Raw genomic sequence first — 115343 nt, forward strand, 5'->3', positions numbered from 1 at the left:
CGGGCCTTTTTCAGTGGCGGCCTCGTACCGTGAGCGGCCGATCTAGCGTGCAGTCTGGGCGGCCAGGCCGTAGACCTCGTGCGGATCGAGGATCAGCACCACCGAGCCGTCGCCCATGATGGTGGCACCGGAGATGCCGGGCAGCTCGAAGTCCGAGAGATAGGTTCCGAGCGGCTTGATGACGATCTCCTGACGCTCGAGGAGCTTGTCCACGACCACGCCGAGACGGCGCTCGTTGTCCTGGATGATGACCATGGGCAGGATGTCGAGCTTCTCCGGGCGGTTGTCGAGTCCAAGCATCTCGGAGAGCTCGACCACGCCGATGACCTCGCCGCGAAGCTCCAGCGCCTTGCGCTTGTTCACGTCGGTCAGACGGCGCGCCTCGATCTTGGTGGTCTCGGAGACCGCGTCGAGGGGGATGGCGAAGGTCTGGGGGCCGACCTTGACCATGAGGGCGTCGATGATGGCCAGGGTGAGCGGGAGGGAGAGGGCGATCTTGGTGCCCTTGCCCACCTCGGAGCTGACCGCGACGTTGCCCTTGAGGTTCTTGATGTTGGAGCGGACCACGTCCATGCCCACGCCGCGTCCGGAGATGTCCGTGACCTGCTCGGCCGAGGAGAAGCCGGGAGCGAAGATGAGCTCCATGGCCTCGCGATCGTCCATGGCCGCAGCCTGCTCCGAGGTGATCACGCCCTTGCGGATGGCCACCTGGCGCATCTTCTGGGGATCGATGCCGCGGCCGTCGTCCTCGACCTCGATGGCCACGGAGTTGCCCTTGTGATAGGCGCGCAGGTAGACGTGGCCGACCGGCTCCTTGCCCGCGGCCCTGCGCTCCTCCTCGCCCTCCACGCCGTGGTCCATGGAGTTGCGGATCATGTGCACGAGGGGGTCGCCGATGACCTCGACCACGCTCTTGTCGAGCTCGGTGTCCTCGCCCTCCATGATCAGTTCCACGTTCTTGCCGGTCTTGCGCGAGATGTCGCGCACCAGGCGGGGGAAGCGCGAGAAGACCGTGCCCACCGGGACCATGCGGACGTTCATGATGGTGTCCTGCAGGTCGTCGGAGATGCGGTTCATGGCATCCGTGGTCTCGATGAGGTTCTGGGCGATCTCCTGGGCGTCCATGTGCCCTTCCTCGAGGGAGCGGGCGAGCATGGCGAAGCGGTTGCGGTTGATGATCAGCTCGCCGATGAGGTTCATCAGATGGTCGAGCTTCTCGTGGTCCACGCGGATGGTGGAGGAAGATTTGGCCGCCGCGGCCGCCTTGGCCTGGGCCTGCTCGTCGGACGCGGACTTGGCAGCCGGTTTGGGGGCGGCCTTGGGGGCGGCTGCGGCGGCGGGGGCGGCTGCCTGGACGGCAGGCTTGGGAGCCGGAGCCTCGGCCTTGTCCTGCGCGGGCGCGGACTTGGCCGCTGCCTTTTCCTTGAGCTCGGCCTTCTTTTCGGGTGCGGGTGCGGCAGGCGCAGCCTCGGGTGCGGGCGCAGCGGCCGGAGCGGCCGCTTGAGCTTCGGCCGCCTCGTTCGGGGTCATGGCCTCATGGCCGGTCAGGTCCTTGATCTTCGCCCGCACCATGTCCTCGAGGATCGAGCACTCCTGGTCGAGGATGTCGAGCATGAGCGAGAAGTCCAGGTCCGACTTGCGCGCCTGATCCACGAGCCCGGCCGTGCGCTCGGCCGTGACGTTGATCTCCTCGAAGCCCATGTAGCCCGCGGAGTTCTGCACCGTGACCAGGCAGCGGAAGAGCCCGTCCACGTAGTCCTTGTTGTCGCTGTCCTTGCGCAGGGTCGAAAGCGCCAGGGCGATGTTGTCGATCTGCTGCAGGTTGGCCTGCACGAAGATCTGCACGTCCTCGGGATCGAATCCCTCGGCGGCTGCGCCGAGCGGCATCTCCGCCTCGGGAACGGGCGCGGTTTCGGCCACGGGGAGCACCGGGGCGCCGCCCTCGTCCTCCCCCTGCGCCGTGGCCTCGTCGGTCACGAACACGCCGTGCTCGGAGGCGGCCTGCAGGCGCAGCTGCACGCGGCGGGTGTCGTGCGTGGTGACCTCGGCCTTCTTGGCGTCGATGGCGGAGATGAGCTCGTCGATGGCGTCCACCGCAGCCAGGAGCAGGTCGATCATGGGCTGCGACGGGGTCAGCTCTCCCTTGCGGACTTTGTTGAGCAGCGTCTCGGCCTCGTGCGTCAGGCCGTTCAGCTCCTTGTAGCCGATGATCCCGCTGTTGCCCTTGAGGTTGTGGAAATAACGGAAGACGTCGTTGACGAGTTCGCCTCCGCCTTCGGGGTCCTTCTCCAGCTCCACCAGGGCGGAGTTGAGGTTCTCCACGATCTCGCGGGCCTCTTCCAGAAAGTCGGCCAGGTGCCCCTCGCCGATGACCGTGAGCTTGTAGGTCTCGGACTCGAAGGGCGGCAGCGCGGGCAGCCGGACGTCGGCCGCACCGGCGGCGGACTGCGCCGCCGAAGACGCGGCGGACGGAGCGGCACCCTCTTCTGCGAGAGCAGGCGCCTCGGTCGCAGTCTCCTCGGGGGCGGGCGCGGCAGGGGCGGCGGCCTGAGCGGTGGTGCCGCCTCCGGCCAGAAGCGCCTCGATATGCGCAACGATGGGCTTCACGTCCGTGTCGCCCTCGGCGCCCGTGGCGTCGAGGCTGTCGATCATGGTCCTCAGGGCGTCCGTGGCCGAGAGGATGACGTCCATGATCTCCGTGGTCACGGAGAGGTTGGCGTTGCGCAACTCGTCGAGGATGTTCTCCGCCTTGTGGGCCAGTCCGTTGATCTTGTTCAGACCGAGGAAGCCCGACGCGCCCTTGAGGGAGTGCATGGGGCGGAAGATGTCGTTCAACAGGCCGAGGTTGTCCGGCGCCTTCTCGAGCTCGATAAGCGTCGGCTCGATGGTCTCCAGATGTTCCTTGGCCTCGACGATGAAGTCGGCGAAAATTTCAGGATCCATGAAGTCCTGACTCATTGCATCTCCCTGCTCGTTTGCCCTGGATCGACATTACCCGGATCGCCTGTAAAGGCAACTCCGTGTTGCGAGCCTATCCCAGCAGCATCTTGACGTTCTTGACCATCTTCTCGGGTTGGGCGGGCTTCACCATGTACAGGTTGGCGCCGAGATTGAGCCCCATCTGGATGTCCTTCTCCTGGCCCTCGGTGGAGAGCACGATGATGGGGATGTCCCTGTATGTTTCCTGCTCGCGCACGGTCTTGATGAAGGTGAAGCCGTCCATGCGCGGCATGTTCACGTCGGAGATGATCAGATCGTAGGCATTGGAATAAAGCTTCTCCAGCCCGTCCAGGCCGTCCTCGGCCGTGGTCACCTTGAAGCCTTCCTTCTTCATGATGAAGGCCACAAGATTTCTGACCGTCTTGGAATCGTCCACGATCAGGATGTTCTTGGACATGTGGTCCCCTCCTTATTTGGCAAGCAACCGCGTGACCAGACGGTCGACGGAGATGATGTTGATCAGACGTTCGTCCTTCTTCATCAGGCCGGCCAGGAAGTCCGCCCTGATGCCGATGCTGGCCTCGATGCTCCACTCGATGTCCTTCTGCTGCGCCCGGTACATGGTGACCACGGAGGTGACGATCATGCCCACCTGCAATCCCTTGTAGTTGCAGACGATGATGAAGCGATCGCCCGAAATGTCACCGGCCATCCCCATGATGGAGCGCATTGAGATGAGCGGAGTGACGCGGCCGCGAAGGTTGATCACGCCCTCCACGAACATCGGCGCCTTGGGGAGCCTCGTGGGCGCCACGGCGCGGATGACCTCCTGGATGGTGATGATGGGGACGGCGAATTCCTGCTCGTCAACGAGGAAGCTGACGAGCTGCAGGTCGGCCTCGCGCCGGAGCTGTTCGTCGAGCTCGAGTTCCGGGGCGGCCGGGGCGGACCCGCCCGCCTGTGCGCCGTCGGGCGCGGCCTGCGGAGCGGCGGACGGGGCCTTGGCGAAGCCGGGCAGGCTGTCCTTTTCCGAGGGGTCGTAGCGGCGCACCTCGGAGAGTGCGGACGCCCCGCCCATGCCCATGTACTTCTCCATGAAGGCCTTCTCGGCCGGAGTGGGCTCGCCCTGCCCCGCGCTTTCCTCGGGCAGGCGGACGTTCTCCTGGAAATATTCTTCCGGTGTCTTCATAACTGCATGATTTCCTTGGCCAGTAGAGTGTATTCCGTGGCTCCGCGCGACTGCGGGTCGATGTCGTAGATGACCTTGCCCTGCGCCGAGGCCTCGCGGAACTTGGTGTCCGTATTGATGACGGTGTTGAACATGTTCCCCTGAAGCTTCTTTCTGATGAGGTTCAGCACCCTCCGACAGGCGCTGGCCCGCCTGTCGTACATCGTCGCCAGGGCCTTGAAGCGGACCGGCTCGGGCATGACCCGGTTGATCATGCGCACCGTGTCGAAGATGAGCCGCAGTCCGTGCAAGGCCAGAAAATCCGTCTGCACCGGGATGATCAGCAGGTCGCAGGCCACGAGCGCGTTGACCAGCAGGACGCCCACGTGCGGCGGGCAGTCCAGCAGGATGTAGTCGTAGCGCCCGCTCACGTCCTTCAGCGCCTCGCGCAGGATGAGCCCCTTGTTGGGCCTGTCCTTGGTGTCCACCTCGAGCTCTGAGAGGCGGATGTGCCCGGTCACGAAGTCGCGCTCGCTCTCCGGATGGCGGACGATGATCCGTTCCCAGATCGCCGGGTCGTGCTCTTTCTCGGCGAAGAGGTCGTAGAGCGTGTGCGGCGTCTCCTCCGGAAAGAAGGCCATGTGGATGGAGGCGTTGGCGTGCGGGTCCATGTCCATGATCAGGACGCGTTGCGAAAGGCGCGAGAGCGCCGCCCCGAGCGTGAGCGCGGTTGTGGTCTTGCCCACCCCGCCCTTCTGGTTGGCTATCGCCACGACCTTGGCCGTCACGTCGATTCGTCCCCTCCCCCGGCCGCCTAGGGCCTGTCTCCGTTTTCCTCCTGCTCGCGCAGGAACTTGCGGATCAGGTTGCCGAGCGCCTTCCAGTCGTTGTGGTCCACGTCCAGGAAGCGGATGCCGAGCGCGTAGCCGGGCTCTCCGCCCCGCTCCTCAACCCACATGATCTCGGCGATGGCCTGCAGGTACTGTCCTGCGTCGCTCTCGAAGACCTTGAGGAAGCCGGGATGGAACTTGTTCAGGCTCGGAATGAAGATTTTGACCGTGACCTTGTCCCCGACCTCGAAGCGGTCCGGGCACTCCACGCGCAGCCCGCCCTCGCTGATGTCCGTGCAGCAGACCTCGTGCGGCTTCTGCTGGACCAGGGGGAACTTGAACTCGCGCACCTCGACCCGGAAGTTCTTGGGCAGGCGCTGATACTGTCTGCGGTCCGAGGATGAGGTCATTCAGGTCTCCTTTCGGTAGATGATCGCCCCGGGATGGTGGATCGGCTTGAAGGCGCGCGTGATGTTGTGCAGCGACTCCGAGTGGCCGATGAGCAGGTATCCGCCCGGGAGCAGATTGTCGTAAAACGAACCCATGACCCGCTTCTTCACGTCGTCGTCGAAGTAGATGATGACGTTGCGGCAGAAGACGGCGTGCGAGCGCTCGAGCCGCTTGCACTGGGTCTTGTCGCTCAGGTTGATCTGCCCGAAGCTGACCAGCTGCTTGACCTCGGGCACGATCTTGAACTTCCCCCCCTCCGGGGTGAAGTACCTGGACACGATCTCGCGCGGCGTGGTGCGCAGGGAATACTCCGTGTAGACCCCGCGCCTGGCCGAGAGGAGCACCGCCTCCGAGAGGTCGTTGGCCGTGATGCGGATGTTCCACTGCCCGATCTCGCCTTTCAGGACCTCGTGCAGGATGATCCCGAGCGTATAGGGCTCCTCGCCGGTGGAGCACCCCGCGGACCAGATGCGCAGCACCTTGGGCCCCTTGGCGGCGATGGAGGCCAGGAGGTCGGTCAGGACCTTCTCCTGGAAGACCTTTATCTGGGGAGGATTGCGGTAGAAGCTCGTCTCGTTGGTGGTCACAGCCTCGAAGAGCTTGTTCAGCTCCTGCTGCCGTCCCGGGTCGTACTGCAGATAGTAGTAGTACTCTCCGAAGTTCTTGAGGTTCAGGTTCTTCAGGCGGTTGGCCAGCCGGTTCTCGAGCAGGTACTTGCGGTTGTCGGCGATGTAGATGCCGCTCTTGTCGTAGATGTAGTCCCGAAGCTGGGTGAACTCCTCGGCTTCGATGCGAAGCTCCTTGCCGAGGGTGATGGACTTGGAGAACAACGACATCAGAGATCCTCGCCCAGGGACTGGATCTTGGCCACCGATTCCGCGGCCGCGTCCATGACTTCGGGATCGCCCTCGCTCGAGACGTCGAGCAGCGCCCTGAAGGCGGCCTGCCCTCCTATCTCGCCCAGGCATTCCACGACCTTGAGCACCACGAGCTTGTTGTCGCTCTGCAGAAGGGGCACGAGCCGGGCGATGGCGGCGCGCTCGCGGCGCGCGGCCAGGGCCTCCATGGCCCGGATGCGCACCCAGTCGTTGTCGTCCTCAAGGGCGCGCAGGAGCTGTTCAGCAGCCTCGGGTCCCTCGAAACGGCCGAGCAGTTCCACCACGGCCAGGCGCACGTCGCTGTTCTCGTCGGACAGGCGGCTCACGATGCTCGGCCTGCACTCCTCCTCGAAGCCGCAGACCTCGGCGATGGCCTCCACGGCAACCTTGCGGATGTCCGGGATCTCGTCCTCGAGGGCGCCGCGCAGCTTGTCGAGATGGTTCCTGCGCCCGGTCTTGCCGATGACGTAGGCCGCCATCAGGCGGTGGATGGGATCGGGGTCGTTGAAGAGCCTGCCGAAGCGCTCGGCCATCTCCTCGCCGTCCAGGGCGATGCAGGCCTCGAGCGCGGCTTCCTTGACGTCGTTGTACGGGTGGTCGATGAAGCCGAAGATCGTCTCCCCCGCCTCGGCCATCCTGAGCGTGGAGCCGAGGAACTTCATGGCGCCCTTGAGCACCGTGCCGTCCTCGTGGCGCGTGAGCACGTCCAGGAAGAACGGCCCGGCCTCCTCGCCCGCCACGCGCAGGAGGGCCTGCACGATCTCGCGCTGCAGGTCCCGCTCGGTGGACCAGAAGACCTCGCGCAGGATGCGGCTGACCTCGCCGTTGCCTATGCGGGCCATGCTCTCCACGGCGATCAGCGCCCGCTGCAGGTCGTCGCCGGAGAGGGCGAAGACGAGCGCGTCGTTCAGGCCGATGCGGGAGAGCGTGGCCACGGCCTGCTCCACACGCTCCGGCTCGGAGTCGAAATTCATGCGCGCGGCGAGGTCGAGCACCTCGGCAGAGGCCTCGACGCCGCCCACGTAGCCGAGCCCGAGGATCGCGGCGTCCTGGATGTCCCCGTCCTCGTCGTGCAGGGCGGCGATCAGGTATTCGCAGAGCTTGCCGCGCTCGGTCTCCGAGAGCAGGGCCAGGGACTTGCCGCCCAGGATGTTGACGATGGAGCGCACGATCTTGTTGCGCAGCGCGCTCGAACTCTCGTCCAGGCGGCGCAGGAGCATGGTCGCGGCCTTGATGTTGCCCATCTCGCCCAGCGCCTCGACGATCATGGAGGCGATGAGGTCGGTGGCCGTGTCCAGGGCCTTGACCAGCGCGTCCACACTGCTGTCGTCCTTGATCTTGGAGAGCGCCTCGATGACCGCGAACTGGACCCACTCCTCGTCCCCCAGCGCCTTGTTCAGGCAGCGCGCGGCCTCGGGCATGGCCAGCTCGCCGAGCGAGACGGCGGCCTGATAGCGGACGTTGACCTCGGGGTCCTTGAGCAGGCTCTCGCACAGCGGCCCCACGGCGAGGACGTTGGCGGTCGAGCCGAGAATGTCCGTGGCGAAGATGCGGATGTCCGGGTCGTCGTCGTGCAGGATGTCGACCAGGCTCCTGAAATCCTGGTTGCCGATCTGGCGCAGGATGTCCATGGCCAGGTTGCGGACGGGAACGTCCTCGGAGTGCAGCAGGGGCACCATGCTCTGCACGGTGACCGATCCTCCGATCTGGCGCAGGGCCGCCTCCGCAGCCTCCTGCACGCCCAAATTGCGGCTCGTCAGGAGCTCGGCCAAGCGCGGCACGGCACTCTCGCAGCCGGCCTCGCCCGCCTTGTAGGCCGCCTCGCGCAGGACCTCGGCGTCATCGCTGCCCAGTTGTTCGAGCACTTCAGGACAAAGCGTCATCGCATCCACCCCGCAAGCGGTGCGCGCAAAAGCGCGAGCGTGGCTCAAGGCGGTCACGCGCGCATCGCGCCTGCGTCATTTGTAGATATTCGACAGGATGGTCTCCGCCATCTCGTCAATGTCGACCACCTCGTCCGCCAGTCCGGCGTCGACGATGGCCTTGGGCATGCCGTAGACGACGCACGAGACGTCGTTCTGGGCGATCGCCCTCCCCCCTTTCTCTTTGAGAGCCCTCACTCCCTCGAGTCCGTCGCTGCCCATCCCGGTCATGATCACGCCGAGCCCGCGCTTGCCCACGCCTTCCGCCACGGAGCGGATCAGTTCGTTGGCCGAGGGCTTGTAGAGCGCCTCCACCGGATCGGGCGAGACGACCACGTCGATGCGGCTGGTCTTCTGCGCGATGCGCAGGTGGCGCCCGCCGGGCGCCACGTAGGCCGTGCCGGGCACGAGCCGCTCGCCGTCCTCCGCCTCCTTGACCGAAATGCGGCAGATGGAGTCCAGCCGCTTGGCGAAGGGGCCGGTGAAGGCCGCCGGCATGTGCTGGGCGATGAGAATGGCCGACGGGAAATCCTGGGGCAGCCCGGAAAGAACCTTCTGCACCGCCGGCGGCCCGCCCGTGGAGACGCCGATGGCCACCACGTCGCGCAAAGGCGCGCCCGCGGGCTTGACCAGCTCGCGCCGAGGCGGCTCGTGACGTTCGGGGGCAGGGGCGGCGCCACCGGCCGCGGGCCTTGGCGGAACGTGCACCGGACGAGGCGCGCGCAGCCTGCGCCTGGCCACGTACTTGACCTTGGCGCGCAGCTGTTCCTCGATCTTCACGATGTCGAGCGAGACCTTGGAGAGCTGCTTGGGGATGAAATCCACGGCCCCGAGTTCCAGGGCCTTGAGCGTGGCCTCCGCGCCCTCGGTGGTCAGGGAGCTGACCATGAGCACGGGCCGCGGCATCTCCATCATGATGTGGCGCAACGTCGTGAGCCCGTCCATCACGGGCATCTCTATGTCCAGGGTCACCACGTCCGGCTGCAGCCGACGGATCTTCTCAAGGCCCTCTTCCCCGTTCCGGGCCGTGTCCGCGACCTTGATCTCGGGGTCCTTCTCCAGCATGGCGCTGATGGCCTTGCGCATGAAGGCGGAATCATCGACAACGACAACCGTGATCACGCTGTGTCTCCATTCGAGTATCCGGTGCGGCGAGGGGCCTTGGCCCAATCCCGCCGACACCGCGAAGTGTGAACCACATCCACTGAAAAGACAAACGCAAAGGCGCAGGGATGAGGAAAATATCACCCTCGGAGACGTCGCACGTCACCCGGCGGCACTGCCCCCCACGGCCGATCCGCCGATCGTTCCCCCTCTCCCGTCGTGCCCATCATAACAGCAAAGCCCCGGGCCATTCAACCGCGCTTTTCCCCGTGCGGCGCGGCTTTTCGCCCGATCGCGAAAAAGTCGAGAATTGTCCTTGCCAAAACCTCCCGAAACGCATAGTTACTTCTCCCTCACACGGGATGTGGCTCAGCCTGGCTAGAGCGCCGCGTTCGGGACGCGGAGACCGCGCGTTCAAATCGCGCCATCCCGACCAGAGATACCGAGGGCTTGCGGTGAAAACCGCAAGCCCTTTTTCGTTGCCGAGCGCCAACGCCGGAGATTTCCGGCAAGGCCCGTGAAAGGAGCTGCGCCACCGCCCCCGCCCCTCATACCCACGCGGGGTACACGGCAAGGGCCGCCCGAAGCCCCCGCCGCCCGGGCGTTCTCCTCGCCTTTTTCCACCAACCCCCTGGACACGGACCGGGATTCGGCGCATCATGCGAACGTTCGACAACCCCCTCGCACTTCAGGTGCGCCCGGAGGATCGCCCATGTCCAGCACAGGCGGCGACGAGACCCAGCACGACGAGGTCGCCTGCGAAAGCCTGAAATCCCGTGCCCTGCGCATGGCCCTGCCCTTCTGCCCGGAGGTGCGCGGCTACACGGGCGCGAAGTTCCGCGCCGACCTCATGGCCGCCCTGACCGTGACCGTGGTCGGACTGCCGCAGTGCATGGCCTACGCCATCATCGCGGGCGTGAACCCGAAATACGGCCTCTACGCCGCGACCATCCCGGCCATGATCGCCTCCCTGTGGGGCTCCTCACGCTACCTCATCAGCGGCCCGGCCAACGCCATCTCCATGCTCATCGCCTCGTCCATGACCGCGGCGACCATCGGCGGGCTCGCCATCTCCGTGCTGCCCGAGGCGCAGAAGATGCCCTACCTCTTCGGCATCGCCATCATGGCGGGCATCATCCAGCTGATCATGGGCCTGGCCGGGGTGGGCGAATCCGTGCGCTTCATCTCGCATTCGGTGATCGTGGGCTTCACGGCAGGCGCGGGCGTGCTCATCGCGGGCGGTCAGATCAAGAACCTGCTCGGGCTCTCCGTTCCCCACTCCCCGGAGTTCGCCGTGCTCATGGCCCGCACGGCGGAACACGTCCCGGAAACGAACCCCTGGTCGCTCGGCATCGGCCTCTTCGCCATCGCGGCCACGTTCCTCATACCGCGCCTGAACCGCCGCCTGCCCGGCCCCTTCCTGGCCGTGACCATAAGCGCCGTGCTCGCCTGGGCCCTGGACCTCGAGAGCAAGGGCGTGCGCCTCATCGGCGACATCCCGCGCGGGCTGCCGCCGCTCTCGCTGCCCCCGGCGCCGAACTACGAATCCATGCAGGCCCTGTTCATGCCCTCCCTGGCCATCGCACTGCTCAGCATGGTCGAGGCCCTGTCCATCGCCAAGACCCTGGCCGTGGCCCGGGGCGAGCGGATGGACGGCAGCCAGGAGATCCTCGGCCAGGGGCTGTCCAACATCGCGGCCGGATTCTTCTCCGGCATCCCGGGCAGCGGCTCGTTCACGCGCACGGCCGTCAACTTCCTGGCCGGCGGCAGGACGCGCTTCTCCGGGGTCTTCGCCGGGCTCATGAGCCTGGTCTTCCTGCTCCTCCTGGCCCCCTACGCCAGCTACATCCCGGTGCCGGTGCTCGCGGGCATCCTCCTGGTCATCGCCTGGGGCATGATAGACAAGCCCGGCATCCTGCAGGTCATGCGCTCCACACGCGCGGACCGCGCCGTGCTCCTCGCGACCGTCGCCTCGACCCTGGTGCTGGACCTGGAGAAGGCGGTCTTCATCGGCGTGCTCCTCTCCATCGCCCTGTTCCTGCGCAAGGTCTCGCACCCCCAAGTCAGCCGCCTGGACACCTGCGAGAGCCCGGAGCTGGCCTACCTGCCCATCGGCCCCTGCTGCCCCTATCTCTCGGTCTACCAGATCGAGGGTGCGCTCTTCTTCGGCGCCGTGGACGAACTCGAGCAGCGCCTCTACGAGTACGAGGACTTCGGCCACCGCGTCGTCATCCTGCACCTGCGCCACGTGCACAGCCTGGACGCCACGGGGGTGCACGCCTTCGAGTCCTTCCTGAACCGCTGCCGCAAGCGCGGCGTGGTCCTCATCCTCTCCGGGGCCAAGCCCGGCGTGCGCGAGGTCTTCCGCAACTCGGGGCTGCTCGCCAAGCTCGGGCGCGAGTACATGGTCCAGGACCTCTCCCAGGCCCTGGAGCTGGCCTACGACAAATGCCTCAAAAACTCCGTCTGCGCCCGCTGCAAGGAGGACACCGGCGGCGAATGCCGCATGATGCGCGCCGCGCGCACCTCCGCGGGCACCCTGGTCTGCTCCCTGCCCCTGCGTCGCCCGGCAACGGCGGGACAGGACACGACCGCCTCCTCCGAGGCGGACCGGGAGGAGGCGGTCGCAGCTCCGCCGCCGGACCCCGCCGAACCTTGATCCATCCGGCTTTCTTGACCCTTGAGCGCCTTCTGATAGACTGGGACCACGAAATCCGGAAGGTTCCCATGTCCGCGCGCCGCGGCAGGGCGGAACCGCGAACCCGTGGCCCGAGGTCCCCATGCCGGCACGTCTTCTGCGTCTGCTCGCCGCGGCGATGCTCGCCCTCTCCCTGCTCGTCCTGGCGGCCTGCGGCTCAGGCCCGCCGGTTCCGGCGCACCCGCAGCGCGTTCCCGGCGTGAGCAAGCACGAGATCCGCATCGGCTCCTCCCTGGCCCTTTCCGGCCACGCCGAGTACCTGGGCATCCAGACGCTGCGGGGCGCGCTCAGCTACATCGACTACGTCAACGAGCACGGCGGCGTGCACGGCCGCACCATCCGCGTGGTGGCCTACGATGACGCCTACGACCCCACGCGCTGCCTGGTGAACACGCAGCGCCTCATCGTCAGCGACGACGTCTTCTCCCTGTTCTGCTACGTGGGCACGCCGACCACGCTCAAGGTCCTGCCCCTCATCGAGCAGGCGAAGATCCCGCTCGTGGGCACCTTCACGGGCGCCAACGCCCTGCGCGTGCCGTTCAATCCTCTGGTCGTGAACGTGCGCGCCTCCTACTACCAGGAGACCGCGGCCGCGGTGAAGCACATGGTCGAGGACCTCGGCCTCTCGCGCATCGCGGTCTTCTACCAGTACGACGCCTACGGCTTCGACGGCCTGACCGGCACGGAGCTGGCCCTCAAGAAGTACGGCCTGGCCCCGGTGGCGCGGGGCTCCTACATCCGGGGCACCCTGAACATCGAGGACGGACTCGACAAGATCATGCGCTCTGGCGCCCAGGCCGTGGTCATGATCGGCACCTACGACCCCTGCGCGGTCTTCATCCAGGAGGCCAGGAAGCACGGCTTCGATCCGCTCTTCTACACCGTCTCCTTCGTGGGCGGCGAGGAGCTCGGCCGCCGCCTGCCGCGCGACGGGGACTCCCTGGTCATCCTCTCCCAGGTGGTGCCGCCGCCCGCCCAGGTCCGGCCGCCGCAGGGCGGCCCGCACGACCCCGGCTACGCCGCACTGCTGGCCCGGTACTACCCGGCGGACAAGCCCAACTTCATCGGCCAGGAGGGCTACTTCAACGCGCAGGTCCTGGTGGAGGGGCTGCGCCGCGCGGGCCGCGACCTGACGCGCGAGGGATTCCTCAAGGCCATCGAGAGCATGGAGGACTTCCCGCTCGCCGAGTCGCTCTCCGTCTCCTTCAGCCCCACGGACCACCAGGGGCTCGACCAGGTCTACTTCACGCGCCTCACGCACGGCGACTTCCGGCTCATCGAGAACTGGGACGAGGTGCGGCGCATCCTGGCGGAGAAGTCCGGCAAGGCCGCGAAGCCCGCCGACAGGGTTCCTCCGGCCCAGGGCACGCCCCCCGCGCGGGCCGGAAAGGACGGACAATGAGATCCGTCAGCGCGCTCAGCCTGTCGCGCAAGATATTCTTCACCACGCTGGCCTTCATCCTGCTGGTCTCGGGCATCATCGCCCTGCTCGCCCGCGGCATCCTCGTCTCGAGCCTGACCACGGAGCTCCTGCACCGCGGCACGGCCATCGCCCAGAGCCTCGCGGAGCGGGCGCGCAGCCAGATCCTGGACAACGACACCGCGGGACTCGTGAGCCTGGTCTTCGACTCCGCGTACCTGGGCGAGCGCAGGGACCTCGTCTCCTACATCTTCATCACCGACCAGGACGGCCGCGTCCTGGCCCACACTTTCACGCGTCCGTTCCCCGACGACCTGAGCGGCGCCGCCCCGGCCCCGGGCGAGACGCACGCCGTGCGCGAGATCACCGTGCTCGGGCAGCCTGTCTACGACATCTCCGTGCCCATCACCGAGGGCATCTACACCATCGGCTCGACCCACGTGGGGCTCAACAAGCGGCACATCGACAACCTCGTGGGCAAGCTGCGCATCACCTTCCTCGGCTTCATCTCCCTGGTCATCGTGGTGCTCTTCTTCATCTCGCTGCGCATCGCGAACTACATCACCATGCCCATCACCAAGCTGACGCGCATCTCGGACGAGCTCTCGCGCGGCAACTTCGACATCTCGGTGAACCTCGACGGCGTGGGGGGCGACTGGTCGCCCCAGGACTGCCCGGCCTACCTGGACACGGACCTGCCCTGCTGGCACTTCGACCAGACGCGCGAGAGCGAGGAGGCGGCGGGAGAGGACGGCTCCAACCTGCGCACCTGCCGTTTGTGCCGCTTCTACACCAAGGCCTCGGGAGACGAGGTGCAGCAGCTCGCGAGCTCGTTCCGCAACATGGTCTGGAGCATCAAGCTCTACCGCCGCCGTCTGCGCGAGTCCGAGGAAAAGTACCGCTCGCTCTTCGTCTCCGGTCCGGACCCCATCGTGGTCGTGGATGCGGAGAGTTACGCCATCCTGGACGCCAACCCGCGCGCCGAGGAGGTCTACGGCTACACGCGCGCCGAGCTTGCGGGAGTGCCGTACACCGCGCTCGACCCGGACTTCTCCTCGCAGTGCCTCGCGCGCTTCGAGCTGCCCGGCGGGCGCGAGAGCGGCTGCGTCTACTGCACGAAGCTCATCCACTACCGCAAGGACGGGCTGCCCATCTACGTGAACCTGCACGCCTGCCCCATCAGCTACAAGAACCGGCAGGCCTACATCATCGCCTCGGCCGACGTGACCGAGATGATCGAGAAGGACGCCCAGCTCATCCAGGCGAGCAAGATGAAGACGCTGGGCGAGATGTCCGCGGGCATCGCCCACGAGCTGAACCAGCCGCTGAACGCCATCCGCATGGGCTCGGACTTCCTGGGACTTCTGGCCGGGGAGGCGCAGGCGCTCTCGCCCGCGCAGATAAAGCCCATCTCGGACGAGATCAGCCAGCAGGTCGACCGGGCCACGGACATCATCAACACCCTGCGCGCCTTCGGCCGCAAGGCGGACATGATCCGCGAGGAGCTCTGCCTGAACGACTCCGTGCGCGGTGTGCTGAAGATCGTGGGGCACCAGCTCTCGCTCGCGGGCATCGAGACCTCGTTCGACCTGGCGGACGACCTGCCGCCGGTCATGGCCCACGACAACCGCATCCAGCAGGTCCTCTTCAACCTCGTGACCAACGCCCGCGACGCGATCATCAAGAGCGGGCAGCCGCCGAAGGACGGCCACCGCATCCTCCTGCGCACCTTCGCCCGCGACGCGGAGGTCGTGGTCCAAATCGCGGACACCGGAGTGGGCATCCCCGAGTCCGTGCGCGAAAAGATTTTCGAGCCCTTCTTCACCACCAAGGAAACGGGCCAGGGCATGGGGCTCGGGCTTTCCATCTCGTACGGCATAGTCAAGGACTACGACGGCGAGATCCGCATCGACAGCAGCCCGGGACGGGGCTCGGTCTTCGAGCTCGTCTTCCCGAGAGCCGCGGCGCGGGGAAAGACCCGGACGTGACCCGACGCCGAGAAGACCCGGAGCGAGACATGGCGAAAATACTGGTCATCGACGACGAACGCCCCACCTTGGGCATGTTCCGACTCTTTCTCGAGAAGTACGGCCACGAGGTGCTTCTGGCCGAGAACGGGGCCGACGGGCTCGAGCTCTTCGCGCGCGAAGCGCCTCCCGTGGTCCTCACGGACATCAAGATGCCGGGCATGGACGGGATCGAGGTGCTGAAGCGCATCAAGCAGGCCAACCCCGCGGTCGAGGTCATCGTCATCACCGGCCACGGGGACATGGACCTGGCCATCCAGGCCCTGAATCTGGACGCCACGGACTTCATCAACAAGCCCATCAAGAAGGAGGAGCTCGACGCGGCGCTTCACCGCGCCGAGGAGCGCCTGCGCCTGGCCAAAGACAAGGAGGAGGACGTCCGGGTGAAAACGGACGAGGCGGTCACGGCCATCGAGATCAAGGCCAGCGTGACGGCCGAGTCCGAGGCCGCCCTGCTGGACGCATGCAGGCGGGCCCAGGCCAGCGGCGGGGGAATACTGCTGAACTTCTCCGAGAACGCCTCGATCAACGGCGCGGGCATAGCCATCCTCACCCGCGTGCTCCTGGACTGCCGCGACAAGGGAATCCGCACGGCCATCTCCGGCCTTTCGGAGAACTTCCGCACGGTCTTCGGCATCGTCGGCCTGTCCCGGCTGACCGAGATATACGGCAACGAGCAGGAGGCACGCACCGCGCTCACCGCCTGAGCGGCAGGCGTTCTTTATCTCCGGATTCCGGAAGAAAATGAGCCGGAGGGGGCGGTTGGCCCCTCCGGCTCGGACCCTGGAGGCATCGAGCCGTGTTTCGACGGCCGAATTCCTCGCACGGGGTGCATGGGCTCCGGGCCCCCCGCAGGGGGCCCGGAACTTTTTTTACCGGTTTCTCGTTTCCTGCAGTCCGGGTGCCGTTCCCTAGGCGCGCCTGCGCGAGCCGGAAAGGCTGGCGAACAGGCTGCGCCGCGAGAGCGGTCCAGTGGGCACGTCGGCCTCGGCCACGGCGAACTTGTGGAAGAGCGTCGGGTCGAAGTGGCAGAGGAAGATGACGCGCACGCTGTCGGGATTGGCCAGCACAGCTTTCGGATAGCGCTTCTTGACCTCGTCGAGCCTCTTGTTCGCCATGGCCAGGATGTCCTCACGGTCGCCGAAGTTCATGGCGCCGGTCGGGCACGTGTGGACGCAGGCGGGCAGGAGCCCGTTGTGCACGCGGTCATAGCACATGTCGCATTTGTTCCACATTCCGCTGGCCTCGTCGCGGCGCGGAATGTCGTAGGGGCAGAGGTCGCCGGGGACCATGTCCGTCAGGACCTTGGTGCGCTCGGTGTAGAGCACCGCGCCCGTGGTCTCGTCCTTCAGGATGGCGTTCTCGTCGTAGCCGTCGGCCACCGCCTTGCACGGAGGCTCCACGCAGTGCCGGCACTGGTCCGGGAAGAACAGCCACTGCAGTCCCCCGCCCGCCTCGACCTCGTGGAAGCGGACCAGCTTGTAGGTGTTGAATTCGAGGTCCCTGGGGTTCTGGTGGGAGCCCCAGTTCTTGGTTTCGTTCGCAGGCAGCTTGTGCCACTGCTTGCAGGCCACCTGGCAACCCCGGCAGGCCGTGCAGCGGGTCAGATCGATGAAGAAGCTCTTTCCCATGGCGTGCCTCCTAGGCCTTCGTCACGTTGACCATGAAGGCCTTGGTTTCGGGAATGCCGGTGTTCGGATCGCCCACCGACGGCGTCAGGATGTTCGCGGAATCGCCGCCGTTCTTCGGGAAGATCCAGCCGAAGTGCCACGGGAAGCCGACCTGATGCACCACGGTTCCCTCGACGTTGAAGGGCTTCAGACGCTTGGTCACGATGGCGATGGCCCACAGCGAGCCGCGTTCGCAGTCCACTGTGACCTTGTCGCCGTTCTTGATGCCCCGCATCTTGGCCAGCTCCTCGCTCATCTCGCAGAACATCTGCGGCTCGGCCTCGAGCAGCCACGGGGTGTGACGGGTCATGACGCCGGTCTGCCAGTGCTCGGTGACGCGATACGTGGTGCCCACGAAGGGATAGCGCGGATCGCACACGGCCTTCTTCTCCGATCCGAACTGCAGGGCCGTGGGGCTGTGCAGCTGCGAGGAGAAAGGCTGCGAGGAGACCGGGCACTCGAGCGGCTCGTAGTACTCGGGGAACGGTCCGTCCGCGGCGCCGGGGCCGAAGAGCTGACCGAAGCCGTTGGGACGCATGATGAACGGGTGCTTGGTGCCGGGCGCCCAGCCGCCGTCGGGCACGTCGCCCACCCACTTGGTGCCGTTCCACTCGATGACCGGCTTCTCGGGCGCGAAGGGGCGGCCCTTCGGATCGACCGAGGCGCGGTTGTAGATGATGCGGCGGTTGACCGGCCAGGCCCAGGACCAGCCGGGGTAGAGGCCGATCTTGGCCTGCATCGGGGTCTGCTCGCGGGAGCGGCGGGCCGCCATGTTGCCGGCCTCGGTGTAGGAGGCGGCGTAGATCCAGTTGCCCGAGCTCGTGGAGCCGTCGGCCTGCAGGAGCGCGAAGGACGGCACCAGGGTCCCGGCCTTGTAGGTCTTGTCGCCCACGGTCACGTCCTTCAGGAAGTAGCCGTTGATGGCCTTGGCCACCAGATGGGCGTCGAACTCGCCGTCCTTGCCGGCGTAGTTCCAGGTCAGGTTCAGGATCGGATCGGGGAAGGCCCCGCCGTCCTTGGCGTACATCTCGCGGACCTTGTCCATGAGCCGCAGGATGATCTCGCCGTCGGGCAGGGTCTCGCCCATGGGCTTGGGCCCGCGGTAGCGCCACTGCATCCAGCGGCCGGAGTTGGTGATGGAACCTTCCTTCTCGATGGAGGCCGCGCAGGGCAGGAAGAAGACCTCGGTCTTGATCTTCGAGGGATCCATGTCCGGCCCCTTCCAGAACGAACCGGTCTCGTTCTCGAAGAGGTTCACGTTGACCATCCAGTCGAGCTGGGTCAGGGCCTTGCGGGTCTTGTTGGAGTTGGCGCCGCTGCAGGCCGGGTTCTGGCCCCAGGCGAAGAAGCCCTTGAACTGCCCCTTGAGCATCTTGTCGAACATGACAAGCCAGGAATATTCCTTGGAGGACAGGGTCTCGAGCTTGGGCAGGTAGTCGTAGGCGGTGTCCAGGTCCGCGCCCTGCCACATCGACTTGAGCAGGCTGGCGATGTACTTGGGCGTGTTGCCCCACCAGTTGGCGCTCTCGGGGTCGTGGGTCACGGGCGTGTTGGCCTTGTCGTAGTCGGCCAGGGTCGCCTGGGAGGCCAGCGGGGTCTTCAGGTAGCCCGGGATGATGTGGAACAGCAGACAGTGGTCGGTGGAGCCCTGGACGTTGGACTCGCCGCGCAGGGCGTTGACGCCGCCGCCGGCCACGCCGATGTTGCCCAGCAGCAGCTGGATCATGGCCATGCAGCGGATGTTCTGCACGCCCGTGGTGTGCTGCGTCCAGCCCATGGCGTACATGATGGTGCCGGACTTGTCCGCCTTGCCCGTGGCCGCGTACGTCTCGTAGACGCTCATCAGATCCTTTTCCGGCGTGCCGGTGATCTTGGAGACTTTCGCGAGATCGTAGCGCGAGTAGTGCTTCTTCAGGAGCTGGAACACGCAGCGGGGATCCTGCAGCGTGGGGTCCCTGAGCGGCACGCCGTTGGCGTCCAGCTTGAAGGCCCAGGTCTTCTTGTCGTAGCTGGCGGTCTTGGGATCGAAGCCCGAGAAGAGGCCGTCCTTGAAGTCGTAGGCCTCACCGACGACAAAGGATGCGTTGGTGTAGTCCGCCACGTACTCCTTGAACCACAGGCCCTTGTCCAGGATGTACTTGATCATGCCGCCGAGGAAGGCGATGTCCGCGCCCGACCGCATAGGCACGTAGAGATCGCATTTGGCGGAAGTTCTGGTGTACCGGGGATCCACGTGGATCAGCGTCGCCCCGGCGTCCTTGGCCCGCATCACCCACTTGAAGGAGATGGGGTGGTTCTCGGCCGGGTTGCTGCCCATCATCAGGACAGTGTCCGAGTTCTTGATGTCGATCCAGTGGTTGGTCATCGCGCCGCGTCCGAACGACTCTGCCAGAGCCGCCACAGTAGCGCTGTGTCAGATACGTGCCTGGTGTTCTATGTACACCAGGCCGAGGGCGCGCAGGAACGTCTGGTAGGCCCAGCATTCCTCGTTGTCCAAGGCGGCGGAGCCGACGCTGGCGATGGCGTCGGTGCGGTTGACCGTCTGTCCCTTGGCGTTGGTCTTGGTGAAAGTCGCGTCGCGGGTCTCCTTGATGCGCTTGGCGATGGAGTACAGCGCGAAGTCCCAGGAGATGGGTTCCCACTTGTCCGAGTACGGCGCGCGGTACATGGGCGAGGTCACGCGCATCTGGTTCTCGGCGAACTGCCAGATGGACGAGCCCTTGGCGCACAGGGAACCTTCGTTGATGGGATGGTCGGGGTCGCCCTCGACGTTGATGGAACGGCCGGTGCCGTCCGTGGCGGTGTGCACGATCAGGCCGCAACCCACCGAGCAGTAGCAGCAGATGGAAGTTGTTTCCTTGGCCCACCGCGTCTTGAGCATCTGGGCCCGCGCGGCTGTGGGCGAGAGGTCGAATCCGAGCCCCCCGAAGGCCGCGCCGGCGGCTGCGATGCCGGTGAGCTTGAGGAAGTCGCGTCTGCAGACGTTCATCAGCATTCCTCCGTATTGAGGTTGGCGGCTAGGAGCCGCAGGCTTCCCGGCCGAGGGCGAGCTGCAGGGCGAAGCCCCACCGCGGAGCCGTGGCCGGGACAGGCCGGGAGACGGTCGAGAGGCGCACGGCCGTTCCCGTGCGGACGCGGAGCGTTCCCGCGCGCGCCCGCACCGGAGCGAGGTCGAAACCCAGCCCGGCAAAGGGACAACCGCACGCGCTGAGGCTTCCGGAGGTGCTTCCGCAGAAGGCTCCGGAGATGGTTCCGGTCATGACCACCTCTCGATTTTTTCGCCGCGGCCCCATGCCGCGGCAAACCCGATGTTCCGGTGTTATATTGATGCTCAAGGGTATGGAAAAAGGCAATGGGATCAAGCTTGTCCACATTCTGGCACCAGGGCGCAGAGCCGGTCGGCCAGGAGCGGAAAGATATCCTCGTTGCGGTGGTTGTAGCGGAACTCGAGCTCCTTCAGATAGAGCGGGAAGCGCTTGGGCGTGACGCCGTTGAAGCGGCGGAGCCGCGTGCGGGCGAAGCTCCAGAAATTGCCGGAGAGCGAGTCCACGTAGGCGCTGCGGCCGCGGATGTTGACGTAGTTGAGCGGCAGGCCGTCGTCTCCGCAGAACATGAGCGCATCGTAGTGCTGATAGCGGTCCGTGTAGACGATGTTGCCCATGCGCGTGAGCTTGAGGCTGAAGTGCAGGTTGAAGTGCAGCACGTTCTCCGCGCGCACGTGAGGCAGGAGGTCGATGAAGACCCAGCCGTTCTTCTCCAGGATGCCGAAAACCGGATAGAGGTTCACGGAGGCGCGGCTCGCATCTTCCGCGGCCCGTCCCGAGCCCTCGGCGATCCCGAGGTCCAGCCCCGAGGACGGGTGCAGGAGCTGCGGCGCGTCCAGGGCTCCGGCGAGGAGGGCCAGGCGCAGCGTGGTCACGGCCTTGTAGACGGTGTTGTAGGAGAGCCTGAGCTCGGGGACCATGCGGTTGGCTGTCAGCTCCAGCTCGAAGAGCTTGAGGAGCCGCAGCCAGTCACGGCAGGACAGGCCGCCCCGGTTCAGGAAGCGGCGCGAGAATTCGTGGAAGGTGTAACGGCAGCCGCCGCAGCGCAGCCGCTGGTCCGCCAAGCGGTAGACCCGCTCGGCGCCGCAGCGCGGACAGGCCGGGTCCTTGCCCCCGTTGCAGCGCTTGACGAGATAGCGCCGCGCGGCCTGCTCGTTGCGCACGTGGCGCTCGTATTCGACAAGGTCCATGCGCCTTCCCGGTCCAACTGGCGAGCCGTTCCCGGTCCTACCCGCCGATGGCCGACATGCGCCTCTCGGCCACGGGCGCACCCTGGCGCCGCGCCTTGAGCAGCTCCACGCCCACGGGCTTGGAGAGAAGCGCGCGGCGCAGGACCCGGGCGAGATGGTCGCGGTCGCCGAGGCGCGAGCGCACCAGGGGGCGCAGGCTGTATTCCTTGTCCGAGAAGAGGCAGGTGCGCAGGCGGCCGTCCGCGGTGATGCGCAGGCGGTTGCAGGTGTTGCAGAAATGGTTGCTGAGCGGCGAGATGAGGCCGAGCCTGCCCGCGCCGTCCGTGATGCGGTACATTCGCGCCGGTCCGCGGGCCTCGTTCGCGTCCTCCTCGGGCACGAGATCGGCCAGCTTTGCGGCCTCTTCCAGGATCTCGTCCGCGGGCCAGCAGCGCGACGGATCCCAGGGCACGCCCCCGCCCATGGGCATGTGCTCGATGAAGCGCACGTCCAGGGGCAGCCGCCGCGCGAGGTCGATGAAACCGGGCAGTTCGTGGTCGTTGATCCCGCGCATGGCCACGGCGTTGATCTTCACCCGAAGCCCGGCGGCCAGGCTCTCGTCGATGGCCGTGCGCACGCGGTCGAAGAAGTCGCGGCCGGTTACGCGCTCGAAGGTGGCGCGGTCCAAGGTGTCCAGGGAGATGTTGATGCGCCTGACGCCGAGCTCGGCCAAACGGGCCGGCACGCCTTCGAGAAGCGTGGCGTTGGTGGTCAGACGCACGTCCACGTCCGGGAAACGCCCCCGGATGGCGGCCACGAAATCGAGGCATCCCCTGCGCACGAAGGGCTCGCCGCCGGTCAGGCGGACCTTGGAGATGCCGAGGTCGCGCGCCGCGGCGATGCACTCGAGCATCTCCTCGTAGGAGAGGATGTCCGAGTGCTGCAGAAAGCGCATGTTCTGGCAGGACCAGCAGTACGCGCAGCGAAGATTGCATCGGTCCGTGACCGAGAGGCGCAGGTAGCTGACCTCGCGGCCGTGGGAGTCCGCGGCCCTGTGGGCGTTGGTGGTCATGGGCGGGTCTCCAGGGTTTGCAGCACGGCCAGGTCGGCCGGATAGTTGACGTTGAAGAAGCACAGCGCGTCGTCTCTCGAATAGGGGATGTGGTGGCGCACCTCGGGCGGGAAGATGGCCGAGAGCTTGTGCAGTCCGCGATCCAGAGTCTCCTCCAGGAGCGCGACGGCCCGGGGCTCGTAGATGGACACCAGGGCTTCGATGAACCCCGTCTCCACCTGCAGAAAGGTGGTCATGAGCGCTCCCGCAGGCCGCTCGCGCCAAGCGGCGAGCAGGCGGAGGAGCACGTTCTCGTCGAGCAGGGGCAGGTCGCAGGAGGTCACGAGGCAGGATCGGCCTACGGCCCGAAGCGCCGTGAGCACGCCTCCGGCGGGCCCCATGCCCGGCCGCTCGTCCATGCGCCAAGGCAGGGACAACCCGTGGGGCGAGGGGTCACGGCCGACGACCCAGACCTCGGGCAGCACGGCGCACAGCCGGTTCACGGCCTGGCCCAGGAGATCGCCGCCCCTGTAGGGCACGAAGGCCTTGTCGTGGCCGAGCCTGGTGCTCTTGCCTCCGGCCAGGACCACGCCGCAGGGCAGCGCGGAAGGATTCGCATCCGGCTGCCGCGCGCTCACAGCCTGACCCTCGCGTCCGGATCGTTGAACAGGGTGAAGCGGGCATCCTCGGTGCGGGCGAATCCGACGAGCGTGGCCCCGGCCGTGCGCGCCAGGTCGAGGGCCGCGGTGGTCACGGCGGAGCGGCTGACGCAGAAGCGGAAGCCGCAGATGAGCGCCTTGGCCATGAGGCTCGCCGTGAGCCGCGCGGAGACGAAAAGGACCATGCCCGAGAGGTCGATGCCGTTTTCCACGGCCCAGCCCGCCAGCCTGTCCAGACAATTGTGGCGGCCGATGTCCTCGGCCACGAAGGGGAATTCGCAGCGCACCTGGTCGTAGGCCCCTGCGCGGTGGAAACAGCCCGTGCCGTCCCACAGCCCCTTGCTGCCGATGAAGGCGCGCATGGACTCGGAAATCTCCCCGGCCGACATCTGGCGCAGGTGCCGCGGCTCGGGCAGGCGGTGCGCCGCGCAGCGGAACGTCCAGCGTCCGGCCTCGCGCCCGACCAGCTCGGGACGCTCGCCCTCCACGCACCAGGTGAGCTTGGCATGTCCGACGGCCAGCCGATCCAGGTCCACGGGGTGGGCCCACAGACGCGATTCCCCCCTGCCCTCCAGCCGCACGACGATGCGCTCCTCGCGGCTGACCAGGTCCTCGATCTCGCTCGCCTCGCCCGCCTTCCAGCGCAGGCAGTCGACCAACAGGCCGTGTCCGGGATCGTTCATCACTAGAACCCCCAGGCCGAGAGCGTCGGCCGAGTGAGCCCCTGTCTGGCCGCCAGCAGGTCCAGGGGCAGGGACTCGAGATCGTCCAGCAGAGGCAGGGAGACGCGGTCCATCTTCCTGAAGTCCACGGTCTTTATATAGTTGTTGCAGGAGCGGCAGACGTTGACGTGGAAGCCCGGCTCGTCGTCCGCGTCGAAATATTCCAGCTTCTCGGCCCGCTCCTCCTGGCAGAAGGGGCACTGCAGCCGCCGCACGCGGTATTCCGTGTGGCAGAAGGAGCAGGTCAGGTAGCGCAGCCCCTCCTTCTCGCGCAGGCGCGCGATGAGCGGCAGGCTGCCGCAGACCGGGCAGTGGCCGTGAGCCCAGGTCGCATCCAGATCATTGTCCCGCGCCGCGGCTTCCGCCTGCAGCTCGATGGCCGGGTCCAGGCTGGCCTGCACCAGGAAGGCCGCAAGCCTGGGCGCTCCGGGCGTGAGCCCGGCCAGGCCGGCGAAGTGGCCCTGGTCGTCGGCGACGTAGCGGGCAAAGGCCTCGCTGCGGTCGTAGGTTCCGGCCGCCTCGGCCGCGCGCAGCCTGGCCACGCCCTCCGCCAGGGCGCCGCCCCTCTCCTCGAGCAGCGCGGCCAGCCCGTCGTAGAGCGCCGCGGTCCGCGCGGTGTCGACGACGAAGCGCTCGCGCGGCAAGAGCGGCGCGCCTTGCAGATGGCGCGCCTTATCCTCGACGGACAGTTGCGCCACGACGGGCACGGCCATCTCGGCCCTGGCTTCGAGCTGCAGCCTGCGGACGGCGGCGAGCAGGTCGACAAGGGGACCGGGGAGGCTCACGTTGGCGCGCAGGGCCTTCACTTTCTTCTCCAGACGACGGGATTCCGAGGCGAGGTCGAATGTCATGCGAAACTCCGGCAGAATGTTTCCTCCTGCATGGCGCATCTTCCCTCTCTTCGCCAAACTATATGACTTATCTTCAATTTGACACAAATATTATTTTTTTAAAATACAAGACACCAAAATGATTGATCTTCGCATCACGATTTTTCCCCCTGAGTGACAAACCGGAATCAAGATCCGCCATTTTTTCCATTTCCATTTCGTATTCCAGTGTCTTATTCGCATCGCCTTTCTCGATAGGTGCCAAATCATGCGCAATCACGATTTTTCTTGTTTCATCTGGACCATACGTCATTCTGGGCATAACTTGTCGACCGATACACAAATCCATCCCTCACGACCAACTTCAAGGAGTAACGACATGGCACGTACCGTTCTGGCCCTCATCCTGACGCTTCTGTGCTGGGCCGCCCCGGCCGCGGCCGGGCAGAGCATGCTCATGGCCACCACCACGAGCACCGAGGCGACCGGCATGCTCGACTACCTCATGCCCATGTTCACCAAGGACACCGGCATCGAGGTCAAGTGGACCGCCGTGGGCACCGGCAAGGCCCTGAAGATGGGCGAGAGCTGCGACGTGGACGTGCTCATGGTCCATGCTCCCGCCGCCGAGAAGAAATTCGTCGATGCCGGTTTCGGCACCGGCCGCACCGAGTTCATGTACAACGACTTCGTCATCGTCGGCCCCAAGGCCGATCCGGCCAAGGTCAAGGGAGACAGCGTGACCAAGGCCCTGCCCGCCATCGCCAAGGCCAAGGCGACCTTCGTCTCCCGCGGCGACGATTCCGGCACGGACAAGGCCGAGAAGAGGCTGTGGAAGGATGCCGAGATGCCCGTGCCGGACAAGGAAGCCTGGTACCTGCAGGCCGGCCAGGGCATGATGCAGACCCTGAACATGGCCGCCGAGCGCGGCGGCTATACGCTCACCGACCGCGGCACGTACATCAAGTGGGAGTCCAAGGCCGGGGCCAACCCCGCCCTGGTCATCCTGGTGGAGGGCGACTCCGTGCTGCGCAACCAGTACAGCGTCATCCCGGTGAACCCGGCCCACTGCCCCAAGGCCCAGAAGGAGCTGGCAGACAAGCTGGCCAACTGGGTGGCCACGCCCAAGATCCAGAAGGCCATCGCGGACTTCAAGCTCGAGGGCAAGCAGCTCTTCTATCCCGACGCGAAATAGCTTAAGCCTTGATTCCTGCGGGGCGCGGCCGAGGCCGCGCCCCGAATCTCCTGCAGCGAAGGTGACATGGACTTTCTGCTCGACGGCCTGCGTCAGGCCATCACGTTGCTCCTCGCCCTGGACCAGGCCACGATCTCGGCCATCCAGGCCACGCTCGAAACCGCGCTGCTCGCCGTCTCCTCGGCCGTTCTCCTGGGGGTGCCCGCCGGTTTCCTCATGGGCTACTTCACCTTTCCCGGCCGCAGGGCCCTGCGCCTCGTGGTGGACACCCTGCTGGCCTTCCCCACAGTGGTCATCGGCCTCGTGGTCTACGCCTTCCTGACGCGCCGCGGCCCGCTCGGCGACTGGGGGCTCCTCTTCACCATCCCGGGCATGGCCATCGGCCTCACCATCCTCGGCCTGCCCATCGTCATCTCCATGACCGCCGTGGCCATGGAGGGGCTGGACGACGAGGTCCGCCAGACCATCCTGACGCTCGGCGCGAGCCGCCTGCAAGCGGCCCTGGCCTGCCTGGCCGAGGCCCGCTACGCCATCGCCCTGGCAGTGGTCACGGCGTTCGGCCGCATCGCCACCGAGGTCGGCATCGCCATGATGGTCGGCGGCAACATCAAATGGTACACCCGGACCATGACCACGGCCATCGCCCTGGAAACGGGCAAGGGCGAATTCGCCCAGGGCATCGCGCTCGGAGTCATCCTGCTGCTCATCGCCTTCTGCGTGAACGTGCTGGTGGCCGTGCTGCGCCGCAGGGGGGCCGCATGAGCCCCGTCGCGACGTCGACGCCGGTCTACAGCCTGCGCGGCATAGAGCACGAGTACAAAGGCCGCCCTTCCCTGCGGCTGCCCTCCCTGGACGTGCCTGCGGGCACAATCCTCGGCCTGTGCGGCCCGAACGGCTGCGGCAAGTCCACGCTCCTGCGCGTGATGGCCTTCCTGCTCCGCCCCACGCACGGCGAGGTGACCTTCGCCGGACGTCCGGCGGACGACTTTCCCGCCCTGAGGCGCGAGGTCACGCTGCTCCTGCAGCGGCCCGTGCTGCTCAGGCGCTCGGTCTTCGACAACGTGGCCTACGGGATGCGCGTGCGCGGCCTGAGGCGGAACCTCGCCGAACGCGTGTCCGAGTCGCTGTGCGCCGTGGGGCTCGACCCGGCCGTCTTCGCCCGCCGCTCCTGGCGTGAGCTCTCCGGGGGCGAGGCCCAGCGCGTGGCCATGGCCGCCCGCCTGGCCATCCGACCGCGCGTGCTCCTGCTCGACGAGCCGACCAGTTCCCTGGATCCGGAGAGCGCCGAGCGCATCACCGCCGCGGCGAAACTCGCGCGCGACGGGCAGCAGGCCACCGTGGTCGTGGTCAGCCACGACCACGCCTGGCTGCGCGGCCTGTGCGACTCCGTGCTGCACCTGGCCCCCCCGCACGCGCAGCACGAGGCGCCAACCATGCCCACGGAGGGCAACGACATTTCGGAGGAACGCCCATGATCGCGGTCAACGTCGTCGGCTTCAAGAATTCAGGCAAGACAACAGTCGCCGTGCGCCTGGCCAGGGCCCTGGCGCAACGCGGCCGCCGCGTGGCCGGAGCAAAGTTCGCCCACTGCCGCTTCGACCGCGAGAACGCGGACACCGGGAAGCTCGCCGAGGTCTGTCGCGTCGTGGCCGGGCTCTCGCCCGAGGAGACCATGCTGCTCTGGCCCCGCAAGCGCTACCTTCCGGACCTGCTCCCGCTTCTCGACTGCGACACGCTGGTGGTCGAGGGCGGCAAGGAACTCGGCTGGCTGCCGCGCATCGTCCTCGCCCGCGAGGACGCCGACCTTGCGCCGCTCGGCAGCGACCTGGCCCTGGCCGTTTTCGGCGCGGCGGGCACGGGAAACGAGCCCACGGACGAAGACATCGAGCGCGCGGCCGACATGGTCATCGAACGGGGCTTCGCCCTTCCGGGACTTGATTGCGGCGACTGCGGCCGCGAGAATTGCCGGGAACTCGCCGCGGACATCGTGGCCGGACGGGCGGCGCCCGGCGATTGCCGTTCCGTGGGCGGGGGCTTGCGCATCACCGTGGGCGGCAAGCCCATCGGGCTCAACCACTTCACCCAGGATCTCGTGGCCGGAACCCTGCGCGGCCTGCTCTCCACGCTCAAGGGCTACTCTCCCGGGCCGGTGACCATCGAGTTCGACGGCTGAGGCGCGGCGCCCCCGGCGCCGCCCTCCCCTTCTTCCCCTTCGCCGCGGTTTCCCCGCAAAACGGCCTTACGCCAGCGAGAGACGGCTCACGCCGAGCACCTTGTCGAGAGACGAGAGGCGGTCGATGGTCGCGTAGAGGTGGGCCGAGTCGCGCACCTCGATGGTCAGGATGACGTCCGAGGTGTGGTCCTCGCTGGAGATGAAGGTGCCGGTGTCGATGTTCACGCCCTGCTCGGCCAACACCTCGGCAACCTGCGCCAGCGCTCCCGGCACGTTCTTCGCCTTGATGCTGATCTTGGCCGGATACGGCTTGTCCTCCTGGCCTTCCCAGGCGATGGACAAAAGCCGCTCGGGCTCGAGGTTCTTGACGTTCGGGCAGTCGGCCGTGTGCACGGTGACGCCCCTGCCGCGCGTGATGTAGCCCACGATGGGATCGCCGGGCAACGGGTCGCAGCACTGGGCATAGCGCACCAGAACGTCGTCCACGCCCTTGATGCGCACCTTGTCCATGGGCAGCGGCGCGGCCTTGGGCGCCTCCTCCGCGGCGGCGGGCTTCTCCTCCTCGGGCTCCTTGGGCAGGAGGCGGTGCAGCAGCTTCTTGGGCGTGATGCGCGAGTAGCCCACGGCCGAGAGCAGCTCCTCCACGCTCTTGAAGGAATACTCCTCCGCGATGGGCTCGAGGTCCCCGGACTGCAGGACCTTCGCGAAGTTCACGCCCATCTTGCGGCCTTCCTTCTCGAGCATCTCGCGGCCCAGGAGGATGCTGCGCTCGCGCTCCTCCGTGCGGATGAAGTGCTTGATGCGCGAGATGGCCTTGGCGGTCTTCACGAACTTCAGCCAATCCCGGCTCGGACGGCGCGAGGAGTCGGTGAAGACCTCCACCGTGTCGCCGTTCGTGAGCTTGGAGGACAGCGGCACGAGCTTGCCGTTGACCTTGGCGCCCGAGCAGTGGTCGCCCACCTGGGAATGGATGAGGTAGGCGAAGTCCACGGGTGTGGCGCCCTCGGGCAGCTCCTTGACGTCGCCGCGCGGGGTGAAGACGTAGACCTCGTCGGAAAAAAGGTCGGAGCGCAGGTTGGCCATGAAGTCGCGCGGATCCTTGGTCTCCTTCTGCCAGTCCAGGATCTGGCGCAGCCAGGAGAACTTCTCCATGTCCCGCGACTTCATGCCGAGCTGCGATTCCTTGTACTGCCAGTGGGCGGCCACGCCGAGCTCGGCCAGCTTGTGCATCTCGTGCGTGCGGATCTGGATCTCGATGCGCTCCCCGTCAGGGCCCACCACCGTGGTGTGCAGGCTCTGGTACATGTTGTTCTTGGGCATCGAGATGTAGTCCTTGAACCGTCCCGGCACGGGGCGCCAGGTGGCGTGGACGAGGCCCAGCACCGCGTAGCAGTCCTTGAGGCTCGAGACGACCACGCGGAAGGCGATGAGGTCGTAGACCTGATCGAAGGTCAGCCCCTGTTGGAGCATCTTGTTGTAGATGCTGAAGAAGTGCTTTGTCCTCCCGGTGACCTTCCCCTCGATCTTGTTGGACGCGATCATCTCCTTGAGCAGCCCGATGACCTTGTCGATGTAGTCGCGCCCCACGGTGGCGTGACCCTCGACGCTCTTCTTCAGCTGCTTGTAGGCGTCGGGCTTGAGGTACTGGAAGCAGAGGTCCTCGAGCTCGACCTTGACCGGGTGGAGCCCCAGGCGGTTGGCCAAGGGTGCGTAGATGTCCAACGTCTCCTGGGCGATCATGCGCTGCTTGTGCGGCTTCATGAAGTCCAGGGTGCGCATGTTGTGCAGACGGTCTGCCAGCTTGACCATGAGCACCCGGATGTCCTCGCTCATGGCCACGATCATCTTGCGGATGTTCTCGGCCTGGGCCTCCTCGCGCGACTCGAAGACCATCTTGCTGATCTTGGTCACGCCGTCCACGATGTGCGCCACCTCGGTGCCGAACTTCTCGCGGATCTCGTCGATGGTGGCCTTGGTGTCCTCCACCGTGTCGTGCAGCAGACCGGCCGCGATGCTGGCCTCGTCCAGGTGCATGCCGGCCAGGATGCTGGCCACGGACAGGGGGTGGGAGAGGTAGGGCTCGCCCGAGAGGCGCGTCTGTCCCTCGTGGGCCGAAGCGGAGAAGACGTAGGCCTTCTGGATGAGGGCCAGGTCCGGGTCCGGGATGTAGCCCTGGATCGTATCGATGATCTCGCCGATGCGGATCATCGGCGGAAGGCTCGGCTTTTGCGGAGTGGTCATTGCGTGAGAGCGGGCTGGGACCGCGAGGGCTCGATCCACCATCGCTCGAAGTTGTAGGTTATGCCGGCGGGGGCCGGTTCGATTCCCCGGATCCTGGCGCTGACGATGGGCAGGGCGTAGGGGACGTACAGGAAGCAGTACGGCTGGTCGTCGTGCAGCAGTTCCTGGATACGGTCATATATCCGCTTCCGCACCGCCTGATCAAGGGTTTCGCGGCCCTCTTCCAGCAGCCGGTCGACCTCTGGGTTGGCGTAGTGGACGAAGTTGAGCCCCTGCGGCGGCGTCTGGCTCGAGTGCCAGACCGTGTAGTTGTCCGGGTCCACGGTGGTGCTCCAGCCGAGGATCACGGCGTCGAAGTTGCCGGGATTGATGAACTCCTTGATGAACGAGGCCCACTCGATGGTCCTGATCTCGACCTTGATGCCTATCTGGCGCAGCCGCTCCTGGATGATGATCGCGGTCTTGGAGCGCTGCTCGTTGCCCTGGTTGGTGAGGATGGTGAAGGCGAAGGGCCTGCCGTCCTTGTCGAGGATGCCGTCGCCGTCGGTGTCGCGCCAGCCCGCCTCGGCGAGCATGGCCCGCGCCTTCTCCGGATCGTAGGAGAAGGACGCGATCTTGTCGTCGTAGACCCAGGTGCCGGGCTTGTAGGGGCCGACTGCGGGCATGCCCAGGCCGAAGAGCACGATCTTTATGATCTCCTGCTTGTCTATGGCGTGTGCCAGGGCCTGGCGCACCCGCCGGTCCGTGAAGAGCGGATTCTTCAGATTGTAGCCGAGATAGGTGTAGCCGAAGGAGACGTACTTGTACTTGGTGAAGTCCTTGCGCCACTCCGGCCCTTCGGTCTGGAAGAGATACTGCTTGGGCGTCAGGTCCATCATGTCCAGGTTGTGGGCCTTGAGCTCCATGAACTGGGTGCCGGTGTCGGGGATGATGCGCAGGATGATGCGGTCCACGTAGGGCCGTCCCAGGAAATAGCGCGGGTTGGCCGTGAGCACGAGATAGCGCCCGGGCACCCACTCCTTGAGCATGTACGGCCCCGCGCCCACGGGCTCGCGGGCGTACTTCGTCTCCAGGAGGTTCTCGTGCTCCAGGATGTGGCGCGGCACGATCTCCCCGGCCCAGGTGATGAGGGAGCGCGCAAAGACCTTGTCGTAAAGAACCTCGAAGGTGTAGTCATCTATGAGCCGGAATTCCGAGACGGCCTTGTAGTCGTCCCCGTAGGCAGTGGGCGTCTTGGGATCGATCATCATCTTGTAGGTGAACTCGACGTCCCTGGCGGTCAGGGGCGCGCCGTCCTGCCAGACGATGTCGCGGCGAAGATGGAAACGGATGCGCTTGCCGCCGTCCAGCACCTCGTAGGACTGCGCGGCGTAAGGCACGAGATTGAGGTTCTTGTCGTAGCGCAGGAGGGAAATATAGAGCAGCCCGGTGACCGAGGCCGAGGAACTGTCCGTGGCCAGGTTGGGGATGAGGTTCGACGGCTCGCCGATGGTCGCCTGGACGATGCGTCCGCCGTAGACCGGGGTGACGACGTCCTGCGAGGACGCGGCGGGACGCGCGGCCGCAGCGTTTTCGGCGCGGGCGGCGGCCGGTGTCTTGGTCGGCTCCTCCCCCTTGCATGCGACAAGCAGCGCGAGGAGCGCCATGAGCATTCCGAAACGCATTGTCATGTTGCTTAGAGTCCCATCCGGATTATCAATTTCCTACGACGGAGGTCACAAAGTATGCTCAAGTCCACAAAAAAAGCCAAGCAACTCTTGCTTACGCCTGAATATTTGTCTAAATGGTGTGGATGCTTACGTGTGCGGACTAAATCGGAGCATCAGGCCCCGTTCACGGGCGCTGCCACCGCACGGACAGCAGGGGGAGCCTCAATCACATGACACATGACGAAGAGGGTCGCGCGAAGGAGATCCTCTCACACTTCATCAAGGACAGTGTTCCCGAATACATCCTGGAAGGCGCGCAGTCCATCCTCGACAGCGGCGGAGTCCGCAAGCTTTCGCTCAAGAAACGGGAACAGTTCTGGGACATCGACGCCCAGATCCAGGGCGATGATTTCCAGAGCTATGCCGCAGAGCTGGGGTTGAATCTCCAGGACGGGAACATCAACTACTACTGCAACTGTCCGGATTCCTTTTCCGGCGTCTGCCGCCACATCGGCGCAGGCGCGCTCAAGCTGCTGCAGTCGCTCGAGATCCCGGACGACCAGGAAGAAGCCCCCAAGGTCCGCACCGACTGGCGCCAGTCCTATCGTTCGTTCTTCGCCACGGCGCACGAGCCCGAGGCGGGCAAGCACTATCTCGTCTACCGCTTCTACGCCGAGCCCGGACGCCTTCAGGTCGCGTTCTTCCGCGCGCGGCAGAACAAGTCCGGCCTCTCCCAGGTCCAGAACGAAGTCACCCTGGCCCAGATCTACGAGAACGAGGACTGGTGCGAGAGCGTGCCGCTGCTGCCCGAGGCCGCGCGGCAGGTCGCCTCGTTCCTCGACTACGCCGGGCACCGCGTGGAGCTGCCCGCGGGCCTGCTGACCTGGTTCCTCTGGGCCATCAAGGACGAATACTATCTTTTCCAGGCGGACAGCGAGCAGCCCGCGCGCATCCAGCGCAAGACCATGCGGCTGCAGCTCACGCCCCAGCTTTCCGAGGACGGGCTGTCCTTCGACCTCATGCTCTCGGCCGAGGGCAAGCCGCCCTTCAACATCTCGGGCCAGGAGGTCTTCTTCTACGGACAGATGCCGCTGTGGGTCTACTGGAAGGGCACGTTCTATCCGGTGCAGACCGGCCTCGACGCGAGGTTCATCAAGGAGCTCGTCGAGCACAACCCCATCGTGCCGCACGCCGAGATCTCCGAGTTCCTGGACCGCGTCTGGACCAAGCTGCCCTCCTCGGACCTGCACGGGCAGGAAGAGTTCCTGGCGCGCATGGCCCCGATCTTCGTGCCCGCGAACTACAGCCCGAAGCTCTTCCTGGACGAGGAAGGCAGCCTGCTCACCATCCAGATCCAGAACGTCTACGAGACCGAGCACACCGAGGTCGCGCTGCCCGGCCCCAACCCGGACCTGCAGACCGGCGCCTACAATTACGAAGGCAAGTCCTTCCTCCTGCGCCGCAGCCAGGCCGAGGAGCAGGAGCTGCTGAACCTCCTGCAGGAGATGAATTTCCAGCCGCGCTCCAACTCGCTGTGGTTCCTCGAGCAGGAGGAGGCCATCTCCTTCCTCCTCGACGCCTATCCGAAGCTCGTGGAGCGCTACCGCGTCTTCGGCGAGAAGAACCTGACCCGCTACAAGGTCCGGCTCAGCAAGCCCGTGGTCGTGGGCGAGATCACGAGCGAGGAAGAGGACAAGTGGTTCAAGCTCGACCTCTCGGTCGAGTACGACGGCCAGAAGGTGCCAATCGAGAAGATCTGGAAGGCCTGGACCCAGGGCAAGCGCTACGTGCAGCTGAAGGACGGCTCCTACACCTCGCTGCCCGAATCCTGGCTCGAGAAGCTGGCCCACAAGCTGCGCGCGCTGGGCTACGATCCCGAGAAGGCCCCCCAGGCCCGCTTCAACCAGTTCGACGCGCCCGTGCTCGACAAACTCGTGGAGGACCTGGACGAGGTCCACACGGATTCCTTCTGGAACACCCTGCGCGAGCGCATCCACAGCTTCCAGGAGATCCGCCAGATCATGGCCCCGCGGGGGCTGAACGCGCAGCTTCGGCCGTACCAGGAGCAGGGGCTGTCCTATCTCAACTTCCTGCGCGAATACGGCTTCGGCGGCATCCTCGCGGACGAGATGGGCCTGGGCAAGACCGTGCAGACGCTCTCCTTCCTGCAGTATCTGCGCGAGAGCAAGATGGAGGGGCCGAGCCTGATCATCGTGCCCACCTCGGTCATGCCCAACTGGGAGCGCGAGTGCCAGAAGTTCGTGCCCGAGCTGAAGAGCTTGGTCATCTACGGCGCGCGGCGCGAGAACCTCTTCAAGCAGGTGGCCGAGTCGGACATCGTCATCACCACCTACGCCCTGCTCCGCCGCGATCTCGACGAACTGGAGAAGTTCGAGTTCAACGCGCTCATCCTCGACGAGGCGCAGAACATCAAGAACCCGAACACCATCACCGCGCGCTCGGTGCGCCACCTGAACGCCAAGATGCGCCTGTGCCTCTCGGGCACGCCCATCGAGAACAACCTTTTCGAGCTGTGGAGCCTCTTCGAGTTCCTCATGCCCGGCTTCCTCGGCTCGCAGCACTCGTTCCAGCGCGGCATCGTGAAGCCCATCAAGGACGGCGACGAGGAGACCCTGACCTACCTGCGCCAGCGCGTGAAGCCCTTCATCCTGCGCCGCACCAAGTCCGAGGTGGCCAAGGACCTGCCGCCCAAGGTGGAGAGCGTGCACTACTGCGCCCTGGCGGACGAACAGCTGGAGCTCTACGCGGCCCTTGCCAAGAAGCTCAAGGAACAGGTCATGCGCGACGTGGACGAGAAGGGCATGGCCAAGTCGCAGATGTCCATCCTCGACGCGCTCCTCAAGCTCCGCCAGATCTGCTGCCACCCGAGGCTCCTCAAGCTCGACATGCCCGGCGTGTCCACCAACCTGCCCTCGGGCAAGTTCGACGCCTTCAAGGACCTGGTCACGGACATCATCGAGGAAGGCCACAAGGTGCTGGTCTTCTCGCAGTTCGTGCAGATGCTGCACATCATCCGCAGCTGGCTGCAGATCAACAAGGTCCCCTTCGCCTACCTCGACGGCACTTCCAAGGACCGCTTCGACCAGGTGGACATGTTCAACAACGACCCGTCCATCCCCATCTTCCTGATCTCGCTCAAGGCGGGCGGCACGGGCCTGAACCTGACCTCGGCCGACTACGTCATCCACTACGACCCGTGGTGGAACCCGGCCGTGGAATCCCAGGCCACGGACCGCACGCACCGCATCGGCCAGACGCGCCAGGTTTTCTCCTACAAGATGATCTGCCAGAACACGGTGGAGGAGAAGATCCTGAAGCTGCAGGACCAGAAGCGCGGCATCGCCGACGCCATCATCCCGGGCCAGGACTCCTGGAAGTCGCTCACGCGCGACGACCTGGAGATGCTCTTCGAGATCTAGGAAAGCCCCAGCACGGACGGCAAGTCGGACGACACCAAGACGGACGACGGCCGGGAGTGATCCCGGCCGTTTTTTTTGTGCGCGCCCGGGCCGGGATCAGGAGAGCAGCTCGCGCGCGCCGCGCACCAAGGCCTCGCCGAGCTCGTCGAGGAGCGGCGAGCGCAGGTTCCAGCAGTGCCAGAAGAGGTCCACCTGCACGGTGCATCCCGGCGCCAGGTCCACGAGGGAGCCGTGGCCCTCTCCCGCTCCCGCTGCGGCATCCAGATACGGAAAGCTCTGGGCGTCGGGCAGCATGCCCGCGGCATGCCCCTGTCGGATGAAGGTCACGAAGCCCTCGGACGAGGGCAGCCAGTGGGCGCGCAAGGGCGGGGGCTCTCCGCCCAGGACCTGGCGCAAGAGCTTGTTGTGCAGGTCGTCCTTGCGGTTGAAGATCACAAGGGGCAGCTGCGCTGCAGCCTCGGGCGTGAGCCCGTCCGGACACCACCAGTCCCTGTAGTCCGGCGCGGCCACCAGTCGGTAGCCCATGCTGCCGAGGGGCACCACGCGGCAGCCCTGCATGGCCTCGGGCCGCACGCTCACGCAGCCCACGACCTCGCCGTCGCGCAGGAACTCGTGCGTTGCCTCCTGGTCGTCCACGCGCAGATCGAGCAATACCCTGTGCTCGCGCACGAAACCGTCCAGGGCGGGCAGGAACCATGTGGCCAGGCTGTCCGCGTTCACGCCCACGGGCAAGGTCGTGAAGGCCCGGCCGCCATCCAGCTCCCCCCCGCCGGGCATGGCCTCGGCCAGGACGTCCTCCTCGAGCCGCCGCACCTGTCGCCAGTGGGCCAGAAGGCGCCTGCCGGTCGCGGTGGGCGCGGGCGGGGAGGAGCGCACCAGCAGCACCTGCCCCAGGCCCTCCTCGAGCGCGCGGATGCGCTGCGACACGGCCGATTGCGTCAGATGCAGGACGCGCGCCCCCTTCTCGAACCCGCCTTCCTCCACCACGACGGCCAATGCTTCCAGACAGCGATAGTCGATCATGATCGTGCCATTAGCAAAATTAATCATGCTCGAAAACTATTCATTTCACTGAAAGGCATGTGCTCGGTATGGTGTCCACAGCAAAGGAGGATCCATGGCTGTCTCGTCTTTTCCCTTCCTGCCCTTTCTCCAGGGGTTCGGCACGGGCTGCGGGCTGATCGTGGCCATCGGCGCCCAGAACGCCTTCGTGCTGAGCCAGGGCATCAGGCGACAGCACCATCTGCCCGTGGCCCTGGTCTGCAGCCTGTGCGACGCGGCGCTCATCGCCCTCGGCGTGGCGGGCGCGGGCGCGGCACTGGCCGCCTCGCCCCTCGTGCGGCAGGCCGCGGCCCTGGGCGGAGCGGCCTTTCTCGCCTTCTACGGCCTGCGCTCGGCCCGTGCGGCCGTCGCCGGAGGCGGGGCGCTGACCGCGGCCCCGGAATCCGGAGAAGGCGGAGGACAGGAGAAAGGGCTCGTCGCCACCCTGCTCGTGACCCTGGCGGTGACGCTCCTCAATCCCCACGTCTACGTGGACACGGTGCTCCTGCTCGGCGGCATCGGCGCGCAGTACCCTCTTCCGGCCCGCTGGCTCTTCGGCGCGGGCGCCGCCCTGGCCTCGTGCACCTGGTTCTTCTCCCTCGTGCTCTGCGGCCGCCTGCTTGCCCCCCTCCTCGCCCGCCCCGGCGCCTGGCGCGTCCTGGACGGGATCATCGCCTGCATCATGTGGAGCGTGGCGGCCGGACTGCTCTCCATGTCCTTCGCCCGCTGACCCCGCCTCCCCGATGATGTTTCTTGCCTCGGAGCCCGGGATGGCGCTAGATACGGGCAAGCATCCGGATCGGCATGAAGCGTCTTTCGGCTTCCTCTCGTGCACCCAAGCCCTGCAAAGGTTGTCGCATGCGTGCTTTCCTCAGCGCTCTCGCCTTGTGCATCCTGTCCGCCTGCCTTCTGTGCGTCACTGGTTGTGAAAAGAAGAAGTCGGCGCCGCCGACGCGCACCGTGCAGGTCGGCGTGGCCGAGGTCCGCCGGGGGGATGCCCCGCTGGTCGCGCGCGGCGTGGGCCACGTGCTGGCCCTGAACACCGTGGACGTGCAGTCGCAGGTGACCGGCATCATCAAGTCGCTGCATTTCCAGGAAGGCTCGTTCGTGAAGCGCGGGCAGCTCCTGGCCGAGATCGATCCCGAGCCGTTCAAGGCCGCGCTGGAGCAGGCCCAGGGGACCCTGGCCAAGGACACGGCCACGTCCGCGCAGGCCCGGCGCGACTACGAGCGTTACAAGGACCTGGTAGGCCGTGAGGTGATCAGCCGCGACGAGTACGAGCAGTACCTGACCGCAATGCACACCTCGGAGCAGCAGGTCAAGGCGGACAAGGCCGCCGTGGACACGGCGCGCATCAACCTCGGCTACTGTGCCATCCGCGCGCCCCTCGACGGCGTGGCGGGATACCAGCAAATGAACGCGGGCAACACCATCAACGCCTACCAGGGAACCCTGGTGAGCATAAACCAGGTGCAGCCCATCCAGATCCGCTTCTCGGTCAACCAGAGCGAACTGCCCGCGCTGCGCAAGTATTCCAAGGATGCCGAGCTCCCGGCCTTCGCGCGCGTCGCGGGGAGCCACGAGGACGTGCCCGAGCAGGGTGAACTCACGGCCATCGACAACTCCGTGGACCCGCAGACCGGGATGATCACGCTCCAGGCACAGTTCCCCAACACGGAGCTGGCGCTCTGGCCCGGGCAGTTCATCCAGGCCGGGGTGACCCTGACCGTGGAGAAGGGCCGTCTGCTCATCCCTTCCGTCGCCGTTGTCGCGCGCCAAGAAGGGAACTTCGTCTTCGTGGTCACGCCGCAGAACACGGCGGAGCTTCGGTCCGTGAAGATCGGCCGCACCGTGGGTGACGACGTGGTCGTGCACGAAGGGCTCAAGCCGGGCGAGAAGGTCGTCACCGAGGGCCTGGTGCAGCTCTCCCCCGGCGTGTCCGTGAGCGTGTCCGCGCCTGGGGCCCAGTCCGGCGGGAAGGCGGGCAAACAGGCTGACGGCAAGGCCGAGACTGCGGCCGAGGCCGTGAAATGACCGACATCTTCATCCGGCGCCCGGTCGCCACGGCGCTCATCGTCTTCGGCCTGCTCTTCCTGGGGCTGACGGCCTACGACACCCTGCCGGTGAGCGAGATGCCGGCCATCGACTTTCCCACCATCCAGGTCACGGCGCAGCTCCCGGGCGCGGACCCCGAGACCATGGCCTCCTCCGTGGCCACGCCGCTCGAGAAGCAGTTCACCACGGTCCCGGGCATCAACTCCATGAGCTCGGTGAACACGCTCGGCCGCACGACCATCGTGCTGCAGTTCGACCTGGGCCGGAACATCGACGGCGCGGGCTCGGACGTGCAGACGGCCATCTCTGCGGCCCAGGGCTACCTGCCTCCCACCCTGCCCAACCCGCCGACCTACCAGAAGGTCAACCCGGCGGACTCGCCCATCCTGTTCATCGGCATGCATTCGGACACACTGCCGCTCTACACCCTCACCGAGTACGCCAAGACCTACGTCTCGCAGCGCATCTCCATGGTCGCGGGCGTGGCCCAGGTGGCCATCTACGGCGACCAGACCTACGCCCCGCACATCCAGCTCGACCCGGACAAGCTCGCCGCCCTGAACCTGCCCATCAATGCCGTGGCCGGGGCCTTCCAGTCGGAGAACGTCAACCTGCCCGTGGGCACGCTCTACGGCAAGGTGAAGCTCTACACCATCAAGGCCCGCGGCATGCTCATGTCCGCCAAGGACTACATCAGGCAGATCATCGCCTGGCGAGGCGGCACGCCCGTGCGCCTGTCCGACGTGGGCACGGCCATCGACTCCACGGTCAACGACCACAACCTCTCCTTCCACAACCAGAGCCCCTCGATAACCCTTGCCGTGCGCCGCCAGCCGGGCACCAACACCATCGAGATAGCGGACAACATCAGGAAACTCCTGCCCGCCATCCAGGCGAGCCTGCCCACGTCCGTCCAGTTCGAGGTCATGTACGACCGCTCGCAGACCATCCGCGACTCGGTGCAGGACGTGAAGTTCACCCTGGCCCTGGCCGTGGTCCTGGTCGTGGCCGTGGTCTTCCTCTTCCTGCGCAACGTCCGGGCCACGATCATCTCCTGCGTGGCCCTGCCCGCGGCCATCATCGGCACCTTTGCGCTCATGAAGGAGGCGGGCTTCTCGCTCGACAACCTCTCGCTCCTCGCGCTCATCCTGGCCGTGGGCTTCGTGGTGGACGACGCCATCGTCATGCTCGAGAACATCGTGCGCCACATGGAGATGGGCAAGCCGCCCTACCAGGCGGCCCTGGACGGCGCGCGCCAGATCGGCTTCACCATCATCTCCATGACTCTGTCCCTGGCCGTGGTCTTCGTGCCCGTCATGTTCATGGCAGGCATCCTCGGCCGCATCCTGAACGAGCTGGCCGTGACCATCACCATGGCCATCCTCGTCTCGGGCTTCCTCACGCTCAGCTTCACGCCCATGCTCTGCAGCCAGTTCCTGCGCCACGCGCCCTCGCTCGAGAAGCCGAGCCGCCTCTTCTCCCGGGTGGAAAAGGCCTACGAGGCGAGCCTGCACTTCGTGCTCGGGCACCGCTTCATCGTGCTCATGGCCTCCTTCGGCGTGCTCGGCCTGACGCTGTGGATGTTCGCGGTCATGCCCATGGGCTTCATCCCCACCACGGACTCGGGCTTCATCTACGGCTATGCCCAGGGCGAACAGAGCGCGTCCTTCGACGCCATGAAGAATCGCATCCTGCGCGTCAGCAAGCTCGTGGAAGAGGACCCCGACGTGCACCGCGTGGTGAGCATCGTGGGCGTGGGCGGGCCGAACACCTCCATGAACAACGCCGCCTTCTTCACCCTGGTCAAGCCCGCAAACGAGCGGCCGGACAAGGCGGACATCGACACGCTCCTGGCGCACCTGCGGCGCCGGGTGGCGGGCATCTCTGACCTGCGCCTGTTCATGTTCAACCCGCCCGCCATCCAGATCGGCGGACGCTCCACGCGCGCTCTGTACCAGTTCACCATGCTCGCGCCGGAGACGGACAAGCTCTATGCCGTGGCCCGCCGCTTCGAGGCGTCCATGCGCGCGCTGCCCGAGGTGCGCGACGTGAACTCGGACATGCAGATCGACGGCCCTCAGGTCACTGTGCACATCGACCGCGACAAGGCGTCCAGCTACGGCATCTCGGCGGGCGCCATCGAGACGGCCCTGTGGTCGGCCTACGGCTCGCGCCAGATATCGAACATCTATGCGTCCACGGACACCTACCGCGTGGTCATCGAGGTGCTGCCCGAGTTCCAGCGGCGGCCGGACCTGCTGTCCAAGCTCTACGTGCAGCCGGACCTGGCCACCAACACGGACAAGAACGCGGGCAAGCTGGTGCCGCTCGACAGCCTGGTCACGCTCAAGGAAGGCGTGGGCCCGATCACGGTCAACCACACGGGCCAGCTGACCTCGGTCACCATCTCCTTCAACACCGCGGCGGGGCATTCCCTGAGCCAGGCCACGGAGGCCATCACCGCCCTGGCGCACAAGGAGATCCCCCCGGAGATATCCTACAGCTTCCAGGGCCAGGCCACGGCCTTCCAGGAATCCGCGGCCAGCGTGCCCTTCCTGCTGCTCCTGGCCATCGTGGTCATCTACATCATCCTGGGCGTGCTCTACGAGAGCTTCATCCACCCCCTGACCATCCTCTCCGGCCTGCCTTCCGCGGCCCTGGGCGGCCTCCTGGCCCTGCTCGTCTTCGGCCGAGAGCTCGACCTCTACGGCTTCGTGGGCATCATCATGCTCATCGGCATCGTCAAGAAAAACGCCATCATGGTCGTGGACTTCGCCATCGCGGCGGAGAAGGAGGGCAAGTCGCCCATCGACGCAGTGTTCCAGGGCTGCGTCATCCGCTTCCGGCCGATCATGATGACCACCGTGGCGGCCATCGCGGGCATCCTGCCCATCGCCCTGGCCTACGGCGCGGGCGGCATCGCCCGCCAGCCCCTGGGACTCGTGGTCGCGGGCGGCCTGGCCATCTCCCAGGTGGTCACCCTCTACCTCACGCCGGTCATGTACACCTACCTCGACGACCTGCAGCAGTGGCTGAAGCGCAAGCGGGGCAAGGCGGAATCCACCTAGAGACGCATCGGAGCCCCGGCCGAAGACAGGGAAACGAAAAGGGCGCGGACCATGCGGTCCGCGCCCTTTTCGTTCGCTATGCCTGAAGCGCCGTTCCGAATCAGAAGGGCACGTCGTCCATGCCGCTGGCTTCGCTCGGGAAGGCCGGGCCGAGGTCCTCTTCCTCGTAGGGAGAGGGCTGGCGCTGCTGCTGGGGACGTCCGCCGCCGCGCTGCTGTTGCTGCGGGGCCTGGCGCTGCTGGGGCGGGGCGTAGGCGTCGCCGCCCTGCTCCATGGCCTGGCCGCGCGGGCTGTCCAGACCCTGCACCGTGCCGCCGAAGGGCTGGACCACGATCTCCGTGGTGTAGCGGTCCTGGCCGTCCTTGTCCTGCCACTTGCGGGTGCGAAGCGCCCCCTCCACGTAGACCAGGCGGCCCTTGCCGAGATAGTTGGCGCAGAACTCGGCGGACTTCCCGAAGACCGCGATGCGGTGCCATTCGGTGCGCTCGATCTTCTCGCCGGAATTCCTGTCCTTGTAGGACTCGTCCGTGGCCACGTTGAAGTTGGTCACGGGCTGCCCGGAAGGCAGGTAGGACAGCTTCGCGTCGGACCCCATGCGTCCGATGATCATGACTTTGTTCAGGCTGCCGGCCATGTGGTGCTCCTTGAATGTGATGGGGGGTATGTAGCGCGGCTGCGCCGATTCATCAATCGGGTCCTCGGCCCCGACCCGTGGGATTTCCCCGACGGGCTGCGCGAGGCCGGTAAAGGGCCGTGCCCGCTCAGGCGGCGGGCATCCTGGCTTCGAGGTCGGCCAGGGCCTCCTCCAGGCGGCTGGACAGATTCTCCGCCTCGGCGGGCTTCCAGTCGGCGAGTGCGGCCTCCACCTCGCGCTTGCGCGCGGCCACGGCGGGCAGCTCCTTGTGGAGCACGGCCTTGGCCTCCTTGGGCATGTCGCCGAACTCGGTCATCTCTCCGAGCTGGTCCACCAGCTCGAGCAGCCCCTTGCGGTCAGCGGGAGAATATTCCGGCGCGGGCCAGGCGGCGGCGTACAGTCGGGGGAAACTCTTTTCCGCCTCGTCCGGAGCGAAAGTGGATGCCGAGACCCTGATCTGGATGTATCTGCCCATGCGAGCCTCCCGCGCCTATTTGACCAGGTCGCGTATCTTGGCGTTGGCCTCGCCCAGCCGCTCCGCGAGCCGGTTGACCACGAAGCGGTGGATGGCCGAGGCGAGATGGGGATCCCTTGACTGGATCTCCTCCAGCATCTTCTTGGAGAGACGATAGATGACGCAGTCCTCCGTGGCAACGACCGAGGCCGAGCGCGGCGCCTCCGCATAGATGCCCATCTCGCCGAAGACGGTGCCTGCGCCCATCTTGACCAGGCGGATGATCTTGTTGCCTTCGAGCTCGAGCTGGACGTTCAGGTGGCCGGACTGGATCAGGTACATGGCGTCCGAGGGATCGCCCTGGCGGAACACGGCCTGCCCCTTGCGCACCTCGATGCGCTCCAGGTAGCCCACGAAGCCCGAGACCACGGCGGGATCGGGCAGCGCGGAGCGCAGGATGTCCTCGATGCTGACGGCACGCTCCGCGAGCTTGCCCGCGTCCTCGAGGAGGCGGTCCTCGCACCACTCCAGCGCGAAGTCGGCGTCCACGAAGGAGCGCGTCACCCCGGCCGGGTCGTTGAGCGCGAAGCCGACGCCCTGCAGCTGCCCTTCCACCTCGAAGGGCAGGCCCGCGAAGATGAGCGTCACGCCGAATTCCTCGGCCAGCTGGCGCAGCTTGCGCAGGCCGATGATCACGGCCGAATCGAGCCCGTTGACCAGTCTGAAGTCGAGGATCACGAAGCGGACGGGCGGCTGGTCCGAGGCCAGGAACCGCTCGCGCAGCTGCTTGAGGATCGTGCTCGTAGAGCCGAGGAAGATGAAACCCTGCAGGCGCAGGATGTGGATCTGCCCGCCCTGCTCGCGCAGCAGGCGCAGCTGCTCGGGCGCGCGGTCCACGTTGGCGCGGTTGGCCGCGCCCGAGAGGGCGAACTTGATCACGTTGACCCGGCCGTAGCGCATGATCAGGATCATCATCGCCAGGACCGCGCCCACGCCCACGCCCATGCGGAAGCCCAGGAACACGGTGACCAGGAAGACGAACACCAGGACGCCGTAGTCGTCCTTGCGCGTGAACATGCTGTGGGTGTCGCCCAGCCAGCGCGCCACCATCTCGCATCCCAGGGCCACGAGGATGGCCGCGGGCACGAACTTGGGGATGAACGGCAGGACGCGGCCGAAACAGACCGCCGCGGCGGCCAGGATCACGGCGGCCGTGAGGGCCGCGAGCGGGCCGCGCGCGCCGCTGCGCCAGGCGGCCATGGTCCGGGTCTCGGAATAGGAGCCCGGCGTTCCCCCGGCAAAGGCGGAGAGGATGTGCGCCTGTCCGAGCGTCTTCAGCTCGTCGTCGAGGTGGTAGTTGCCGCGCACCTCGGTGTCGACCTCCGTGACCGTGAGCATGGCCGTGGCCACGACGAGGCCTGCCAGGGCCACCATGTAGCCGAGGTTGTCGAAGATAACGTCCCACTGGATGCGGTCGATGAACCCCGGCAGATAGATGACCGAAATGTTGCGCGGGGCGTATCCTGCGAAGGCCCAGCCGTTCTGCGCCATCTCCTGCGGCGAGGTGCCGAGCAGCTGCACGCCGAAGACCGCGCCCGCCAGGAGCAGGACGAGCAGCAGCGGCTGGACCAGGGGACGGCGGAAACGCCGGGCCGCCAGGAAGAGCAGCACGCCGAGGCCGAAGGCCGGGAGCCATTTGAGGCAGACCTCGGTGCCGAAGGCCGGGGTGAGTCCGGCAAAGCAGACCATCTGCTCGTCGAGGAAGACGAAGACCATCTTCAGCACGAGCACGCCGAGGCCGGCCAGGATGCCGCCCACGACCTGGTGCGGTACGAAGCGCACCCAGCTGCCGAGCCCCTTGGCTCCCACGAACCAGAAGAGCAGCCCGGCCAGGAAGGCGGCCAGGGACACGCCCGCTATCACCGTGGGCAGGATGACCGTGGCGGGGTGGTTCGCCAGCAGAGCCGCATGCATGGACCTGACCATGAGCGCGACCACGGCGGCCCCGGCGATCTCCGGCCCGGCCTGGACAAAGGGGATGCGGCTCCTGAACGCCGCGTAGAGGGCGAAGATGGCGCCGGTGGCGAAGACCGCGGTGAGCCCGTGGGGAAAGTCGATGGGCAGCAGGCTGCCCGAGAAGATCAGACAGGCGACGGAAAGGCAGGCGAGCACGCCGGAGAAGCCGGAGAAGACTCCGGCCAGCACGTCGGCCGCGGAGTTGCCGGAGGAGAAGATTCCGGGCCGGGGGGCCTGCGCGGTTTCCTCGGCGATGGGGATGGAGGGTCCGGTGGACGCGCGCGGCTCCTCGTCCTCCCAGGTGGGCGTCTGGACGTCGTCCAGGGAGATGGGGCGCGGGGCCGCTTCCTCGCCGCCCTGTCCGGCAGCTTCCGGACCGTCCTGCCCCTTCCGGCCGTCCGACGGCTCCACGCCGCCCTCCTCGGGCGCGGGATGGAGCAGCACCGGAGGCTCGAGGTCGTCGTGGTCATCGCGCGCCTCCGGCGAGGAGGGCTCGATGCTCACGGAATGGCCGCATTTGGGGCACGGGATGCTGCGCCCGAGATACTTGTCCGCGACGTCCTTGGTCAGGCCGCAGTTGGCGCAGTGAAAGACGGCCACTGGGCAAACCCCCTCCGGTTTTGGTCGCATCCGGCCCCCGGGAGGTCCCGGCCGACGGGGCGCTGTGCGCGTGTGACCCGACCTTACCTCAACTCCGCGTCACGAATCAACAAATCGAACACGAAATACCGCATGGCCGAAGGCTCGGCGCCCGCGGCGCAGGATCAGCCCTGCTCCTCCCACTCGCTGCGCACGCGGTTGACCACGTCCTGGATCAGGGGGAGCTGTTCGCCGGGGCAGACGCCGATCAGGGGCTGGCCGCTCTCCACGTTCTCGCCGAGCTTGAAGTAGACGGCGTAGATCTTCCCTTCCGGGCCGTTGTAGGGGAGCACTGTCTCGCGCTTCATGCGCGACATGATGAACAGTTCCATGCCGGGGCGCACTTCCACCGCGTTCTTGCCAGAGGCGCGCATCTTCTTGTCGATGTCCGGCAGGAAGTAGTACTTGGCCCGCTCGGGCGCGACGAAGAGGTGCAGCGCCTTCTTCAGGATGAGGTCGATGACCTCCTTGCTGGTCAGGTAGTGGCGGATGGTGGCGAGCTTGGTGCCCGCCTCGACGAAGCGGCCCGCCACGGCCGTCTCCACGGATTCGAGCACGCCGTTCAGCGACGCGCGGATGGGCTTCTTGTTCTTCTCGCGCTCGAGCGTGGCGATGAGCGTTCCGGGCTTTTCGCGGTAGGTTCCGTGTGGTCCCTGGACCGTGGCCCCGGGCTCCTTGAGCACGAACTCGACCGTGCCGGTGTGCGGGGCCGTGATGTCTATCAGCTCGTAGGGCGAGGCTTTCAGCTCCTCGAGCAGTTCCTTGACGTTGAACACGCGTGCTCCTTCCTGCCCTGCTAGCGGTAGTAGAGGTTGCGGCCGCCCATGGTCAGCAGGGCCTGGTAGAGGTTCTTGCGGGCTTCGCGACGGTCCCAGATGCCCTGGATGTGGCCCCTGGAGAGGGCCTGGTGGGCCTGGTGGTAGTCGGGCGGAATGTCCACGCCGGTGGTTTCCTTGATCACGCCGGGACCGGCGAAGCCGATGTTGGCCGAACGGATGGCGAACTGGTAGGGCGAGCAGCCCAGGAAGCTGGCCACGGGGCCTGCGTAGGAATTGGTGTCGTAGAGGACCACGTAGAGGCCGCCGTCCTCGATGTAGCGGTGCACGGCCATGGTGCAGCGCGGCATCTGGATGACGCCGTTGGTGCCTTCCTGGATGCGGATGCCCGCGGTGCCGTGAACGTAGGCCAGGAACGGATAGTGCTTCTTCTTGGCCCGCTCAACGGCGCGGATGAACTTCTCGCCCTCGGCCGCGCCCACCGAGCCGCCCCTGAAGGGGGCCACGAGCATGGCGACCACGAGGTTGACGTTCTCGATGCGCGCCTCGAAGGTCATGCATGCGGAGCGCAGGCCAGTCTTCTTCTTGGCCTGCTCGACGCGCTGGTCGAAGCCCTCGTAGCTCAGCGGGTTGCCCGACTCGATCTGGCCGTTGAACTCGAAGATCGAGTCCTGGTCGAAGACGTTGTAGAGGTACCACTGGTATTCCATGGTGAAGTGGTGGCCGCAGTAGCCGCACACGCCCGCGTACTCGCCGAACAGGTCCGGCGCCCAGAGGTCAAGGCAGCCGTGCGTCTCGGAGTTGGGGCAGGTGACTGTCCTGTCCTCCTTGGCCTTGGGGCTGATGTAGGCCCACTTGCCGCCCTGCTGCTCGCCCTCGTCCCACTTGGAGAGCTGGGTGAGGCTGCTCTTGGCTTCCTCGGACACGGTCGAGGGCTTGCCGCCGCCGATCTTGTCCAGCATGGCGCGCACGGGCTTGCCGACCTTGTTGCGCACGAGATGCGCCTCGGCCTCCAGCTCCTCGCGCAGGCGCTGGATCTTGCGGTGGTGCTTGCGCAGGAATTCGTAGCGGAAGAAGGAGTTGACCGCCCAGGCCGCGTCCTGGAAGCGGGCCATGAACTTCTCGCTCACGGAGCGCTTGTCCAGGTAGGCCGACTGCGCCAGGGCGCGGAATTTCTGGTGCCGCTTCCAGACCAGGCTGTCGCGCGCCTTGGAGGACAGGTGCCAGGAGACGTAGACCTCCTCGGCGTCCATGGGGGCCTTGTCGCCGTCCGCGAGGCGCGAGTTGAGCGCCAGGGAACGGAAGAGCTTCATGCCCTTGACCTGGAGCACCACCTGGTTGGTGGCGTTGATCATCTCGTTGCGCAGGGTCTTGTAGAAGTCGTAGTGGTCCACGCGCGCGCCGAGCGGCGGCTCGGTCACCACGCGGTCGACGTAGCCCATGCGCAGGTTGTCCTCGGCGGTGATCTTCAGCTGCCGGGCGCACTTCTCGATGAGCTCGGGGGCCACCCGTTCGCCCTGCCGCGTCTTGGCCTCGATGGCCGCGGCGCCCTCGGGGGAGATGACCGAATAGTAGCCGTGGGAGAACATGAGGCGCATGTCGGACAGGGCGATGGCCTCGGCGCCGCCGGAGCCGCCCTCGGAGATGGCCGCCACGAAGGGCACGCGCAGCTCCGACATCTCGAAGAGGTTGCGCGCGATCTGCTGCGCCGCGCCCGGGTAGTCCTCGATGGGGTACGAACCCGGGGTGAAGACGTAGGCGTGGATCGGGATGTTCTCCATCTCCGCGACCTTCATGTAGTGCAACGCCTTGGCGTTGCCCCAGGGCTTGACCGAGCCGCCGTTGCGGAACTCCTGGCCGTGGCCCTTCTCTTGGCCGATGACCATGACCGGCTGGTGCATGACCTTCTTGCCCACGCGGCGGGTGATGTAGGCCCGCGCGATGAGCATGGAGGGGTCGATGGAGTATTCGTCCTGACCGCCGATCTCGGTGTAGTTGTCGTAGACGTTCTCGAGGATGTCCTTGAGGCAGACGCGCATGGGATGGCGCACGATGCGCACGCGGTCCATGGGGGTCAGCTGGGCGTCGAGCTTCTTCTCGAGGAAGAAGAAGAGGTCCTCGAGCTGCGCCATGTGGCGCATCTGCTCGGACACGTCCATGCCCCTGGAGTGGGCCAGGAACTCGTCGAGCCTGGCCTGCAGGAGCTTGATGTTGGCGTTTTCCTTGTCGCCGAAGATATCGCGGATGTAGCCCAGGCGTTCCTGGAGCAAACGTATTCTGTTGTCGAGTTCCATTGTTCTGCCCTGGGGCTTAGAATTCCAAAAGGTTCGCGGTCTTGTCCCGCAGGAACGAGACGTTGGAGCGCAGGGGCTGCCCTGCCTTGTCCACCCCTTCCAGCACCAGGGAGTCCAGGAACTCCACGCCGCGCGCCTTGGCCTCGGCGAGGTCCTTGCCCTTGACGATGGCCAGCGCGAGGTTGGGGTCGAATTCCGTGGGGATCTCGTACGCCACGTCGGTGGGCACGTGGGTCAGCACGGAGAGCCAGGGCAGGTCGGCCCAGGCGAAGCGGTCGATACGTCCCACCCAGGGGGTGAAGCGGTTGTCCGGGTCCTCGGCGATGATGCGGTACTCGATGCTCACGCCGTCGAAGGTGACGTTCTCCTGGGAGTAGCCGAGCGGCTCGCCGAGCGCGCAGCGGATCTGCTCCTTGATGAGGTCCACGGGGCCCTCGCCGTTGATGCTCGAGATGGCGCCCGAGATGCCGTTCTCCACCTGGATGCGGGTGTTGACCTCCATCAGGAACGGGTCGCCCTTGGGGGTCACGATCCACTCCCAGGTGCCGACGGAGTTGTAGCCGACCTCCTTGGCGATGCGCAGGGAGTATTCGGTGATGTCGGCCAGCACTTTGGCCGCGTCGAAGCCGTAGCTCAGCTCCTTGGGGGTGAAGCCGGGCGCGACCTCGATGCGCTTCTGGCGGCCGGTGCTCTGCACCGTGCAGTTGCGCGTGGCGAAGTGGATGTGCGACGTGCCGGCCTTGTCGCCCAGTATCTGCACCTCGAGGTGGTTGAAATCGAAGATGCGCTGCTCGATGAGCACGCCGGAGTCCTGGAACTGGCGCTTGGCGTAGTTGCGCAGGCGGCGGTAGGTGGAGCGGAAGGTGTCCATGCGCTCCACTTCCTCGATGCCCATGCCCCCGCCGCCCGCGGAGGCCTTGAGCAGCACGAGGTGGCGCTCGAAGCCCTGGTCCGCCTGGAAGGCGAAGAGGCTCTCGCCGATCTCCTCGGCCTCCATCTCGTCGTAGATGGGCCGGTCGGAGCCGGGCACCGTGGGCACGTTCAGACGGCGCGCCAGGCGCTTGGTGTTGATCTTGTCGCCCAGCTCGCGGATGACCTGCCACGAGGGGCCTATCCAGACCAGGGGACGGTCTCGCTTGACCACGCGGCGGGCGAAGCGGAAGTCCTCGGCGAAGAAGCCGTATCCCGGATGGACCGCGGTGGCTCCCGCGTCGTCGGCCACGGCCAGGAGCTCGTTGGCGTCGTGGTAGGAGGCCACCTGGTAGGCGGCCTTGTCGCCGCCGTGCTTGCGCGCGTGGCGCACATGGCCGGAGAACTCGTCTTCCTTGGTGTGGACGGCCACGAAATCCAGGCCGAGCTTGCGGCAGGCGTTGATGATGCGGATGGCTATCTCGCCCCGGTTCGCGACCAGGACCTTATGTCGTTTCGCGGACACGCGGAATCTCCCTTCTATCGGGCTTTCTCGGGCCGGACGGCAATGAGCCAAGCGGGGGGCGCCGCCGCATTCGAGCGCGGCCTGTTCGCAGGATATATCGCAACCACCCCGTCCGGGGCGAACATGACCCGGCGTTTACCGCCGTGACGTCCGGCACAACGTTGTTGACGCGCGGCGTCGCCGCGCTGATCTCTCGGCTTTGAGGCAACCGGCCTTTTGAACCGGAGCGGTAGGAATGTCAAGCCCGCCGCCCTTTCCTGCGAATCCCGGGCGGTCGGCCCGGGCCCATTCCACGCTATCGACCGTGCTACTGCACGATCTTCTCCAGGACGAACTCCACCCGCCTGTTCTTGGCCCGGTTCTCCGGCGAGGTGTTGGGGTAGAGCGGATCGAGTTCGCCCAGCCCCGTGGCGGTCATCCTGTTCGGGCTTATGCCCATCTCCACCATGGCCCGGAGCACGTTGACCGCACGCAGGGCCGAAAGCTCCCAGTTGTCGTGGAAGCGCGCCCCCGCGGTGGGGGCGACGTCGTCGGTGTAGCCCTTGATGTTAATCATCTCGTCCGGATACTTGATGAAGAAATTCTTCATCCGGGCCAGTATCTCCCGCCCTTCAGGCTTCAGGGTGGCGGAGCCGGAATCGAAAAGCACCTCGCTCGGCATGCGCAGGGTGATCTTGCCCTTGTCCAGCTTGGCCGTGACCAGCCCGGCCACGCCCTGGGTGGTCTGCAGGAGCTTCACGTCCTGGAAGACCCGCTGCTGCGCCTGCTCGAGCTGGCGGCGCATCTGGATCTGCTCCATCAGGACGCTGGCTTCCTTGGCCGTGATGCGCGAAGTGTTGATGCTCGTCTCCTTGCCCTGCAGCGCCGACTTGATGGCCGAGAACGAGTCGGTGAACTGATTCTTGTCGAGGGTGGACATGGAGAACAGCAGCACGAAAAAGGTCAGCAGCAGCGTGACCATGTCGGAGTAGGTCAGAAGCCATTCGCCGGTCGAGGCCTCCTCCTCCTCTTCGAGCCCGAGCCCTTCGTCGTCATCGCTCATATCTTCGCTCCTTCGGGGCTATGAAGGATGAGAGCTTCTCGTATACCAGACGAGGGTTGTTGTTCTCAAGGATGCATTTCGCTCCCTCGAAAATGATCTCCAGGTGCAGGATCTCCTGCTGCGTTCGGGCGAAGAGCTTGCCCGCGATGGGCAGGAAGAGCAGGTTGGACATGATCGAGCCGTAGAAGGTGGTGATCAGCGCCACGGCCATGGCCGGACCGATGGACTTGGGATCGTCCAGCCGCGTGAGCATCTGCACGAGGCCGATCAGGGTGCCGATCATGCCGAAGGCCGGGGCATAGGCCGCGAGGCCGCGGAAGACGTCCTGGCCGATCTTGTGGCGCTTCTTCATGGCGCCGATCTCGATGCGCAACGTGTCGCGGATGAGGCCGGGATCGGCGTTGTCCGCGATGAGCTGGCAGGATTTCTTGAGCACCGCGTTCTCGGTCTGGATGTTCTCCAGCGCCAGAAGTCCCTCGCGGCGGCTGATCTCGGCCACCTTGACCATGATGTCCACCACCTCGCGCGGGCGGACCTTGCGCGAGGCGAAGATCTTGACCCCGGCGTAGAAGGCCTGCATGACCTCCTCGAACGGAAAGGCCACGCTGATGGCGGCCAGGGAGCCGCCCACGACGATCAGGATCGAGGGAATGTTGATGAAATCCATGATGGAGCCGCCCAGAAGGATGGCTCCCGTGACCATGGCGAGGCCGACGATCAGACCGAGTAGAGTCGCGATATCCATGTATTACGCCTTAGTATCAGAGGTCGTCTTGACATCGGCCCGTCCCTGACGGACATTCGGAACATCGCTGCCTGCCGTTGAACGGCTGTGCAATTGCTAGCAAATTTGGGTTGTATATGCAAAACGTTCAAAAAGTCCAGCAAGCCGCGACAACCGTCCGGGAACGCCTGGGGGGACTGGATGCGGACGCAGTGGGCGTCGTCCTGGGCACCGGGCTCGGGCGCTGGGCGGCGAGGCTCACCGAAGATCGCCTCGGCTATGCCGAGATTCCCGGCTTCCCCGCCTCCACCGTGCCCGGGCACGAAGGCGCCCTGCTCAAGGGGCGCATCGGCGGCCGCCAGGTCCTCGCCCTCTCCGGCCGCTTCCATCTCTACGAAGGCTACTCCCCCGAGGAGCTGTGCATGGGGGTGCGCACCCTCGCGGCGGCGGGCGTGCGCAGCGTCGTCCTGACCAACGCCGCGGGCGCCCTCGATCCGACCTTCGACGTCGGCTCGCTCATGTGCATCACCGACCACATCAACTGGACCGGCCGTACTCCCCTGGCCGGTCCCAACGTCGACGAATGGGGGCCGCGCTTCCCGGACATGAGCCGCGTCTGGAGCCCGCGCCTGCGCGAGCTGGCCATGCGGGTCGCCCTGGAGAAAGGCGTGCGTCTCGAGCGCGGCGTCTACATCCAGGTGCCGGGCCCCCAGATGGAGACGCCCGCCGAGACGCGGGCCTACCGCATGCTCGGGGCGCACGCCATCGGCATGTCCACGGTGCTCGAGGCCGTCGCCCTGCGCCACATGGGCGTGGAACTGCTCGGCATCTCCTGCCTGACCAACAAGAACCTGCCGGACTGCATGGAGGAGGCCCCGCTGGAGACCGTGCTCGCCCAGGCCTCGCGCAGCGCCGGGCAACTCGGGGAGCTTCTGGACGGGATCATCGTCCGCATCTGAGGTACGCGTCCGTCCGGCGCGGATTCCGGCAGGTACGAAACGTGCATGGCATGGTCGGCGGGTAAAGTTTTTTTCCGCTGCATCCGATCAAGAAAATGGCCGCACCTGCGGCCGGGAGAGGACGACCATGGGCATGTTCACGCGCCCTTCCGCCGTTTCCGGCATCGTTGCCGCCGCCGTGCTGCTCGCGGCCCTGCTGTCCTTCGGCTGCTCCTCGCAGTCCATCGACGACGCCGTGAAGTCCTGGAACCGCATGTACCCGGAAAAAACCGCCGCCGAGAAGGAAGGGGTGCTCCTCACCTCCAACTATGAGGCGGCCAACCGACTGGCCAGCGGACTTTCCGACCGCGACGTGGACGAAAACGCGCGCATCGTCCTGACCAGCTTCGTGGACGTGGACGACCTCGACAACACCTCCACGCTCGGCCGCGTCATCCCGGAGCAGATCTCCTCGCGCCTGGCCCAGAAGGGCTTCACAACCGTCGAGCTCAAGGGGTTGACCCCGCAGATCGAGGTGCGCGAGGGCCAGGGCGAGTTCGGCCTCTCCCGCCGCGTCAAGCCCGTGAACAAGACCACGTACGGCTACGCCGTGCTCGTCGGGACCTATGCCGTGGGGCTCAACGTGGTCACGGTGAATGCGCGCATCGTGCGCAGCTCGGACAACGCGGTCCTGGCCGGGGCGGACTACAACATCCCCCTCACGCCCAACGTCATGCGCATGGCCGACCTGGACACGAGCCGGATGGCGGATGCGCCCATCGTGCCCAGCGTCTCGACCGTGCTGCCCTCCGAGCGCCCGGCCTCGGCCGCGCAGCCCACGCTGCAGCCGTCGAGCCTCGCCACGCCCTACTCCTCCGCCCCGCGCACCCACTGAGCCGACGGCACGGCCCCGGAGGCCGTCTTGCCCTTTTGCCGTCGACCTGCTAGAGGCACGCATGACCGGACGTACCGGCCCGCGGGGCCGGGTCCGGCATTTTTCACGAAGAGTATGGAGGGCCCATGGCCAAGGAAGATGCAATCGAGGTCGACGGCGTGGTGCAGGAAGCCCTGCCCAACGCCATGTTCCGCGTGGAACTCGAAAACGGGCACGAGGTGCTGGCCCATATCTCCGGAAAGATGCGCAAGTACTACATCCGCATCCTGCCCGGCGACAAGGTCAAGGTCGAGCTTTCGCCCTACGACCTGACCCGCGGCCGCATCACCTACCGCCTCAAGTAAGGACCGCGGCGGGCACAGGCACCGCCGCGCGCACCCCCCCGCCATGAAACACCACGGCGTCGTAAGCTGGTTCAACGAGATCAAGGGATTCGGCTTCATCCGCGACGACGAAAGCGGAGAGGACGTCTTCGTGGACTACTCCGCCGTGGAGCGCGAAGGCTTCAGGACGCTCTACGCGGGCGAGACCGTGGAGTACGAGAAGACCGAGGACAGCGGCGGCGTCAAAGCCGCCAAGGTCCGGCTCACTGGTACACTGGCTCCAGGCGCCTGAGATCCCGCGCCCAGTCCCGCACGAACAGCCGGCATTCCCCGATCGACGTGACCAGGTCGAGGCGGGTCATTCCCGAAAGGATCCCCGACTCGGCCTGCGCCAGCTCGCAGACGCTGCTCGGCTCCGGCCCGCAGCCCGGCTCCTCGCGGCGCACCCCGAGGCAGGCGGCCAGGGAGACGGAGTCGGCGAAGTCCTGCAGGGTCTCGCGGATCAGGCGCTCGTTCAGGGTCTGCCGTCCGAGCAGGCAGTAGACCAGGGAGAGGACCAGTCGCCGCTGCAGCGTGGCCACGAGGCGGAAGACGCGCGTCTCCCCCTTGTTACCGCCCATGGCCAGCACGAAGACATCCTGGCCCAGACCCTGCCCCGCGCCCGATGCGGCGGGCAGCCCGACGCGCTTGCCGAACCTCGAGCCGAGGTCGACCGCGGCGGGTGCCGTGGCCGCGTCGCCATCCTGCGGCGTGCAGACGGTCTGGATCTTGGCCGTGCCGCTCACGCCGCGCGCGAACAACCTGAGAAAGGCGCCCGCGGCCTGCTGCGCGGAGCTGCCGCCGAAATCGCCGAGCACGCGCTCGGCCTGGGCCGCGAAGACCATGTTGGCGTCGTGGAAATCCATGAGCAGATCGCGCAGCGCGGCGTAGTCGAGGACGCCGTCCCGGACCAGGACGTCGCCGAGATGCAGGTGGGAGCCCGCCTGTCGGCGGACGAGTTCGTCGCACTCCTCGCCGGAGATGTAGCCCAGGCGCACGGCCACCTCGCCGAAGCGCTCCTCGGTGATGCGCTGGCAGCGCACCACCTCGGCCACCTGGCCGGGGGTCAGAAAGCCGCGCTCCAGGGCCAGGGCGCCGAGCGGCTGGTTGGACAGCCGCAATTCCTGCAGGAGATCGTCGAGACGGGAAGGGGTGAGCAGACGGCGTTCCACGAGGAACTGTCCGAAAAGCTTTCCATAGAGCAGACTCATGGGCACGCTCCCTTCCGGCCCTGCCGGACGCCGCTTTGCGATCTAGCCCGCGGCTGCGGCCAGATCCTTCTCGGACTCGCAGACGCTGCGGGCCAGGGCCAGCTCGTCGGCGGAAAAGACCTTGTCGATGTCCAGGATGATCACGAACTGCGCATCCTGCTTGCCGATGCCGCGGATGAAGCGGGTATCCACGCTCGTGCCCATGCGCGGCGCGGGCTCGATGTCCTCGGCGGGCATCTCCACCACTTCGCGCACGGAGTCCACCAGGGCGCCGAGCACGGTCTCCTCGCCCTCCACCTCGACCTCGACGATGATGATGCAGGTGTTGACCGTGGCCTCCGTCTTCGGCAGGCCGAACTTGAGGCGCATGTCCACCACGGGCACGGCGTGTCCGCGCAGGTTGATGACCCCGCGCATGAACTCGGGCGTGCGGGGAATGCGCGTGACGGTAGTCATCTCCAGGACCTCACGCACGGAGGTGATGTCCAGGGCGAAAATTTCCTCCGCCAGAACGAAGGTCAGGTACTGGTTGGTCTGTTTCGCCAAATCCATGTCCATTGCTCTCCCCCCGCTTATCGCAGTCCGATCATTTTTTGCGATCAATATTCGTGTGGTATCCCGCCACTTCCGGCAAGAGTCAAGTCCTATAGCCTGTTCAGTTTTCCACTGGACGTCCGGAGAGGCACACGGGTTGCTTGGAGCAGCCGTCAGGAAATCCCTTCCCATGGAGGTTCGAATGCGCCTGATCGCGCTTTTCTTCCTGCTCTCGGTGCTCGCCGCCCTGGCCCTGGACCGGAGCTTCTCCCCCCGCCTCCACTGGCACGAACAAGTTCTCGCGCGCATGGACGGCAGGAACTGCCCGATCTACTTTCCCATGGAGGCCCGCTGAGCAGCGGTCCGACGCCGCATTGAACGCAGAGAGGCCGCGGGAGCGCATCCCGCGGCCTCTTCATTCCCCTGTCCGGGGTGCGGAAAACAGGTCTGCCTAGTCGTCGCGGGCGGCGACGTGGTCGTGCGCGTGGTCTGCATGATCATGGCAGTGCTCATGGCCATGATCATGCTCATGTTCGTGCCCATGGCCGCGGTCATGTCCGGCCGCATGCACCGTCCCATGCACCGCGTCGTGCTCGTGCTCCACGAAGCCGAGCGGATGGACGTGCACGTGGTGGTGCGGGACCATGCCGGAGCCGTCGATGAGCTTGCCGCCGCTGATGGTGCGGAATTCGCGCGTGACGCGGGCGAGGAAGTCCCAGTCGTGGGAGATGATGACGCAGGGACGGTCGAGGTCGCAGAGGATGTCGACCAGGCGGTCCCGCGTCGCGGGATCGAGGCTGTTGGTGGGCTCGTCCAGGAGCAGGGCCCGCGGGTTCATGGCCAGGACCGCGGCCAGGGAGACGAGCTTCTTCTCACCGCCCGAGAGCTTGTGCGTGAGTCGGTTCTCGAAGCCCGCAAGCCCCAGCGAGGCCAGCACGGCGAGCGCCGTCTCGCGCGCCTGCGCGGGCGTCTGGCCGAGATTCAGGGGACCGAAGGCCACGTCGTCGAGCACGGTGGGGAAGAAGAGCTGGTCGTCCGCGTTCTGCAGGAGCAGCCCGATGGTCGTGCGCACCTGGCGGAACTCCTTCTCCGTGGCCACCGGCCGCCCGGCGAAGATCACCGCCCCGCGCTGGGGGCGCAGAAGACCCATCATGATGTGCAGCAGCGTGGTCTTGCCCGAGCCGTTGTGCCCGACGAGGCCGATGCGCTGGTCCGCGCAAAAGGAGAAGTCCAACCCGTCGAGCGTGGGCGCGGACGAGCCGGGATAGGTGAAGACGACGTCGCGCAGTTCGAGAAGCACATCAGACACGGCCGAACCTCTCCAGGATTTCGAGGCAGGCGAGGCCCGCCGAGCAGGACAGCATGAGGACCAGAAGGACGGCGTCGGCCCTGCGCATGGAGAACTCGCGCAGGCTGACGAATCGTCCGTCGAAGCCGCGCAGGAGCATGGCCTTGTGCACCCTCTCCGCGCGCTCGAAGCTGCGCAGCAGGAGCACGGCCAGGAGCGAGGCCAGGGTGCGGTAGGTATGCAGGCCGGTCTTGGCCTGAAATCCCCGCAGGCGGGCGGCCACGCGCAGGCGGCCGTACTCCTCTCCCGACACCTGGATGAAGCGATAGGTGAACAAAAAAAGGAAGGCAAGCTTTTCGGGCACTCCGAGGCGGTACATGGCCTGTCCCAGGGAGGCGGCGTCGCTCGTCAGGACCAGGGCCAGGAGGGCCAGGACGATGGCGTTGGCCTTGAGGGTGATCAGCACGGCCAGATGCAGCCCTTCGGCCGACGCCACGAGGGGGCCGAGGCGCCAGACGGGCGTGCCGGGCGCGGTGAAGGGCACGAGCAGCCAGAGGAAGACGATGAAGGCGTTGACCGCGGCCAAGCGGCGCAGCAGGGCGCCGAGCGGCGGCCTGGCCGCGCACACGAGGCAGAGCGCCAGGGCAAGGGCAAGGGCCGGAGCTGTCAGCGCCGGGGCCAGGGCCACGGTCAGCGAAAAGGCTGCGGCGCAGACCAGCTTGCCCCGCGGATCGCAGCGATGCAGAACGGAATCACCGACGGCAAAGGGTTCCTCGAACACCGGGCCTCCCTGATGTGAACGTCGTCCGCGCGGCCTAGGGTCGCTTCTTGGCCCTGAACCAGGCCACGAGCCCGAAGAGGCCCACGATCCAGCCGAGCCCACCCACGATCTCCGTGAGGCCGGGCCCCTTCTCCTGCTGCGCCATGAGCATCTGCACGACGGGCGCGAGCCGTTTCTGCACGGTCCGGTCCACGATGCGCTCCAGGGTCTGCGCGTCCATCGCGCCGACGGAGGCGCCCCCCTGGGCGCCGACCGCGTCAGGGGCGGTGGGGGCGGCGGGGGCGGCGGCTGGCTGGGCTTCAGGAGCTTCGGGCTGCATGGAGGCGGACGCCGTCCCTCCCTCGGCCGCGCCGTATTCCTTGGCCGTGACCACGCTCTCCGCCCTGTGCCCTTCGCCCGCGCTCAGCACGATCCGCAGGTCGTGCCCGGCGGCGCGGGCCGCCCGGGGCACGGGAAAGGTGAAGCCGCCTTCGTCGTTCGTGACGCCGTCGAGATACTTCTCGCCGGTGGCGGCGTCGTAGACCTCGACCTTTCCCGCGTGGACCTTCTCGCCTCGGGAGTAGTAGCAGTCGACCACGACGGAGCCTCCCTCGACCACGGCGAAGACGTTGACGCGGTGGGCCTGGGCCGAATGCGGAAGCGCGAGGAGCAGAAGTAACGTGAGGGCGAGGGCTGAAAGCCCGTGCCGAGTGGTGCTGCGCACGGTTGTTTCCCCTATGGTTGCGTTCATGCGGCCTGGTGCGCCGCAAGCAGCTCGGGTCGCGTGCGGGCGAGGAAGGAGACGGCGAGCGCCGTGATCACGCCCTCGATGCACATGACCGGCAGATGGGCCAGGAGCAGGACCTTGGCGGCCGCGAGGAAGCCCTCGTCCGTGAAGGCGAGGGACGCCGCGGTCAGGAGCGCGGCCAGCAGCACGCCGAGGAAGCCGCAGCAGAAGCCGCCCACGGCCGCGGCGCGGCCCTGGCGGGCGAGCAGCGGCCTGAAGAGGTAGAAGCAGACGACCCCGGGCATGGCCATGTTGAAGGTGTTCACGCCGAGCGAGGTGATGCCGCCGTAAAGGAAGAGCACCGCCTGCAGCGCGAGCCCCACGAGGATGGCCGGGAAGGCCGCCCAGCCGAGGATGGCGCCGATGAGCCCGTTGAGGATGAGGTGCACGCTGGTGGGGCCGACCGGGACATGGATGAGCGAGGCCACGAAGAAGGCCGCCGAGAGCACGGCCACGGGCATGAGCCGGTCGTAATCCATGCGCCGGAGCCCCACGGCCGTGCCCGCGGCGGTCAGCACCGCGCCCGTGAGCAGCACGGGGGCTGAAAGTACCCCTTCGGAAATGTGCATGGCTCCTCCTCCCCTGCCCCGGCCGGAGCCCCCCGGACTAGCTGCAGTCCGGGGGGATCCGGCAGGCAGGGGGACGTTCTACTTCTTTTGGGCCTTGGGCTCAACAAAGCGGGTCCAGAGCACGGCTCCGAGCTCCACTTCCTTGTCCTGGCCGTCATGCTTGATGGTTTCGCTGCTCGTGGTCAGGGCGGCGAAGCCCCACCAGCCCGGCCAGGGCGCGCTGTAGGCGAAGACGCCCTGCGAATCCGTCTTGACCACCTGCGTGGTCATGTACTCGTTGGGCGCCGCGTACTTCCCGGCCCTGTTGTCGTACTCGATCTCCACGTCCACGCCCGGGGCGGGCTTGCCGTCCACCAGCACCTGGCCGCGGAAGACGTTGCCCACGTAATTTCCGAAGGGCCTGGTCAGGGGCACGATCTCCGCCTTGAGCCCGATGGGCTTGTCCCAGCCCCCCTCTTCGCCGAAGGCGGGCACCACGACCTTGGTCAGGTGCTGGATGAAGCAGTTCTCGGCCGGTTCCCAATAGGGCTTGGGCACCGCGAAGAAGGTATAGACCCCGGGCCGCTTCACGGCGTAGGAGGCCTTCCAGGCCTTCTTGCCGTAAACGGTGGTCTCCTGCAGCAGGGGCAGGAGGTCCGTGATCTTTCCGTCATCGACCACGCCGAAGCGCTCGGGCTTCTCCATGGCCATGCCGCCCCGCTCCATGGGGTGGCAGAAGGCCACGGTCAGACCGAGGTCGGCCTGGCTCTTCTGCGTGATCACGTCCTCGGACGGGATGATCATGCCGAAGTGCGCCCAGGCGGCCTGCGACAGGAGCAAGAGGGCCGCTGCGAATATGCTGCACGTGATGCGTTTCATGTCTCCTCCAGGTGGTGACGGGGGGCGTCATGGGCCTCAATGACGCCTGTTTTTCTTCCCTGTGGCATGCCGTGTTACGATTTTTCGTTTTGTGCACCCACATGAATGACGCGTCAACACATTTTCACACCAGAGGAGAAAAAAGCCTGGCCTCAGGGCGATTGAGGGAGCGGCACCGTCGAAAAGAGCGGCCGGCGGAAGAGCGCGGAAGGCGTCAGGGGATCGCGACCACGTTCCCGGAGGGGATGGGCGTGGCCAGGATGGAAATGCGGGCGAAGGAGCTCTTGGCGTAGTGCACCACGTACTCGCAACGCCCGAGCAGGTACATGTCCGTGAGCGCCTCCATGCCCTTGCGCACGTTGCTCACGCCCTCGATCAGGCCGTGCAGCGGCTCGTTCGCCGGGGAGAGGTACTTGTCGGTCACGAGCAGGTCGGGGAAGAGGCGCTTGAAAAGGGTCTGCACGTGCAGGTTGTCCGTGCACAGGAAGACCTGCGCGCCCGTGCGCGCCACGAGTTCGCGCACCTCTTCCAGGATGCGGTCCACCGGGGATTCGAGGTCCGTGTGCCGGACGTGCACGCCCACGGCCGGATGGCGCAGAAGCTTCGCGTAGCCGTCCACGGCGCGCACGACGTCTCCCGTGGGGCGGATGTGGCGCGAGAGCACCACGTGCCCGGCCTGGTCCAGGGTGGGGCCGCCGGGAAAGGCGGAGAACTCGGGGAGCGCCGCGAGCCTGGGCAGCAGCCCTTGCAGCGGCTCCATGCCCGGGGCCCAGAAGACCAGCACCTCGTTCTCGTAGTCGGTGCGGGCGAGGTCGATGCGCGTGGCGGCGAAGACTTCCGGGTCGAAATGGTCGTTGTCGAAGAGGTATTCGACGGCCACGGGCAGGGCCAGGCGCTCGCGCCAGAAGACGGGAAAGATGTCGTCCGAGGCGGGCGGAGCGTCCACGTAGGGGACGCCCGCGATGTCGAAGTACCGCGTGAAGGTGTTGCTCGCGTCGTCGGAATAGAGGCTGTCGCGCCAGTCCACGCAGAGCGTGCGGCCCGTGAGCAGCGCGTACGGGACCGCGGCGGCGGCAGCCTGCAGCCGGTTGCTCATGCCCCCCGAGCCCTTGACCACGATATATTTCGCCATTGCGTTCACCTGCGACGGCCTAGGTAGGGCGAGGAGAGGTGTTTTGCAAGCCCTGCGCGGCAGGCATCACAGGGGCACGCTCAGGCTGAAGACCGTGCCCTGGTCGGAGGCGACCTCCAGGGCGGCGTCGAGCTGACGCGCGAGATTCACCACCAGCTGCAGGCCGAGCGAGGTCGCTCCCTCCAGGGAGAAGCCCTCGGGCAGCCCCACCCCGTCGTCGCTGATGCGCACGTCGAGCACGTCGTTCTTCAGCTCGCCGAGGATGGCGATGCGCCCGTCGTTCCGCCCCGCGAAGCCGTGCTGCACGGAGTTGGTGATGACCTCGTTGAGCACGAGACCGAGCGGAACGGCCTTGTCCACGCTGATGATCATCTCCGGGATGTCGACCACTGATTCGATGCGCTTGTCCCCGGCGAAGCTGCGCAGCAGGTGGCTCGCCAACTTGGCGACGTAGCTGCGCAGCTGGATGGAGGAGAGGCTCGGCGACTGGTAGATGTGCTCGTGCACGAGCGCCATGGTCGCGATGCGGTTGGCGCTCTCGCGCAGCGGCGGCTGCGCCTCCGGCCCGGAGCTGAGCATCTGGAGCTTGAGCAGGCTCGAGATGATCTGCAGGTTGTTCTTGACCCGGTGGTGGACCTCCTTGAGCAGCACCTCCTTCTCGTGCAGCGACTCCTTCAGGTGCTGCTCGGATATCTTCTCCTGGGTGACGTCCGTGAAGACGGTGGCGAAGAATCCCTTCTTGGGGGAGATGACCGAGACGTGGAAGTGCCTGTCCAGGGGCGGGAAGAAGGCGTCGAAGACCAGCGGATTGCCGGTCGAGGCGACGTAGGCGTACTCGTCGATGAAGGGGGGGACTTCGCCTCCGTAGCAGTCGCTGGCCAACTGCCCCACGACGTTCTCCCGGACAAGGCCGGTCTGCGTCTCGAAGGCCGCGTTGACCTCGAGGATGCGGTAGTCCAGGGCCCGGGCGTCCGCATCGTAGAGGAACTCGTGCAGGGCGACGCCCTCGGCCATGTTCTCGAAGAGCGAGCGGAACTTGGCCTCGCTCTCGCGCAGCGCCTCCTCCGCCTTCCTGCGTTCCGAGACGTCGCGGACCGCAGCGAGGATGGCATCCTCCCCGTCCAGGCGCGCCATGCGGGTGCTGATCTCCACCCAGAAGCTCCCGCCGTCCCTGCCCCTGCAACGGCTTTCGTAAGTCTGCGGGCCGTGTTCGCGCGTGCGCTCGAGCGGCACGGCCCCCTCCTCCCCGTCGTCCGGCGACGCGGCCAGGAGCTCTCCGCCCGCCAGCCGCGCCATCTCCTCGCCGGAATAGCCGAACATGCGCTGGGCGCTGGCGTTGGCCTCCTTGATGCGCAGCGTCCCGGGGTCCAGGATCAGGATGGCGTCGTTCACGGTCTCGAAGATGGTCTGAAAACGCGTCCGGCTCTGCTCCATGGCCTCGATGGCCGTCCTGCGCTTGGACATCTCCTCGACGAGCGCCGCGTTGCGCTTGCGCACCACGAGCAGGAAGAGCCCGAAGGGAACGGCCAGCAAGGAGGCGAGGAGAAAGGCGAGGAGATAGGAGCGGCGCAGAAGGGCGAGCTGCTGCACGGTGGCGTCCTCGACGTAGGTGCCGGTGCCGAGCGCCGCATCCAGCTCGGGAACGTAGATGACGTAGGAAAGCTTCTCTTCCTCCTCCTGCGACGGCGGCCGGGGAAAGACGTAGCGGACGAAGGAGCCCTCGGGATGCTCACGGACGCTCTGCAGCACGAGGCGCATGGGGTACTGGCCTATGGAATTGGGCTCGTCCAGGAGCTTCTTGCCCACGTCCAGCGGGCGGTAGGGCCGCACGAGCACCGTGCCGTCCATGGCGTTCAGGAAGAAGTAGTTGCGCGATTCACCGTCGTCGTAGGTCATCTGGCTCAGGAGGGCGCTGGCCTGGGCGCAGGCCTCGGACTTGCCGATGATCCCGGCGGCGTATCGCTGCAGGATGGGGGCGAGGGCCGAGCGGGCGATGGAGACCCGCGTGCGCAACGAGGCCTCGCGCTGCGCCTCGCTCAGGCGGATGAACTTGTTGGTCCAGTTCGTCTGCACCACCGCGAAGACGACGAGTATGACCACGGCACAGGCCAGCACGACGGCGACGATCTTGTCCGACAGCAGCTTCATGTTCTCCCCGGTTCCCTGAGGCGCCACGGCGGTCGACTCCACTTTTTCTATATTCAAGCAGAATTATCGCAATGTTACAAGATTCTTCCCCACCTGCTCCGAAAATATTGCCGCGCATGCCGCAGGAATCGTGGCCAGATCACCATCGCAGATGGCGCAGCCGGATCGTCATCACCCTTTTTGATGGCTACTTACGAAACTTCCGGTCAGTGTTGACAGGTCGCGGAACGCTGTTTATTTTGCGCCTCCAGAACTGACCGGTCAGTTTTTGACCGGCAGTCATGTATCCCATCCTCTCTGCGGCGCGCCGCCTTCAGCCTCGGTGCGAGCCGAGGCGAGGATCCGGGAGACGAAGAACATCAGCGAGGAATTCATGCATAGCGGCCACCTCATCGTCACCGTCGCCAGACAGCTGGGCAGCGGCGGCTCGGAAATCGCGCAGATCGTCGCCCGCCGTCTGGGCATCGCCTACATCGACAGGCAGATCCTGCAGGACGCCGCCAAGGAGCTGGGACTGGAAGAGGAGGAGCTGCAAAGCCGCTGCGAGCGGCTGCAGGGTTTCTGGGAGCGCCTGCTGCACGTCTTCGCGCAGGGTTCCCCGGCGAGCGTCTACAGCCCTCCTCCCTCGCGCGTGCCGAGCGATGAGATGGTCATGGCCGCGGAACGGGACGTGCTGCTCCATCTCGCGTCCAAGGGGCCCTGCGTCGTGGTCGGCCACTGCGGCTTCCACCTGCTCAGGGAACGCGGACAGCTGTTGAACGTCTTCATCCATGCGCCCACCGACTTCCGCGTCGCGCGCGTCATGAAGCACTACGGAGCCAAGACGCCCGAGGAGGCCCTCGAAAGCATCGAGCTGGCCGACAAGGAGCGTGGGGAATACGTGCAGGAACTCTCCGGCGCCCTCTGGGAGGACGCGACAAATTACCACCTGACCCTGGACGCCGCGTTCACGGGGCTCGAGCGGGCCGCAGAGACGATCACCCGGATCGCCTCCCCCCTGCTGCCCGAAAGCGCGGGAAAGGCCGGGCAGTCAACGGACGGGAAATCATCATGAACACGCACACCAAGGAAACGAGGCCCGGGCAGAAGCCCCTGAGCGAGGAGAAGCGTTCGCGCATTCTGGACTCCGCGGCAAAACTGTTCGCCAGCCGCCCGTTCCACAAGGTCCTGCTGAGCGACGTGGCCGCGGCCGCGGCCGTGGGAAAGGGCACCCTCTACCTCTATTTCGAGAGCAAGGACGAGCTCTATCTTTCCGTGCTCTTCCGCAGTTTCGCCAACCTGGTGGCCCGGGTGCGCGAGAAGCTGGCCGAGGACGAAGGCGAGCCCGAGCAGAGGCTGTCCTGCGTCATCCGCGAGCTGGTCTACCGCCTGCACGGTAACGCCGTGATCAAGGAGCTCCTGCGCGGCGCGGTGGTCGGCTACCCGAACAACGGCGAGTGGGAGGAGAAGCGCGGCGAGCTGCACAAGCTCATCGAGGCCATCCTCCGCCGCGGCGTGGAGAAGGGCGTCTTCCAGGATGCCCATCCGGAGTTCACCGCCCGGTACATCCCCGGCATGATCCGCGCCGCCATCCTCTTCAAGCCCGAGGCCACCAACGTGGACGTCGTCTTCGAGCACGCCCGGAATTTCATTCTCTCGAGCCTTCGCAAAAGGAGCTGATGCGTGAACCACGTGCGTTTTACACGGACCGTCGCCACCGGGGCGGTCCTGGTCCTTCTGTGCTTCGCGCTGGCCGGCTGTGCCGTGAACCAGGAGAAGGAGGTCGCCCTCTGGCGGAGCGTGCTCGACCACGGCACGCCCAAGGAGGCGCCCGCCTACGCGGTGGACGAGCCGCTGACCCTGCAAAAGGCCATGGCGCTCGCCAACGCCAACAACGAGCAGCTCGCCCTGGCAGGCGAGGACTACCTCCAGGCGCTCATCGCCAAGGACAGGGCCTATTCCAACTTCCTGCCGACCATCTCCTTCGCCCCGTCCTTCGTGGCCCAGGACACGAGCAAGTACGGCTCCGACTTCGTGCCGCCCAGCGCCCTGGACGTGGCCGGTGAGGCCTCCATGGACCTGCATCCCGGGCGCGACATTCCGGCGACCCAGGCGGCCCGGGCCACGGCCGAGCAGAAGAAGGCCGAGCTTCTGGACCGGCAGTCCCTGGTGCTCCTGGACGTGGCCAAGACCTACTTCCAGATCCTGACCTCCGAGCGTCAGGCCAAAGTCTTCGAGCATTCGGAGAAGGTGCAGGAGAAGCGCGTGGCGGACATGCAGACCCGCTACGACGCGGGCGCGGCGCCGCTGGTCGATCTCTCCCAGGCCAAGGCGCAGCTGGCCCAGACCCGGGTCTCGCTCGACCGCGCGGCGAACGACGCGCGCAACGGCCGGGCAATGCTCGCGGTCCTGCTCGGCGTATCCTCGGTCCAGGGGCCGCTCTCCGACCGCCTGGACGTGCCCAAGGCCGTGTGGACGCCCGACGAGCTCCTCTACCTGGCCTACGACAACCGCCAGGACCTGCAGGCCGCCCACGCCCGGGTGGAGGCCTCGGCCAAGCGCCTGGACGCCGCCTGGGGCGAGTACTACCCCTCGGTATCCCTGAACCTGACCAACTACTTCTCGCGCCAGAGCTTCCCCGACGACGTCAGCTGGACCTCGCTCATCGGCGTGAACCTGCCGATCTTCAACGCGGGCATCACCCACCAGAACGTGCGCCAGGCCTACTCCCTGCTGCGCCAGGCGCACACGGTCGAGTCGCGCACGCGGCGCGAGGTGCTGCGCGACCTGCGCGTGGCCCTGGACGACCTTTCGAGCGACGAGCGCCAGCTGAAGGATCTCGCCGAGCAGGTGAACGCGGCCGACCTTGCCCTGGACCAGAGCGAATCGGCCTACACGGCGGGCGCGGGCACCGGCCTGCAGCGCCTCGTGGCCCAGGACGTCCAGCTCGTCGCCATGCTCGACCTGACCCGACAGACCTACCAGCACGACGTGGACTACCTGCGGCTGCTCAGGGCCGTCGGCCTGCTCGATCCCTCGATCACGGCGACCCTTCCCGTGGCCGAGCAGAAGGCCGCCGCCACCGCTCCGGCAGCAACCCGGCCCGGCGACGCCTCGTAACGGGCGCGTCTTCCGGTACCGGTCCGCTTTTCCATCATTGCACACAGCGACACGCAAGAGACAAGGAACCATCGCATGAGCCAGACAGACTCCAAGGCCCCCGAAGCCGCCACTCCCCGCGAGGAAACCGCGAGCCGCCTGCCGCGCAGGAAACCCCGCCGCAAGACGGTGCGCATCCTGCTCATCGCGTTCGGCGTGCTGGTGCTGGCCGTGGGCATCCCATACTACATCCGCGCCATGTCCCACGAGTCCACGGACGACGCCTTCATCGAGGCCCACGTGGTGCCCATGAGCCCGCGCGTGGCCGGTCACGTGGCCCGCGTGCTCGTGGACGACAACCAGGACGTGAAGGCCGGGGACCTGCTCGTGGAGATCGACCCGCGCGACTACCAGGCCGCGCTGGACGCCGCCATGGCCGCCGAGAACACGGCCAAGGCCGCGGTCGCCGAGGCCCAGGCCCAGGCCGCCGCGTCGCAGAGCCGCCTCGACCAGGCCCAGGCCGACCTCGTGTCGCAGCGCGCGGCCCTGGCCCAGTCCAAGGCCGACGTGGCCCAGGCCCAGGCCATGCAGACGCGCGACGCCGAGGACCTGACGCGCACCCGCGACATGGCCAGGAAAGGCGCCGTGAGCCCGCAGCAGCTCGACCATGCCGTGGCCGCGCAGGCCATGTCCGCGGCCGAGCTGACCGCCTCCGAGCGCCGCGTGGACACGCAGTCGGCCAAGATCGTCCAGGCCCAGGCGGCCATCAAGGCGGCCTCGGACACCCTGCGCCAGGCGAACGCCCAGGTCCAGGCCCGCAAGGCCTCGCTCGAGAAGGCCGCGGCCGAGACCGAGCAGGCCCGCCTGAACCTCTCCTACACGCGCATCGTCGCGCCCTGCGACGGCCACGTGACCCGCAAGTCCGTGGAGCCGGGCGCCTACGTGCAGGTGGGCCAGGGGCTCTTCTCCCTGGTGCGGTCCGATGTCTGGGTGGTCGCGAACTTCAAGGAGACGCAGCTGACGGACATGAAGCCCGGCCAGCCCGTCGAGATCGAGGTGGACACCTACCCCGGCGTGACCTTCCACGGCCACGTGGACAGCATCCAGCGCGGCACGGGAGCGCGCTTCAGCCTCCTGCCGCCCGAGAACGCCACGGGCAACTTCGTCAAGGTCGTGCAGCGCGTGCCGGTGAAGATCGTCTTCGACAAGGACGACAACACGGGCAGGTATCTGCTGACCCCGGGCATGTCCACGGTTCCCGAGGTCGACATCTCGGCCGCGGGGACCGCGCAGCCGAAGACCCGGGCCTCCGCCTCCACCGGGGCCGCGGCGCAGTAGCATGAACACGCATCAGGACGCCGAGTCCCTGACGCCCGCCGAGCGCTGGCTCATCGCCATGACCGTCATGTTCGGCGCGTTCATGGCGGTCATGGACATAAGCGTCGTCAACGTCGCCATGCCCCACATGATGGGCAGCTTCGGCCAGGACCTCTCCTCGATCACCTGGGTGGCCACGAGCTACAGCATCGCGGAGATCATCATGGTCACCATGGCAGGCTGGTGGAGCGCGCTCATCGGGCGCAAGACGCTCTTCCTGGCGTCCTTCGCCCTGTTCACGCTGGGCTCGGTGCTCTGCGGCACGGCCACGAACTTCAGCCAGATGCTCGTCTACCGCGTCATCCAGGGCATCGGCGGCGGCGCGCTCATCCCGGTCTCCCAGGCCATCCTGCGCGAGACCTTCCCGAGCGAACAGCAGGGCATGGCCATGGCCGTCTACGGCATGGGCGTGGTCCTGGCCCCGGCCATCGGCCCCATCCTCGGCGGCTGGCTCACGGACAACTACGGCTGGCCGTGGGTCTTCTTCATCAACGTGCCGGTCTGCGCCCTGGGCATGCTGCTCGTCAGCCGCTTCGTGCACGACCCCGCCTATCTCAAGCGCGGCGTCAAATCCATCGACTGGCTGGGCATCGCCCTGCTCACGGTGACGCTCACCGGGATGCAGGTGGTGCTCGAGCGCGGCCAGGAGAAGAACTGGTTCGAGTCGAACCAGATCGTCCTCGGCACGGTGGTCACCGTGGCCGCCATGCTGGCCCTGGTCGTCTGGGAGCTGCGCACGGCCGAGCCGGTGGTCAACCTGCGCATGCTGAAGAACCGCAACCTGACTATCGGCTCCTCCATGGGCCTCGTCTTCGGCGTGGCGCTCTTCGGCACCACCTTCATCCTGCCCCAGTTCACCCAGGAGCTGCTCGGCTACCCGGCCTTCCAGGCAGGCCTTGTCCTGGCCCCGCGGGCCCTGTCCCTGCTGCTCTTCATGCCCGTGGCGGGCTGGCTCTACCGCCAGGTGGATTCGCGGCTGCTCGTGCTGCTCGGCATCGGCATCATCACCTGGTCGTACTACGACCTGACCAGCCTGAACCTGAACGCGGGCTTCTGGAACCTGGCGCCCACCCTGCTGATCATGGGCGCGGGCATGCCCTTCATGTTCGTCACGCTCAGCACCGTCTCGCTCAGCACGGTGGACCGCAGCAACATGACCGACGCATCGAGCATCTACACTCTGGCCCGGCGCGTGGGCGGCAACATCGGCTACGCCCTGGTGGCCACCCTGGTCAGCCGCGGCGAGCAGATCCACCGCTTCCACCTGGCGAGCCACGTGAGCGGCATGGACCAGATAACCCAGGCCCACGAGTCCGCCATGACGCAGCTCCTGCACCACCTCGGCGTGGGCGCGGCGTCCGCGGCGCGCACCGCGCTGGCCCTGACCAACCGCCTCATCGACCGCCAAGCGGCGATGCTGGCCTACAACGACGTTTCGCTGTTCTTCGGCCTGATCTTCGTGGCCATCGTGCCCTTCGTCTTCCTGCTCCCGGGCAGGGCGGAGGCCCCGGCCAAGGCGCGCGGCGGGCGCTAGCCCGGCCGACGGCGCAACGAGCGGACCGGAAACGGCAGAGCATTCGGAGCATACATGTCGCAGTCCCCTTCTCCCCAGGCGGCGCCCTGGACCTCCCAGGTCAACCCCTGGCTCATCGCCGCCTCGGTCATGCTGGCCACCTTCATGGAGGTGCTGGACACCTCCGTGGCCAACGTGGCCCTGCCGCACATGGCGGGCAACCTCTCGGTCAGCACGGACGAGGCGACCTGGGTGCTCACGAGCTACCTGGTGACCAACGCCATCGTCCTGCCCATGACCGGCTGGCTGTCCGGCCGCTTCGGCCGCAAGCGCTTCCTCATGGTCTGCGTGACCATCTTCACCATCGCCTCGGCCCTGTGCGGCGCGGCCCCGACACTCGGCATGCTGGTGCTCGCCCGCGTGCTCCAGGGCGCGGCGGGCGGCGCCCTGCAGCCACTCTCCCACTCCATCATCATGGAGAGCTTCCCGCCCGAGAAGCGCGGCATGGGCATGGCCGTGTTCGGCCTGGGCGTGGTCGTGGCGCCCATCATCGGCCCCACGCTCGGCGGCTGGATCACGGACAACTACTCCTGGCGCTGGATCTTCTACATCAACCTGCCCATCGGCGTGATGGCCCTGCTCATGTGCCAGGCCTTCATCGAGGACCCGCCGTACATCAACGCCGCGCGCGCCAACCGCCGCAAGGTGGACTACATCGGCTTCGCGTTCATGGCCCTGTGGCTGGCCACGCTGCAGATCATCCTGGACAAGGGCCAGCAGGACGACTGGTTCGAGGCCACGTGGATCTGCTGGTTCGCGGCCGTCTCCGTGGTCAGCATGATCCTGTTCATCGTCTGGGAGCTGCGCACCAAGGACCCCATCGTCAACCTGCGCGTGCTGAAGGACAGGAACTTCGCCCTGGGCACGGCCATGATCACCATGGTCGGCGTGGTGCTCTACAGCACCACCACCCTGCTGCCGCTCTTCCTGCAGAACCTCATGGGCTACTCGGCGCTGCACAGCGGCCTGGCGCTCAGCCCGCGCGGGCTCGGCGCCATCATGGCCATGCTCGTCACCGGGCGGCTCATCGGCAAGGTGGACAGCCGCTTCCTCATCGGCACGGGCTTCATCCTGCTCGCCTACACCTCGTGGCAGTTCGGCGGGCTCAACCTGCTCATCTCCATGAGCGACATCGTCTGGCCGAACATCATCATGGGCTTCGGCATGGGCATGATCTTCGTGCCCATGACCACCATCGCCATGAGCTCCCTGCCCAACGAGCAGATGGGCAACGGCGCGGGCATCTTCAACCTCATGCGCAACCTCGGCGGCGGCATCGGCATCTCGCTCGTGACCACCACCGTGGCGCGCGGCGCGCAGAGCCACCAGGTCTTCCTGGGCGCGCACATGCACGCCAGCAACCCGCTCTTCGCCCACGCGTACGAGACGGCCAAGGGCATCTTCTCCCAGTTCTCCTCGCCCGTGGACGCGGGCAAGCAGGCCATCGGCGAGCTCTACCGCCTCCTCGTGCAGCAGGCCACGCTCCTGGCCTACATGGACAGCTTCAAGCTCCTGGCCATGCTCAGCGTCGTCTGCATCCCCTGCGTCATCCTCTTCAAGCGCACGCGGACGATGAAGGCGGTGTCGGTGCACTAGAGGAGAGAAGTTGAATGAACGAGATAAGGCCCGCGTGCGAGATGTTCGTACGCGGGCCTTGTGCTGCGATCAGCGGTATAAATAAAAAATCTACCGCTTAGTCATTTTTTTCATTTGTTCACAGTTGCTGCGACGTATGCTTCGAACCGGTCGAGCATTTCTGATTCATGGTCGAACAGAACGTAATCCAGATTCCACAGTCCTGAATCCGATATCCGTGTATTGAAACTGCCGCGGCCGAGCCAGTTCTCCGAGGAAGGATCGGCGAGTCTTCCGTCCGCGGACAACAATCCGATGATCTGCCGTTCCAGGTAGGCCCTGTCGCTTCCTCTTCCCGGCGCGTCATCGATATTAAGCCACAGAACGCACATGCGGGCGATATATTCCGACACGGCTCGCTCCAATCTCTCTTCCCCTTTCCGAACGGCCTTCGGCGCACTTTGCCCGACTCCCCATGTCTCGACCATCAAGGAGGGATCACGTTGAGCCAAAGCCCTGCCGACATGGAGCCGGAAAATGGACGCACGGTGGTTTCCGCTTCCCTGCAGGGTCCCACGATGAGCACGAAGGCGCGACCACAAAGTGGACTTTGCGGCAACGCTGACCGCATGCGTTCCGACTCGGACCACCCGAGGCGTGACCCCGTCCGAGCGAAATTCGCCGGGCTCGAAGATCAGGTACACTCCACGGTCCGGCCAATCCATGCGCCCACTGCACTCTCCGAAGGTACGCCTTCCCCCAAGGCCTTTCTCGAGGTCAGCCACTGCAGCATAAAATCTGTCGAGGTCGGAGTTCAGCCCGTTCTTCGACATAGCAGCAGTCAACCACTGCAACTGTAGCCCGATCGCCTTCCCGGCCAGCGGAACGAGGACATTCCCACCGGCTTCCTTGATTCGCGATTCGAGGAATTCGCGATATGATTTCCCGGCCAGGACGATGACCTTGGTCCCGGGACGCACACGGGATCTTAGCTTCTCCCACACACGATCCGCCCATTCCTTGCGTTCGTGTTGCGACTTACCGTTCAGCGTCACGGAATAAGGCGAAATGACCTGCTCCGGATCGAGCAACCCATGCTTGGCCGAAAGGATGTACCAATCATCACAGTGGAGCTCAGCATATTTCCGGCTTTTACAGAAAAGAGGCGAAACGTACAGATCGCGGGCTGAAGTCGGACTAGAACCCTTGGAGCTTGCACATGCGACGAGCCCGATAGTCTCCCCACTGCTGCCGCATCCGGCGGAAGAGACTGCCTTCCTGGTGGGATTTTCCACCGAGGCGGGCTGCTTCGTCAGCTTATCGCCCAATCGATCCATACCATCCCCCTTGTCTTTCCGATTTCATCTGCGACAGTTGCTGGAAAGTTCGCTCCCGCCCCTCGTTTTTTGCGGCATTCAATGCCTCTTTTCTATTTTTTCCCATTTTTCAGCAAAACAAAAGGCCCCGAAACCAAAATTTCGGAGCCTTTCGCTTTCTATGGTACCGGGAGGGGGAATCGAACCCCCAAGGCCTTGCGACCGGCGGATTTTGAGTCCGCTGCGTCTACCAGTTCCGCCATCCCGGCACGGGACGTACTCCCTATGAAATGCGGGGACCGGTGTCAAGGAGGCCGGGGGAAGGCCTCTGCCCCGCGCTCCTCCGGCGGCCCGCCGCCTGGCCGCCTCTTGTGCTTCCCTCTGCGCGGTGCTAGGGCCATTGGCTCCCGGTTTCAGGACGCGGAGAGAGGAAAGGTTCGCCATGCTCGTGCCCATCGGTTCTCTGGTCAATGCCGGCGCCATCCTGGCCGGCGGCTCGGTGGGGCTGGCGCTCGGCGCCCGCCTGCCCGCGCGCGTGCGCGCCATCGTCTTCCAGGGGCTCGGCCTGTGCACCCTGGCGCTCGGCGCCAAGATGGCCCTGGTCTTCAAGGCCCCGCTGGTGGTCTTCTTCTCCATCCTGCTCGGCGGCGTCATCGGCGCGGCCATGAACCTGGAGGACTTCCTCGCCTCGCTCGGCGACCGCCTGAAGGCGCTCATCAAGAGCAAGAACGAGAAGTTCACCGCGGGCCTCATCTCCGCCTTCCTGCTCTACTGCGTGGGCTCCATGACCATCCTCGGCGCCTTCGACGAGGGGCTGCGCGGTGATCCGACCATCTATTACACGAAATCCCTGCTCGACGGCTTCGCCTCCATCGCCCTGGCCTCGACCTACGGCGTGGGCGTGCTCTTCGCCGCCGTGCCCGTGTTCCTCTACCAGTACGGCCTCACCCTCTTCGCCGCCCAGTTCCAGGACCTGCTCTCGCCCGCGATCATGAACGAGCTGACCGCCGTGGGCGGCATCCTGATCATGGGCATCGGCATCAACCTGCTCGAGCTCAAGTACATCAAGCTCGGCGACCTGCTCCCGGCCCTGGTCGTGGTGGTCGTCCTGGGCGCCATGTTCCTCTAGTGTGATGTCCGCAAAATACGCAAAGCCGTATTTTGCGGAAGATCGCTGCGCCGAAAACGTGGTTTTCGGCTTGCTCACGCCGCCGCAGCGCTGCTGTCGGCATCCGTAAGACTCGCGCCAAAGCGCGCTCGCCTAACGGCTGCCGCATCTCTGCTGTCGGCATCCGTAAGACTCGCGCCAAAGCGCGCTCGCCTAACGGCTGCCGCTGGCGGCGGAACCGGGCATTCGCCCGGTTCACGTGTCGCGTACGATTCCTGCGCAGCGTATCGACTTTTTTCATGGACGCGACACTAGGCGCAGGCCTCCCCGGGCCGCCCGTCCCTTCATCCGGCCAAACCGCCGCCCGGCTCCGCCTCGAGGCGGCCCTCCCTGCTCCCGTCCGGACATGCTTTCAGGAACGTCGAAATCACCTGCAAGACGTTGCATTCACGCCGCAAACTTTCTGCAAGGCCTTTTTTCGTGCTTGCCAAGATTGGTCCATTTGGTACAGTGGTTCAACCAATTTCACGATGTGTTTGCTTGCCCACTCAATGATGGAACATCGCATGTCCGAGAGATCACCCTTCCGCGCCGCCGCGGGACCAGACGGCCAGGACGAGCGCGTGGCGCGCCGCCCCGTGGCCGAGCAGATCGTACGGCGCATCGCCGCTCTCTTCGAGAGCGGGGAGCTCGCGCCGGGGGACAAGCTGCCGCCCGAACGCAGGCTGGCCGAGGTCTTCGGCGTTTCGCGCGGCTCGGTGCGCGAGGCCATCAAGTCCCTGGTGGAGGCCGGGCTCCTGGAGAGCCGGGCAGGCAGCGGCACCTACGTGGTCGCGGACCGCCAGGACGAGTTCGCGGCCTCGCTCCTCGACTCGCTCGGCCGCAGCCGCAAGAAGCTCAAGGAAATCCTGCAGGTGCGCCAGATACTGGAACCGCAGATAGCCCGCCTGGCCGCGCAGAACGCAACGCCCGCGGACGTGGTCCAGCTGCGCATGCTCCTGACCTGCCAGCGCCGCGAGATCGCCACCGGCGGCACGGGACGCGACGCTGACAGCGCGTTCCACGCCACCCTGGCGCGCATCACCGGCAATCCGGTGCTCTTCGAGCTGGTGGAGGACATCGCGGACATCCTGGCCGAGAGCCGCAGCGACTTCCTGCAGACCGAGGAGCGGCGCATCGCCTCCCTGGCCGCGCACGAGCGCATCCTCATCGCCGTGGAAAAGGGCGATCCGGAGGCGGCCCAGAAGTGCATGGAGGAGCATCTGCGGCGCATAGAGCAACATTTCATCACGGGCGCCCCCCGGGCACCCAAGACCTGATCCGCGCTCCGGGAAGCGGGCGCACAAAACAGGAGGATCTGCTGACCATGGCCGACTACAAGGAAATCCGCGCCAAGGCGCGGGAACTGATGAAGGGCTTCTGCCGCGTCTGCCCCGTGTGCGACGGCCGCGCCTGCGCCGGCGAGGTGCCGGGCATGGGCGGCCTGGGCACCGGCGAATCGTTCAAGAACAACTTCGAGGCCCTGAAGAAGGTGCGGCTGCTCATGCGTGTGCTGCACGACGCCACCGAGCCCGACACCACGTGCGACGTCCTCGGACTCAAGCTCTCCCTGCCCGTGCTCGCCGCGCCCATCGGCGGCGTCTCCTTCAACATGGGCGGCAAGATCTCCGAGCCCGAATACGTGGACAGCGTGCTCGGCGGCTGCAAGGCCGCGGGCACCATCGGCTGCACGGGCGACGGCGTGCCCCCCTTCATCATCGATGCGGCCATGGACGGCATCGCCAAGGTCGGCGGCCACGGCATCCCCTTCATCAAGCCCTGGGAAGGCGGCGAGTTCGGCGAGAAGATGGACCGCGCCCTGGCCACGGGCTGCCCGGTCGTGGGCGTGGACGTGGACGCCGCGGGCCTCATCACCCTGCGCAAGATGGGCCGCCCGGTCTCGCCCAAGTCCGCCAAGGAGTGGGCATCGGTCATCTCCGCCATCCAGGCCAAGGGCGTGCGCTTCATCTTGAAGGGCATCATGACGCCCGACGAAGCCAAGCTCGCCGCGGACGCGGGCGCCGACGCCATCGTGGTCTCCAACCACGGCGGCCGCGTGCTCGACCACTCCCCGGGCGTGGCCGAGGTGCTGCCCGAGGTGGCCGCCGCCGCGAAGGGCAGGATCGCTGTGCTGGCGGACGGCGGCGTGCGCGACGGCGCGGACGTGCTCAAGTTCCTGGCGCTCGGCGCGGACGCCGTGCTCATCGGCCGTCCCTTCAGCGTCTCCGCGCTCGGCGGCCTTCAGGAGGGCGTCGCCACCTTCATCGAGAAGGTCCGCGCCGAACTCTCCGCGGCCATGGTCCTGACCGGCTGCAAGAGCCTCGCGGACATCGGCCCGCGCGTCATCCGCACGGCCTGCGGCAAGTAAGGGGAACGCGACCTCATGCTGACGACGTTCGTTCTCTACATCATCCTCGGCGCGGTGGCCGGAATCCTGGCCGGGCTGCTCGGCATCGGCGGCGGGCTGGTCATCGTGCCCATGCTCACCTTCTCCTTCACCTGGCAGGGGATTCCGCACGAGCACATCCTGCACCTGGCGCTCGGCACCTCCATGGCCACCATCATCTTCACGTCCATCTCGAGCTTCATGGCCCACAACCGCCGCGGGGCCGTGCTCTGGAACGTGTTCTGGCGCATCACCCCGGGCATCCTGGTGGGCTCCTTCGCGGGCGCCTCGGTGGCGTCCATGCTCTCCACCAACGTGCTCAAGGGCTTCTTCGGCATCTTCCTGTACTTCGTCTCCTACCAGATGCTGACCGGCAAGAAGCCCAACCCCTCCCGCCAGACTCCGGGCACTCCGGGCCTGATCGCGGCGGGCGGCGGCATCGGCATCATCTCGGCCCTGGTGGGAATCGGGGGCGGCACGCTCTCCGTGCCCTTCCTGGTGTGGTGCAACACGGCCATCCAGACGGCCATCGGCACCGCCGCGGCCATCGGCCTGCCCATCGCCCTGGCCGGATCGCTCGGCTACGTGGTCAACGGCATCGGCGTGCAGGGGCTGCCCCACCTGAGCCTCGGCTACATCTACCTGCCCGCGTTCCTGGGCATCGTCTGCATGAGCGTGATCACCGCGCCGTGGGGCGCCAAGCTGGCCCACACCCTGCCCGTGGCCACGCTCAAGAAGGTCTTCGCCGTGCTGCTCATCCTGGTGGGCACGCGGATGCTCATGAGCCTGTTCTAGTTTCCTGCGGTTTCCAGCGCGTCGTGCGCACCCTCCTCAAAGCGTCCCGGGCCGTCGTGGCGGCGGCCCGGGACTGCGAGGAGCGCCTGGAAGCCCCCTCCTCTCGCATGCGCGGCCACCCGCGCCTCTAGCCCTCGGCGATCTCCACCGCGAACTCGGGCGCGGCCTGCACCTGCTTCTTCACGTGGCACATGGACACGCTGCGCATGATGGCCTCGCGGTATTTCTCCGGGAAGCCCTCGGGCAGGGTGAGCTGCACCGTCATCTTGGTGATCATGTTGTCCTTCTCGTTCGTCTCGCAGACCATGCGCACGCCCACGGCCGCGGGGTCCATGCCGTGCTGCACGCAGAAGCGGCTGGCGAAGATGGCGCTGCACGTGGCCAGGGAGGCCACGAAAAGGTTCGGGGGCGAGGGGAAGTTGCCGTCCCCGCCTATCTTCTTGGGCTGGTCCGAGACGATCTCGAAGCCGCCCACGCTGGCGATCACGCTGGTCCCTGATCCGAAACGAACGTCGACGATGGATTCCATCAGCATCTCCTTGTTGGGACGGAATGGCCGCTGCGCGGCCCTATACCCCCCGAGCGTATTCGCTTGCCCACGGCCTGTCCAGGCTGGACCCGGAGTACTCCCGTGGTGCGTACCGTGGTGCAGCAGGCAGATTTGCGCTACATACACACGAGGAGGTCTTCCCATGCGCATCCACGACGCGGCGGACACCGCCGCCCTGCTGCCCTACCCGGCCCTTTCCGAGGCCATCGCCCGCGTTCTCGGCCTGGCCGCCGTGGGCGAGGCCCAGGCCCCGGAGCGGCTGCACGTGAGCCTGCCCGGCGGCAACACGATGCTCGTCATGCCCGCCTTCGGGCCCGACCTGGCCATGACCAAGCTCCTCACCGTGCATCCGGACAACCCGGGACAGGGGCTGCCCGCCATCCAGGGCGAGGTGGTGGTCATGGAGACGAACACGGGACGCCGCCTCGGCGTGCTCGACGGCGCGACCCTCACCTCCCGGCGCACGGCGGCGCTCTCGCTCCTGGCGGCGCGCACCCTGGCGCCCAATCCCGACGGACCGCTCCTGGTGGTCGGCGCGGGCGCGCAGGCCAGGGCGCACGTGGAGGCCTTCGCCGAGGGACTTTCCGTGAAGGAGGTGGCCGTCTTCTCGCGCACCACGGAGTCGGCCGAAAGGCTGGCCGCGCACGCGCGGAGCCTGGGACTTCGCGCTCGCGCCGTGGCCCGGCCCGAGGAGGTGCTCGCGAGCTGCCCCCTGATCGTCACGGCGACCACGAGCTTCTGCCCCGTACTGCCCGCGCTGGTGCGCGACGACGCCTTCGTGGCGGCCGTGGGCGCGTTCAAGCCCACCATGTGCGAACTCTCGCCCGAGCTCGTGCGCAGCGCCGCGCTCTACTGCGACGTGCTCGAGGGAGTACGGGCCGAGGCGGGCGACTTCATCCAGGCCGAGGTGGACTGGCGCGAGGTCGTGCCCCTGGCCGCGGCCCTGGGCAAGCCGCGGCCTGAACGCGGCCCCGTGGTCTTCAAGAGCGTGGGACATGCGCTCTTCGACCTGGCCGCGGCCATGCTGGCTTTCGAGAAGCCCCTGTAAAGCCTTCCTCTCCTGTCCGGGAAAAAAGCAAAAGCAAACGGGCCGCGGCGCAGATGCGCCGCGGCCCGTTCACGTATCGGGCAGAAGCCGGTGCGGACTAGAGGGCGGCGCCCACGAGCTCGCCGAACTCCTTGCAGCCGACCTGCGTCGAGCCGTTGATCTGGCCGGCCAGGTCAACGGTCACGCGCTTGCCGGAGATGACCTTCTCCACGGCGCCGTGGATGAGCGCGGCGGCCTCGTTCCAGCCGATGTGCTCGAGCAGCATGGCGCCGGAGAGGATGAGCGAGCCGGGGTTGGCCAGGTCCTTGCCCGCGATGGACGGGGCGGTGCCGTGGGTCGGCTCGAAGAAGGCGATGTTGTCCGACATGTTCACGCCGGGCGCGAGGCCGAGGCCGCCCACCTGGGCCGCCAGGGCGTCGGAGAGATAGTCGCCGTTGAGGTTGGGCGAGGCGATGACGTGGTACTGCTCCGGGTACATGAGCACCTGCTGGAACAGGGCGTCGCAGATGCGGTCCTTGACGATGACCGGCTTCTTGCCGCCGTTCTTGGCCTCGTCCTCGGTCATGACCGTGTCGGCGAACTCCTCGGCCGCGACCTCGTAGCCCCAGGCGCGGAAGGCGCCCTCGGTGAACTTCATGATGTTGCCCTTGTGGGCCAAGGTCACGGACGGACGGCCGTGCTTGACCGCGAAGGCCAGCGCCTTGCGCACGAGGCGCTTGCAGCCGGCCGGGGTCATGGGCTTCACGCCCAGGCCCGCGGTGTCGGAGAGGGCCACGCCCATCTCGTCGCGCAGGAAGGCCAGGACCTTTTTGGCTTCGGGCGAGCCGGACTTCCACTCGATGCCCGCGTAGACGTCCTCGGTGTTCTCGCGGAAGACCACCATGTCCACCAGGTCGGGCCGCTTGACCGGCGACTCGATGCCCTTGAAGTAGCGGATCGGCCGGATGCAGGCGTAGAGGTCCAGAACCTGCCGCATGGTCACGTTGAGGCTGCGGAAGCCGCCGCCCACCGGGGTCTCCAGGGGGCCCTTCATGGCCAGGTCGCAGTTCTTGAGCGCGGTCAGGGTGGCCTCGGGCAGGTAATCGCCGGTGGCCGTAAAGGCCTTCTTGCCGGCAAGGAGCTCTTTCCACTCAAGCGCGCGCTCGCCGCCGTAGGCCTTTTCCACCGCGGAGTCGAGCACCGGACGCCCGGCAGCCCACACTTCGGGGCCGATGCCGTCGCCCTCGATGAACAGCACAGTCTTGGTCTGCATATATCCCTCCGATAGTAGCCGAAGAAAATTCGTTCGGGAGGGTTTAGAGGCTTTGGCGGGTCAGGTCAAGGCGCGGCGGGCGCGGCAGCGGCGGCCGAAGCCGAATCAGGCAGGCCGGACGAGCCTTGCGCAGGGGCGGGATCGGGCAGGTAGCGCCTGGCTCCGATGTAGCGGCGGCGCCAATAGGTCATGTCGATGGGCTCCTCGCGCACCGTCTCGCCGCTGCGCGGGCTGTGGACGAAGGTCGCATCCCCCGTCCAGATGCCCACGTGCAGCTCCTTGCCCTTCCTGCCGATGTCGAAGACGACCACGTCGCCCGGCTCGAGCGCGTTCTTGGCCACGGGCCGCCCCCCGGACAGAATGCCGCCCGAGGTGCGCGGCAGCTCCACGCCGTTCTGGCGGTAGACCCACCAGACGAGACCGGAACAATCGTAGCCGTCCTCCGGGGAGCAGGAGGCATAGGCATACGGGGTGCCGATCTGCGAGCGAGCCGTGGAGACGACGAGCTCACCGGGACTCGGCGGAGGGGGCGGGGGCGGCTCGGGCGCGGCCACGGGCGCCGGTTCGGGCATTTCCGGGGCGTGCGAGGCGCAGGCGGAGCACAGCAGGCAGACGAGAAGCGACAGCAACGCAGGCCAGGACGAAGGGGCCCGCAAGAGGGCGCATGCATGACGGCCGGGACGCTGCATGGCGGGGAAGATAGCAGGAGCCTGTCCGGCTGTCACTGCAGACGTGGCGCGGATTGCCGGGGAATCGTCGGAAAAATGCGGAACCGGGCTACTGTGGCGTGATGGGCAGGTAGAGGCGCGAGCCCCTGTCCCCGCCCGTGAACACGGTCCAGGTGACCTCGCCCACAGGCGGGACGCGGGCGAACTGGTCCGCGTCCGCCCCGGCCAGGGCCAGGCGCACGCGCCAGCCAGCGGGAACAACCGCGGAGAGGGGCAGGAAGCGCACGTCCAGCGTCTCCGGCCTGCCCGGGACCATGGGCGCGGCGTCACGGCGCAGGAAGGCCCTGCCCGTGCCGCCCATGGACACGCCCGCGCGATGCAGCGCCCGAAGCACGCCTTCGCTCAGCATGACCACGCGCCCCTTGGGCGAGACGGCCTCCAGATAGGCGTGCACGGCCGTGTCCTCGCTCGACGCGGCGAGCAGCAGATGGAGCCTCGGCCAGCCGGAGATCTCCGTGGCCTCGGCCAGCGGCGCGGACTCGAAGACCAGCAGGCGCGCGTCGACCGAGGCGCGATCGGGGTAGGCCACGTCGTCGCGACCGAGCTGCGTGTGCCAGCGATTCTGCGGCCCGCTTCCCACGCTGAAGTCCACGGCGTAGGTCCTGCTCCCGGACTTGGCGTCAGCGGGATTCCAGACCATGGCACCGTCCTGGCCCAGGCCCAGGACGCGCTCGGCCGTGCCTGCGGGAGGCCAGACGTCCGTATGGCGCCAGCCGCCCCCGCCGAGCGTGTAGTAGATGATCTCGTTCTTCGGGGCGGGGCCTTCGTCCTTCAAGTAGTGGTCGAAAAAACGCAGCCGCTCGAAGAGCCGCTCGGCCTCGTTCGGCGGCATCCCCTTCTCGCGGGTGATGGGGTCCACGGCCTCGGCGGCCCCGTGGTTCCAGGGGCCGATGACCAGGCGCTGGGGCACGTGCAGGCTCGCGTAGCGCTTGAGCGCGGCGTCGGCATAGGCACCGTCGAACCAGCCCGCCCAGACGTAGAAGGGAACGTGCGCGGCCTCGGTCTCCGCGCGGAAGGCGTGCGGGCTGAAGGCGTCGATGGATATCCCTGCGGGCCGGGCCACGTCGTCGCGGAAGGTCACGCTCAGGGCGTTGGCGTAGATGTCGCCGTTGGCCTCGTGCTGCTTCCTGTCCGCGGCCTGCTCCTCCGGGGTCTCGCCGCCCGCGCGGGCCGGTCCCGTGACCACGGCGCGCAGCCACCAGGGGGTGCCGTGCGGCAGGTGCCCGCTGTCCAGAATGGAGTTGGCCTGGCCCCAGCTGTAGATGAAGCGGTCGTTGCGCACGCCGCCGGGGAAGGCGATGTCCGAGAAGGCGTCGTAGACGCTGAACATGGGCATGACCGCGCGCAGGGCGGGGTCGCCCAGGGCGGCGGCGAACTCGGCCGCGGTGCCCGCGTAGGAGATGCCGAGCGTGGCCACGCGGCCGTTGGACCAATCCTTGGAGACGATCCAGTCGAGGACCTCGCGGGTGTCCTCGCGCTCGACGGGCGACCAGGGATAGGCGCGGCTGCCGCCCGAGGCCCCGGTGCCGCGCACGTCCATGCGCACCACCGCGTAGCCGTGGGCCGTAAAGAAACGCACCTCCTCGGGCGGCTGGTCGAGCAGCGAGAAGGGCCAGACCAGGCCGACGCGCCGCCAGTAGCGCGTGGCCATGAGCAGCGTGGGCAGGCGCGATTTCCGGCCGCGCCCCTCTGGCAGCCAGAGGTCCACGGCGATGCGCGTGCCGTCGCGCATGGTCAGCGTGGGCGAGGTGCGGGTCGCGCCGGAATAGAGCGCGGGCGGACTCGCGGCGGGGCCGCCGAAGATGGCGGCGCGTTCTGCGCTCTCCGCGGGCGTGAGCTGCGGCACGGGCGCCGGACGCACGGCCAGCCAGGCCGCGACGCAGACGCCCGCGAGCAGGAGGCCTGCCAGCAGCAGGAGCCGGAGGAAGAGACGCTTCCGAGCCATGCGGGCTCCCCTCTACCCTCTCCCGCGCGAAATCCGCGGGGCGGGACGATGCTGCAGCGCACGCGGGCAGCGGCCGGGCCGGGCCTCAGCCCGGCCCGAGTCCCGCGTGCATGTCCTTGCCGATAACGCGACCATACAGCCTGCGGCCGCTTTATTCCATCTCGAAACGCTTGGCCGAGAGGATGGTCACCGGATCGACCGGGACGTCATCGTGGAAGCCGAAGCGCTTGGTGCGCAGCTTGTTGATCTTGTCGACCACGTCCATGCCCTCCTCGACACGGCCGAAGACGCAGTAGCCGTACGTCTCGGGGGTGTCGCCGCGGCGGTCCAGGAAGTGGTTGTCCTTGGCGTTGATGAAGAACTGGGCCGTGGCGCTGTGCGGCTCCATGGTCCGGGCCATGGCGATGGTCCCGCGCAGGTTCGGGACCTCGGGCGAGGCCTCGTTGGCCACCGGGGCCTTGGTCTGGCGCTCCTTCATCATCATGTCGAATCCGCCGCCCTGGTTCATGAAGTCGCGGATGACGCGGTGAAAGATGGTGCCCTCGTAGAAACCCTCGTCCACGTAGGAGAGGAAGTTCTCGACGGTCTTGGGGGCCTTGTCGGCGAAAAGCTCGACGAGGATTTCACCCATCGAGGTCTCGAGCAGCACGTAGGGATTGGCCATGATGACTCCTTCATTCGTCCATAGCGCCATAGGCGCGCTTGATGTTTTCCTGTTCAGCCTGTTCCGCCGTCCTTGCGTGCGAGTCGTCCGCAAGGGCCGCAAGGGCCGCGCCCGAGTGGTCGGCCACGACCACCCGGTCCCGGCCTGCCTGCTTGGCCGCGTACAAGGCGTCGTCCACCGCCGCGAAGAGCGCGGTGAACGTTTCCACTTCCATCTTGTCCGTGGCGGCCACGCCCACGGAGACGCGGATCGTGATCCTCCCGCCGTCGGGCAGGGCCACGGGCCGCTGCTTCACGCGCAGCCGGATGCGCTCGGCCAGCGCGAATCCGGCCGCGGAGTCGGAGTTGGGCATGATCACGGCGAATTCCTCGCCACCCACCCGGGCCAGGGTGTCGCCGCTCCGCACCAGGCTCCGCACGATCTCGACCACGGACTTCAGCACCTCGTCCCCGGCGGGGTGGCCGTGGGTGTCGTTGACCTGCTTGAAGTGGTCGAGGTCCAGGAGAATGAGGGCCAGGGGCCTCTCGTAGCGCGCCGCGTTGGCGAACTCCGCCTTCAGCGTCTCGTGGAAGTAGCGGGTGTTGTAGGCCCGCGTCAGATGGTCCACCAGCGAGAGTTCGGCGAAGCGCTGTTCGTGCCGGCCCACGAGATAGCCGAAGCTCCCGAAGCTGGCCAACGCGCCGAGGGTCACATAGGCGAAGAGCACGATCTGGTAAAGGGGCTGCGCCTGATCCCAGAGTCCGAGCAGGGAACAGACGACGACCCAGCCCAGGGACGCCCCCAATCCGAGGAGGAGTCCCTGGCGGAATCGCCGTCCTGTCCTGTCGACTTCAGGTTGCTCCATTCATGCTGAATAGCCTAAAGCCCCCGGGGGCTCAATCCTCGCCCCCGCCGTGCATAAGGCCTTATCAGGCCTCGGATTCCTTCTTCTTGGCCGCGCGCAGGGCGTGCCGCTTGAACTGGGTGAGCTCGGCCTTGCGCAGGCGGATGGCCACGGGCGTGACCTCCACCAGCTCGTCGTCGCGGATGAAGTTGATGGCCCGCTCGAGGGTCATGGGCACGACGCTCGTCAGGATGACGTTCTCGTCCTTGCCCGAGGCCCGCATGTTGGTCAGCTTCTTTTCCTTGCAGGGGTTGACGTCGATGTCGTTCTCGCGGTTGTGTTCGCCGATCACGAGTCCCTCGTAGATCGGATCGCCGGGGACCACGAAGAGGCGACCGCGCGGCTCGAGGTTGAACAGGGCGTAGGGGATGGCGGAGCCGGAGCGGTCGGCCACCAGGGAGCCGGTGTAGCGGGTCGGGAAGTCGCCGCGGTACTCGCCGTAACCCTCGAAATACGAGGTCATGATGCCGGTGCCCTTGGTGTCGGTGAGGAACTCGTCGCGGTAGCCGATGAGGCCGCGCGAGGGCACGTTGAACTCCAGGCGCACGCGGCCGTTGCCGTGGTTCACCAGGTTGGTCAGGCGGCCCTTGCGCTGGGCCAGCTTCTCCGTGACCGTGCCGGTGAACTCCTCGCTGCAGCTCACGTAGAGGCGCTCGATGGGCTCGAGGCGCTTGCCGTGCGCGTCCTGCTTGAAGATGACCTCGGGACGGCCGACACAGAGCTCGAAGCCCTCGCGGCGCATGGTCTCGATGAGGATGGCCATCTGGAACTCGCCGCGTCCCTTGACCAGGAAGCTGTCGCGACCGTCGGCCTCTTCCACGCGGATGGCCACGTTGGACAGGCTCTCGCGCACGAGCCGCTCGCGCAGCTTGGAGGAGGTCAGCTGCTTGCCCTCGCGTCCGGCGAGCGGCGAGGTGTTGATGGTGAACTTCATGGACACCGTGGGCTCGTCCACGGAGATGCGCGGCAGGGCCTTGCCGCCGTTCTCCACGGTGATGGTGTCGCCGATGTGCACGTCCTCGATGCCGGAAAGGACCACGATGTCGCCGGGCTCGGCGCTCGAGGCGTCGCGCAGGCGGATGCCCTCGTAGGACTGCAGCCGGGTCACGCGCAGGGCCTTCCTGACGTCGCCCTCGCCCACGCAGATGAGCCGCTCGCCCGCGCCGACGCGGCCGTGGAAGACCTTGCCGATGGCCAGGCGGCCGAGAAAGTCGGAGTAGCCGAGGTCGGAGACGAGCATCTGGAAGGGCTCGTTCTCGTCGTAGGACGGGGCCGGGATCTCGGCCAGGATGGTGTCGAAAAGGGGCTTCAGGTCCACCTGGGGATCGTCGATCTGGCGCATGGCCACGCCGTTGCGGCCGATGGCGTAGAGCAGCGGGAACTCGAGCTGCTCGTCGTTGGCGCCGAGCTCGATGAAGAGGTCGTAGACCTCGTTCAGCACTTCCTGGGGACGGGCGTCCTTGCGGTCGATCTTGTTGATGACCACGATGACCCTCTGCCGCGCCTCGAGCGTCTTCTTGAGCACGAAGCGGGTCTGGGGCAGCGGCCCCTCGGAGGCGTCCACGAGCAGGATGGCGCCGTCGACCATGGACAGGGCACGCTCGACCTCGCCGCCGAAGTCGGCGTGGCCCGGGGTGTCCAGAATGTTGACCTTCACGCCGTCCCAGGTCACGGAGCAGTTCTTGGCGGCGATGGTGATGCCGCGCTCGCGCTCCAGGTCCATGGAATCCATGACCCGGTCCTCGACCTCCTGGTTCTCGCGGAAGAGGCCGCTTTGACGGAACATGGCGTCGACGAGGGTGGTCTTGCCGTGGTCGACGTGGGCAATGATGGCGATGTTGCGAATGGAATCGTTGCGCATGGCGGAAAAGTATCCTGTTTAAATGGCGGATGTAAGACGAAAAAAGCCCCGTCCCACCGAAGCGGGACGGGGGCTGTCGGTAGATCGGGGCGCGGGGCTAGTAGTCGCGGCGCGGACGGGCGGGCTTCTTCTGGTTGGCCTCGTTCACACGAAGCGTACGACCATTGAACTCCTTCCCGTCGAGGGCCTCGATGGCGGCCTTGGCGGCGGCCTCGTCCATCTCGACGAAACCGAAGCCACGGAACCTGCCCGTCTCACGGTCCATAATGAACTTCACGTTGAAGACCTCGCCATAGCTGGCGAAGTACTGTCGAACGTCCTCCTCGGAGGCACTGAAGGGCAGATTGCCGACATAAATGGACGTAGACATGCAAAGACTCCTGATGCGTGATGATGATTGAAAAGTTGAGTAGTGAAACAGGTAACCGTGGCCCCAACCGCGACTTACGCAACGGCAAGCACAATGTGCCGTAGCCAAATTTCCAACACTCCGCAAGCGGAAAACGTCGGAGCCTCCTTTTTTATTGCGTTCTTTTTTCCATACTTAACGAGTAGAAAAACCGGCAGCCCTTGCCTCGCGGCCATTTCCCTCATGTCCTGCAACCTTGGAAAGCAAAACCGCAGCCCTGCATGCAGCTTCACTGCACCATGCGGCCACGAACACCAGAGCACCGTCTTTCATCATCTTCACAGCAATGGGAAAATGGGCCTACAAAATTTGGCATGCCGACGGAACTGCATGTCCGGGCACGTTCAGAACGTATGCTTGACCGGAGCATCATGGCCAGTGCCCTCCGGAAGCTTCGCAGCAGGCTTCCCGGGCAGGCAGCCCTCCCCTCCAGCCAGCCCCGTGTCAGAATGCCCCGCTGCCTATGGCCCTCGCTGCATGGCATCAACATTCACACCCTGTGGATAAAATCGGTCAGGCCCCCTCGGGCGGAAAGAGCCGCGCGAGGTCTGCGGTCATGCGGGCGCGCAGGGCCTTGACCGAGGCCATGTCGGTCATGACCATGTCCAGTTGGCGGGTGTGGGTGATGAGGTAGCCGAGCACGGCCAGCCGCTCCTCCATGACCGGCTGCGGCAACCCCTTGGCCCGGGCCAGGAGCCTGTCCTCCACGATCTCCGAGGCGAAGCCGAACTCCTTCAGGATTCCCGCGATGAAATGGATGCGGCGCATGCGGCGCTCCATGTTCGCGGCCCCGCCCTCGAAACGGAAGGCCGCGTAATTTTCCACAGCGCGCTCTCCGACCAGGGCCTCCACGGAGCAGAAGTGGAACCCGAAGCGCGACTGCAGGGAGCAGAAGTTGCGCGAGATCATGAAATAGTTCTTCACCGAGTACTGCGACCCGGCCACCGGATCGAGCTCCGGGTTCGTGGTGGCCTCGAAGACCACGGAGAGGAAGCCGCGGGGATTGACCCCGGGAGGCCCGCCCCAGGGCACGGCCATCATCCCCTTCCACAGGGCCAGCATGGGCAGCGAGGCGATGTTCGAGAGGCGCACGGTGTCGCCCGGCTCGTCGCGCCAGTAGCCGTCGTCCAGGTTGACCACCCAGAACTGCATGGGCACCTGGCAGACCAGGCGGCGGCTCTTGGCCTGGGCGAAATCGTGCGACTGGCAGAAGGAGAACATCTGCTCCACCGAGGTCTCGTGCACGAAATGGGCGATGTCGTGCAGGGTGCGGCAGCTGGACGGGGAGAAATCCGCGGACCCGGCATCCGTGAGATAAAGCGGGATGATCAGGTCGGCGGCCCAGACGAGCGCCTCGTGCACCGGGCTGCCGAGCAGCGGGCTTCGCGTGGGCCTCGCCGCCTCCACCGGGCAGGCGTCCGGCCGCGCGCGGCGCACGGCGTGCTCGTCCGCGTCCACCAGCACCTCCTCGCCCTGGGCAAGCTGCGTCGTGGCCCCGGCAACGCCCATGAGCGCGGGGATGCCCCACTCGCGGCAGATGCCCGCGAGCCTGCTCGTGGCCGCGCCGGTCTGTGTGACCACGGCGGCGCACGAGGGCAGCAGCGCGGCCAGGCGCGGATCGGCCGAGGCCGCCACCAGCACGCCCCCCGGGGGAAAATCCACCAGCCCTTCGGCGCTCTCGACCACGTGCACGCTGCCCCCGGCAAGGCCGGGCGAGGCCGTGGCCCCGCCCTGAAGCAGGGTCTCGCAGCCGGACGGCAGGACGCGCGGCTTGCCGCCCGGCGGGCCATGCCGCGCGCGAAGCCCCAGGTGGCGGCAGTGCAGCAGGCTCACGCGGCCGGACTCGTCGAGTACCCACTCGAGCTCCACGGCCGCGCCCAGAAGACCCTCCACCTCGCGCCCGATGCGCGCAAGCTCGATGATCTCGCCGTCCGCGAGGGCGGGCAGGTCCGCCTCGCCGTCCGTGGTCAGCATGCGGCACAGGCCCCGCTCGGGATCGCAGACGAACTTGCCCGCCTTGTGCTGCACGGAGCGGGAAAGGATGGACGCCTCGGCCCCGGCCGCGCCGCGGGCCAGGAGATAGGTGTCCGCGTCGGAAGTGCCCTCGGTGACTGCGTCCGGCAGACCCAGGGCCGCGGCCAGAAGCATCTCCTCCCCTGTCCCCTCCCCTGCCCCGGCATCGCCCGCCGCGGCGGCCCCGCCGTTTCGCGGCACGCGAGTGAGCAGCACGCCGCCCGCGCGCGCCCCGGTCATGGCCTGCACGGTCACGACCATGGACACGTCGCGGTTGCGCAGCCCCCGCACCAGGCGCGCGGCCATGGCCAGAGGGCCGAACTTCCTGGCCGCCAGCTCCTTGAAGGCCGTGGCGGCCTGGTCAGGGTGCACGTTCAGCATGGTGCGCTCGTGGCCGACCAGGGCCGCTCCCGCCGCGGCCTCGACCACGGCCTCGCCGCGCAGGGAGAGGCGCAGGGGCGAGGCGGCCGTTTCCTGCTCCGCGGCGATCCGTTCGCAGGCCTCGGCCAGTGCCGATGCGAGCTCGGAAGGAAGCGGCGCGGCCACGATCAGGGCGCGCAGGTCCTCGGACAGGGCGGCCAGCTCGTCAGGCCGCCTGGCACCCGCGGCCTGGATGCGGCGATCGATCTCGGCCTGCAGCCCCTCATGCGCCATGAAGGCGCGAAAGCCCGCGGCCGTGATCACGAAACCGGGCGGCACGAGGCCGGGCAGCCGCGCCGCGATCTCGCCCACGGACGCGGCCGGAAAGCCCGCGATGCCGGAGCGGCGGCGGGTGAGCCCGGCGAGGGGCAGGACCCAGTCGGCAGCCCCGGCGCCGGAAGCCGGATCATCGGGAAGCGGAGGAGAAAGGATGGGGGCGAGCTGCTCGCGGATGGCCGAGAAGCGCTGCTCGAGCTCGCCGTAGCGCCCCGGGACCAGGACGGCGAGCAGGCGGATCATGCGGAAGACGCCCGTGGCCGCGGCCACGCCCAGGCCCCGCACCAGCTCCATGCCGAAGGGCGTGGCGCTCTGCAGGGCCTCTTCCACTGCGGCCATGTTCTCCAGGAACTGGCCGTGCGCTGTCAGGAGGAGCTTGAAATCGTGGTAGCGGGCGCGAAACGCCGCGCGAAGCTCTTCGGCTCCCTCCCGGGAGACCCCTTCGTCGGGGTCTCCCGGGAACAGGAGCTTCCACAGGCGCCGCAGTGCCTTCATGCGTTCATGCGGCGCGGCATGGTGCTAGACTTCCGCCTTGCTCTTGGACTTCTTCATGGACAGCCCGATCCCTTCGAAGAGCTCGAAAATCCCGAAGCCGTACCACAGCGTGTAGACCACATAAAAGACCAGAAGTCCAATCAGGGCGCCGGCCTTGGAGCTGACGCTCTCCGCCGGGATGCCGTAGAAGTTGTAGCCGGGTTCCAGCGCCTTCTGCAGCACCAGGTTGATGGCGTTGGCCTCCTTGTTCATCTTCTGCTTCTGCAGCGGCTTGATCGAGCCGGAGAGCACCTCGAACCAGAGCTTGGCCGCGGCCATGCCGTCCATGCCGTAGAAGTCGGTCAGCTTCTGGGCGTCGTCGTGGTAGAGGTCGTCCGAGTCCTTGATCACCCGGTTCAGGACGGTGCCGAGATTCCCGCTGTACACGACCTTGCCGTCCTGGACCGAGGCGGTGAGCCCGGCCTTCTGCAGCAGGCCGACGGCCTTGCCCGCGTTCTCGGGCTTCTTCAGGGAGACGGTCACGCTCACCTGGGAATCGGCGAGAGGGGCCACGCCTTCCCTGACTTCGGGGATGAAGTAGGAGGAGCCCTTTGAGAGCTTGTTGAAGAGCTCGTCGGAATATTCCAGTCCGTTGCGGCCCTGGCCGAAGACGGGCATGAGGATCACCGCGAAGAGGACCACGAAGGTCACCAGCAGGAAGATGCCCTTTGCAAGACTGCTCTTGTTCCTAGCCATATCCTTACGCCTCCTGACGCAGCTTGCCGACGTTGCCGAAGAACTTGCCCAGGACCCAGATGCCGAAGATGGCGACCACCACCCAGAAGACGATGTTGCCCACGAACTCGATGTTCGAGCACAGGCTGGGCGACCAGCTCAGGTACTCCATCTCCACGAGCTTCTTGGGCAGCGAGGCCGCGCGGTTGATGAAGCCCGCGATGATCGAGATGGCGTAGAAGCCGCGGATGTGGATGCCCTTGACCACCTTGGTGGTCAGCGCGCCGACCTGGATGCCGAGCAGCGAGCCGAGCAGCATGCCCATGGCCAGGGTGTAGAAGACGAAGCCGTAGATGGCGTACTGGGCGATGGCGCCCGCGCCCGCGGTGAAGATGATCTGCAGGATGTCCGTGCCCACGGTGGTCATGGAGGAGACGCCGAAGATGTAGACGAACATGGGGAAGGTGACGAAGCCGCCGCCCACGCCCATGACCGCCGCCAGGATGCCGACGATGCAGCCGCCCGCGGCCACGACCCAGCCGGAGATGCGCTTGCCGCCGGGCACAAGGTCCTCGTCGAAGGTGATCATGGGCGGCACCTTCATGTTCTGCAGGTTGGAGGCGAGCCGCGTGGTGCCCGAGGCGCCGCCGTGCGCGTCACCCCCGCCGCCCGCGCGGCTGGCCGCGAAGAAGTCGAACAGGGCGTAGAAGCCGAGGAAGCCCAGGAGCAGCACGTAGACCACGCTGATGAACATGTCCGAGAGCAGCGGGTTCTTGTCGTAGAGCCCCTTGTTGATGGCGCCGCCGATGAACGTGCCGCCGATGGAGCCCACCAGGAAGGCCACGGCCAGCTTGCCCGAGACGTTGCCGAGCTTCTTGTGCACCGTGGTGCCCATGATGGCCTTGGCGAAGATGTGGAAGAGGTCCGTACCCACGGCCAGGATGCCCTTCACGCCCGCAGCCATGAGCGCCGGGGTGATGATGAAGCCGCCGCCCGCGCCGATGCAGCCGGTGATGAGCCCCGCGGCCAGGCCCACGGCGATGGACACCAGGAAGATCTGCGTGGTGTAGAACGACGGCGCGTAGGCGTGCTTGCCGCCGATCATGTCCGCCGCGCCCGCGAACGAGACCGCGAGGATGGGCAGGCAGAGAAGCGCCAGGATGAGGAGCTTCTTCCTGTTCTTGATGATGGAGGTGGAGACCTCCATGTCCCACTTCGCGTGCGCGATGCTCGCTTCCTTGAGGAATTCGAAGACCTTTCTCGGGAAACTCATGCGTTCACCCTCATGTGTTGAAGCCACCGGAACCAGTTCTCGCCCAAGTTCATGCCGGTCCGGCACGGCCTGCGCCGCCCCGGACCGTCTTTCAGAAACATTTCCTCTCCATGCCCGTCTCCATGCCGCCTCCTAGACGCCCCGGTCCGCGCCCTGCGGCCCGTCCGGGCGGGATTCCCGCGAGGCGGCCCGCTCTTCACGGTCCTGGGCGCGCAGGAGCTTGCGCTTGTACGCGTCCTGGATCTTGTAGAAGAGATGGTCCATCTCCACGGGCTTCATGAGATAGTCGAAGGCGCCCTGCTCCAGGCCCTGCATGGCCGCCTCGATCTCCGCGTGCCCGGTGAGCATGATCACCTCGACCTCCGGCCGCCCGGCCTTGATGCGGGAGAGCACGGTCATGCCGTCCATGCCCGGCATCTTCACGTCGAGAACGACCACATCCACGTCGTAGGCGGGCAGCAGGGCGAGGGCCTCGGCGCCGTCGTGCGCGGCGAGCACCGTCACTCCGCGCCGCTGCAGACGCTTCTGCAGGACCTCCAGGAAGTCCTGCTCGTCGTCCACCAGAAGGACCTTCGGCTCCGTTTCGGCGTTCATGCGTCGCTCCCCCCTGTTTCAGACGGCTGCCGGACCGCCGCTCCGCGCAGCGGCCCGCGAGACCGCGTCCAGCAGATTGTCCGTGCGGCCGTTCTTGACCACCACATCCGTGCCCGCCAACTCCAGCCCGGCATCCCCGGCATGGGCGTGGACCACGACCCGCACGCCCGGGAATTCCCGGGCGAGCCGCCTAAGGAGCGGCAGCCCGGCCTGGTCCGGCAGATCGGGATCGATGACGACCACGCGCGGACCGGACGAGGCGGACAGCGCGTCCAGCATCTCCTCGCCGCTCCCGGCCGCGAGGATGTGGTACCCCCGGCCCGCGAGTTCGCGGCGCAGAAATTCCCGCACGTGCGGGTTGCGGTCCACGATGAGGATGCTGACCACCTGACTCTCCTTGCTGCGCGTCGTCCGGAGAGGAGAAAGGCAACCTTCGTGCCAGGACGGAGGATCGCGGCCCTTTCCCGCGAGCCCCCACGAAACGGGGGCCCGGAGATTCACGACCGAGACTGAGGGAATCGAGAAAGGCTGGAGGAGGTGTCAGCTTTTTTTACGGTTCGGCAAAGAAGTGGACTAAACATGAAAACCTTACTGTTTCTTCAGAAAAGGAAACATGAATACCATATGCTATAATTATGAATTCATCATATAAACGCTTGCCGGTGTGGCGGATACGCACTCCACGAACGGCAGGAGGGCTCGATGGAAGACGCGACAGGGGGGAAAAGGTCGCTGCCTGTGGTCATCGTTGCAGCTCAAGAAGACTTTCTCGGCGGATATCTTGTCGAGATAGCGCGCCTTGCCCCCGTCAAGACGCTCGAAGAGGCAAAGGCGGCCGTACTGGGAGCCGGTCATTCCATCGTCGATATCCGGGACGGGGGTATCTGCACGACGACCGACTGCTGGGACGAAGGACCGGGCAGGAAACACGGCACGCTCGCCCACGTCGTAATGGTCTGGCCGAGGTAGCTTTCCCGGAAAGCCATGGTCTGCATCCTCTGGCCCGTGCACCTCAGGAGACGGCGCTTTTACGGAGATCCGAGAGATTCCGGGGAGAGACGGTGCCCTCTCCAGCCCTTCCGCACGAAGCGGAACCTCCATCCCTCATTGCTCATGGTTCCCTGACTCCCAAAACACTGATTGCCTGCACCTGGAAGTCCGAGAAAAGCTGCCGGACGCTCAGCCCTTTCACTCAGACCGCTCAAAACGCGTCAGACGCAAGGCGCAAGAAAAACTCGAGCCCGACGCGTATTCCGCATACGCGAGGGTTCGAGTTTTTCGCCGCAACGCAGCGGATGATGCTTTTTCAGCGGTCGCATGGAGATGCCTCCGGCGGCCAGGGAAGGGGCTGCGCGCCCCCTCCCTGGACCCTCCCGGCGCGAGGCTGAGCCTCGACCCGCTCCGCTCATGGCACGCCCAGGCAAGAAACACAGGCCGCCTGGGCGTGGAAAGCCGAAAAAGCCGCCTGGCGACCAGCCCTCCCCGCTCAGACCGCTCAAAAAGCACCAGATGCAAGGCGCAAGGAAAGTCCGAGCCCGACGCGTATTCCCTATACGCGAGGGTTCGGGCTTTCCGCAGCAACGCAGCGGATGGCGCTTTTTCAGCGGTCGCATGGAGATGCCTCCGGCGGCCAGGGAAGGAGCTGCACGCCCCCTCCCTGGACCCTCCCGGCGCGGGGCTGAGCCTCGACCCGCTCCGCTCATGGCACGCCCAGGCAAGAAACACAGGCCGCCTGGGCGTGGAAAGCCGAAAAAGCCGCCTGGCGCCCAGCCCTCCCCGCTCAGACCGCTCAAAAAGCACCAGATGCAAGGCGCAAGGAAAGTCCGAGCCCGACGCGTATTCCCCATACGCGAGGGTTCGGGCTTTCCGCAGCAACGCAGCAGATGGCGCTTTTTCAGCGGTCTGAGACCGTGGCCTTCACCTTGAGGCCGTACTTGTCCATCTTGGCCAGGAGCGTGGGCCGGGTGAGGCCGAGGAGACGGGCGGCGCGGGTGCGGTTGCCCTCGCAGATGTCCAGGGCCTCGCGCACCAGCTCGCGGGCCACGGCGTCCATCAGGTCCTCGAAGGCAGCGTGCCCGTCGTAACCCGCGAGTCCGGCGCGCACCCACTCGCGCAGGGCCGGATCGGCCGCGCCCGTCGCGCCGCTCCCGCCGCCCGGCTCGTGTCCGGCGACGGTCGCGCCCAGGGCCGCGGACACGTCGCTGCGGCTTATGGGCGCGCCCCGGTTGAAGATGAGCGTCTTCTGCACGGTGTTGGCCAGTTCGCGCACGTTGCCGGGCCACGTCTGGGCCGTGAGCAGTGAGGCGGCATCCGGGGTCAGGCCGGGGTTGTCCATGCGCATCTCGCGCGCGAAGCGGGCCAGGAAATACTCGGCCAGCGGCCCCACGTCCTCGAGGCGCTCGCGCAGGGGCGGCAGGGAGAGGGTTACGACCTTCAGGCGATAGTAGAGGTCTTCGCGGAAGCGCCCCTCGGCCACGGCGGCCTCCAGGTCGCGGTTGGTGGCCGCGATGATGCGCACGTCCACGCCCACGGACTGCCGCCCGCCCAGCCGCTCGATGGTTCTCTCCTGCAGCAGGCGCAGCAGCTTGGCCTGGATGTTCACGGGCATGTCCCCGATCTCGTCCAGGAAGATGGTTCCGTGGTTGGCCTGCTCGATCTTGCCCACGCGGCGGGTGGCGGCTCCGGTGAAGGCGCCCTTCTCGTAGCCGAAGAGCTCGGATTCGAGGAGCGTCTCGGGGATGGCCACGCAGTTGATGACCACGAAGGGCCGGTCGGCGCGCTGGCTGTGCTGGTACACGGCCCTGGCCACCAGCTCCTTGCCCGTGCCGGACTCGCCGCGCACGAGCACCGTGGCGTCCGTGGCCGCGACCCGGCCGATGGCCTTGTAGACCTCGTGCATGGCCGGGCTCTTGCCGATCAGCGCGTCGCCCTCGGGCGCGGCGCCGTTTCCGGCCGCTCCGTTCATGGCGACCTTGCCGCGCATGAGCCGTGCCGACTCCAGGGCCTGGCCGATGAGCGCCAGGATGGCCGGGATCTCGAAAGGCTTCAGGATGTAGTCGAAGGCCCCCATCTTGATGGCCTCGATGGCCGTCTCGGTGGTGCCGTAGGCGGTCATGACGATCACGGGCAGGCGCGCGTCGATACCGCGCATCTTCTGGAAGGCCGTGAGCCCGTTCATGCCGGGCATGCGCACGTCCATGACCACGAGCTCCGGATGCTCGGCCTTCACGGCCTCGATCCCGGCCTCGCCCGAGGAGGCGGCCAGCACCTCGTGCCCCTCGGCCGCGAGCAGGCGCTCGAAGGAGAGGCGGAGCTGGGCGTCGTCGTCAACGATCAGGATCTTCGCCATCCCGCCTTCTCCCTGCTGGGCAGGACCATGACGAACGCGGCGCCGTGCCCGTCCCCGCCCTTCAGATGGAGCCACCCCTTGTGCTCCTCGAGGATGCGCCTGGCGATGGGAAGCCCGAGGCCGGTGCCCTCCTCCTTGGTGCTGAAGAAGGGCTGGAAGATCTTCTCGCGCAGGTGCGCCGGGATGCCCGGGCCGGTGTCCGCGAGGGTCACGATGGCCACGTCGCCCACGGGCTCGATGAAGCCCGCCTCCTCGACGAGGGAGATGGTCCCGCCGCCGGGCATGGCCTCGCAGGAATTGAGCATCAGGTTGACCAGGGCCTCCTTCAGCTGGTCCGGGTCGCCCTCCACCGCGGGCAGACGCTCCTCGCGCTCGACGGTGACCGTGACGCCGTGCGACTCCAGGCGGTGGCGCAGGAGCTCCACGGTCATGTCCACCACGTCCGAGGGGCTGACGGGCACGATCTTGAGCTTGGGCCTGCGGGAGAATTCGAGGAAGTTTCGGATGATGGTGTCGAGGTGGCGGATCTCCTCGGAGATGACCTCGAAGTCCTCCTTGTGCACGGGCGGCAGGTCCAGGCCGCGCTCCAGGGAGAAGAGGCGCATCTTCACCGAGGTCAGCGGGTTTCGGATGCTGTGCGCCACGCCCGCGGCGAGCTTGCCCACCAGGGCCAGCTTCTCGCTCTGCATCAGGTGCTCGCGGCTCTCCACGAGCTTCGAGTGGGTGCTGTCCACGCTGGCCGCGAGATCGGCCAGGCGGTTGCCCAGGGCCTGGATCTCGTCCTCGAGCGCCTGGGCGGAGTCCTCCGCCCCGGACTTGAGCGCGATGGAGCGGATGGGGCCGAGCACGCGGCGGAAGAGCAGGAGCGCCAGGGAGAGGCAGAGCAGGACCGCGACCGGCACGGCGATCCAGGAGAGCACGGCGGCGATGTGCGCGCGGCGCTGCCAGGTGGCCCCGGCCGCGGCCACGTCGTCGGTGAGCCCTGTGACCAGGACGCGGCACAGCTCGTCCAGCCGCCCGGCCATGGCGTGGGCCTCGCGGCGGGCGCGCTCGCGCTCGACGGGATCGGGGTCGCCGAGCTGCTCACCGGCGTAGACGTAGCGCTGCCACTCGGTCTCGATGCGGCCGAGCAGCTCGCGCCTCGCGCCCTGCCCGGCGAGGTTCCTGACCTGCTCGAGGGAGGCCTCGAAGGTGGCGCGCAGGGTGCGGATGCGCGTGAGCGAGCCCGGTCCGGCCTCGGCGGCCTCGGCGTCCATGCCCGCGAGCACCCGGCGCAGGTTCTGGGCCGCGGACAGGGCGGGCGCGTCGCGCTCGGCCAGGTCGGCCACCAGGGCCGCGTCGTGCTGCACGTGCCACAGCGTGGCCCCGGCCCAGGCCAGGGTCACGGCAACGAGCCCGATCAGGAGCAGGACGATGTTCGTGCGCAGGTCGAAGAAGTGCTTCTGGGCGCGGCGGCGTTGCTTCATGTCTCCCGGACCGGTTGGCGTTGGCCTCTTTCGGACCCCGATCGTGCGTCTTTAGCCCGCCCCGCCCCGAAGCACAAGGCCGCGCCCGAGCTCGCGCCCTCGTCCGCGGGCCATCAGGCAGGACGCAGGACGCGGCGCGCGCTTCGCCTGCGCGCGGCGGCGGACATGGCCAGGGCGTAGAAGGCCAGGGGCAGCGCGCTCTGGGCCAGGGCGTAGACCCCGGCCACCCGGCGGTCGCCGCCCGAGGCCAGGGTCACGGCCTCGGTGGTCAGGGTGGGCAGCCGCCCTGCTCCGGCGAAGACCGTGGGCAGATACTGGGCCACGGACACGGCGAAGCCCACGGCCGCGGCAAAGGCCACGGGCCGCGCGAGCAGAGGCAGCTTCACGCGCCAGAAGATGCGGCCGGGCGAGGCGCCCAGGCAGGCCGCGGAGCGGACGTAGCGCTCGTCCAGGGCGCGCCAGGGATCGGCCAGGGAGAGAAAGACGTAGGGCAGCACGAAGAGTGTGTGGCTGAAGGCCACGGCGACGAGCGTGCCGTCCAGGCGCAGGCGCACGAAGAAGGTCTGCAGCCCGAAGAGGAAGGCGATCTGCGGCACGAGGAGCGGCACGTAGAGCAACCACATGGTGCGCCGCGCGGCCGGGGCCAGGCCGTGGCGCGCCTCGTTCTCCAGGCAGCCGAGGACCAGGGCCAGGGAAAGGCCGGTGGACAGGAGCCCCACCGCGAGGGTGTTCCAGACCGGCCAGCCGAGGTCCGGCAGGGTGCGCTGCCAGATGCGCAGGCTCCATTTCCCGGGCAGGGTGTCCGGGAACCACCACGACCCGGCCAAGGACCAGAGCACCAGGGCCAGCATGCCCAGGCCGAAGAGCCCCCAGAGCAGCCCGGCCAGACCGCCCACGGCGGCTCCCCCTGCCCTCCCCGCCCGGCCCCTGCGGCCAGAGGTCAGGAAACCGCGCAGCCGCGTCGCGGCCAGCCGCTCGCACAGTCGCCACAGGAGCACCGCGCCCGCCACCAGGGCGAGCTGCGCCAGCGCCCCGGCCGAGGCGGGCAGGATGAGATTGATGTCGCGGTCCGTGAAGAGCCTGTAGACGGCCACGGACAGGGTCGGCGGCGTGGTCGGCCCGAGGATGATGCCGACGTCCACCACGGACATGGCGAAGGCCAGGACCGCGTAGACCGGCAGCCTGATCTGCGGGTAGACCTGGGGGAAGATCACGCGCAGCCAGGCCGTGGGCCCGGCGTAGCCGAGGCTGCGGGCCACGGCCATGCCCTCCGCCCCCCGCACCTGGTCCAGCGCGGCGATGGTCATGAAGAGGAGGTAGGGCACGGTCTTGAGCAGCATGCCCGCGACCATGCAGAGCCCCCAGGAGTCGTGCACCACGAGCAGATCCGGCGGCACGGCCCAGCCCGTGAGCCAGGGCGAGAGCAGGCGCGCGAAGAGCCCGCTCGGCGCGACCAGGAAGGCGAAGCCGATGGCCACCGCTGCGTAGGGCGCGGCCAGCATGGGCGCGAGGCTCGCCTGCAGGCGGAGGAAGAGGCGCGAGCCGTGCGCCCGGGCGCAGACCAGGGCGGTGATGCCAAGCGAGAGGAGCGCGGTCAGCAGGCCGGTGAGCAGCGAGAGCACGGCCGCGCGCCAGATGCCGGGCATGGCCGACAGGCGGACGAACTCGGCGAGGCCGAGCCCGCGCGCGCCGAGCGCGGGGAACCAGCCGAGCGCCGGGAGCAGCGTGCCGAAAAGCCCCGCGCCCACGGGCAGCAGGAAGATCCCGAGCGTGAGCCAGGGGGCCGCCCTGAGCATCCTAGCCGCCGTACCGCCGCTCCCACTCGGCGACGATCATGTTCATCCACGAGGGATGCGGCTCGGGCAGGGGCGTGCCCAGCTCCTCCGGGCTCAGCGTGGCCACTCCGCGCGGCAGGGAGGTGAACAGGGCGCGCTGCTCGGGCGAGAGCTTCTTCATGGAGAGCACGGTGTAGTCGCCCCACACGCGCGGGTCCTGCTTCCTGGCCTGGGCCTCGGGCGAGAGCAGGAAGTCGGCCACGACCATGGCCGCCTCCTTGGCCGAGGAGTTGAACGGGATGGCCACGAAGTGGGTGTTGCCGATGGTCCCGCCGCGCATCACGAAGGTGCGCACCGTGTCCGGGAGCTGGCCGCTCTGGATGAGGTTCGAGGCCTCGCCGGGCTGGAACGAGAGGCTCATGTCCACCTCGCCGTCCGCCAGGAGCTGGTCCTCTGCCGTGGCGTTCTCCGGGAACTGCCGCCCCTGGCGCCAGAGGTTCGGCCGCAGCTGGTCGTACCAGGCCCACAGCGGCGCCGTCACCTTGGCGAAATTCCCGCTCGTCGCGGGCTTCTGCAGCACTGACTTGTCCTCGACCAGCTCGTAGAGCGCCTGCTTCAGAAAGGTGGAGCCCATGAAGTTGCGCACCTGGGGGTGGGTGAAGCGGCCGGGATGGGCCTTGGCCCAGGCCAGGAGCTCGGGCATGGAGCGCGGCGGGTCCGGCAGGCGCCTGCTGTCGTTCAGGAAGACCACCTGGGCCGCGCCCCAGGGCGACTCCATGCCGTCCACGGGCACGGTGAAGTCGAAATGCATGGTCGGCTTCTCGGCGTAGTCGAGGTATTTGGCATTGGGCAGCCGGTCCGCGAAGGGGCCGTAGAGCAGGCCGTTCTCCCTCATCTTCAGGAAGTTCTCGCCGTTGATCCAGATGAGGTCCACGGAGCCGCCGCGCATCTTGCCCGCGCTCTTCTCGGCCAGGATGCGGGCCACGGCCTCGGCCGTGTTGGAGATCTTCACGTGGCGCAGGTGGATGCCGTAGCGCTCGGCCACCTGGCGCGAGACCCAGTCGATGTAGTCGTTGGTCGCCTCGGAACCGGCCCAGGCGTTCCAGTAGACGGTCTGGCCCTTGGCCCGGGCCACGACGGCCTGCCAGCTCGCGTCTTCAGCGGGTGCGGCCGGGGTCGGGCCTGCGGCGAAAACGGTCGCGGCGAGGAGCAGGACCGGGAGCAGGAGACGTGCGAGGCGGCGCATGGGAACCTCCATGGGCTGGGGTCAGGGACCGGGTTGGAGATGCAGGACCTCGCCCCCGGCGGCTTCGGCGTCCGAGGGGTCGTGGGTGACCATCAGCGTGGGCAGGCCGCGCGCCCGGGCGTGGCCGAAGACGAAATCGCGAAAGCCCGCCCGCGTCGTCGCGTCGAGCTTGGAGAAGGGCTCGTCCAGCAACAGCGCCCTCGGCTCGGAGAGCAGCGCGCGCATGAGCGCCACGCGCGCCCTCTGCCCGCCGGAAAGCGTGGCCGGGTCGCGCGGAAAGAAGCCCTCGAGGCCGCACTCGGCCAAGGCCTGCTCGGCCTTTTCCCGGCGCCCTGCCCGTGAGCCGCGCGGCAGGGCGAAGAGCAGGTTCTCGCCCACGCTCATGTGCGGAAAGAGGAGGTCGTCCTGGAACAGGATGCCCAGGCGTCGGCGCTCCGGCGGCAGGCCGTCGAGGCTTCGCCCGTCGAGGAGGACGGTGCCCGAGGCCGCGAAGGCCGGGGCGAGCGCGCCGCAGAGATGGGCCAGGAGGCTCGACTTGCCCGCGCCGCTCGGTCCCATGAGGGTCACGATGGCGCCGGGCGGAACGACGAGATCCAGCCCGTCCACGAGCACGGTCGCACCGAGCGCCAGGCGCACGCCGTAAAGCGCCAGGCCGCGCGTCTCCCCCGTTTCGCTTGCGTTCATCGCGGCGCGGGGCATGCGGGGGCCTGGCCCCGGCGCCTGCCGAGGCTGGAGGAGATACGTGCGCTGGCCTTCATCATATCGAAAATACACGCTCCCGCCGCAGCTGACAACACGAGGCACCCGCCTGACCGCGTACCTGCCCGCCCTCCCGGCGTCCGGCGCTCGGGCGGCGGGTTCCGCAGCCTCCCCAAAACGGGCGCGGATGTTTCGTCGGCAGACCTGCGGACCGTCTTTTTGCCGGTTTTTCCCAAGTCGCGGGATTGGTCAAGCGGAGGAAAGACGTCTATACTCCGGCCGTGTTCGATAGAGACACGGCATGGGCGTGATCCGGCACGGCCGCCCGGCAGACAGGGACCCTGCGACGGAAACGGACTGCGCGAGGAAGCGGAATGACGGACATGAACGACAAGGCCACGCGGCGACGCCTCCTCCTGGTGGACGACGAGCCCGCCATCCGCACCATGCTCTCCCTGAGCCTCAAGGACCGCGGCTACGACGTGCGCACGGCATCGAGCTTCGACGAGGGGCTGGCCACGTTCCGGGAATTCGCGCCCGACGTCGTGCTCACGGACATCAAGATGCCCGGGCCCGACGGCATCGAGCTTCTGCGTCGCGTGAAGGACGAGAATCCGGACACCGAGGTGGTCATGCTCTCGGGCCACGGCGACCTCGAGCTGGCCATCAAGAGCCTGCAGCTCGAGGCCGTGGACTTCGTGACCAAGCCCATCAAGGACGAGATCCTGCAGATCGCCCTGCGCCGCGCCTTCGAGAAGCAGGCCATGCGGCGGCAGATCGCCGCGCACACCGAGGACCTGGAGCGCCTGGTGCAGGAGAAGTCCGCCCGCCTCCTCGAGCTCGAGCGCGAGCGCGCCGTGGGCAGCGCCGTGGAGAGCCTCATGTCCGGCCTCTCGGACGTCACCCAGTCCGTGACCGAGTCCGTGAACGCCGACGCCGAGGCGCGCGAGAGCGCCGGGCCGTCGTGCTTCAACGACCTGCCCTGCTTCGTCTCGGTGCACAACCGGTATCTCGAGATCATCGCCTCCAACCGCCTCTACCGCGAGCGGCTGGGCGACATGATCGGACGCAACTCCTGGGAGGTTTATTCCGGGCGCGACGGCAAGGGCAACGGCTGCCCGGTGTGGATGGCGCTGCAGACCGGCCGCGGCCAGAAGAGCCGCGAGGTGGTCCTGGACAAGGACGGCCGGGAGATCCAGGTCATGGTCCACACCGCTCCCATCCCGGGCCGCGACGGCGAGCCCGAGTTCGTCATCGAGTTCTCCGTGGACGTCACCGAGGTCGGCCGCCTGCAGGACGAGCTCAAGGCCGCGCAGCAGAAATACCAGGAGATCTTCGAGGCGTCCCCGGCCTTCATCTCCATACACGACCTCAAGTACACCCTGGTCGAGTCCAACAAGATGTTCCGCGAGCACTTCGGCGAGGGCATCGGCGAACGCTGCTACCAGGTCTACAAGCACCGCGAGCGGCCCTGCGACGAGTGCCTGGTGCACCGCACGCTCAAGGAGGGCCACACCGTGGAGCTCGAGACCGTGGTCACGGACCGCGAGGACCGGCCCATCAACGTGCTCATCCGCACCTCGCCCATCCGCAACACCGCGGGCGAGATCGTGCAGGTCATGGAGATGGCCACGGACATCACGCAGCTGCGCAAGCTGCAGGACCACCTCTCCTCCATCGGCCTGATGATCGGCTCCATGTCCCACGGCGTGAAGGGCCTGCTGACCGCGCTGGACGGCGGCATGTACCGCGTGGACAAGGGGCTCGCCAGGGACGATCTGGCGCTCGTCGCGGACGGATGGGGAACTGTCAAGGACAAGATGGCGCGCGTGCGGCACATGGTCCTCGACATCCTCTCCTACGCCAAGGCGCGCTCCCTGAACCTGCAGTCCGTGGAGGTCGGCGCCTTCGCGCGCGACGTGGCCTCGATCATCGGCCCCAGGGCCGAGCGCGCCGGGGTGCGCTTCTCCCTCGAACTCCCGGCCAGGACGGACGGTCCGGCTGGACACGGCGGTCTCGGGGCCTTCGAGGTGGACGACGTGGCCTTTTCCGCCGCGCTCGTGAACCTGCTCGAGAACGGCGTGGACGCCTGCGCCGAGAAGCCGGGCGACGGGCCGGGCAGCCTGCGGCTTCGCGTGGGCGGCGACAAGGAGTCCGTCTATTTCGAGATCATGGACAACGGCGTGGGCATGGACCGCGAGACGCGCGAGAAGATGTTCACCCTCTTCTTCTCCTCCAAGGGACACAAGGGCACGGGGCTCGGCACCTACATCGCGGGCCACGTGGTCGAGCAGCACGGCGGGCGGCTGCGCGTGGAGTCCGCGCCCGGCAAGGGCACCGTGGTGCACGTGGCCATGCCCCGCTTCCGGGCCGACGGCCCGGGCGCAGCGCAGGACTGCGCCCCGCTCGGCCGGGCCGGGGACGGCGCCGCGGCCGGGGAGGCCTGATGAGCGCGCGCCAGGCCCCGAAGGCCGAGGCCCCGTCGTCGAATACCGGAGCGGGCATCGACGCGAATACCGACGCGGATATCGACATCGCGCCCGGGACGCTCGGAGAGGGCGGGATGGAGATGAGCGACGCCATGTACCGCAACATCTTCGAGGGCGTGCCCTGCCTCGTGGCGGTCATCGACCGCGAGTTCCGCGTGGTCAAGACCAACCGCACCTTCGATGCCTGCCTGGGGAGCGCGCCGGGCCGCCACTGCTACGAGGCCTTCCACCACCGCGCCAGGCGCTGCGCGGTCTGTCCGGTGGGCGAGACCTTCGCGGACGGCCGGTTCCACACCCGCGAGGAGATCGGCACCTACAAGGACGGGACCAGGGGCCACTGGATCGTCACCACAGCGCCCGTGGCCGACGAGGAAGGCCGCACCGTGGCGGCCATCAAGATGTGCCTGGACATCACCCCGCGCAAGCGGCTCGAGGAGGAGCTCGCCCACTCCGAGGAGAAGTACCACGCCATCTTCTCCAACATCCCCTACTGCGTCTTCCTGCTCGATCCCGAGACGTTGGCCGTGCGCGAGTGCAACGACCGCTGCATGACCAACTACGGCCGTTCGCGCGAGGAGCTTCTGGGCCGCTCCTTCCTCTCGCTCTTTCCCATGGACGAGGCCGCCCGCCATTCCGCCACGCTCCGCCGCCCCGGGATGATCAACCAGGCGCGGCAGGTGCGCGGGGACGGCAGCGTCTTCTTCGCCACCATCCGCCTGGCCCGATGCGCCTACGCCGGAACCGAGGTGCTGCTCGCGGCCACCACGGACATCACCAAGCGCCTGGAGATCGAGCGCCAGCTCATCCAGGCGGGCAAGATGGCCACGGTGGGCGAGATGGCCACGGGCATGGCCCACGAGCTGAACCAGCCCCTGACCGTGATCCAGACCGGCGTGGACCTCATCCTGCGCAAGCTGCGCGAGGGCGGGGAGCTGGACCGGGAGCAGCTGCGCACCGTGGCCGAGCTGATGAACGAGCAGATCGACCGCGCCTCCGGGCTCATCAACCACGTGCGGGAGTTCGGCCGCAAGTCGGACCTCAGGCGCGAGGCCGTGGACGTGGGCGGCGTGCTGAAGAGGGCCTTCGGCATCTTCCGCGAGCAGTTCGCCCTGCGCGGCATCAGTGTGGACTTCCGCCTGCCCGCCTACCTGCCGCCCGTGGAGGCGGAGATGAACCGGCTGGAGCAGGTGGTCATCAACCTTCTGCTCAACGCGCGCGACGCCATCGAGACGCGCTGCGCCCAGGACCCGGCCGCGGGAAAGCGGATCGAGATCGCGGCCGAGGTGGCGGGAGGCGAGGTGCGGGTGCTCATGAGCGACACCGGTCCCGGCGTGCCCGCGCACCTGCGCGAAAAGATCTTCGAGCCCTTCTTCACCACCAAGGACCCGGGCAAGGGCACCGGGCTCGGGCTGTCCATCTCCTACGGCATCGTCAGCGACTACGGCGGGCGCATAGAGGTGCTGCCGCCCGATGCCGCTCCCATACCCGCGCACGACGGCGCGTCCGGCGGCGCTTCCGGCGGCGCGACTCCGCAAACCGGGGCGCGTTTCCTCATCCGCCTGCCTGCGGCCGCGGGAAAAGCGGAAAAGAAGATCTGAGGGAAAATCCGGAGAAAGAATCGGGGGAAGGATCGGGGGAAGATCGAAGGGGGGAGGCGTCCAACCGGGGAAGAGGGCCGAAGCCCTCCTCCCCGGGGAACCGGACGAAAGGCGCCTTCAGCGGCCCACTGCCACCTCACGGCGCACGTCAGCAAGATCGATGACGATGGGGGCGATCAGGTCGAAGCCCTTGCTGTCACACCAGCTGTGCTCGTCGGCGAACCTGCCGTCGTAGAGCACGTTGTCCAGGATGAAGTAGTGGGGCTCGCCCATGATCCTGTCCCACTTCTGGACCTGGAAGCTGAACTTGGCCGGATCGAACTCCGACACGTCGCTCCACTTCCACACGCAGCCGCAGGGCTCGTTGTCGTACCCGAGCACGCACAGGTAGCTCGCCTTGCTCTCGAGGTACATGCGGCGCCGGATCTCGATCGCGTCCTTGATGAGCTCGGACTCGTCGAACGAGACGGGCTTGCCGTCGAGGGTCACCTTGAGCAGCAGGTCGTCGTCGAGACGCATGCCGCAGGTGCACGTGTTTCCCTTGCGCCACCAATTCACATACTTCTGCTTGTATACACCGGAACCGAGTCTGCGCATCTTGTTCGCCGTGGATTCGGAAACCGGATGAAGCGCCAAATCGCAACAATGCCCTCTGGTGTCGAACACGAGTTGCATGTCACATCTCCTTCTCTGTGGCAGGCCGGCTCCGCTTCGCGGAATCGGCCGTACTTCGGCGGTCCCCTTGCCTGACGCTTCGGACCGCCGTTCCCGTCGCCTTATCGGCGGAGGGGTACCCGAAGCGGCTGACTGATCAACCGATCAGCCATGTGAAAGATATAACGACCGTCAAATTCGAGTGCAACCATTATTTTTGAGCCGTTACGGACTAAATCTTGCCAAATTTACGCGCAATTCATTGTAATAAAACATTTATTTTGAAAAATATTGCACTATTGAATTAAGTATTTTTTATGAACAGTGTTTTCAGTGCAAAAACACGAAAGCCGCGCTCATACAGCACATACGCCATACGAGCGCGGCTCGTTATGTTTTTCCCAATCAGGCCGTACACATAGACTTGGAACAGCACCTAGGCGTGCAAGGCGCGATAGCGGGAAAGCGGAACCATGTGCAGCGCCTTGGCCGGGCAGGCCTCGACGCAGGCGCAGGACGCCTTGCCCTCGCGCTCGCGCCATTCGGAGCAGAGGTCGCAGCGCACCGCCACCTCGCGGCCGTAGAGATGCCCCTCGTCGTCCTCCTCGGGCAGGCCGATGAAGGACAGGCTGATGGCCCCGTACGGACAGGCCATGATGCACAGCTTGCAGGCGGCGCAGTACTGGGCGCGCATGACCACGCGGCCGTTCTCCTGCACCAGGGCGCGCGTGGGGCAGACGCGGGCGCAGGGCGCGTGCTCGCACTGGCGGCACTGCACCGGCATCTTCACGCTGTCGGTCTTGACCACGTGCACCCGCGGCGCGAACACGCCGCGCTTCTTGGCCGCCTCCTTGATGGTCAGGTTGTTGTGCGAGGCGATGCAGGCGAGCTCGCACTTGCGGCAGGCCTTGCACTTCTCGACCTCGGCCTCGATGACGTAGGGCTCGCTGCTGTTGCGGGCATCCTGGGCGCTCATGGGCGGACTCCTTGCTGGGGCTGTGGTTGGGCTTCGATGGCGGCGATGGTCAGTTCATGCCCGCCCGAGAGGTCGAGCTCGGCCGCTCCGCAGGCGGGACAGGCGAAATGGCGCCGCGTGAGTTCGCATTCCTTGCCGCAGACGCGGCAGCGGCCGTGCATGGGCGTCGTCTCGCAGGAGAGCTCGGCGCCGTCGGCCACGGTCCCGGCCGCATAGAGGTCGAAACAGGCGGACAGGGTCCTCTCCTCCACGGCGGCGAGCAGCCCCACCTGCAGGCGGACCCGCGTGATGCGGGCCACGCCGTGGCGGCATGCCTCGTCCTCGAGGATGCGCATGATGCCTGCGACGATGGCGGACTCGTGCACGGCCCTGTCCTCCCTCTCCCCTGCTACCGTTCGGTGCAGGAGATGCAGGGGTCGATGCTGTTGACGATCAGCGGGATGTCCGAGATCCTGCAATCCTTCATCATCACGCCGAGCGCGTCCCAGTTCATGTAGGACGGCACGCGCCACTTGAGCCGGTTGGGCGTGTCCGTGCCGTCGGTGCGCAGGTAGTAGACCAGCTCGCCGCGCGGCGCCTCGCTGCGCGCGAGCGACTCGCCCGCCGGGATCTCCGGCAGCGGCGCGCACAGCGGCCCCCCGGGCAGATCCTTCACGCAGCGGCGCAGAAGGCCGATGGAGACCAGGATCTCGCGCATGCGGACCATGGCCCGCGAGTGCACGTCGCAGCCGTCCTCGGTGACGACCTCGACGTCCAGGCGGGGATAGGCGCCGTAGGGGGCTTCCACGCGGACGTCGAGGGGCAGGCCCGAGCCGCGGGCCACCGGCCCGACGACGGCGAAGGAACGCGCGTCCTCCTTGCCGAGGACGCCCACGCCCCGCGAGCGCCGAAGGATCATGGCGTCCGTGGCGTAGATGTTCATTATCGAGCGAACCTCGCGCTCGACCTTGGCCAGGCTCTCGACCAGGAAGCGGGTCAGCTCGGCGTCCACGTCGTACTTCACGCCGCCGATGCAGTTGGCCGCGAGGTCCATGCGGTTGCCGTACACGGTCTCCTTCACGTCCTGCATGATCTCGCGCACTTCCATGACGTGCATGAACAGCGACTTGAAGCCGATGATGTGCGCCAGCACGGCCACGTTGAAGAGGTGCGAGGCCACACGCTTGATCTCCTCGGCCATCACGCGCAGGTACAGGGCGCGCTCCGGCACGGCGATCGAGGCGAGGTTCTCCACGGCCATGCAGTAGGTGTAGGGGTGGCTGTTCGAGCACAGCGAGCAGACGCGCTCCGTGAGCACGATGTTCTGGAACAGCGTGCGGCGCAGCGCCAGGGCCTCCATGCCGCGGTGCACGTGCCCGGCCGTGAGCTCCACGCCGCGCACGATCTCGCCGTCCACGTCGAGCTTGAAGTACATGGGCTCCTCAAGCGCCACGTGCACGGGCCCCACGGGCAGCGTGTAGGTGGTATCCTTCACGTCGCTCATGCCTTCTCCTCCTCGGAAGCGGGCACTGCTGCCCCCTCCCCTTCCGTCTGCGCCTCTTCCACCTTCTCTTCGGCGTGCCTGTCGCCCAGGATGCGTTCCCACAGATCCTTGCTGGAAGCGCCGTTCATGAGCACCGAGATGGGAATGATCCTGTTCATGATGCCCCGATCGAGACTTTCGTCCAGGAACAGGCGGCGGGGATCGGGATGGCCGATGACGCTGATGCCGTACATCTCCATGAACTCGCGCTCGTTCCAGTCCGCGTTGCGAAACAGCGGCGTGATGGAGGGCACGCTGCGCGTGCGCTCGGAAAGCGGCACGGTGACCGTGACCATGGTCCCGCGGCAGTCGAAGTGGTAGGCGATCTCGTGGCGCGTGTAGCCGTGCTCGCGCACCGGATCGTAGGCGGTCACGGTGCACAGGCGCGCGGCGTGCGCGGCCAGCAGCTCGGCGGCCCGGGTCAGGTCGTCGGAGACCTCGAGCCGGTACCAGTAGAAGCGGTTGCCGGTCTGGTCCTCGGTCCAGTGAAAGCCGCCCTTGAGCGCCAGTATCTCGAGACCGTGCTCGAGTTCGGGATCAAGCGTGCGTACGGTCGCCATTGTCGGCCTCCACGCGCTTCAGCGCGCTTTCGAGCTGGCGGCACTGCGGGCACAGGCGCATGAGGTGCGCCGCGTCCACGTCGTTGTCCGCGTAGATGCGTCCGGCGAGCGCGGGCGGCAGCGGACGGATGTGCGCTCCGCAGCCCTCGCAGGAGAGGAAGGGCACGAAATGGCGCTCGCACCACTCGTACTTCTCGGACTGCGGGTGGGCGTTGTGCCAGTCGTTGCTCATGGAGATGGCGCCGGTGGGGCAGTAGTGCCGACACAGGCCGCACAGGGCGCAGGTGTTGTGCCACAGGGCGAAGTCGTAGCCGCTGCCGTCGGGCCGCTCCTCGATGTGGATGGCCGCACCCGCGCAGACGTGGCGGCAGATGGCGCAGCCCACGCACAGGGCGGGGTTCATGTGCACCTTGCCGCGGAAACGCGCGGGCGTCTTCGCCTCGACGAAGGGAAAGGGATCGGTGGACGGCCCCTTGACCACGTTGCCGGCCAGTATCTTCAGGAAATCGAACATGTCATCCTCCGATGCGGGCAAGCCAGACGTCGCGGGCCTTGACCACGCCCTCGATGATGGCCTGCGGCCGGGGCGGGCACCCCGGCACGTTGATGTCGATGGGCAGATACTTGTCCACGGGCCCCTCGATGCTGTAGCCGCCGCGGAACACGCCGCAGCTCACGGGGCAGATGCCCACGGCCACGGTGATCTTGGGCTCGGGGATCTCGTCCCAGACACGCAGGACCTTGTCCTTGACCCGCGCGGTGAGCGGGCCGGTGATGAGCACGATGTCCGCGTGGCGCGGGCTGCCGCAGTACTTGCAGCCGAAACGCTCCACGTCGTAGCGCGGGATGCAGGCCGTGGTCAGCAGCTCGACGTCGCAGCCGTTGCACGAGCCCGCGTTGATCCGATAGAGCCACGGCGACCGGACGGAGAGCTTCTTCAAGAGGTTCATGGCGGCTCCGTTCACATTCCCCAGCACGCCAGGACCAGGCTCGCCAGGGCCAGCGTCGCGGGATACTTGAGGTAGAAGGTGAAGGCCTGGTCCACGCGGAAACGTCCGGTGGCCGACTTGACGATGGTCAGGGAGACGAGCATCAGCGCCGCGCACTTGAACAGGAACCAGAGCACGTTCACGAAGGCTCCGCCGGGCACGGGCGCGGGGAAGAACATGGCCACGCCCAGGCCCAGCACGACCATGGCCTTCAGCGCCGAGGCCACGTGGAAGAAGCCGAGCGCGGGGCCGGAGTACTCGAGCAGCGGGCCCTCGATGAGCTCGGTCTCGGCCTCGGGCACGTCGAAGGGCGGCACGCCCATGGTCCCGGGCAGGAAGAGCAGGTAGGCGATCAGCGCGGGCCACATGGCCGGGTCGAAGACCAGCTGGCCATGGGCGAGCTGGTAGGCGACCACCGCGGACAGGGAGAACTCCGCCCCGCCGCCCGTGGCCGCGCCGACCTTCATGGCCACGGCCAGGAGCACCGCCAGGAGCGGCACCTCGTAGGCCAGCATCATGCACATCTCGCGCGAGAAGCCCAGCGCGCCGAAGGGCGAGCTGGAGGCCGAGCCGCCGACCATGAGCGCGATGGCGGGCAGCGGCAGGAGGTAGAAGAGGACCAGCAGGTCGCCCATGCCCGAGAGCCCGGCGTACGCGCCGGTCACCGGGATGAAGGCGGCGCACACGGCCATGCCGGTGAAGCCGATGAGCGGCGCGGTCAGGAAGGCCGTGCGGTTGGCCGTGGAGGGAATGATCGTCTCCTTGGTGGCCAGCTTGGCGAGGTCGTAGAACGGCTGCAGGAGGGGCGGCCCCACGCGGCGCTGCAGCCTGGCCTCGACGCGGCGGTCGAGCCCCTTGAGCAGGAGCCCCACGGCGATGGCGAAGAGCCCGCCGGGGAAGACCAGCATGTGGAAGAGCGCGGGAAGAACGGCGTTCATGTGCTTACTCCTTGGCCGCAGGGATGAGCGTGGCCGCGAGCCCCCGCAGCATGTCGCCGGGCAGGCCGTAGATGCCGCGCGAGGCCATGCGCGTGGCGGACGGATCGAGACGCACGCCGCAGGTGTGCACGTCGCTCACGCGGGCGGTGCGCACGAGCAGGCGCAGCGAGCCCCAGCCGATGCCGAAGGCCACCAGGGCCAGGACCGCGACGGCCGTGGCGTTCCACGCGCCGGGGCCGGAGACGAGGCCCGAGGCGGCCACGTCCAGGGTGCCCAGACCGAGCTGGCTGACGATAGCCGCGATGGGTTCGAGCAGAAGGCCCGGGAAGATGCCCGTGACCACGCACCCCGCGGCCAGGAGGACCATGGGCGCGAGCATGACGCGCGGCGCCTCATGCACGTGCTCGAGGTCGCGCGCAGGCTGGCCCAGGAAGGCCGCGTGCAGGTACTTGGCGAAGTAGGCCAGGGTTAGCACGCTGCCCACGAGCGAGAGGAGCGCCAGGACGACGTCGCCCTGCTGCATGAGCGCGTGGTAGATGATCCACTTGGAGGTGAAGCCGTTGCTCGGCGGCACGCCGACCACGGAGAGCGCGCCCACGGCGAAGACGGCGAGCGTCACCGGCATCTTGCGGCCCACGCCGCCGAGCTCGTCCAGGGAGTGCTTGTGCGTCTGCAGGAGCAGCGCGCCCGCCACGAGGAAGAGCAGGTCCTTGAAGAGCACGTGGTTGGCCAGGTGCAGGAGGCCGCCCGCCACGCCGAGCGAGGTGCCGAGCGAAACGCCGAGGACCATGTAGCCGAGCTGGCTGACGGTCGAGTAGATGAGCACGAGCTTCAGGTCCGACTGGAGCACGGCCATGAGCGCGGCGAGCACGATGGTCACGCCGCCCACCCAGGCCAGGGTGTGCATGACCGCTGCCTGATGCCAGAGCCCCACCGCCCCTGCCGCGAGCGCTCCCGCGCCGCCGAGCACGAAAAAGAGCTTCACGAGGCCGAAGAACGCGCTCTTCAGCAGCACCGAGGAGATGTAGCCCGAGACCGGCGTGGGCGCCGCGGCCGGGTGCATCTGGATGTCGATGCGCAGGGGCAGCTGCGCCGCCTTCATGCCGAAGCCCAGCGCCATGAGCGCCAGGGCCGCGCCCGCGGTGCCCGCGGGCATTGCGGTCCAGGCAGCGCGCACGGCGCTGAACGTGGGCGAGCCCGCGGCCTGCACGAGCAGGAGCACGCCGAGGAAGAGGAAGGCCGCGCCCAGGACGTTGAAGAAGAAGTACTTGTAGCCTTCCTTCAAGGCCTGGCGGTTCTCCTCGTGCACGATCACGAAGTAGAGGCTCCAGGAGCTCATGATCTCCCAGAAGGTGAAGAAGCTGAAGAGGTCGGAGCTTGCGGCCACGCCGAGCAGGCCTCCGGCCATGAACAGGAAGAAGGTGTAGAAGCGCCACTGGGTGTGGCTGTGCTCCATGTAGCCCACGGAGTAGACCATGTTCAGGCAGCCCATGAGCGCGACCACCAGGGCGAAGCCGAAGGAGAGCGTGTCGAGGGTGCCGCCGTAGACGAACACGGCCAGTGCCGCGCAGAGGAGTACGAGGGCCGCGGACCAGCCCGCGGCGCGGCGGTTCTTGCGCAGCAGGAAGGGCAGCGCCGCGCCGAGCATGGGGATGACCACGAAGGGCGGCCAGGTGACGGCGAGACTCGGCAGGGCCTGGGGTGCAAGCTTGCCCGCGGAGGTCAGCATGTTCGCCACGGGCACGACCAGGGCCAGGTTCAGCTGCGGGGCGATGCCCAGGACGACGCACAGCGCCGCGAGCAGGAGCATGGGAAGCAGCATGGCGATATGGGCCTCGGACACGGCCGGGCCGCGGCGGCGCTCGAAGATCAGCACGCGCAGGATGCGCATGTAGTAGACGGCGCCCGCCAGGCTCGCCAGGAGCAGGCCGCAGGCCAGCTCGGGATGCCCGGCCGCGATGCAGGCGCGCAGCATGAGGTACTTGCTGGCGAATCCGTTGAAGGGCGGCATGCCCATGATGGAGAGCACGCCCACGGTCATGCAGGCCGTGGTCCAGGGCATGTGGCGGCCGAGCCCGGCGAGGTCCTCGAGCTTCCTGCCGCCCGCGCGCAGGATCAGCGCGCCTGCGCCCAGGAAGAGCAGGTTCTTCATGATCGCGTGGTTCACCACGTGGGAGAGCGCCGCGGTCGTGGAGAGCCAGGAGCCCAGGCCGAAGACGATGACGATCTCGCCGATCTGCCCCATGGTGGAGAAGGCGAGCATGCGCTTCAGGTCGTCCTGGCGCAGGGCCATGACCTCGCCGTAGACCATGGTCAGCACGCCGAGCGTGGTCAGGATGGTGCCGAGCCAGGAGAGCCCGGCGGCGCCCTCCCCGGCGCGCAGCAGCACCGCGGTGCCGCACACGGCCAGGAAGACGCGGGCGAAGCCGTAGATGCCGGTCTTGGTCAGAAGGCCCGAGAGCGGGCCGGAGATGGAGGACGGTGCCACGGGGTGGGCGTCGGGCAGCCAGCCGTGCACCGGCACGAGGCCCGCCTTGACCGCGAAGCCCGTGAGCGTGAGCAGCAGCGCGGCGGCCAGCAGGTGCGGATCCAGCCGCGCGGCCGCCTCGGCCACGGAGGCGAAGTCGAGGCCGTTGCCGCCGCTTCCGAGCAGGAGCAGGCCGGGCAGCATGAAGTAGGCGCCGCCCGCGCACATCACGAAATACTTCATGCCCGCGCGCAGCGCCTTGCGGGTCCCCTCGTGCACCACCAGGAAGTAGGACGACCAGGTCATCAACTCCCAGAAGCCGTAGAAGGAGCCGAAGGAGCGCGTGGTGGCGAGCCCCATGAGCGCGCCCTGCATGAGCAGCAGGAAGAAGAAGTAGCCCGCGCTCTTGGCGCGGCCGGAGTGGATGTAGCCGGTGGAATAGGCCGTGACCACGAGGCCGATGCCCGCGGTGACGAGCGCGAAGAGCCGGGACAGGGGATCGAGCGCGGCGTCGGACCAGGCCAGGAAGAGCGAGGCTCCGGCCAGGCCCACGGCCAGGAGGTTGCGCGGCGCGTCGCCCACGAAGGCCAGGACGAAGACCGCGAAGGCGCCCACGTAGGGCACCAGGGCCGCGGCATGCCAGCCGTCGCCGAGCTCGGGCAGGCTGTGCGGGCCGAAGCCCAGCATCTCACCAAGGCCTATATTGAGTGAGTGAGCAATCAAGCCAAGGAGCACGACAAAGCCCGCAAGGACGAGCACGTGCCATCCCGGACGGTCGTTCTTCCAGCCGATGGACCTGGAGGCTCCCTCCTGCCCGGCGTCCTCGAGGCAGACGGCCTGGACGGCGGACAGCGTCAGCCAGGCCAGGACAACCGAGGCCGAGGCGATGGCCAGAAGCAGCCCCATGCCGCCGCCGGACTGCACGGCCCGAAGCACGAGCAGGCGCCCCTCGGGCACGAGGAACGGCGAGACGCCGAGCGCGGCGAACATGCCGAAGCCGAAGAGCCCCCCGGTGACCGGGAGTCTGCGGCCCGAGCCGCGCAAGCGGCCGAGTTCGGTGGAGCCCCCCGGCTGGGCGAGGCGCACGAGCGCGCCGTAGGCCAGGAGCCTGGCCACGGCCTGGAAGAGGAAGATGAGGACTGCGCCCACCTCTCCCGAGGCGCCGCCGTAGCCCACGCCGATGCAGGCAATGCCCGCCTCGGCCAGGCCGCCGTAGGCGATCAGGTGCCCGAGGCGCTGTCTGTTGGCGACGGCGGAAGCCGTGCCCCACAGCAGCAGGGCGGCTCCGACCAAGGCAAGAAACGATAAGTGCGGCAGGGCTGGTGCGGTGACCATCCGGTTCTCCTTGCGGGGAATCGTCTTTGCTGGTTGATTACACAAACAGCTTCTGGTCCATTTTTAGACCAAAGTCACCAACCTGACAACGTCATTTGTGAGACTTTTCCCAAATATCAGCGAAGAGCTTCAAAAATATTTATTATTTCAGATTGTTCTCTTTTCAACCTGTCACGATCAGAAATCGTGGTCCACGATTACGATCAAATGTCAGATAAAACCAGCGAGCGCCCGCCGCACGCCGAAAGTCTTCCGCCGCGGTCGCGGAAACGCTCCGGAAGCGCAAGTTCTTGGAGAGCACCGCCCGGCCTCGAAGAGAAGGGTACTGAAAGGAGAGGGAGAGGAGAAAGGAGAGAAGACGCCCTGGAGAGCAGGGCCCTCCAGCCCCGTCGAGCAGGCGTGCTTCCGAGCGCTGGACATCCTCTGCAGGGAGGACTTGGCGACTGCCGAGGGGCGGTCCGTGAACTCGAACCGGTCAGGCCGCACCTTGCGGTTCTCTCCGGAGGGGAAAACCACCCACGGAATCTACCGGAACCTGCAAAACGAAAGAGGCCACTGGCGGCAACCAGTGACCTCTATCTCTCAAGTCCCTTTCGAGACTCGTGGAATTCATGGCGAAGCGGACGGGACTTGAACCCGCGACCTCCGGCGTGACAGGCCGGCGTTCTAACCAACTGAACTACCGCTCCGAATTTTCAAGGCACGGGTGGTAGGCGGAACAGGGATCGAACCTGCGACCCTCGGCTTGTAAGGCCGATGCTCTCCCAGCTGAGCTATCCGCCCGTGCAACGGGAAGACGGTGTTTACCGAACCCCCCTCCCCTTGTCAACGGAAAGCGTCCCTCAATCGCAATTTTTTTTCATCTTTTCCCCGGAAGCCCCGTTTCGGCCGCTGCGGACGCGGCCAAAACGCCGTCGATATCTCCGAGGTATTCCTGGATGCGGCGGAAGGTCATTTCGCTCGACAGGGGCCTGCCGGGCCGCGAGTACTCGTAGTGGGCCATGTGGCACCAGGAGAGCGCGCGCAGAAGGATGGTCCGCTCCATGACCGCGGCCTTGGCCTCGATCTCCGACAGGGGCTCGGCAAGCCCTGCCTCGCTCTTGTAGCACTTGAGGAAGGCGCGGCGCGCCTCGGGCGAGAAGGAAAAGTCCGTGCGCCAGCGCGTGGTCGTGGGCGCCAGGAAGTGGCCCAGGTCCTGGTAGCGCGTGGAGACCACGGCCTTCTCCCAGTCCACGAGCCAGGCCCTGCCCTCCCCTTCGCCACCGCCGCCGTGGTCGTCCACGATGAAGTTGCCGGAGTTGACCTCGGTGTTGACCAGGACCTGCGGCTCGGCGGCGAACAGGGGGGCCGTTTCGTCGGCCAGGCGCAGGATCTCGTCGTGGTAGCGCAGCAGGCGGTCGCGCTCGGCGGCAAGGGGATGGTCCGCAAAGCGCTTCAGCAGCGAAAGGCTCTCGGCCGCGATGGCGCGCACGGGATCGGGCTGGGCGATGAGCCCCGCCTCCGCTCCGCCCTCCCCTTCCGCAGGAAGCGGCCGGGCGTGCACCCGCGCGAAGACCCGGGCGGCCAGCCGCCAGTCTCGCTCGTAGTCGAAGGCGCGGCCCGGGAGGTATTCCATGAGCAGCACGCCCCCGCCGCGCCCGAGCTCTCCGCCCGGCTCGGGCTCCACGGCGAACGGCTCGGGCGTGACGTCCGAGCCCTCCAGGGCCGAGAGCACCGAGAACTCGTAGGCGATCTGCCGCCTGCCCAGGCCGAGCTGGCTGCCGTGGTTGACGCGAAAGACGAAGCGCTCGCCGTTCGCGAGCACGAGCCAGTTCTCGTTGTATTCCCCGGCGGCCAGGAAGCGCACCGCCTCGACCTCGGCCGCGCGGGCCCAGGCGGAGCCGTCGCCCCGCCGCGCCGCAAGCCAGGCGCGGACGGCCTCGCGCCGCGCCTCGCGCGCCGTGGCCTTCCCGCCCGTGGATGTACTGT

97 protein-coding genes and 4 tRNA genes (1 of these 101 running past the window's edge) are annotated in these 115343 nt (G+C 67.0%); 32 read left to right on the forward strand and 69 right to left on the reverse strand.

Going from position 1 to position 115343, the window contains the following annotated elements:
• Positions 1-42: 42 nt before the first annotated feature.
• From DSX2_RS14130 to DSX2_RS14165, 8 genes are all read right to left on the reverse strand, one after another.
• The gene (locus DSX2_RS14130) at positions 43-2958 is read right to left on the reverse strand and encodes a chemotaxis protein CheA (RefSeq protein WP_020881674.1); all 2916 of its coding nucleotides are present in this window, start codon (positions 2956-2958) and stop codon (positions 43-45) included.
• A gap of 73 nt (positions 2959-3031) precedes the next feature.
• On the reverse strand, positions 3032-3397 hold the full coding sequence (locus DSX2_RS14135; RefSeq protein WP_020881675.1) for a response regulator: 366 nt from the start codon (positions 3395-3397) through the stop codon (positions 3032-3034).
• Positions 3398-3409: 12 nt separating this feature from the next.
• Positions 3410-4129, reverse strand: coding sequence for a chemotaxis protein CheW (locus DSX2_RS14140; RefSeq protein WP_020881676.1), 720 nt, complete (start codon positions 4127-4129; stop codon positions 3410-3412).
• Positions 4126-4896 carry a ParA family protein gene (locus DSX2_RS14145; protein ID WP_020881677.1) on the reverse strand — a complete coding sequence of 257 codons (771 nt, stop codon included), beginning with the start codon at positions 4894-4896 and terminating at the stop codon, positions 4126-4128. The genes DSX2_RS14140 and DSX2_RS14145 overlap by 4 nt, the downstream gene beginning before the upstream one ends.
• Positions 4897-4922: 26 nt before the next feature.
• Entirely contained in the window at positions 4923-5348 is a 426-nt protein-coding gene (locus DSX2_RS14150) for a PilZ domain-containing protein (protein WP_020881678.1), read from the reverse strand.
• A complete protein-coding gene (locus DSX2_RS14155) occupies positions 5349-6227 on the reverse strand; it encodes a protein-glutamate O-methyltransferase CheR (protein ID WP_035042830.1) in 879 nt (292 codons plus the stop codon). It lies immediately after the preceding gene.
• A complete protein-coding gene (locus DSX2_RS14160) occupies positions 6224-8149 on the reverse strand; it encodes a HEAT repeat domain-containing protein (RefSeq protein ID WP_020881680.1) in 1926 nt (641 codons plus the stop codon). Before DSX2_RS14160 ends, DSX2_RS14155 begins: the two co-directional genes overlap by 4 nt.
• Positions 8150-8224: 75 nt before the next feature.
• Positions 8225-9310, reverse strand: a complete 1086-nt coding sequence (locus DSX2_RS14165; RefSeq protein ID WP_020881681.1) for a chemotaxis response regulator protein-glutamate methylesterase — start codon at positions 9308-9310, stop codon at positions 8225-8227.
• Positions 9311-9650: 340 nt separating this feature from the next.
• Between DSX2_RS14165 and DSX2_RS14170 the strand changes: the two genes are divergently transcribed.
• The 5 genes from DSX2_RS14170 (at position 9651) to DSX2_RS14190 (ending at position 16144) form a co-directional block, all read left to right on the forward strand.
• Positions 9651-9728 (forward strand) — tRNA-Pro (locus DSX2_RS14170).
• A gap of 276 nt (positions 9729-10004) precedes the next feature.
• The gene (locus tag DSX2_RS14175) at positions 10005-11951 is read left to right on the forward strand and encodes a SulP family inorganic anion transporter (RefSeq protein ID WP_020881682.1); all 1947 of its coding nucleotides are present in this window, start codon (positions 10005-10007) and stop codon (positions 11949-11951) included.
• A 121-nt stretch (positions 11952-12072) separates the two neighbouring features.
• A complete protein-coding gene (locus DSX2_RS14180) occupies positions 12073-13392 on the forward strand; it encodes an ABC transporter substrate-binding protein (protein ID WP_020881683.1) in 1320 nt (439 codons plus the stop codon).
• Complete coding sequence (locus DSX2_RS14185) at positions 13389-15398, forward strand: ATP-binding protein (protein ID WP_020881684.1); 2010 nt, start codon at positions 13389-13391, stop codon at positions 15396-15398. The genes DSX2_RS14180 and DSX2_RS14185 overlap by 4 nt, the downstream gene beginning before the upstream one ends.
• Before the next feature lie 29 nt (positions 15399-15427).
• Positions 15428-16144: a response regulator gene (locus DSX2_RS14190; protein WP_020881685.1), complete on the forward strand. Its 717-nt coding sequence runs from the start codon at positions 15428-15430 to the stop codon at positions 16142-16144.
• 204 nt (positions 16145-16348) lie between these two features.
• Here DSX2_RS14190 and DSX2_RS14195 read toward each other — a convergent pair whose 3' ends face one another.
• From DSX2_RS14195 to DSX2_RS18410, 9 genes are all read right to left on the reverse strand, one after another.
• Entirely contained in the window at positions 16349-17068 is a 720-nt protein-coding gene (locus DSX2_RS14195) for a 4Fe-4S dicluster domain-containing protein (protein ID WP_020881686.1), read from the reverse strand.
• Positions 17069-17078: 10 nt separating this feature from the next.
• A complete protein-coding gene (gene fdnG, locus DSX2_RS14200; RefSeq protein ID WP_084486636.1) occupies positions 17079-20096 on the reverse strand; it encodes a formate dehydrogenase-N subunit alpha in 3018 nt (1005 codons plus the stop codon).
• Between the two features lie 28 nt (positions 20097-20124).
• The gene (locus DSX2_RS18405) at positions 20125-20367 is read right to left on the reverse strand and encodes a hypothetical protein (protein WP_020881689.1); all 243 of its coding nucleotides are present in this window, start codon (positions 20365-20367) and stop codon (positions 20125-20127) included.
• Positions 20368-20465: 98 nt separating this feature from the next.
• A complete protein-coding gene (locus DSX2_RS14210) occupies positions 20466-21341 on the reverse strand; it encodes a transposase (protein WP_020881690.1) in 876 nt (291 codons plus the stop codon).
• A gap of 37 nt (positions 21342-21378) precedes the next feature.
• Positions 21379-22392 (reverse strand): GTP 3',8-cyclase MoaA, encoded by a 1014-nt coding sequence (gene moaA, locus DSX2_RS14215; RefSeq protein WP_020881691.1) that lies wholly within the window; start codon positions 22390-22392, stop codon positions 21379-21381.
• On the reverse strand, positions 22389-23009 hold the full coding sequence (locus DSX2_RS14220) for a molybdenum cofactor guanylyltransferase (RefSeq protein ID WP_020881692.1): 621 nt from the start codon (positions 23007-23009) through the stop codon (positions 22389-22391). The genes moaA and DSX2_RS14220 overlap by 4 nt, the downstream gene beginning before the upstream one ends.
• A complete protein-coding gene (locus DSX2_RS14225) occupies positions 23006-23713 on the reverse strand; it encodes a formate dehydrogenase accessory sulfurtransferase FdhD (RefSeq protein WP_020881693.1) in 708 nt (235 codons plus the stop codon). The genes DSX2_RS14220 and DSX2_RS14225 overlap by 4 nt, the downstream gene beginning before the upstream one ends.
• A 2-nt stretch (positions 23714-23715) precedes the next feature.
• Positions 23716-24603, reverse strand: coding sequence for a formate dehydrogenase accessory protein FdhE (locus DSX2_RS14230; protein WP_020881694.1), 888 nt, complete (start codon positions 24601-24603; stop codon positions 23716-23718).
• Between the two features lie 73 nt (positions 24604-24676).
• Complete coding sequence (locus DSX2_RS18410) at positions 24677-24931, reverse strand: hypothetical protein (RefSeq protein WP_152512970.1); 255 nt, start codon at positions 24929-24931, stop codon at positions 24677-24679.
• Between the two features lie 30 nt (positions 24932-24961).
• Between DSX2_RS18410 and DSX2_RS14235 the strand changes: the two genes are divergently transcribed.
• The 4 genes from DSX2_RS14235 (at position 24962) to DSX2_RS14250 (ending at position 27950) form a co-directional block, all read left to right on the forward strand.
• Complete coding sequence (locus tag DSX2_RS14235; protein WP_020881695.1) at positions 24962-25777, forward strand: substrate-binding domain-containing protein; 816 nt, start codon at positions 24962-24964, stop codon at positions 25775-25777.
• A gap of 66 nt (positions 25778-25843) precedes the next feature.
• Positions 25844-26539, forward strand: a complete 696-nt coding sequence (locus tag DSX2_RS14240; RefSeq protein WP_020881696.1) for an ABC transporter permease — start codon at positions 25844-25846, stop codon at positions 26537-26539.
• A complete protein-coding gene (locus DSX2_RS14245; protein ID WP_020881697.1) occupies positions 26536-27252 on the forward strand; it encodes an energy-coupling factor ABC transporter ATP-binding protein in 717 nt (238 codons plus the stop codon). Before DSX2_RS14240 ends, DSX2_RS14245 begins: the two co-directional genes overlap by 4 nt.
• Entirely contained in the window at positions 27249-27950 is a 702-nt protein-coding gene (locus tag DSX2_RS14250) for a molybdopterin-guanine dinucleotide biosynthesis protein MobB (RefSeq protein ID WP_020881698.1), read from the forward strand. The genes DSX2_RS14245 and DSX2_RS14250 overlap by 4 nt, the downstream gene beginning before the upstream one ends.
• A 66-nt stretch (positions 27951-28016) precedes the next feature.
• Here DSX2_RS14250 and DSX2_RS14255 read toward each other — a convergent pair whose 3' ends face one another.
• Complete coding sequence (locus tag DSX2_RS14255; protein WP_020881699.1) at positions 28017-30158, reverse strand: bifunctional (p)ppGpp synthetase/guanosine-3',5'-bis(diphosphate) 3'-pyrophosphohydrolase; 2142 nt, start codon at positions 30156-30158, stop codon at positions 28017-28019.
• A 29-nt stretch (positions 30159-30187) separates the two neighbouring features.
• Positions 30188-31861 (reverse strand): peptide-binding protein, encoded by a 1674-nt coding sequence (locus tag DSX2_RS14260; RefSeq protein WP_020881700.1) that lies wholly within the window; start codon positions 31859-31861, stop codon positions 30188-30190.
• A gap of 209 nt (positions 31862-32070) precedes the next feature.
• Here DSX2_RS14260 and DSX2_RS14265 point away from each other — a divergent pair, with 209 nt between their 5' ends.
• Positions 32071-35280 carry a DEAD/DEAH box helicase gene (locus DSX2_RS14265; protein WP_020881701.1) on the forward strand — a complete coding sequence of 1070 codons (3210 nt, stop codon included), beginning with the start codon at positions 32071-32073 and terminating at the stop codon, positions 35278-35280.
• A gap of 96 nt (positions 35281-35376) precedes the next feature.
• Here DSX2_RS14265 and DSX2_RS14270 read toward each other — a convergent pair whose 3' ends face one another.
• Positions 35377-36303: a LysR family transcriptional regulator ArgP gene (locus DSX2_RS14270; protein ID WP_035042765.1), complete on the reverse strand. Its 927-nt coding sequence runs from the start codon at positions 36301-36303 to the stop codon at positions 35377-35379.
• Between the two features lie 94 nt (positions 36304-36397).
• Here DSX2_RS14270 and DSX2_RS14275 point away from each other — a divergent pair, with 94 nt between their 5' ends.
• From DSX2_RS14275 to DSX2_RS14285, 3 genes are all read left to right on the forward strand, one after another.
• Positions 36398-37051 (forward strand): LysE/ArgO family amino acid transporter, encoded by a 654-nt coding sequence (locus DSX2_RS14275; protein WP_020881703.1) that lies wholly within the window; start codon positions 36398-36400, stop codon positions 37049-37051.
• 128 nt (positions 37052-37179) lie between these two features.
• On the forward strand, positions 37180-38355 hold the full coding sequence (locus tag DSX2_RS14280; protein WP_020881704.1) for an efflux RND transporter periplasmic adaptor subunit: 1176 nt from the start codon (positions 37180-37182) through the stop codon (positions 38353-38355).
• A complete protein-coding gene (locus DSX2_RS14285) occupies positions 38352-41444 on the forward strand; it encodes an efflux RND transporter permease subunit (protein WP_020881705.1) in 3093 nt (1030 codons plus the stop codon). Before DSX2_RS14280 ends, DSX2_RS14285 begins: the two co-directional genes overlap by 4 nt.
• Before the next feature lie 100 nt (positions 41445-41544).
• Here DSX2_RS14285 and DSX2_RS14290 read toward each other — a convergent pair whose 3' ends face one another.
• From DSX2_RS14290 to DSX2_RS14325, 8 genes are all read right to left on the reverse strand, one after another.
• Positions 41545-42078: a single-stranded DNA-binding protein gene (locus tag DSX2_RS14290; protein ID WP_020881706.1), complete on the reverse strand. Its 534-nt coding sequence runs from the start codon at positions 42076-42078 to the stop codon at positions 41545-41547.
• A gap of 127 nt (positions 42079-42205) precedes the next feature.
• The gene (locus DSX2_RS14295) at positions 42206-42553 is read right to left on the reverse strand and encodes a hypothetical protein (RefSeq protein WP_020881707.1); all 348 of its coding nucleotides are present in this window, start codon (positions 42551-42553) and stop codon (positions 42206-42208) included.
• A gap of 15 nt (positions 42554-42568) precedes the next feature.
• Positions 42569-45148 carry a SulP family inorganic anion transporter gene (locus DSX2_RS14300; protein WP_020881708.1) on the reverse strand — a complete coding sequence of 860 codons (2580 nt, stop codon included), beginning with the start codon at positions 45146-45148 and terminating at the stop codon, positions 42569-42571.
• 164 nt (positions 45149-45312) lie between these two features.
• Positions 45313-45963: a hypothetical protein gene (locus DSX2_RS14305; RefSeq protein WP_020881709.1), complete on the reverse strand. Its 651-nt coding sequence runs from the start codon at positions 45961-45963 to the stop codon at positions 45313-45315.
• Between the two features lie 20 nt (positions 45964-45983).
• Positions 45984-48257 carry an acetyl-CoA carboxylase carboxyl transferase subunit alpha/beta gene (locus tag DSX2_RS14310; RefSeq protein ID WP_020881710.1) on the reverse strand — a complete coding sequence of 758 codons (2274 nt, stop codon included), beginning with the start codon at positions 48255-48257 and terminating at the stop codon, positions 45984-45986.
• Between the two features lie 16 nt (positions 48258-48273).
• Entirely contained in the window at positions 48274-49692 is a 1419-nt protein-coding gene (locus DSX2_RS14315; protein WP_020881711.1) for a biotin carboxylase N-terminal domain-containing protein, read from the reverse strand.
• A 307-nt stretch (positions 49693-49999) separates the two neighbouring features.
• Positions 50000-50734 (reverse strand): flagellar motor protein MotB, encoded by a 735-nt coding sequence (locus DSX2_RS14320; protein ID WP_020881712.1) that lies wholly within the window; start codon positions 50732-50734, stop codon positions 50000-50002.
• The gene (locus DSX2_RS14325) at positions 50724-51479 is read right to left on the reverse strand and encodes a motility protein A (RefSeq protein WP_020881713.1); all 756 of its coding nucleotides are present in this window, start codon (positions 51477-51479) and stop codon (positions 50724-50726) included. Before DSX2_RS14325 ends, DSX2_RS14320 begins: the two co-directional genes overlap by 11 nt.
• A gap of 116 nt (positions 51480-51595) precedes the next feature.
• On the opposite strand from DSX2_RS14325, the gene DSX2_RS14330 reads away from it, so the two are divergent.
• The 4 genes from DSX2_RS14330 (at position 51596) to DSX2_RS14345 (ending at position 53906) form a co-directional block, all read left to right on the forward strand.
• The gene (locus tag DSX2_RS14330) at positions 51596-52417 is read left to right on the forward strand and encodes a purine-nucleoside phosphorylase (RefSeq protein ID WP_020881714.1); all 822 of its coding nucleotides are present in this window, start codon (positions 51596-51598) and stop codon (positions 52415-52417) included.
• Positions 52418-52550: 133 nt separating this feature from the next.
• Entirely contained in the window at positions 52551-53291 is a 741-nt protein-coding gene (locus DSX2_RS17745; protein ID WP_152512971.1) for a FlgO family outer membrane protein, read from the forward strand.
• Between the two features lie 125 nt (positions 53292-53416).
• On the forward strand, positions 53417-53635 hold the full coding sequence (gene infA / locus DSX2_RS14340) for a translation initiation factor IF-1 (RefSeq protein WP_020881716.1): 219 nt from the start codon (positions 53417-53419) through the stop codon (positions 53633-53635).
• A 43-nt stretch (positions 53636-53678) separates the two neighbouring features.
• On the forward strand, positions 53679-53906 hold the full coding sequence (locus DSX2_RS14345) for a cold shock domain-containing protein (RefSeq protein ID WP_020881717.1): 228 nt from the start codon (positions 53679-53681) through the stop codon (positions 53904-53906).
• Here the strand turns inward: DSX2_RS14345 and DSX2_RS14350 are convergent.
• Together DSX2_RS14350 and DSX2_RS14355 are read right to left on the reverse strand one after the other, a co-directional pair.
• Positions 53878-54864 carry a hypothetical protein gene (locus tag DSX2_RS14350; RefSeq protein ID WP_020881718.1) on the reverse strand — a complete coding sequence of 329 codons (987 nt, stop codon included), beginning with the start codon at positions 54862-54864 and terminating at the stop codon, positions 53878-53880. The two genes, DSX2_RS14345 and DSX2_RS14350, sit on opposite strands and share 29 nt — an antisense overlap.
• Before the next feature lie 42 nt (positions 54865-54906).
• Positions 54907-55422 carry a chemotaxis protein CheW gene (locus DSX2_RS14355; protein ID WP_035042771.1) on the reverse strand — a complete coding sequence of 172 codons (516 nt, stop codon included), beginning with the start codon at positions 55420-55422 and terminating at the stop codon, positions 54907-54909.
• Between the two features lie 178 nt (positions 55423-55600).
• Here DSX2_RS14355 and DSX2_RS18630 point away from each other — a divergent pair, with 178 nt between their 5' ends.
• Positions 55601-55753, forward strand: a complete 153-nt coding sequence (locus tag DSX2_RS18630) for a hypothetical protein (protein WP_020881720.1) — start codon at positions 55601-55603, stop codon at positions 55751-55753.
• Positions 55754-55849: 96 nt separating this feature from the next.
• On the opposite strand, the gene DSX2_RS14360 is transcribed toward DSX2_RS18630, so the two are convergent.
• From DSX2_RS14360 to DSX2_RS17750, 7 genes are all read right to left on the reverse strand, one after another.
• Positions 55850-56707: an energy-coupling factor ABC transporter ATP-binding protein gene (locus DSX2_RS14360; protein WP_020881721.1), complete on the reverse strand. Its 858-nt coding sequence runs from the start codon at positions 56705-56707 to the stop codon at positions 55850-55852.
• A complete protein-coding gene (cbiQ, locus tag DSX2_RS14365) occupies positions 56700-57467 on the reverse strand; it encodes a cobalt ECF transporter T component CbiQ (protein ID WP_020881722.1) in 768 nt (255 codons plus the stop codon). Before cbiQ ends, DSX2_RS14360 begins: the two co-directional genes overlap by 8 nt.
• A 34-nt stretch (positions 57468-57501) precedes the next feature.
• Positions 57502-58170: a hypothetical protein gene (locus DSX2_RS14370; protein WP_035042774.1), complete on the reverse strand. Its 669-nt coding sequence runs from the start codon at positions 58168-58170 to the stop codon at positions 57502-57504.
• 23 nt (positions 58171-58193) lie between these two features.
• Complete coding sequence (cbiM, locus tag DSX2_RS14375) at positions 58194-58802, reverse strand: cobalt transporter CbiM (protein ID WP_020881724.1); 609 nt, start codon at positions 58800-58802, stop codon at positions 58194-58196.
• Positions 58803-58880: 78 nt separating this feature from the next.
• Entirely contained in the window at positions 58881-59660 is a 780-nt protein-coding gene (locus tag DSX2_RS14380; RefSeq protein WP_020881725.1) for a DUF4198 domain-containing protein, read from the reverse strand.
• Between the two features lie 214 nt (positions 59661-59874).
• The gene (locus tag DSX2_RS14385; protein ID WP_020881726.1) at positions 59875-60792 is read right to left on the reverse strand and encodes a nodulation protein NodZ; all 918 of its coding nucleotides are present in this window, start codon (positions 60790-60792) and stop codon (positions 59875-59877) included.
• 66 nt (positions 60793-60858) lie between these two features.
• The gene (locus DSX2_RS17750; RefSeq protein WP_052014805.1) at positions 60859-62940 is read right to left on the reverse strand and encodes a cache domain-containing protein; all 2082 of its coding nucleotides are present in this window, start codon (positions 62938-62940) and stop codon (positions 60859-60861) included.
• A gap of 373 nt (positions 62941-63313) precedes the next feature.
• On the opposite strand from DSX2_RS17750, the gene DSX2_RS14395 reads away from it, so the two are divergent.
• The 6 genes from DSX2_RS14395 (at position 63314) to DSX2_RS14420 (ending at position 70564) form a co-directional block, all read left to right on the forward strand.
• Positions 63314-63994, forward strand: a complete 681-nt coding sequence (locus DSX2_RS14395) for an AAA family ATPase (RefSeq protein WP_020881728.1) — start codon at positions 63314-63316, stop codon at positions 63992-63994.
• On the forward strand, positions 63991-64599 hold the full coding sequence (locus tag DSX2_RS14400) for a TetR/AcrR family transcriptional regulator (RefSeq protein WP_020881729.1): 609 nt from the start codon (positions 63991-63993) through the stop codon (positions 64597-64599). The genes DSX2_RS14395 and DSX2_RS14400 overlap by 4 nt, the downstream gene beginning before the upstream one ends.
• Before the next feature lie 3 nt (positions 64600-64602).
• A complete protein-coding gene (locus DSX2_RS14405; protein WP_020881730.1) occupies positions 64603-66039 on the forward strand; it encodes a TolC family protein in 1437 nt (478 codons plus the stop codon).
• A 75-nt stretch (positions 66040-66114) separates the two neighbouring features.
• On the forward strand, positions 66115-67356 hold the full coding sequence (locus DSX2_RS14410) for an HlyD family secretion protein (RefSeq protein ID WP_020881731.1): 1242 nt from the start codon (positions 66115-66117) through the stop codon (positions 67354-67356).
• A gap of 1 nt (position 67357) precedes the next feature.
• Complete coding sequence (locus DSX2_RS14415) at positions 67358-68929, forward strand: DHA2 family efflux MFS transporter permease subunit (RefSeq protein WP_020881732.1); 1572 nt, start codon at positions 67358-67360, stop codon at positions 68927-68929.
• Positions 68930-68983: 54 nt separating this feature from the next.
• Entirely contained in the window at positions 68984-70564 is a 1581-nt protein-coding gene (locus DSX2_RS14420; protein WP_020881733.1) for a DHA2 family efflux MFS transporter permease subunit, read from the forward strand.
• Between the two features lie 110 nt (positions 70565-70674).
• On the opposite strand, the gene DSX2_RS18735 is transcribed toward DSX2_RS14420, so the two are convergent.
• Together DSX2_RS18735 and DSX2_RS14425 are read right to left on the reverse strand one after the other, a co-directional pair.
• Entirely contained in the window at positions 70675-71880 is a 1206-nt protein-coding gene (locus DSX2_RS18735) for a DUF6884 domain-containing protein (protein WP_020881734.1), read from the reverse strand.
• A gap of 161 nt (positions 71881-72041) precedes the next feature.
• A tRNA-Leu gene (locus DSX2_RS14425) sits at positions 72042-72128 on the reverse strand.
• Between the two features lie 173 nt (positions 72129-72301).
• On the opposite strand from DSX2_RS14425, the gene DSX2_RS14430 reads away from it, so the two are divergent.
• The 4 genes from DSX2_RS14430 (at position 72302) to DSX2_RS14445 (ending at position 76187) form a co-directional block, all read left to right on the forward strand.
• The gene (locus tag DSX2_RS14430) at positions 72302-72988 is read left to right on the forward strand and encodes a DUF554 domain-containing protein (RefSeq protein ID WP_020881735.1); all 687 of its coding nucleotides are present in this window, start codon (positions 72302-72304) and stop codon (positions 72986-72988) included.
• Positions 72989-73533: 545 nt separating this feature from the next.
• Positions 73534-74286, forward strand: coding sequence for a FadR/GntR family transcriptional regulator (locus DSX2_RS14435; protein ID WP_020881736.1), 753 nt, complete (start codon positions 73534-73536; stop codon positions 74284-74286).
• A gap of 47 nt (positions 74287-74333) precedes the next feature.
• Complete coding sequence (locus tag DSX2_RS14440) at positions 74334-75374, forward strand: alpha-hydroxy-acid oxidizing protein (protein ID WP_020881737.1); 1041 nt, start codon at positions 74334-74336, stop codon at positions 75372-75374.
• Between the two features lie 15 nt (positions 75375-75389).
• Positions 75390-76187, forward strand: coding sequence for a sulfite exporter TauE/SafE family protein (locus DSX2_RS14445; RefSeq protein ID WP_020881738.1), 798 nt, complete (start codon positions 75390-75392; stop codon positions 76185-76187).
• Positions 76188-76314: 127 nt separating this feature from the next.
• Here the strand turns inward: DSX2_RS14445 and DSX2_RS14450 are convergent, their stop codons facing one another.
• Entirely contained in the window at positions 76315-76716 is a 402-nt protein-coding gene (locus DSX2_RS14450; RefSeq protein ID WP_020881739.1) for an OsmC family protein, read from the reverse strand.
• A gap of 163 nt (positions 76717-76879) precedes the next feature.
• Between DSX2_RS14450 and DSX2_RS14455 the strand changes: the two genes are divergently transcribed.
• The gene (locus tag DSX2_RS14455; RefSeq protein ID WP_020881740.1) at positions 76880-77785 is read left to right on the forward strand and encodes a delta(1)-pyrroline-2-carboxylate reductase family protein; all 906 of its coding nucleotides are present in this window, start codon (positions 76880-76882) and stop codon (positions 77783-77785) included.
• A gap of 97 nt (positions 77786-77882) precedes the next feature.
• On the opposite strand, the gene icd is transcribed toward DSX2_RS14455, so the two are convergent.
• The 12 genes from icd to DSX2_RS14515 form a co-directional block, all read right to left on the reverse strand.
• The gene (gene icd / locus DSX2_RS14460; RefSeq protein ID WP_020881741.1) at positions 77883-79037 is read right to left on the reverse strand and encodes an NADP-dependent isocitrate dehydrogenase; all 1155 of its coding nucleotides are present in this window, start codon (positions 79035-79037) and stop codon (positions 77883-77885) included.
• Positions 79038-79102: 65 nt separating this feature from the next.
• On the reverse strand, positions 79103-79609 hold the full coding sequence (locus DSX2_RS14465) for a C40 family peptidase (protein WP_052014806.1): 507 nt from the start codon (positions 79607-79609) through the stop codon (positions 79103-79105).
• Positions 79610-79814: 205 nt separating this feature from the next.
• Entirely contained in the window at positions 79815-81710 is a 1896-nt protein-coding gene (locus tag DSX2_RS14470; RefSeq protein WP_020881743.1) for a CocE/NonD family hydrolase, read from the reverse strand.
• A gap of 151 nt (positions 81711-81861) precedes the next feature.
• Positions 81862-82374: a peptidylprolyl isomerase gene (locus DSX2_RS14475; protein WP_020881744.1), complete on the reverse strand. Its 513-nt coding sequence runs from the start codon at positions 82372-82374 to the stop codon at positions 81862-81864.
• 10 nt (positions 82375-82384) lie between these two features.
• A complete protein-coding gene (locus DSX2_RS14480; RefSeq protein ID WP_152512973.1) occupies positions 82385-83218 on the reverse strand; it encodes a GGDEF domain-containing protein in 834 nt (277 codons plus the stop codon).
• A 64-nt stretch (positions 83219-83282) separates the two neighbouring features.
• Positions 83283-85118 carry a translational GTPase TypA gene (gene typA / locus DSX2_RS14485; RefSeq protein WP_020881746.1) on the reverse strand — a complete coding sequence of 612 codons (1836 nt, stop codon included), beginning with the start codon at positions 85116-85118 and terminating at the stop codon, positions 83283-83285.
• Positions 85119-85215: 97 nt separating this feature from the next.
• Positions 85216-85488, reverse strand: a complete 273-nt coding sequence (locus DSX2_RS14490; protein WP_020881747.1) for an RNA-binding protein — start codon at positions 85486-85488, stop codon at positions 85216-85218.
• Between the two features lie 552 nt (positions 85489-86040).
• Positions 86041-88731, reverse strand: a complete 2691-nt coding sequence (locus DSX2_RS14495) for a PEP/pyruvate-binding domain-containing protein (RefSeq protein ID WP_020881748.1) — start codon at positions 88729-88731, stop codon at positions 86041-86043.
• 24 nt (positions 88732-88755) lie between these two features.
• Positions 88756-89466 (reverse strand): hypothetical protein, encoded by a 711-nt coding sequence (locus tag DSX2_RS14500; protein ID WP_020881749.1) that lies wholly within the window; start codon positions 89464-89466, stop codon positions 88756-88758.
• A gap of 4 nt (positions 89467-89470) precedes the next feature.
• Positions 89471-90718: a sulfite exporter TauE/SafE family protein gene (locus tag DSX2_RS14505; protein ID WP_020881750.1), complete on the reverse strand. Its 1248-nt coding sequence runs from the start codon at positions 90716-90718 to the stop codon at positions 89471-89473.
• Between the two features lie 132 nt (positions 90719-90850).
• Positions 90851-91312 carry a response regulator gene (locus tag DSX2_RS14510; protein ID WP_020881751.1) on the reverse strand — a complete coding sequence of 154 codons (462 nt, stop codon included), beginning with the start codon at positions 91310-91312 and terminating at the stop codon, positions 90851-90853.
• A gap of 18 nt (positions 91313-91330) precedes the next feature.
• On the reverse strand, positions 91331-91699 hold the full coding sequence (locus DSX2_RS14515; RefSeq protein ID WP_020881752.1) for a response regulator: 369 nt from the start codon (positions 91697-91699) through the stop codon (positions 91331-91333).
• Positions 91700-92014: 315 nt separating this feature from the next.
• Between DSX2_RS14515 and DSX2_RS14520 the strand changes: the two genes are divergently transcribed.
• Positions 92015-92281: a hypothetical protein gene (locus DSX2_RS14520; protein WP_020881753.1), complete on the forward strand. Its 267-nt coding sequence runs from the start codon at positions 92015-92017 to the stop codon at positions 92279-92281.
• A 925-nt stretch (positions 92282-93206) separates the two neighbouring features.
• Here the strand turns inward: DSX2_RS14520 and DSX2_RS14525 are convergent.
• From DSX2_RS14525 to DSX2_RS14545, 5 genes are all read right to left on the reverse strand, one after another.
• Complete coding sequence (locus DSX2_RS14525) at positions 93207-94661, reverse strand: sigma-54 dependent transcriptional regulator (RefSeq protein ID WP_020881754.1); 1455 nt, start codon at positions 94659-94661, stop codon at positions 93207-93209.
• On the reverse strand, positions 94646-96127 hold the full coding sequence (locus DSX2_RS14530; protein ID WP_020881755.1) for a sensor histidine kinase: 1482 nt from the start codon (positions 96125-96127) through the stop codon (positions 94646-94648). Before DSX2_RS14530 ends, DSX2_RS14525 begins: the two co-directional genes overlap by 16 nt.
• Positions 96128-96240: 113 nt before the next feature.
• Positions 96241-97923, reverse strand: coding sequence for an ABC transporter permease (locus DSX2_RS14535; RefSeq protein ID WP_020881756.1), 1683 nt, complete (start codon positions 97921-97923; stop codon positions 96241-96243).
• A 1-nt stretch (position 97924) separates the two neighbouring features.
• Positions 97925-99148: an ABC transporter substrate-binding protein gene (locus tag DSX2_RS14540; RefSeq protein WP_020881757.1), complete on the reverse strand. Its 1224-nt coding sequence runs from the start codon at positions 99146-99148 to the stop codon at positions 97925-97927.
• Between the two features lie 21 nt (positions 99149-99169).
• On the reverse strand, positions 99170-99832 hold the full coding sequence (locus tag DSX2_RS14545; RefSeq protein WP_035042781.1) for an ATP-binding cassette domain-containing protein: 663 nt from the start codon (positions 99830-99832) through the stop codon (positions 99170-99172).
• A 389-nt stretch (positions 99833-100221) separates the two neighbouring features.
• Between DSX2_RS14545 and DSX2_RS14550 the strand changes: the two genes are divergently transcribed.
• Together DSX2_RS14550 and DSX2_RS14555 are read left to right on the forward strand one after the other, a co-directional pair.
• On the forward strand, positions 100222-102294 hold the full coding sequence (locus DSX2_RS14550; protein WP_020881759.1) for a response regulator: 2073 nt from the start codon (positions 100222-100224) through the stop codon (positions 102292-102294).
• Complete coding sequence (locus DSX2_RS14555; RefSeq protein WP_020881760.1) at positions 102294-103934, forward strand: PAS domain S-box protein; 1641 nt, start codon at positions 102294-102296, stop codon at positions 103932-103934. Before DSX2_RS14550 ends, DSX2_RS14555 begins: the two co-directional genes overlap by 1 nt.
• Positions 103935-104051: 117 nt before the next feature.
• On the opposite strand, the gene DSX2_RS14560 is transcribed toward DSX2_RS14555, so the two are convergent.
• The 12 genes from DSX2_RS14560 to DSX2_RS14615 all read right to left on the reverse strand — a co-directional run.
• Positions 104052-104609, reverse strand: a complete 558-nt coding sequence (locus tag DSX2_RS14560) for a hypothetical protein (RefSeq protein WP_020881761.1) — start codon at positions 104607-104609, stop codon at positions 104052-104054.
• A 415-nt stretch (positions 104610-105024) separates the two neighbouring features.
• Positions 105025-105564 (reverse strand): 4Fe-4S dicluster domain-containing protein, encoded by a 540-nt coding sequence (locus DSX2_RS14565; protein WP_020881762.1) that lies wholly within the window; start codon positions 105562-105564, stop codon positions 105025-105027.
• Positions 105561-105929 carry a hydrogenase maturation nickel metallochaperone HypA gene (gene hypA / locus DSX2_RS14570; protein ID WP_020881763.1) on the reverse strand — a complete coding sequence of 123 codons (369 nt, stop codon included), beginning with the start codon at positions 105927-105929 and terminating at the stop codon, positions 105561-105563. The genes DSX2_RS14565 and hypA overlap by 4 nt, the downstream gene beginning before the upstream one ends.
• Positions 105930-105952: 23 nt before the next feature.
• Positions 105953-107047 carry a nickel-dependent hydrogenase large subunit gene (locus tag DSX2_RS14575; RefSeq protein ID WP_020881764.1) on the reverse strand — a complete coding sequence of 365 codons (1095 nt, stop codon included), beginning with the start codon at positions 107045-107047 and terminating at the stop codon, positions 105953-105955.
• Positions 107044-107646, reverse strand: a complete 603-nt coding sequence (locus DSX2_RS14580) for an NADH-quinone oxidoreductase subunit C (protein WP_020881765.1) — start codon at positions 107644-107646, stop codon at positions 107044-107046. The genes DSX2_RS14575 and DSX2_RS14580 overlap by 4 nt, the downstream gene beginning before the upstream one ends.
• A complete protein-coding gene (locus DSX2_RS14585; RefSeq protein WP_020881766.1) occupies positions 107624-108160 on the reverse strand; it encodes a 4Fe-4S binding protein in 537 nt (178 codons plus the stop codon). The genes DSX2_RS14580 and DSX2_RS14585 overlap by 23 nt, the downstream gene beginning before the upstream one ends.
• Before the next feature lies 1 nt (position 108161).
• Positions 108162-108596, reverse strand: coding sequence for an NADH-quinone oxidoreductase subunit B family protein (locus DSX2_RS14590; RefSeq protein WP_020881767.1), 435 nt, complete (start codon positions 108594-108596; stop codon positions 108162-108164).
• Positions 108597-108607: 11 nt separating this feature from the next.
• The gene (locus DSX2_RS14595; RefSeq protein ID WP_020881768.1) at positions 108608-109573 is read right to left on the reverse strand and encodes a respiratory chain complex I subunit 1 family protein; all 966 of its coding nucleotides are present in this window, start codon (positions 109571-109573) and stop codon (positions 108608-108610) included.
• A gap of 4 nt (positions 109574-109577) precedes the next feature.
• Positions 109578-113375, reverse strand: a complete 3798-nt coding sequence (locus tag DSX2_RS14600; protein WP_020881769.1) for a proton-conducting transporter membrane subunit — start codon at positions 113373-113375, stop codon at positions 109578-109580.
• A gap of 612 nt (positions 113376-113987) precedes the next feature.
• Positions 113988-114064, reverse strand: a tRNA-Asp gene (locus tag DSX2_RS14605).
• 18 nt (positions 114065-114082) lie between these two features.
• A tRNA-Val gene (locus DSX2_RS14610) sits at positions 114083-114158 on the reverse strand.
• A 76-nt stretch (positions 114159-114234) separates the two neighbouring features.
• A protein-coding gene (locus tag DSX2_RS14615) for a phosphotransferase family protein (RefSeq protein ID WP_020881770.1) crosses the window boundary here: on the reverse strand, positions 114235-115343 show its 3' portion. 13 nt of this gene lie beyond the right edge of the window; only the last 1109 of its 1122 coding nucleotides appear in the window; its start codon lies off the right edge, out of view; the stop codon is at positions 114235-114237.

The organism is Desulfovibrio sp. X2, assembly GCF_000422205.1.
Lineage (GTDB): Bacteria > Desulfobacterota > Desulfovibrionia > Desulfovibrionales > Desulfovibrionaceae > Alkalidesulfovibrio.

Excerpts from the sequence above, each read along its gene's own strand:
- DSX2_RS14225 (WP_020881693.1), bottom strand. The coding sequence starts at position 23,713 with ATGAACGATCCCGGACACGGCCTGTTGGTCGACTGCCTGCGCTGGAAG.
- DSX2_RS14420 (WP_020881733.1), top strand. The coding sequence starts at position 68,984 with ATGTCGCAGTCCCCTTCTCCCCAGGCGGCGCCCTGGACCTCCCAGGTC.
- DSX2_RS14525 (WP_020881754.1), bottom strand. The coding sequence starts at position 94,661 with ATGGCGAAGATCCTGATCGTTGACGACGACGCCCAGCTCCGCCTCTCC.
- DSX2_RS14480 (WP_152512973.1), bottom strand. The coding sequence starts at position 83,218 with ATGGAGCAACCTGAAGTCGACAGGACAGGACGGCGATTCCGCCAGGGA.
- DSX2_RS14325 (WP_020881713.1), bottom strand. The coding sequence starts at position 51,479 with ATGGATATCGCGACTCTACTCGGTCTGATCGTCGGCCTCGCCATGGTC.
- DSX2_RS14415 (WP_020881732.1), top strand. The coding sequence starts at position 67,358 with ATGAACACGCATCAGGACGCCGAGTCCCTGACGCCCGCCGAGCGCTGG.
- DSX2_RS14250 (WP_020881698.1), top strand. The coding sequence starts at position 27,249 with ATGATCGCGGTCAACGTCGTCGGCTTCAAGAATTCAGGCAAGACAACA.
- DSX2_RS14560 (WP_020881761.1), bottom strand. The coding sequence starts at position 104,609 with ATGCAACTCGTGTTCGACACCAGAGGGCATTGTTGCGATTTGGCGCTT.
- DSX2_RS14255 (WP_020881699.1), bottom strand. The coding sequence starts at position 30,158 with ATGATCCGCATCGGCGAGATCATCGATACGATCCAGGGCTACATCCCG.
- DSX2_RS14450 (WP_020881739.1), bottom strand. The coding sequence starts at position 76,716 with ATGGAATCCATCGTCGACGTTCGTTTCGGATCAGGGACCAGCGTGATC.
- DSX2_RS14530 (WP_020881755.1), bottom strand. The coding sequence starts at position 96,127 with ATGAAGCAACGCCGCCGCGCCCAGAAGCACTTCTTCGACCTGCGCACG.
- DSX2_RS14490 (WP_020881747.1), bottom strand. The coding sequence starts at position 85,488 with ATGTCTACGTCCATTTATGTCGGCAATCTGCCCTTCAGTGCCTCCGAG.
- DSX2_RS14410 (WP_020881731.1), top strand. The coding sequence starts at position 66,115 with ATGAGCCAGACAGACTCCAAGGCCCCCGAAGCCGCCACTCCCCGCGAG.
- DSX2_RS18410 (WP_152512970.1), bottom strand. The coding sequence starts at position 24,931 with ATGGATTTGTGTATCGGTCGACAAGTTATGCCCAGAATGACGTATGGT.
- DSX2_RS14320 (WP_020881712.1), bottom strand. The coding sequence starts at position 50,734 with ATGAGCGATGACGACGAAGGGCTCGGGCTCGAAGAGGAGGAGGAGGCC.
- infA (WP_020881716.1), top strand. The coding sequence starts at position 53,417 with ATGGCCAAGGAAGATGCAATCGAGGTCGACGGCGTGGTGCAGGAAGCC.
- DSX2_RS14330 (WP_020881714.1), top strand. The coding sequence starts at position 51,596 with ATGCAAAACGTTCAAAAAGTCCAGCAAGCCGCGACAACCGTCCGGGAA.
- DSX2_RS17750 (WP_052014805.1), bottom strand. The coding sequence starts at position 62,940 with ATGAAGCTGCTGTCGGACAAGATCGTCGCCGTCGTGCTGGCCTGTGCC.
- DSX2_RS18405 (WP_020881689.1), bottom strand. The coding sequence starts at position 20,367 with ATGACCGGAACCATCTCCGGAGCCTTCTGCGGAAGCACCTCCGGAAGC.
- DSX2_RS14545 (WP_035042781.1), bottom strand. The coding sequence starts at position 99,832 with ATGAACGCAAGCGAAACGGGGGAGACGCGCGGCCTGGCGCTTTACGGC.
- DSX2_RS14440 (WP_020881737.1), top strand. The coding sequence starts at position 74,334 with ATGGCCGACTACAAGGAAATCCGCGCCAAGGCGCGGGAACTGATGAAG.
- DSX2_RS14150 (WP_020881678.1), bottom strand. The coding sequence starts at position 5,348 with ATGACCTCATCCTCGGACCGCAGACAGTATCAGCGCCTGCCCAAGAAC.
- DSX2_RS14475 (WP_020881744.1), bottom strand. The coding sequence starts at position 82,374 with ATGGCCAATCCCTACGTGCTGCTCGAGACCTCGATGGGTGAAATCCTC.
- moaA (WP_020881691.1), bottom strand. The coding sequence starts at position 22,392 with ATGACCACCAACGCCCACAGGGCCGCGGACTCCCACGGCCGCGAGGTC.
- DSX2_RS14535 (WP_020881756.1), bottom strand. The coding sequence starts at position 97,923 with ATGCTCAGGGCGGCCCCCTGGCTCACGCTCGGGATCTTCCTGCTGCCC.
- DSX2_RS14575 (WP_020881764.1), bottom strand. The coding sequence starts at position 107,047 with ATGAGCGACGTGAAGGATACCACCTACACGCTGCCCGTGGGGCCCGTG.
- DSX2_RS18735 (WP_020881734.1), bottom strand. The coding sequence starts at position 71,880 with ATGGATCGATTGGGCGATAAGCTGACGAAGCAGCCCGCCTCGGTGGAA.
- DSX2_RS14400 (WP_020881729.1), top strand. The coding sequence starts at position 63,991 with ATGAACACGCACACCAAGGAAACGAGGCCCGGGCAGAAGCCCCTGAGC.
- DSX2_RS14350 (WP_020881718.1), bottom strand. The coding sequence starts at position 54,864 with ATGAGTCTGCTCTATGGAAAGCTTTTCGGACAGTTCCTCGTGGAACGC.
- DSX2_RS14285 (WP_020881705.1), top strand. The coding sequence starts at position 38,352 with ATGACCGACATCTTCATCCGGCGCCCGGTCGCCACGGCGCTCATCGTC.
- DSX2_RS14585 (WP_020881766.1), bottom strand. The coding sequence starts at position 108,160 with ATGTTCGATTTCCTGAAGATACTGGCCGGCAACGTGGTCAAGGGGCCG.
- DSX2_RS14175 (WP_020881682.1), top strand. The coding sequence starts at position 10,005 with ATGTCCAGCACAGGCGGCGACGAGACCCAGCACGACGAGGTCGCCTGC.
- DSX2_RS14355 (WP_035042771.1), bottom strand. The coding sequence starts at position 55,422 with ATGGACATGGATTTGGCGAAACAGACCAACCAGTACCTGACCTTCGTT.
- DSX2_RS14280 (WP_020881704.1), top strand. The coding sequence starts at position 37,180 with ATGCGTGCTTTCCTCAGCGCTCTCGCCTTGTGCATCCTGTCCGCCTGC.
- DSX2_RS14210 (WP_020881690.1), bottom strand. The coding sequence starts at position 21,341 with ATGGACCTTGTCGAATACGAGCGCCACGTGCGCAACGAGCAGGCCGCG.
- DSX2_RS14465 (WP_052014806.1), bottom strand. The coding sequence starts at position 79,609 with ATGCCCGAACCGGCGCCCGTGGCCGCGCCCGAGCCGCCCCCGCCCCCT.
- DSX2_RS14470 (WP_020881743.1), bottom strand. The coding sequence starts at position 81,710 with ATGGCTCGGAAGCGTCTCTTCCTCCGGCTCCTGCTGCTGGCAGGCCTC.
- DSX2_RS14555 (WP_020881760.1), top strand. The coding sequence starts at position 102,294 with ATGAGCGCGCGCCAGGCCCCGAAGGCCGAGGCCCCGTCGTCGAATACC.
- DSX2_RS14310 (WP_020881710.1), bottom strand. The coding sequence starts at position 48,257 with ATGGAACTCGACAACAGAATACGTTTGCTCCAGGAACGCCTGGGCTAC.
- typA (WP_020881746.1), bottom strand. The coding sequence starts at position 85,118 with ATGCGCAACGATTCCATTCGCAACATCGCCATCATTGCCCACGTCGAC.
- DSX2_RS14510 (WP_020881751.1), bottom strand. The coding sequence starts at position 91,312 with ATGAACGCCGAAACGGAGCCGAAGGTCCTTCTGGTGGACGACGAGCAG.
- DSX2_RS17745 (WP_152512971.1), top strand. The coding sequence starts at position 52,551 with ATGTTCACGCGCCCTTCCGCCGTTTCCGGCATCGTTGCCGCCGCCGTG.
- DSX2_RS14580 (WP_020881765.1), bottom strand. The coding sequence starts at position 107,646 with ATGGCGACCGTACGCACGCTTGATCCCGAACTCGAGCACGGTCTCGAG.
- DSX2_RS14190 (WP_020881685.1), top strand. The coding sequence starts at position 15,428 with ATGGCGAAAATACTGGTCATCGACGACGAACGCCCCACCTTGGGCATG.
- DSX2_RS14135 (WP_020881675.1), bottom strand. The coding sequence starts at position 3,397 with ATGTCCAAGAACATCCTGATCGTGGACGATTCCAAGACGGTCAGAAAT.
- DSX2_RS14435 (WP_020881736.1), top strand. The coding sequence starts at position 73,534 with ATGTCCGAGAGATCACCCTTCCGCGCCGCCGCGGGACCAGACGGCCAG.
- DSX2_RS14445 (WP_020881738.1), top strand. The coding sequence starts at position 75,390 with ATGCTGACGACGTTCGTTCTCTACATCATCCTCGGCGCGGTGGCCGGA.
- DSX2_RS14455 (WP_020881740.1), top strand. The coding sequence starts at position 76,880 with ATGCGCATCCACGACGCGGCGGACACCGCCGCCCTGCTGCCCTACCCG.
- DSX2_RS14380 (WP_020881725.1), bottom strand. The coding sequence starts at position 59,660 with ATGAAACGCATCACGTGCAGCATATTCGCAGCGGCCCTCTTGCTCCTG.
- DSX2_RS14430 (WP_020881735.1), top strand. The coding sequence starts at position 72,302 with ATGCTCGTGCCCATCGGTTCTCTGGTCAATGCCGGCGCCATCCTGGCC.
- DSX2_RS14295 (WP_020881707.1), bottom strand. The coding sequence starts at position 42,553 with ATGGGCAGATACATCCAGATCAGGGTCTCGGCATCCACTTTCGCTCCG.
- DSX2_RS14495 (WP_020881748.1), bottom strand. The coding sequence starts at position 88,731 with ATGAAGGCACTGCGGCGCCTGTGGAAGCTCCTGTTCCCGGGAGACCCC.
- DSX2_RS14595 (WP_020881768.1), bottom strand. The coding sequence starts at position 109,573 with ATGAACGCCGTTCTTCCCGCGCTCTTCCACATGCTGGTCTTCCCCGGC.
- DSX2_RS14290 (WP_020881706.1), bottom strand. The coding sequence starts at position 42,078 with ATGGCCGGCAGCCTGAACAAAGTCATGATCATCGGACGCATGGGGTCC.
- DSX2_RS14520 (WP_020881753.1), top strand. The coding sequence starts at position 92,015 with ATGGAAGACGCGACAGGGGGGAAAAGGTCGCTGCCTGTGGTCATCGTT.
- DSX2_RS14565 (WP_020881762.1), bottom strand. The coding sequence starts at position 105,564 with ATGAGCGCCCAGGATGCCCGCAACAGCAGCGAGCCCTACGTCATCGAG.
- DSX2_RS14245 (WP_020881697.1), top strand. The coding sequence starts at position 26,536 with ATGAGCCCCGTCGCGACGTCGACGCCGGTCTACAGCCTGCGCGGCATA.
- DSX2_RS14230 (WP_020881694.1), bottom strand. The coding sequence starts at position 24,603 with ATGACATTCGACCTCGCCTCGGAATCCCGTCGTCTGGAGAAGAAAGTG.
- icd (WP_020881741.1), bottom strand. The coding sequence starts at position 79,037 with ATGCAGACCAAGACTGTGCTGTTCATCGAGGGCGACGGCATCGGCCCC.
- DSX2_RS14195 (WP_020881686.1), bottom strand. The coding sequence starts at position 17,068 with ATGGGAAAGAGCTTCTTCATCGATCTGACCCGCTGCACGGCCTGCCGG.
- DSX2_RS14500 (WP_020881749.1), bottom strand. The coding sequence starts at position 89,466 with ATGGCTAGGAACAAGAGCAGTCTTGCAAAGGGCATCTTCCTGCTGGTG.
- DSX2_RS14140 (WP_020881676.1), bottom strand. The coding sequence starts at position 4,129 with ATGAAGACACCGGAAGAATATTTCCAGGAGAACGTCCGCCTGCCCGAG.
- DSX2_RS14385 (WP_020881726.1), bottom strand. The coding sequence starts at position 60,792 with ATGGCGAAATATATCGTGGTCAAGGGCTCGGGGGGCATGAGCAACCGG.
- DSX2_RS18630 (WP_020881720.1), top strand. The coding sequence starts at position 55,601 with ATGCGCCTGATCGCGCTTTTCTTCCTGCTCTCGGTGCTCGCCGCCCTG.
- cbiM (WP_020881724.1), bottom strand. The coding sequence starts at position 58,802 with ATGCACATTTCCGAAGGGGTACTTTCAGCCCCCGTGCTGCTCACGGGC.
- DSX2_RS14270 (WP_035042765.1), bottom strand. The coding sequence starts at position 36,303 with ATGATCGACTATCGCTGTCTGGAAGCATTGGCCGTCGTGGTGGAGGAA.
- DSX2_RS14345 (WP_020881717.1), top strand. The coding sequence starts at position 53,679 with ATGAAACACCACGGCGTCGTAAGCTGGTTCAACGAGATCAAGGGATTC.
- DSX2_RS14550 (WP_020881759.1), top strand. The coding sequence starts at position 100,222 with ATGACGGACATGAACGACAAGGCCACGCGGCGACGCCTCCTCCTGGTG.
- DSX2_RS14180 (WP_020881683.1), top strand. The coding sequence starts at position 12,073 with ATGCCGGCACGTCTTCTGCGTCTGCTCGCCGCGGCGATGCTCGCCCTC.
- DSX2_RS14160 (WP_020881680.1), bottom strand. The coding sequence starts at position 8,149 with ATGACGCTTTGTCCTGAAGTGCTCGAACAACTGGGCAGCGATGACGCC.
- DSX2_RS14235 (WP_020881695.1), top strand. The coding sequence starts at position 24,962 with ATGGCACGTACCGTTCTGGCCCTCATCCTGACGCTTCTGTGCTGGGCC.
- DSX2_RS14505 (WP_020881750.1), bottom strand. The coding sequence starts at position 90,718 with ATGAGTTTCCCGAGAAAGGTCTTCGAATTCCTCAAGGAAGCGAGCATC.
- DSX2_RS14265 (WP_020881701.1), top strand. The coding sequence starts at position 32,071 with ATGACACATGACGAAGAGGGTCGCGCGAAGGAGATCCTCTCACACTTC.
- DSX2_RS14260 (WP_020881700.1), bottom strand. The coding sequence starts at position 31,861 with ATGACAATGCGTTTCGGAATGCTCATGGCGCTCCTCGCGCTGCTTGTC.
- DSX2_RS14540 (WP_020881757.1), bottom strand. The coding sequence starts at position 99,148 with ATGCGCCGCCTCGCACGTCTCCTGCTCCCGGTCCTGCTCCTCGCCGCG.
- DSX2_RS14275 (WP_020881703.1), top strand. The coding sequence starts at position 36,398 with ATGGCTGTCTCGTCTTTTCCCTTCCTGCCCTTTCTCCAGGGGTTCGGC.
- DSX2_RS14185 (WP_020881684.1), top strand. The coding sequence starts at position 13,389 with ATGAGATCCGTCAGCGCGCTCAGCCTGTCGCGCAAGATATTCTTCACC.
- DSX2_RS14590 (WP_020881767.1), bottom strand. The coding sequence starts at position 108,596 with ATGAACCTCTTGAAGAAGCTCTCCGTCCGGTCGCCGTGGCTCTATCGG.
- DSX2_RS14240 (WP_020881696.1), top strand. The coding sequence starts at position 25,844 with ATGGACTTTCTGCTCGACGGCCTGCGTCAGGCCATCACGTTGCTCCTC.
- DSX2_RS14395 (WP_020881728.1), top strand. The coding sequence starts at position 63,314 with ATGCATAGCGGCCACCTCATCGTCACCGTCGCCAGACAGCTGGGCAGC.
- DSX2_RS14130 (WP_020881674.1), bottom strand. The coding sequence starts at position 2,958 with ATGAGTCAGGACTTCATGGATCCTGAAATTTTCGCCGACTTCATCGTC.
- DSX2_RS14600 (WP_020881769.1), bottom strand. The coding sequence starts at position 113,375 with ATGGTCACCGCACCAGCCCTGCCGCACTTATCGTTTCTTGCCTTGGTC.